Origin of the sequence: Pseudomonas sp. 34 E 7 (assembly GCF_900005715.1) — a bacterium.
Taxonomy (GTDB): Bacteria; Pseudomonadota; Gammaproteobacteria; order Pseudomonadales; family Pseudomonadaceae; genus Aquipseudomonas; species Aquipseudomonas orientalis_A.
Genome location: NZ_CVTX01000106.1, coordinates 1 through 85,833 on the forward strand (window position 1 = coordinate 1; position 85,833 = coordinate 85,833).

The window sequence follows — 85,833 nt, forward strand, 5'->3', positions numbered from 1 at the left end:
GCCTGCGGTGCCGGTCAACCCCTCGCAACCGCAGGTCAAGCTGCCACCGCCGCCGCCCGCTCCGGCAGGCAAGCGCGACATTATCGTGGTGATCGACGCCGGTCACGGTGGCGAAGACCCGGGCGCCTCCGGTTCGCGCGGCCAGCATGAAAAAGACGTGGTGTTGGCCATCGCCCGCGAACTGCAACGCCAGGTCAACGGCATGAAAGGTTATCGCGCCGAACTGACCCGTACCGGCGACTACTTCATTCCGTTGCGCGGGCGTACTGAAATCGCCCGCAAGAAGGGCGCGGACCTGTTCGTCTCGATCCACGCCGACGCCGCACCTTCCAGCGCCGCTTTCGGTGCGTCGGTGTTTGCCCTGTCGGATCGTGGCGCCACGTCCGAGACCGCCCGTTGGCTGGCCGACAGCGAAAACCGTTCCGACCTGATCGGCGGGGCCGGCAACGTGTCCCTCGACGACAAGGACAAAATGCTCGCCGGCGTACTGCTCGACCTGTCGATGACCGCCTCGCTGACCTCCAGCCTGAACGTCGGCCAGAAGGTCCTGAGCAATATCGGCCGGGTCACGTCGCTGCACAAACAGCGCGTGGAACAAGCCGGGTTCATGGTGCTGAAGTCGCCGGATATCCCGTCGATCCTGGTCGAGACCGGATTCATTTCCAACGCCAACGAGGCATCCAAGCTCGCCAGTGCCAGCCACCAGCAGGCCTTGGCGCGCTCGATCAGCGCCGGTGTGCGTCAGTTCTTCCAACAGAACCCGCCCCCGGGCACTTACATTGCCTGGTTACGTGATTCCGGCAAAATTGCCCAGGGCCCGCGCGACCACCGCGTACAGCCCGGCGACACCGTGGCCATGCTGGCGGTACGTTTCCAGGTCACGCCCGCCGCTTTGCGCAGCGCCAACAACCTGAAAACCGATGAGCTGAAAATCGGCCAGGTGTTGACCATCCCGGGCACCGAATTGGCGGCGCAGTAATGAGCGAATCTGTCTTGAATAGCGGCTCGCGTATCGAATTGCTCAGCCCGCGCCTGGCGAACCAGATCGCTGCGGGCGAGGTGGTTGAGCGTCCGGCCTCGGTGATCAAGGAACTGCTGGAAAACAGCATCGACTCCGGCGCCAAACGCATCGACGTGGACGTGGAGCAGGGCGGCGTCAAGCTGCTGCGGGTGCGGGACGATGGCAGCGGCATCTCGTCCGATGACCTGCCGCTGGCCCTGGCCCGTCACGCCACCAGCAAGATCCGCGACCTCGAAGACCTTGAGCGGGTGATGAGCCTGGGCTTTCGCGGTGAGGCCCTGGCCTCCATCAGCTCCGTGGCCCGCTTGACCCTGACCTCGCGCACACGCGGCGCCGAGCAGGCCTGGCAAGTGGAAACCGAAGGCCGTGACATGGCGCCCCGGGTCCAGCCGGCAGCCCATCCGGTGGGCACCTCGGTGGAAGTGCGCGACCTGTTCTTCAACACCCCGGCGCGGCGCAAATTCCTCAAGGCCGAAAAAACCGAATTCGACCACCTGCAGGAAGTCATCAAGCGCCTGGCCCTGGCACGTTTCGATGTGGCATTCCATCTGCGCCACAACGGCAAGACCATCCTCAGCCTGCACGAAGCCAATGACGACGCCGCGCGTGCTCGGCGCGTGGCGGCAGTCTGCGGAGCCGGCTTTCTGGAGCAGGCGCTGCCGATAGAGATTGAACGCAATGGTTTGCGCCTGTGGGGCTGGGTCGGTTTGCCGACCTTCTCCCGCAGCCAGGCGGATTTGCAGTATTTCTTCGTGAATGGCCGGGCAGTGCGTGACAAGCTGGTGGCCCATGCGGTGCGCCAGGCCTACCGCGACGTGTTGTTCAACGGGCGGCATCCGACGTTTGTGCTGTTTTTTGAGGTCGACCCCTCGGTGGTTGACGTCAATGTGCACCCGACCAAGCACGAAGTGCGCTTCCGTGATGGGCGCATGGTGCATGACTTCCTGTACGGCACCTTGCACCGCGCCTTGGGCGACGTGCGTCCGGATGATCAGTTGTCGGCGCCCATCGTGACGGCGGTCGTTCGCCCAAGCGGTCCCGAGGCCGGTGAATTCGGGCCTCAGGGCGAAATGAGTTTGGCCGCCAACTTGCTGCAATCTCCGCAGCAGCCCAACTACACGGCACCCAACGCGGGCGCCGGCGCCGGTTATCAGTATCAATACACCCCGCGCCCGCAATCGACCGTGCCGGTGGCCGAGGCCCAGGCGGCTTATCGTGAGTTCTTCGCGCCGCTGCCGGGTGCCGAGCCAGGCACCGTCGCCTTGCCCGAGGGTGGCGGTGATATTCCACCCTTGGGCTACGCGCTGGCGCAGCTCAAGGGCATCTACATCCTCGCGGAAAACGCCCACGGCCTGGTGCTGGTGGACATGCATGCGGCCCACGAGCGGATCATGTACGAGCGCCTGAAGATCGCCATGGCCAGTGAAGGGCTCAGTGGCCAGCCACTGCTGGTGCCCGAATCCCTGGCGGTCAGCCAGCGAGAAGCCGATTGCGCCGAAGAGCACCACGGTGTGTTCCAGAAGCTGGGCTTCGAACTGCAACGCCTGGGCCCGGAAACCCTGGCGATCCGCCAGATTCCCGCGCTGCTCAAGCAAGCCGAGGCCAATCGCCTGGTCGCCGATGTATTGGCGGACCTGATGGAGTACGGCACCAGCGACCGTATCCAGGCGCATATCAATGAGCTGCTCGGCACCATGGCCTGCCACGGCGCCATCCGCGCCAACCGTCGCCTGGCCCTGCCGGAAATGAACGGCCTGCTGCGCGACATGGAAAACACCGAGCGCAGCGGTCAATGCAACCATGGCCGACCGACCTGGACCCAGATGGGCCTGGATGATCTGGACAAACTGTTCCTGCGCGGTCGCTGATGAGTGCCTTGCCCCCCGCGATCTTCCTGATGGGCCCCACGGCCGCCGGCAAGACCGACCTGGCCATCGAACTGACCAGGGTCCTGCCGTGCGAGCTGATCAGTGTGGACTCTGCCCTGGTTTACCGGGACATGGACATCGGCACGGCCAAGCCTTCGAAAGAGGTGCTGGCGCAGCATCCGCATCGGTTGATCGACATTATCGACCCGGCCGAGAGCTATTCGGCGGCGGATTTCCGTACCGACGCCCTGGCCGCCATGGCCGAGATCACCGTGCGGGGTAACATCCCGTTGCTGGTCGGCGGCACGATGCTCTACTACAAGGCTTTGCAGGAAGGCCTGGCGGATATGCCGCCGGCCGATGCCCAGGTGCGCGCCGAACTCGAAGAAGAGGCCGCACGCCTTGGCTGGCAAGCCCTGCACGATCAGTTGGCGGCGGTGGATCCGGTGTCGGCGGCGCGCATTCACCCCAATGACCCCCAGCGTCTCTCCCGTGCCCTGGAAGTCTGGCGTGTCAGTGGCCAGACCATGACTGAACACAGGCTGAAACAAACTGCGCAAAGTGCTGATGCAGGCGCATCTGGCCGGTCACAATTGCCCTATACTGTGGCGAACCTGGCCATCGCTCCGGCAAATCGTCAGGTGCTGCACGAACGAATTGCACAAAGATTCACAAATATGTTGGAACAGGGGTTTGTGGAGGAGGTCGTAGCACTGCGTTCAAGAGGTAATCTGCATCCGGGGTTGCCTTCGATACGTGCTGTAGGCTACCGCCAAGTCTGGGATCATCTGGATGGCAAGCTGACGTCAGCCGAAATGCAGGAGCGCGGCATCATTGCCACGCGCCAATTGGCGAAGCGCCAGTTCACCTGGCTGCGCAGCTGGAGCGATTTGCACTGGCTGGACAGCCTGGACAGCGACAATCTGTCACGCGCCTTGAAATACCTGGGAACGGTCTCCATATTGAGCTGAGTCCTTGCAATTGCCGTCTATCCTTGGGGGTGTGGCGGCCATGAGCTATTTATTTTTCCGATTTTTTATTATTGATCCTTAAAGGAGTGCGGCACATGTCAAAAGGGCATTCGCTACAAGACCCTTACTTGAATACCTTACGTAAAGAGAAAGTGGGGGTTTCCATTTATCTGGTCAACGGTATCAAGTTGCAAGGTACGATCGAGTCGTTCGACCAGTTCGTGATCCTGCTGAAAAACACCGTCAGCCAGATGGTTTACAAACACGCTATCTCGACAGTCGTCCCTGTTCGTCCAATCCGTCTGCCTAGCGCTGCCGGTGATGAAGCAGCTGACGCTGAGCCAGGTAACGCCTGATAGGAGTCTCCTTTGTTCTTTGAGCGCCACGGTGGTGGTGAGCGAGTAATCCTCGTTCACTTGGATGGACAGGACCCTGAGGCGCGCGAAGATCCGCAGGAGTTTCAGGAGTTGGCAAATTCGGCCGGCGCCGAGACCGTTGCGTTTTTTAACGTGCCGCGTCATCGGCCAACCGCCAAATACCTGATTGGCAGCGGCAAGGTCGAAGAATTGCGCGACCTGGTCCATGCCGAAGAAGCCGATCTGGTGATCTTCAATCACGTCCTCACGCCGAGTCAGGAGCGTAACCTCGAACGTGTCTTCGAGTGTCGCGTGATCGACCGCACCGGCCTGATTCTCGATATCTTCGCCCAACGCGCGCGTACCCATGAAGGCAAGCTCCAGGTCGAACTGGCCCAGCTTGACCACATGAGCACACGGCTGGTTCGCGGCTGGACGCACCTTGAGCGCCAGGGCGGCGGCATCGGCATGCGTGGCCCGGGTGAAACCCAGCTGGAAACCGACCGACGTCTGTTGCGGGTTCGCCTGCGCCAGATCAAGGGCCGCCTGGAGAAAGTCCGCAGCCAGCGCGAGCAATCGCGCCGTGGCCGTTCCCGTGCCGATATCCCCACCGTGTCCCTGGTGGGCTATACCAACGCGGGCAAGTCCACGCTGTTCAATAACGTCACCAAGTCGGACGTGTACGCGGCCGACCAACTGTTCGCGACGCTCGACCCAACCCTGCGCCGCCTGGATCTTGACGACCTGGGGCCGATTGTCCTGGCCGATACGGTAGGTTTCATTCGTCATTTGCCGCACAATCTGGTCGAGGCATTTCGGTCTACGCTCGAAGAGTCGAGCAATTCCGACCTGCTGTTGCACGTGATCGATGCGGCCGAGCCGGATCGCATGCTGCAGATCGAGCAGGTGATGCTGGTGCTGGGCGAGATTGGTGCCCAGGACTTGCCGATCCTCGAGGTGTATAACAAACTCGATTTGCTTGAAGGCGTCGAGCCGCAAATCCAGCGCGATGAGAATGGCAGACCCCAGCGGGTCTGGCTGTCGGCGCGTGATGGCAGTGGCCTTGAATTGCTTGAGCAAGCCATCGCCGAGTTGCTCGGCGGCGATTTGTTCGTGGGCACCTTGCGCTTGCCGCAGCGTTTTGCTCGACTGCGTGCACAGTTTTTCGAGCTGGGCGCGGTACAGAAAGAAGAACACGACGAAGAAGGTGTCAGCTTGCTGGCCGTTCGATTGCCACGCGCGGAGCTTAATCGACTGGTCAGTCGCGAGGGTGTTGTACCGGCGGAGTTCATCGAACAACACACTTTGCAATAAAAGCCTGAGAAAGCGGTTGTGCCGCAGTAGCAGGCATTCTGTAGCATTGGTCGGCGCGCCGTGGGTGCGTCTTTGCTTTATCAGATGGAGAGCGCTATGGCTTGGAATGAGCCGGGTGGCAACTCGAATAATCAGGATCCTTGGGGTGGTAAACGCCGCAATAATGGCGACCGCAAGGGGCCACCGGATCTCGACGAGGCCTTCCGAAAGCTGCAGGAAAGCCTGAATGGGTTGTTCGGTGGTGGGAAAAAACGCGGTGGTGACGAGGGTGGTCGCACAAGCAAGGGCGGCGGCTACGGCCTGCTGGGCCTGGGTCTTGTCGTGCTCGCGGCCGTCTGGCTGTACAGCGCGGTCTACGTGGTGGACGAGCAGGAGCAAGCCGTGGTGCTGCGCTTCGGCAAGTATTACGAGACGGTCGGGCCAGGCCTGAACATCTATTTCCCGCCGATCGACAAGAAGTACATGGAGAACGTCACGCGTGAGCGTGCCTACACCAAGCAGGGCCAGATGCTGACTGAAGACGAGAACATCGTCGAAGTGCCGCTGACCGTGCAGTACAAGATCACCAACCTGCAGGACTTCGTGCTGAACGTCGATCAGCCGGAAATCAGCCTGCAACACGCAACCGAAAGCGCCCTGCGCCATGTGGTGGGTTCCACTGCCATGGACCAGGTGCTGACCGAAGGGCGTGAATTGATGGCCAGCGAAATCAAGGAGCGCCTGCAACGGTTCCTCGATACCTATCGCACCGGTATCACCGTTACCCAGGTCAACGTACAGAGCGCAGCGGCACCGCGTGAAGTGCAGGAAGCCTTTGACGACGTGATCCGCGCCCGTGAAGACGAGCAGCGTTCGCGCAACCAGGCTGAAACCTACGCCAACGGCGTGGTGCCGGAAGCCCGTGGTCAGGCCCAGCGTATCCTTGAGGATGCCAACGGTTACCGCGACGAAGTGGTCTCCCGTGCCAAGGGTGAGGCGGACCGCTTCACCAAGCTGGTTGCCGAGTACCGCAAGGCGCCCGAGGTTACCCGTGAGCGTCTGTACCTGGACACCATGCAGGAAGTCTTCAGCAACACCAGCAAGGTTCTCGTGACCGGCAGCAAGGGTGGGCAGAACAACCTGCTGTACCTGCCGCTGGACAAGATGATCGAAGGTGGTCGTAGCGGCGGCACAAGCGCGCCGTCCACCGGTTCGAATGCCGCTGCCAACGAAGCGAGCGCCCGTGCGGCCGCTGACTTGCTGCAACAGCAAACACGTACCAGGGAGAGTCGTTGATGAGCAATAAATCGCTGACCGCCCTGATTGTGGGAGTCGTCGTGGTCATCGCTGCCTGGAACTGCTTCTACATCGTCGCTCAGACCGAGCGCGCGGTGCTGCTGCAATTCGGTCGCGTGGTCCAGGCGGATGTCCAGCCGGGCCTGCATGTGAAAGTCCCCTACGTCAACCAGGTGCGCAAGTTCGACGCCCGCCTGATGACCCTGGATGCACCGACACAGCGCTTCCTGACCCTGGAAAAGAAAGCCGTGATGGTTGACGCCTACGCCAAGTGGCGCGTCAAGGATGCCGAGCGCTTCTACACGGCGACCTCGGGCCTCAAGCAGATTGCCGACGAGCGTCTGTCGCGTCGTCTGGAATCGGGCCTGCGTGACCAGTTTGGTAAGCGCACCCTGCACGAGGTGGTATCCGGTGAACGCGATGCGCTGATGGCTGACATCACTCGTTCGCTGAACACCATGGCGGAGAAAGAGCTGGGTATCGAAGTGGTCGACGTTCGCGTCAAGGCTATCGACCTGCCCAAGGAAGTGAACCGCAGCGTGTTCGAGCGCATGAGCACCGAGCGTGAGCGTGAAGCCCGTGAGCACCGTGCCAAGGGTAACGAGCTGGCCGAAGGTATCCGTGCGGATGCCGATCGTCAGCGCCGTGTACTGTTGGCAGAGGCCTATCGCGAGTCTGAAGAGGCTCGTGGTGATGGTGATGCTCAAGCCGCGGCGATCTACGCCAAGGCTTATGGCCAGGACCAGGAGTTCTACGCGTTCTACCGTAGCCTGCGCGCCTACCGTGAAAGCTTCGCGAACAAGACCGACGTGCTGGTGCTGGACCCAAGCAGCGATTTCTTCCGCTACCTGGAAAAGTCCAAGTAACAGGCCTGTGATTCTGTAGGACCACTCCGTCGGGCGGCTAAAATGCCTGGCGGGGTGATCCTTTCAGAAAACGGGTGTATGATGCGGCAGCCGGGAAATTCCCGGCTTTTTTGCGTCTGCGTGTTCGATTCGGCAGGCGTGACAGGTTTTTCGAGGAAAGTGCCCGACGAGGCCGTTCGCAGGCCGTTCGTCACGTCGCTCTTGCGCGTGGTTTATGCAGACGGCGGGTATTTTCTGCTTCACTCAAGGCTCGGCCGAGGGCTGGCCGCCCGGATCAAAGGGGAATGGCGTAATGGCAACGGTAGACCGCTGGCTGCTGCCAGATGGCATCGAAGAAGTACTGCCACCAGAAGCTGCGCGTATTGAAATAGCGCGTCGCCAGGTGTTGGATCTGTTCCAGAGCTGGGGCTACGAGTTTGTCGTGACCCCTCATATCGAGTACCTGGAATCCCTGCTGACCGGCGCGGGCCAGGACCTGGATCTGCGCACCTTCAAGGTCATCGACCCGCAATCGGGCCGGCAAATGGGTTTCCGCGCCGACATCACGCCGCAGGTGGCGCGTATCGATGCGCACACCCTGCGCCGCGAAGGTCCCAGCCGCCTGTGCTACGCCGGCAGCGTGCTGCATGCCCAGCCGCGTGCCTTGTCATCTTCACGCAGCCCGATCCAGCTGGGCGCCGAGTTGTATGGCGATGCGAGCCCGAGCAGCGACGTTGAAGTGATCAGCCTGATGCTGGCCATGCTGCAACTGGCTGATGTGCCGGACGTGCACATGGACCTGGGCCACGTGGGGATCTACCGCGGCCTGGCCCGTGCGGCCGGCTTGTCCGGTGAAGTTGAGCAACAATTGTTCGATGCGCTGCAACGCAAGGCCATTGACGAAGTCATCGCCCTGACTGCCGGCGTGCCGGCTGAACTGGCCGACATGCTGCGTGCGCTGGTTGACCTGTGCGGCGGCCGTGAAGTGTTGGTCACTGCACGTGAGCGCCTGGCCAACGCGCCGGCGCCGGTGTTGGCCGCCCTGAACGATGTGCTGGCGATTGCCGAGCAACTGTCGGCGCGCTTCCCGCAGCTGCCTTTGTATTTTGACCTGGGCGAGTTGCGCGGCTACCACTACCACACCGGTGTGGTATTCGCGGTGTTCGTTCCGGGTGTTGGCCAGGCCATCGCCCAGGGTGGTCGTTATGACGATATCGGCGCCGACTTCGGTCGCGCCCGTCCGGCCACCGGCTTTTCCACCGATTTGAAAACCCTGGTGACCCTGGGGCGTGCTGAGGTCGAGCTGCCGTCTGGTGGCATCTGGATGCCCGACAGTACGGACGCGGCACTCTGGCAGCAGGTCTGCCAGTTGCGCAGTGAGGGTCAGCGTGTCGTCCAGGCTTTGCCTGGGCAGCCATTGGCCGCCGCCCGTGAAGCGGACTGCGACCGGCAATTGATTCAGCAGAACGGGCTTTGGCAAGTATCGCCACTGGCTTCTTGAGTTTTCCTGCCGGCCATCGCCGGCACCAAGTTTGCGCGAATGAGGACAAGTGTTATGGGTAAGAATGTCGTAGTCCTGGGCACCCAATGGGGTGATGAGGGCAAAGGCAAGATCGTTGATCTGCTGACCGAACATGCTGCCGCCGTAGTGCGCTACCAGGGTGGCCACAACGCGGGCCACACCCTGGTCATCGATGGCGAAAAAACCGTCTTGCACCTGATCCCATCGGGTGTACTGCGCGAAGGCGTGCAGTGCCTGATCGGCAACGGCGTAGTGGTTGCGCCGGACGCCCTGCTGCGCGAGATCATCAAGCTGGAAGAGAAAGGCGTACCGGTGCGCGAGCGCCTGCGTATCAGCCCATCCTGCCCGCTGATCCTGTCCTTCCACGTGGCGCTGGACCAGGCCCGTGAAAAGGCCCGTGGCGAGCTGAAGATCGGCACCACCGGTCGCGGCATTGGCCCGGCCTACGAAGACAAGGTGGCGCGCCGTGGCCTGCGTGTGGGCGACCTGCTCAACATGCCGCGCTTTGAAGACAAGCTGCGTGAACTGGTGGATTACCACAACTTCATGCTGGTGGGTTACTACAAAGAGCCGGCCATCGAGTTCGAAAAGACCCTGGCCGAGTGCAAGGAATACGCCGAGCTGCTCAAGCCGCTGATGCTCGACGTGACGGCCGAGCTGCACGACCTGCGTCGCGCCGGCAAAGACATCATGTTCGAAGGCGCCCAGGGTTCGTTGCTCGACATCGACCACGGCACCTACCCGTATGTGACCAGCTCCAACACCACCGCCGGCGGCGTTGCCACCGGTTCGGGCGTTGGCCCGATGTTCCTCGACTACATCCTGGGCATCACTAAGGCTTACACCACCCGTGTAGGTTCCGGTCCATTCCCGACTGAGCTGTTCGACGACGTTGGCGCACACCTGGCCAAGCAGGGTCACGAATTCGGCGCTACCACCGGCCGTGCTCGTCGGTGTGGCTGGTTCGACGCCGTTATCCTGCGTCGCGCTATCGACGTGAACAGCATCTCGGGCATCTGCCTGACCAAGCTGGACGTGCTCGACGGCCTGGAAGCCATCAACATCTGTGTCGGCTACAAAGACGCGCAAGGCAACGATGTTGCCCCGACCGACGCTGACAGCTACGTGGGCCTGCAGCCTGTGTACGAAGAAGTGCCGGGCTGGACCGAATCGACCGTGGGCGCCAAGACCCTGGAAGAGCTGCCAGCCAACGCCCGCGCCTACATCAAGCGCGTCGAAGAGCTGATCGGCGCACCGATCGACATTATTTCGACGGGCCCGGACCGCAACGAGACCATCGTTCTGCGTCACCCGTTCGCTTAATAAGCTGTTGATGTAAAAAGTAAAGGGCTCCTTCGGGAGCCCTTTGTCGTTTCTGTCTGGCAAGCGGCACGACCCTTGCTGTGTTTCTCTTTTTCGCGGTGCTATCAATTTAATGGCACCCGTGGTGGAGGGATTTCCAGTGTCTGCCGTTCTCTCGTTGTTACAAAGCCGTCTGCTGCGGCCGGTGTTCGTTACCCTAGGTATCGCTCTTTTGGTGCAAGTGCTGGTGGCCGTCGCGCTGACGCGGAGCACGGTCACGGCCCTGGAGGCCGATTTGGGGAATCGCCTGGGCATCGACAGCCAGAAATTGTCCGGCGAATTGGCACAGGCCGGCAAGGAAGTCACCTCCAGCCTGGATAGCCTGTCCACCAGCACTCGCCAACGTCTGACTGCAGGGCTCTCCACGCGTCTTCAGCAAGAGCAGAAGCAATTGCGGGCGACCCTGGAAAAAGACCTGCAGGACTCCGCCAATGACATGGCCCAGTTGCTGGCTTCGGTGGCGCCGCGTGCCATGTGGGACAGCGACGTGCCGACATTATCGGAATTTGCCCGGCGCGCGCAGCGTAATCCCAACGTGTTGTTCGTGGTGTATGACGACGCGGCGGGCGAGCATCTGACCCGTTACCTGAACCGTGAAAATCCGATCAACCAGGCCTTGTTGGCCAAAGGCGCGGGGGAGCGTGCCCTGGATAAAGTCCTGGACGCGGCCAAGGCTGATCCTTCGGTGTATTACGTCGAGGCCTCGATCAGCCCCAACGGCGTTGAGATCGGCAAAGTCCGCATGGGGGTGTCGACCGCATCGGTCGAGGCCGACCTGCAAGCACTGGACAGCCGCTTCGCCGCGCTGATCGCCAGCGGTGATCAACTGGTCGGCGACAGCCTCAAAGGCGCCGCGGCCGATAGCGCCGCCGCCATGGGCGCGCGCCTGCAATCGGCGCAAGTCACGGCCACGCAGATGGCGGCCAATACCACCAGTGCGGTTCAAGAGGCTGCCGGCACCTTGCGCTGGCGTATCGGCATGGGCCTGGCGCTGGTCGGTCTCGGTGTATTGCTGCTGATCGCCATTGTGCTCGGCCGCCGCGTCGTCAACCGCCTGAAGCTGTTGATCGCGGCCATGGATGACCTGGCGGCAGGCGAGGGTGACCTCACCAAGCGTGTACAGATCAGCAGCAAGGACGAAATTGGTGACATGGCTTCGGCGGTCAATCGCTTTGTGGATAAGTTGCAGCCCATCGTGCGCGAGGCGGGGGATGTGGCCCAGCGCACCGGCATGGAAATCGGCGCGATGACCTTGCGCAATGCCGGTGCCGATGCGGCGGCCGGCCTGCAGCGCGACGAGGTTGCAGAAAGCCTGCGCGCACTCTCGCAAATGGCCGACGAGGCCCAGGCCGAAAGCCATGCCATGCAGGCGGCCTTGCAGCAGGTGGTGGAGATTCGCCAGGCCACGGATGAAAACTCGCGCACTTCTGCCGAAGTCGGCAGCTTGATCGAGGCGTTGGCCGGGCAGGTGCAGGCTGGTTCCCAGGTGATCGAGCGGTTGGCGCAGCAAAGCGAGCAGATTGAAGTGGTGCTGACGGTGATTCACGGCATCGCCGAGCAAACCAACCTGCTGGCGCTCAATGCGGCCATCGAGGCGGCTCGTGCCGGCGAAACCGGGCGTGGTTTTGCGGTAGTCGCGGACGAGGTGCGTGCGTTGGCGAGCAAGACCCAAAGCTCCACCGGTGACATCCAGGCGCATATCGTGGCGTTGCAGCAGGGCGCGCGTGAGGCGGTGGAAACCATTGGCAAGGCTGGTCGTCAGGCCAATGAGGGCTTGCTGGTGTTGCGCGACAGCGTGCGCTTGCAGCAGACCGTGCAGGCCTCGGTGGAGCAGGTGCATGCGGCGATCGGCCTGGCGACACGCGCGGCCGAGCATCAGGCCCAGGGTGCGCATGCGGTGCGTGGTCGGGTTGAGGTGATTCATGCCCAGGCTGAGCGGGCCGCGCAGGCGGTGGTGGAGACCACGGCCAGTGGCAAGGTGCTGGATGGCTTGGCGGCGCAGTTGAAGGCGAGTCTGGGGCAGTTTCGGGCTTAGGGTTGTCTGTGCCGGCCTCATCGGGGGCAAGCCCCCTCCCACAGGTTGCAACGCACTCCAAATGTGGGAGGGGGCTTGCCCCCGATAGCCATCTCAGCGGCTCAAATACATCCGCGTCGTAAGCAGGTACACCGGCAACCCCGACACCAGAATCAACAACGCCGCATAAGGCGCCGCCGCCGCAAACTCCACATTCGAGGTATGCGCCCACACGGCGGTGGCCAAGGTGTTCAGCCCGGTCGGACTAAGCAGCAAGGTCGCAGTCAATTCCTTCATCGCATCCAGAAACACCAGCGCAAACGCGGCGCCCAATGCCGGGAAAATAATCGGCAGCGTCACCCGGCAAAACGCACTGAACGACGATGCGCCGAGCGTGCGCGCCGCCTCTTCCAGCTGTGGTGCAGCCTTGTTCAGCGCCGTGCGAATCGGCGCCTGGGCCAGGGGCAAGAACAACAGCGCATAGGCGATCAGCAACAGTGCCGACGTCTGATACAGCGCCGGCACGTAATGCAGCGCGAAATACACCAGGGTCAGTGCGATCACCAGGCCGGGCAGGGCGTGCAGCAGGTACGGCAGGCGTTCGGCCCAGATCGCCAGCTGGCCTTTGTAGCGCACCACCAGCAGGCCTACCGGCACCGCCAGCGCCAGGCACAACGCCGCGCCACCCAGGGAAAGTGCCAGGGACGATAACAGCGCCTCACTGATGGCGGCGACCGGAAACGCCGCCGATGAGCCCACGGCCAGCCAATAACCGAGCATCCCCAGGGGAATGCCGCTGCCAATGATCGCCAGCGCCAGGCAATAGAGTTGGCCAGGCAGCGCCCATTTGCCCAGTTTCACCTGCTCGGCCTGTCGCGCCGCGCCCTGGCCGATCCGCACATGGCGGCCCTTGCCGCGCACGCGCAGCTCCAGCCACAACAAACTCAGGCACATCACCAGCAGCACCGCCGAGAGCATCGCGGCGTTGGCGTTGCTGAATTCCAGTTCGAACTGCTGGTAGATCGCGGTGGTAAAGGTCTGCAAGCCGATGATCGACAGGGCGCCGAACTCCACCAGCATGTGCAATGCAATCAACAGTGCTCCCGCCACCAGCGAGGGCCACAGCAGCGGCAGGGTAATGCGCCGGAATACGCCCCAGCGATTCAGCCCCAGGGTGCGCGCCGATTCTTCCAGGGCCGGGTCCAGATTGCGCAGCGTGGCGGCCACCGGCAGAAAGACCAGCGGATACTTGGACAGGCTCATCACCAGGATCGCGCCGCCGAGACCTTCGAAGTTGGCGCTCAGCGACACCCAGGTAAAGCTGCTGACAAATGCCGGCACCGCAAACGGCAGGCACAGGATCACGCCCCAGAGGCGTCGCCCCGGCAGGTTGCTGCGTTCCAGCAACCAGGCCAGGGACAGGCCGACCACGCCGCACACGACCGTCACGCCGACCATCAGCGACAGGGTATTGCGCAGCAGCCCGAACACATAAGGCCGCCACAGCAGATGCACCGCCTCTGCCCAGCCGGCTTGCCAGGCCTTGAGCCCGACATACACCAGCGGCAGCAGGCTCAGGCCAACCAGGAACAGCACCGGCAACAGCAGCCAGATTGAAGGGCGTTTGCGCCGGGGGCGAAAGCCTGCAGCGCTGAGCGACGGGGTCATCAGTTCAGGCCAACGTCACGTTCCAGTTCCAGGGCTTCTTCGGCATTGCCCAGGTCGGCAGGGGTGACTTTCGGCGGCTGCAGTTCGCTGAAAGGCTTGAGGCCACGGTTGGACTCCATGCCCTTGCGCAACGGGTATTCCGCCGAAGTGTTGGTGATCACACGCTGGCCTTCTTCACTGGCCATGAAGGCCAGCAGTTGCTGGGCTTCCTTGGGGTGTTTGCTGGATTTCAGCGCGGCAGCCGAAGACACGGTAATCAGGCCGCCGGCATCGCCGTCGGTGAAATAGTGCAGTTGGGAGTCAAGATTGGTTTTTTCTTTCTTCAAGGCAAACCAGTAATAGTTGTTCACCAGTACGGTGGCCACTTCGCCATTTTCAACGGCCTTGAGGGCCACCATATTGTTGCTGTACACCTTGCCGAAGGCGCGCAGGCCGGTCAGCCACTCTTCGGCCGCTTCACGCCCGTGCAGCTTGATGATCGCCACGGCCTGTTCCTGAAACGCGCCGCTGGTGGGCACGAAGCCGACCTTGCCTTGCCATTCGGGGCCGGCGAAATCCAGCACCGATTTGGGCAGGTCTTTTTCGGCAATCAGCTTGGGGTTGAAAGCGACGACGCGGGTGCGTGCGGTGACGCCCATCCAGTCGCCATTGCTGCCGACGTAATCCTTGGGCAGCACGTCGAGGGTGCTGGCATCGATCTTCGCCAACAAGCCTTGCTCGCCGAGTTTGTTCAGCGGCGGCGATTCTTCGGTGTAGATCACGTCGGCAGGGGAGCGATCACCTTCTTCGACGACCTGGCTGGCCAGTTGGTTGCTGCTGCCTTTGCGCACGTTGACGTGAATACCGGTCTTGGCTTCAAAGGCTTTGGCGAGTTCATCGCCGACTTCTTTGTGCTGGCCGTTGTAAAGGGTCAGGGAGACCTTGTCGGCAGAATAGGCGGCGGGTGAGAGCAGGGTCAGGCCAAGCAGAGTAAGAGACAGGCCACGCAGAAGGGATGTCTTGAATCGGGTATCGCGGATCATCATCCGAAGTGTTCCTCGCTTATGTGCAACAAATCACTACAAGGATAAACGATAAAGCTTCTCAAGTGCGGGCTTGAGGGTAATCGCGGGGAGCGTTTTCAAGCCGGATTTTTCAAACCCCGGAAACGAAAAAACCCGCTTTCGCGGGTTTGATCTGAATTTGGTGCCCAGGAGAAGACTCGAACTTCCACGACCTTGCGATCACCAGCACCTGAAGCTGGCGTGTCTACCAATTTCACCACCTGGGCATTATCAAGCAACGTTGCCGCTGTTGATGGGGCGAACTATACGGCGGGCTTTTTAATCTGTAAACCCCTGATTCGAAAAATATAAATCAATTTTTCCGTTAAAAATCAAAGGTCTGAAACGAAAAAACCCGCTTTCGCGGGTTTGATCTGAATTTGGTGCCCAGGAGAAGACTCGAACTTCCACGACCTTGCGATCACCAGCACCTGAAGCTGGCGTGTCTACCAATTTCACCACCTGGGCATTATCTGACAACGTTGCCGTCGTCGATGGCGCGCACTATACGGAGCGATATTTGCCCTGTAAACCCCTGCCATGAAAAAAGCCTGGAAAATTTCGCCAATGGTCGTGCAAGGTGCGCGCCGAGGGCTGCAAAGGGCTTTAAAAGGCTTGATGACGTCTGAAATTTCCCGTTTCAATACGCGTATGCCAAACTAACCCGCATATAGACAAGGTGAAAACTCTCTAATGGCCGATTGGCAGTCCCTCGATCCCGAGGCCGCTCGTGAAGCGGAAAAATATGAAAACCCTATTCCTAGCCGCGAACTGATCCTGGCGCACCTCGCCGATCGTGGTTCGCCTGCTAGCCGCGAGCAGTTGGTTGAAGAGTTCGGTCTGACCACCGAAGACCAGCTCGAAGCCCTGCGCCGCCGTTTGCGTGCGATGGAGCGCGATGCTCAGTTGATCTACACCCGCCGTGGCACCTACGCGCCGGTCGACAAGCTCGACCTGATCCTGGGCCGTATCGCCGGCCATCGGGACGGCTTCGGCTTCCTGATCCCGGATGACGGCAGTGACGACCTGTTCATGAGCCCTGCGCAAATGCGCCTGGTGTTCGATGGCGACCGTGCCCTGGCGCGCGTGTCCGGCCTGGACCGTCGTGGGCGTCGTGAAGGCGTGATCGTCGAAGTGGTGTCCCGTGCCCACGAGTCCATCGTCGGTCGTTACTTCGAAGAAGGCGGTATCGGCTTTGTGGTGCCGGATAACCCGAAGGTCCAGCAGGAAGTGCTGATCACCCCGGGCCGCAATGGCGCCGCCAAGGTCGGCCAGTTCGTCGAGGTGAAAATCACCCACTGGCCGACTGCGCGCTTCCAGCCCCAGGGCGATATCGTTGAAGTGGTCGGCAACTACATGGCGCCGGGCATGGAAATCGACGTGGCGCTGCGCACCTACGATATTCCTCACGTCTGGCCTGATGCCGTGCTCAAGGAAGCCGCCAAGCTCAAGCCGGAAGTTGAAGACAAAGACAAAGAAAAACGCATCGACCTGCGCCATCTGCCGTTCGTCACCATCGACGGCGAAGATGCGCGCGACTTCGATGACGCGGTCTACTGTGAAGCCAAGCCGGGCAAGCTGCGCCTGTTCTCCGGCGGCTGGAAGCTGTACGTCGCGATTGCCGACGTGTCCAGCTACGTGAAGATCGGTTCGGCCCTGGATAACGAAGCCCAGGTGCGCGGCAACTCCGTGTACTTCCCTGAGCGCGTGATCCCGATGTTGCCGGAGCAGCTGTCCAACGGCCTGTGCTCGCTGAACCCGAAAGTCGACCGTTTGGCCATGGTGTGCGAGATGACCATCTCCAAAACCGGCGAAATGACCGACTACCAGTTCTACGAAGCGGTGATTCACTCCCAGGCGCGGCTGACCTACAACAAGGTCAGCACCATCCTGGAAGCGCCGAAGACCAGCGAAGCCAAGGCCCTGCGCGGCGAATACGCCGACGTGGTGCCGCACCTCAAGCAGCTGTACTCGCTGTACAAGGTGCTGCTGGGCGCCCGCCACACCCGTGGCGCGATCGATTTTGAAACCCAGGAAACCCGGATTGTCTTCGGTTCCGAGCGCAAGATCGCTGCCATCACCCCGACCACCCGTAACGACGCGCACAAGCTGATCGAGGAATGCATGCTGGCGGCCAACGTGGCCACCGCTGAATTCCTGAAGAAGCACGAGATTCCTGCGTTGTACCGCGTCCACGACGGTCCGCCGCCGGAGCGCCTGGAAAAACTGCGTGCGTTCCTTGGCGAGCTCGGCCTGTCCCTGCACAAAGGCAAGGACGGCCCGACGCCGAAGGATTACCAGGCCCTGCTGGCCAGCATCAAGGACCGTCCGGATTACCACGTGATCCAGACCGTGATGCTGCGCTCGTTGAGCCAGGCGGTGTACAGCGCCGATAACCAGGGCCACTTCGGCCTGAATTACGAGGCGTACACCCACTTCACTTCGCCGATCCGCCGTTACCCAGACTTGCTCACGCACCGCGCGATCCGCAGCGTGATCCATTCCAAGCAGAACACCCCGCACGTCAAGCGCGCCGGTGCCATGACCATTCCGAAGGCACGGATCTATCCGTACGACGAAGCGGCGCTTGAGCAGTTGGGCGAGCAGTGCTCCATGAGCGAGCGTCGCGCCGACGAAGCCACCCGCGATGTGGTGAACTGGCTCAAGTGCGAGTTCATGAAGGATCGCGTGGGCGAATCGTTCCCGGGTGTGATCACCGCCGTGACCGGTTTCGGCCTGTTCGTCGAGCTGACCGACATCTACGTCGAGGGTCTGGTGCACGTCACCGCCTTGCCGGGTGACTACTACCACTTCGATCCTGTGCACCATCGCCTGGCGGGCGAGCGCACCGGTCGCAGCTTCCGCCTGGGCGATACCGTGGAAGTGCAGGTCATGCGTGTCGATCTGGACGAGCGCAAGATCGACTTCGGCATGCCTGACAAGCCCGCAGAGCCGGCTGGCCGCAAAAAGCGCGGCAGCGAAACCGCAGCGCCGGCGTCCAAAGGCAAGGCTTCCAGCGCGAAGACGGCTGCCGAGCCTGCACCTGCCAAGACCGGACGTCGTTCTTCGGCCAAGGACAAGGCCCCTGAAGCCTACCGTCCAAGCGATGCCGCGGCGAAAAATGCCGAGCTGCGCAAGAGCCGCGAGTTGAAGCAGCAGTTGCTCAACGAAGCCAAAAGCGGTGGTAAAGCGGCGTCTGGGGGAAAGTCCCAAGGGGCGGAAAAACCGTCGAGCAAACCGAGTAAACACCGTAAAGGCCCGCCTAAAGCGGGTTCGGCCCCCGCGAAAAGCGGCGGGTCGCGCAAACCTAAGGCCAAGTCATGAGTCTGGAAAAAATCTACGGCGTGCACGCCGTAGAAGCACTGCTGCGTCACCACCCCAAGCGCGTCAAACAGGTGTGGCTGGCGGAAGGTCGCAGCGAGCCACGCGTGCAGACGCTGGTCGAGCTGGCCACCCAGAACAAGGTTGCCATCGGCCAGGCCGAACGCCGTGAAATGGACGTATGGGTAGAAGGTGTTCACCAGGGCGTGGTGGCAGACGTCAGCCCGAGTCAGGTGTGGGGCGAAGCCATGCTCGACGAGCTGCTCGACCGTACCGAAGGCGCACCGTTGCTGCTGGTGCTGGACGGCGTGACCGATCCGCACAACCTCGGCGCCTGCCTGCGTTCGGCGGATGCGGCCGGCGCGCTGGCAGTGATCGTGCCTAAAGACAAGTCGGCCACCCTCACGCCGGTCGTGCGTAAAGTGGCCTGCGGCGCGGCGGAAGTGATTCCGCTGGTGGCCGTGACCAACCTGGCGCGCACCCTGGAGAAGCTTCAGCAGCGCGGCTTGTGGATTGTCGGCACGGCAGGCGAGGCCGAAGTCAGCATCTACGATCAGGACCTCACCGGCCCGACCATCCTGGTCATGGGCGCCGAAGGCAAGGGCATGCGTCGCCTGACCCGCGAGCATTGCGATTACCTGGTGCACTTGCCGATGGCCGGCAGCGTCAGCAGCCTGAACGTGTCGGTGGCGACGGGCGTATGCCTGTTCGAAGCGCGGCGTCAGCGCGGTGCCAAGGCCAAGACCAAGAAGTAAGCCGGGCCTGGCCTGGTTCAAAATGTGGGAGGGGGCTTGCCCCCGATAGCGGTGTTTCAGTTACAGATGTTGTGACTGACCCACTGCAATCGGGAGCAAGCCCCCTCCCACAGTTGTTTTTGTGGTGTTTGGGCGATTGTTCAAATAATCACCAATCACCTTGCGCGCTTTCTCCCCCTTCTCTACAATTGCGCCCCTTGCCCACCTGGCAGGCACGCATGTGCCTCCCCTGCGGCAAGATCCATAAGTGTCATTCACTCCTTGTCTGACCGTTTTTGAGCGGCAGGCTACAACCCGTAAGGAGCATTCATGCGTCATTACGAAATCATCTTTTTGGTCCACCCGGATCAAAGCGAGCAAGTCGGCGGCATGGTTGAGCGTTACACCAAGCTGATCGAAGAAGACGGCGGCAAAATCCACCGTCTGGAAGATTGGGGCCGTCGTCAACTGGCCTACGCAATCAACAATGTTCACAAGGCTCACTACGTGATGCTGAACGTTGAATGCACCGGCAAGGCCCTGGCCGAGCTGGAAGACAACTTCCGCTACAACGATGCAGTGATCCGTAACCTGGTCATCCGTCGCGAAGAAGCCGTTACCGGCCAATCCGAGATGCTCAAGGCTGAAGAAAACCGCAGTGAGCGCCGTGAGCGTCGCGACCGTCCTGAGCACGAAGGCGCTGATAGCGCTGATAGTGATGACAGCGACAACAGCGATAACGCTGACGAGTAATCCACGGACCTTTTAAGGAGCCTATCAAATGGCACGTTTCTTCCGTCGTCGTAAATTCTGCCGCTTCACCGCTGAAGACGTGAAAGAGATCGATTACAAAGATCTCAACACTCTGAAAGCCTACGTATCCGAGACCGGCAAAATCGTTCCAAGCCGTATCACCGGTACCAAAGCACGTTATCAGCGTCAGCTGGCCACCGCTATCAAGCGCGCCCGCTTCCTGGCCCTGCTGGCCTACACCGACAGCCACGGCCGCTGAGACCGGGCAGTCGACAAGTAGTAAGGGATTGAATGCATGCGCGCCTTAGCTGAGTTCATCATGCGCGGTCGTGTGCAGGCCACTCTGGTAGTGGCTGGCTGTGCGGCATTGCCGTTGCTTTATTGGTTGGGTGCTGCCGCTGGATGCCTTGTGCTCCTGCGGCGCGGTTTGAAGGACGCCCTGGGCGTTCTTGCCCTGGGTTTGTTGCCGGCCTTGATCTGGTGGCTGCAAATGGGTGATCCACGGGTACTTCTGGTACTGCTGGGGTCATCGAGCCTTGCGTTGGTTCTGCGCGCAAGTGAGTCCTGGGTCCGTACGCTGCTGGTCAGCGTGGCAGTGGGGTTGGTGTACTCAGTGATGCTTGGCGCGGCTTTCCGCCCGCAAATCGAGGCGCTGGCGCAGGAGATCGTCAAGATCCTGCCGCTGGCCCTCGGGGATCTCTACCAGCAATTGTCGGTAGATGAGCGAGCGCGGTTTGCGTCACTGATTGCGCCGGTCCTGACCGGCCTGATTGCGGCTTTGCTGCAGGTTGTCAGCGTGCTGAGCCTGATTCTTGGGCGTTATTGGCAGGCGTTGTTGTATAACCCGGGTGGTTTTGGTCGCGAGTTTCGCAGTATCAGGATTCCCGCGGGACCGGCGATGTTGCTGCTGGCGTGCATGGTTGTCGGACCGAACTTCGGTCCACAGATGGCCTTGCTGGCGCCGATTTGCAGCGTACCGCTGGTGTTTGCCGGGCTGGCCCTGATTCATGGGCTGGTGGCGCGAAAGCGCCTGGCCAGGTTCTGGCTGGTGGGGTTGTACGTCACGCTGTTGCTGTTCATGCAGCTGATCTATCCGTTACTCGTGGTCCTGGCCATTGTCGACGGCCTGATTGATTTTCGCGGACGTCTGGCGTCGAAAGATGCCGATAGCGCGAACGGTGAAGGTTAAAAGTTAGAGGATTTTCACATGCAACTGATCCTTCTGGAAAAAGTCGCCAACCTGGGCAACCTGGGCGACAAAGTGAACGTTAAGGCCGGCTACGGTCGTAACTACCTGCTGCCATACGGCAAAGCCACCGCTGCAACCGCTGCCAACCTGGCTGCGTTTGAAGAGCGTCGTGCTGAGCTGGAAAAAGCCGCAGCAGACAAAAAAGCTTCGGCCGAAACTCGCGCTGCCCAACTGGCTGAGCTGGAAGTGACTATCACTGCCACTGCCGGTGACGAAGGCAAGCTGTTCGGTTCGATCGGCACCCACGACATCGCTGATGCACTGACCGCCTCCGGCGTTGAAGTGCAGAAGAGCGAAGTTCGTCTGCCGAACGGCACCATCCGCAACGTAGGCGAATTCGACGTAGCCGTGCACCTGCACGCCGAAGTTGAAGCCACCGTACGCGTTGTCGTGGTAGCAGCTTAAGTCGCACCTAACTGACTGGCACCTCGTGTGTCAGCCGGTTAACATCGGGCACGATCCTGTTTACAGGTCGTGCCTTTTGTTTTTTTACACACCCCAAATTTCAAGTGGCCATGAACGAAATCTCCGCTCCTGAGCAATACGATCTGCAAACCGCTGCCCTGAAGGTGCCGCCGCATTCCATCGAGGCCGAACAGGCCGTGCTCGGTGGCTTGATGCTGGACAACAACGCCTGGGAACGCGTGCTGGATCAAGTCTCGGACGGTGACTTCTATCGCCATGACCACCGCCTGATCTTCCGCGCCATCGCCAAGCTGGCCGACCAGAACTCACCGATCGACGTGGTGACCCTGGCCGAGCAACTGGACAAGGAGGGCCAGACCTCGCAGGTCGGCGGCCTGGGCTACCTCGGTGAGCTGGCGAAGAACACGCCATCCGTCGCCAACATCAAGGCGTATGCGCAGATCGTCCGCGAGCGCGCCACCTTGCGCCAGTTGATCGGCATCAGCACCGAAATCGCCGACAGCGCCTTCAACCCCGAAGGCCGCACCGCCGCCGAAATCCTCGACGAAGCCGAGCGCCAGATCTTCCAGATCGCCGAAGCCCGTCCGAAAACCGGCGGGCCGGTCAGCGTCAACGACCTGCTGACCAAAGCCATCGACCGCATCGACACCCTGTTCAACACGGATGCGGCGATTACCGGCATTTCCACCGGCTACACCGACCTCGACGAAAAGACCAGCGGCCTGCAGCCGTCCGACCTGATCATCGTCGCCGGTCGTCCGTCGATGGGTAAGACCACCTTTGCAATGAACCTGGTGGAAAACGCCGTACTGCGCAGCGACAAGGCGGTGCTGGTGTATTCCCTCGAGATGCCAGGCGAATCGCTGATCATGCGTATGCTGTCGTCGCTCGGCCGTATCGACCAGACCAAGGTGCGTTCCGGTCAGCTCGAAGACGACGATTGGCCGCGCCTGACCTCGGCGGTCAACCTGCTCAACGACCGCAAGCTGTTCATCGATGACACCGCCGGTATCAGCCCTTCAGAGATGCGTGCGCGTACCCGCCGCCTGGTGCGTGAACACGGTGACATCGCCCTGATCATGATCGACTACCTGCAGTTGATGCAGATCCCGGGTTCGAGCGGCGACAACCGTACCAACGAGATTTCCGAAATCTCCCGTTCCCTGAAAGCCCTGGCCAAGGAATTCAACTGCCCGGTCGTGGCGCTGTCCCAGCTCAACCGTTCCCTGGAACAACGCCCCAACAAGCGCCCGGTGAACTCCGACTTGCGTGAATCCGGGGCAATCGAGCAGGATGCCGACGTGATCATGTTCGTGTACCGCGACGAGGTGTACCACCCCGAAACGGAACACAAGGGCATCGCCGAGATCATCATCGGCAAGCAGCGGAACGGCCCGATCGGCTTTATTCGCCTGGCGTTCATCGGTAAGTACACGCGCTTCGAGAACCTGGCGCCGGGCAGTTACAACTTCGACGACGACGAGTAACCGCTGGCCGGGATCATTCGGCCAGCACTTGCCGAGTCAGTGTCTGGATCAGCTCGGCTTCTTCGATAGCGAGCTGGGCCTGCTCGTCATCGGTTTGCTTCTTGTAGTCTGCTTCCGGCAGCAGTCCGGCGACAAAACTGTCACGTAATGCATTCAATCGTTCCTGAGCGGGTTGGCGCTGCGCTTCGAATTGCGCTCGGTATTTGTTGGTTATATAGACCTGCCAGAACTCCCTGGAAACCAGTGCCTGGAATTCCTCAGGTGAATTATCCAGGGCCACGATTTTTTCATAAGCGCTATCCAGCCTGTCCTGAGTGACGTCACCCATCTGGGTAAAGGCCGTCCGCTGAGGCTGTCCGGGCAGCTGGAGGCGATCCTTGAGACCGTAGCGATAAGCCAGCCTGATCTCGACTTCCTCACTCAGGCGCAGGCGATGGGGGCGTTTCCCTTCTTCCGATACCGTCGGATCGTTGACGATCATCTCGCTGCGCTGGATGTCGGCTGAGGCGAACTTGTCCACTTCGTGCAAACGGAACAGCCCTCTGGACAATGCCGACAGCGCCTTGCCTTGTGATTGGTCCATGGCTTGACTCAGGGCCCTGTATACCAGGACCGCGACCTCCAGGTTGCCAAACGAGAACGCCGCTCGGTCGCAGCACGCAGGTTCGCCGGCCCGATCGAAAACTTCTCTGCGCAGCTGTTCGGACTCCGGACTGTTTTCGGAGATGGCGTCGATCAACTCCCAGACTCTTCGCCGGTGATCCTGCTGGCCCGTACCCAGTTGCTCCAGGCGCCTGAGCAGGTCGAAGAAAGGCTCCGCTCCCTGCTGTTCGCGCAGCATATTCCATTGCGCCCGCCTGGCGGAAACCTGGGCGGAGGCCAGTCCGTTGGTCAAGCGTCGAAACGACTCGTCGCCCCGATTTCTAAAGGGTGCCGGTGACCTGTTTTCGGTGGATGTGACCACTAGACGGTTCGGCTGCCCCACTTGGGCGAGCCCGGCTGTGATCAACCGTTCTGCGTATTGCGCGACCCGCGTCAACGTCTGATCGGACAATGGATTGCCGGTAACAGAGGTCACGTTATTGAGTCGGGCCGCCTGGGCCAGGAGCGCATCTGTAGGCGCGATGACGGCGTCAGGGATCTCTGTAATCCGGTTGGCATTCAGGTTGATCGTGTCCAGCAGCGGCTGCTCCGCCAGGCCCGTCGGCCATGTCTCAATGCCTGTGCCCGACAGATTAATCGAGCGGATATCGGGTATCTGGCTGAAGTCGGGGGTCACGCCGAGCTGTTGGTTTCCCTGTAACAAGAGCGCTCTGAGCGTGACGCGTTCCGCCAGGATGCGGGCGGTGTCCGGGGTCAGGCGAATACGGTTGTTATGCAGATACAAGCGCGTAAGGCCGTGCATCTCGCCCAATGCCGGGGGAAGGTCCCTGAGCTGATTGTCTGCCAGGTTCAGCCAGCGTACGTGTCGGTATCGCGTCAGGAAGCTTTCCGGGGAAACACTCAGGTTCATATTATCCAGCTTGAGTGAGCCTACGTGGCTGAAGTCTACGTCAAGGTCTGGCAGGCTCGGCAGTGTCAGTCCACTGAGATCGAGTTGCAGGCCGATCGGTGTGCCGTCATTGGCCAGCATCTGTGGTGTTTCTCGTCTCCAGCAACTCAGAATACGAGCTTTAGCGATGTCGCGATCCCCCCGAGTCACTGCATTGGTTGCCAATTGGCCTGCGCGAACGTAGCCCTGACGGCGAACGCCTCCCGAAAAGGCCCAGGCGTCCAACTGTGATTGGAGTTGATTGAACTCAAGTTCCAGCCTGTCCAGCTCTGCCGCCACTGTTCCTTTGGGGAGCCCCCAGAGAAACTCTCGACTTTGCTTGATGCTCTTGCCCGGATACATCCGCCGATACCTTTCAACCCTTGGATTGCCACAGTCAAACGCGCTGTCGATTGCGTTGTTGATCAGGTTCGGATGGTTTTCATGCAGATTGCGCCAATAGCTGTCGAATTTTCTCCAGTATTTAGCGGGGAAGTCATTGCCTTGCAGCTGCGTGACGTTATTGATCCGGACGATGGCCTCCAATTGATCGGTCGGTGGGTTCAGGCAGATTTCAGGCACTGCGCGCAGGCGGTTATTGAGCAGTTTGACGCTTTTCAGGTTGGTTTGACTCAGCAGGCCTATTGGCCATTGATCGATCTGTGTACTGCTGAGGTCCAGGGTTTGCAGTTTCGGCATGCCACTGAAATCTGGTGTTATCCCCAGCGGGTTTTCCGACAGATCGATATGTTCAAGCTGGGCCAGGCCGGCCAATTTTTCAGCGCTGGGTACATCCAGCCTGATCTGGTTCGAGCTCACGTTCAGCGAGGTTAATTGGCTCATTTCGCTGACCGCTGTGGGAAGCCTGTCGAGTTTGGAGTGGGTGATGCTCAGTCGCTCCAGATTGGAGAAATTGCCCAGGAACGTATCGGCCCCGTCCGACCAGTTGATCGACACAAGATCCAACTTCCGTACATGGCTGAAGTCGGCTTTCAGTCCAGGAAGCGCAGCCGTACCCGGCGGCATCCTGAGTGATGTCCCGGTCTCACGACGCCAGCAGCGTTTGACCTCATCGGTAACGAGCCTGGGCCAGCTTGCAGATTCGGATGCGTTCGCATGCCGCCATGCTTTCAACTCCCTGCCGAGGGTTCTGTATTCGGTTTCTCGTCGAGCCAGTCCGCCGGCAATGTCGTTGTCCAGAGACTGGATAAAGGCGTTGATCTGTCCCTGGTCAAACGACGGAAACAGTGTGTGTACTCGCCGCTGCGGACTGCGCAGTTGATTCAAGAGGGCGCTGGCACTGTCGGCCAATTGCCGAAAGAACGACCAGTCATGCCATTCGCCTCGTACACCCCCCGGAGCACCGACGAGGGCGCTGACCCACACATTGGCGGCGTTGCGCCGGATGGCATGGCTTTCACCGAGGCGGCTGCTGTTGTAGACGTTAGCCTCGTCCATTGCTACCGGATCGCCCGGTTTGACGATGCGCCAGACTTTGCCAGTCGCCGAGGAAGCGTCGCGGTCGAGCATGACCCGGTAGGTGCCGTTGTCGATGGTCACGTATCGACGCTCGCCCATGGCGTGGATGCCGTCTGCATCGGCATTGTCTGGCACATGCCAGTGGGGTATCCGGAAAGCACTGATGCTTGAGGTTGATAGCGGCGCCTCCCGCGAAGGTGTGAGGAATTGCGGCAGATGCGCCTGTTGTACGCGCGCCTGTTCAAGCACGTCCTGGGCCAGCACGGCGATGTCGTGGGGCTCAAGGCCCAACTCATTGCGTTGGGTTTCGGTGAGCGCGCGCAGGGTGGCGCCGAGTAGGCTGTTCTGCCCGGCGACGGCCGTTTTCAGTTCGCCACTGCCCTGTAGGTAGCCGGCATATTCAGTGCCGGACTTGACCAGCATGACGAAGCTGTCTGCGTCTTCGCTCCCATAGGTTTCCAGCAGTGAGCCTCGGTGGGTGATCCGCCCGGTCTGATCGGTGGCGCCTTGGTAAACCTTTACACCGAGGTCGCTCGGCCAACCCGGCAAGAGCGTCAGCAGGTTGCAGAACAGGGCCTGGCTGTGCGCGTTGAGCCCGAGGCCGCTCGGGTCCGAAAGTGCGTTGAGCGCCTCAGTGATGGTGCTTTGTTGAATACTCTTGTGAATGGCTTCGCGTACTGGAGCCTCCAGGAACGAGTAAAGGCCGATGTCGCGTAATGCGGGATGAAGCCTTAGCAAATCTGCGGCCATTGCTCGTGACAGGTCCGGAAAGCGACGCCGCAACAGGCTGATGGCGGGGTCACCACCGGCTGTCTGCTCAAACAGTGCCGTGGGTGCAAACCGAGTGGCTGGATGTTGTGCATTCATGTGGTCGCGCAGTCGGCCATCGCGTAACGCCTCATACACGGCTGCTTGATGCGTCTGAAGGTGTGCCGCGAGTTTTTTTCTCAGCTCAAGCAATCGGCTCGCCAGGTGGTGCGCTTCACTGCCGTGACCTGCCTGACCCAACGTGCTACCCGGGATGAGTCGTTCATGTTCCTGCAAGACCTGTTGCATGAGTGAGCCGACCGGCGAGCCAAATGCCGGTGCCAGGTAACGATCACGCCCCTCCTGGCGCAGCTCGATGGTGGCCAACGGTTGTGTGTGGGGCGCGAGCACCGGGGTGTAGCTGGACAGCAAGGTTTTGCCGTCAGGGGTGTACAGCTTGATCGTGCAGGTGCCCAGGTCTGCCAGTAGTGCAGGCATGATCTGGTCGGCGATGGGCGGCAGCGGGCCATCGCTGCGCTCTAGCGCTGTTTGCAGCTGGGTGAGCCCTTCGCGCAGTTGCTGATTCTCGATGGCTTGTGTCAAGGCGACAGGGCCGGGCCGGCGATCGAACCAGATATCCAGCAATTCCTGGCGATCAACGGCTGCGACATCCAACGCGCGCTTGCTGGCGGTCGGGCTCAACGGCAGTTCGCTGGGCGAGATCATGTGCTGCAGCAATTGGGCTTCGTTCAGCGCGCGGGTATCGATGGAGTCGAGTGTCCAGCGGTCATGTTTGGCCGAGTAAGTGACATAGGGGTGAATGCTTGAAGAGCCCGGCATGTCCAGTTGATAGCGCCCGGAGCTCTTCTCGAGGGTGACCTGGGCGAATTTGGTTTGGTTGTCGACCTGCAGCTTGATGTAGCTGCGGCCGCCCTTTTCAAACAGGCCTTGAGGGTTTTGTTCAAGTCCTGTCAGGTAGTTCGGGTCGATTTGTGTGTAGTCGTTGATGAACCACAACCCTGGCTTGCCGTCTGTGGCAATAGCGTAGTTGGGGTTGCCCAGCGCGCTCATCAACCGACGGGTGCGGCGGGCAGACAACTTGGCCGCCGCCCCCTGTAAACGCAGCCCCACCAGCAGGTCAAGAATGTCGCCGACGGCTTGCACCAGCTCTGCCTGCTGGCCTCGGCGCAGCGCCACAATGGCAGACCAGGTCTGGTAGACGAGGGTGCCCAGCATTGCGACCAGCATGATTTTGCCCAAGCCGGTCACGCCACCGGGGAGCGGAATCAGCAGCATCGACAAGGTCTCGCTGACCAGATAGGTGGCCAACGCAACGGCGGCCTCGCGGTCCGCCATTTTATTGGTGCGCGCCAGTCGGATAAGGTCCGATTGGATTGGCCACGACTGGTAGATCGGCAAGGTGAGGGCGAGGCTGCGGATGTCCGTGCCGATTTTTTCCACCGCCAGTTTTTGCCTGTTTGGGGTCTTGCTGGCAAACAGGTCGTACAGGATCCGTGCGTGCCAGGAGAGGTCGTCCCGGTTGACATTCAGCGGTTTGATGAAGGCTCGCAGCTTTTCCTGATTGTTCAGGGAGATGGCCTTCATGAACCAACTGAAGTGTGCCAGCCCCACGTCGTTGCGGATCTGGTTCTGCAGGGCGTCCACGGCTTCTTGCCCAGAGGCGTGCCGCCGTAGTGCGCCGTTGGGGCGGTCCGGGAAATAACTGTAGACGCAAGAACCGTCTGGCGTATCAAAGCGACGAGTGAAAAACGGCAAGGCAATCTTGTCGCCGCCGGCGTCCAGTTGGTAGAGGTCCCAATGCACGCTGGTGTCGAACAGCCAGCTTTTGAGGTCATTGAATTCCCGCTCGCTGATACTCCAGGACTCATTGGTGCGATAGGCGTCCCTCAAAGCGACCAGCAGCTTGGTGCCTTGCAGGCCGGAGAGCGGGGTGGACAGGCGCTTCATGAACTCTTTTTCGATGTAGTCGCTGATGCGCTTGCCGATGTCCACGCTCCTTGCCACGCCCACGAACTCTTTGACGCTGATGACGTCGCCGCTGATAGAGCTGGCGCGTTGTTCTTCGGTGGAGAAATACGCGGTAAACCCGAAGTTGCGATACGCGGCCTCCAGCAAGGTGATCGAGCGTTCGTACTCACGTACGCCCAGGTCCTCTTTGTAGATACGCACGTTGTTGCCCAGGCGATCGTTGGCGGGGAGGTCATCCGGGGAGACCGGCAACTGCCGGATCCGCGTCTTCAGGTAGGTAGTACGCGAATTGATGGCCGTGCCGGTTTTGCTCTTCAGCGCGCGCTCCAGAGCGTCGACCATTTGCTGGCTCAGGTCGTCGTAAAGAGCTGTGAGGGCGTTGCCAAGGGTTTGCTCGCGCTCCACCAGCTCTTTGCTCAGGCGCAGGTATTCTTTTTGCTCATCCACGCCCATCTTGCCCATGAAGGCGGTTACGTTTTCCTGTATCAGCTGATAAATCTGTTGTTCGGCCCAGCTTGCATTGGTGAGTAATGCAGGTTGCTCTGCATCAGGGGTGACTGAGTTGGTCATGGTGTGTGCTCAGGAAGAGAGCGCTTGGCATGGCAGCCTGGCAGGCGCTCTGTTGAAAGGACCGAGCGACATTAGGGCGGACAGTATCGAAAGAAGCGGTGCATAAAGCTGTGCGCTGAAAACGCCCCGGCCGCTGCACCGTCAATGACGACGAGTGATCAGCACCCCCATGCGGGCCCTGCCACCAGCAAAACCGGGCTATAAGCGCCGTCGGGCGCGGCGTGGCTAAAAGCCGACCACTGTCGTCGGAATTGGTCAAAATTTGTGCTATATTCCGCGCCCGCGATTTTTCATCTCAACACCGGTCACCGTCATGCAAACAGCCAAGCCGTTATTTGACTATCCCAAGTACTGGGCCGAATGTTTCGGTCCTGCGCCATTCCTGCCGATGAGCAGGGAGGAGATGGATCAGCTTGGCTGGGATTCCTGCGACATCATCATCGTCACCGGTGATGCCTACGTTGACCATCCGTCGTTCGGCATGGCGATCATCGGCCGGCTGCTGGAGTCCCAGGGCTTTCGCGTCGGGATCATTGCGCAGCCGAACTGGCAGTCCAAAGACGACTTCATGAAGCTCGGCGAGCCGAACCTGTTCTTCGGCGTCGCGGCCGGCAACATGGACTCGATGATCAACCGTTACACCGCCGACAAGAAAATCCGCTCCGACGACGCCTACACCCCTGGCGGCATGGCCGGCAAACGCCCGGACCGTGCGAGCCTGGTGTACAGCCAGCGTTGCAAGGAAGCCTACAAGAACGTGCCAATCGTGCTTGGCGGTATCGAAGCCTCCCTGCGCCGCATCGCCCACTACGACTACTGGCAGGACCGTGTGCGCAACTCGATCCTGATCGACGCCACCGCCGATATCCTGCTGTACGGCAACGCCGAGCGGGCCATCGTCGAAGTGGCCCAACGCCTGTCGTGGGGCCATAAGATCGAAGACATCACCGACGTGCGCGGCACCGCGTTCATTCGCCGTGACACCCCGGCGGGCTGGTATGAAGTGGACTCCACGCGCATCGACCGCCCGGGCAAGGTCGACAAGATCATCAACCCGTACGTCAATACCCAGGACACCCAGGCTTGCGCCATCGAGCAGGAAAAAGGCGCGGTGGACGACCCGGAAGAAGCCAAGGTCGTACAGATCCTGGCCAGCCCGCGCATGACCCGCGACAAGACCGTCATCCGCCTGCCTTCGGTGGAAAAAGTCCGTGGCGATGCAGTGCTCTACGCCCACGCCAACCGCGTGTTGCACCTGGAAACCAACCCAGGCAACGCCCGCGCCCTGGTGCAGAAGCACGGTGAAGTCGACGTGTGGTTCAACCCGCCGCCCATTCCGATGACCACCGAAGAAATGGACTACGTGTTCGGCATGCCTTACGCCCGTGTCCCGCACCCGGCGTACGGCAAGGAGAAGATCCCGGCCTACGACATGATCCGCTTCTCGGTGAACATCATGCGTGGCTGCTTCGGCGGCTGCACTTTCTGCTCGATCACCGAGCACGAAGGCCGCATCATCCAGAACCGTTCCGAAGAGTCGATCATTCGCGAGATCGAAGAGATCCGCGACAAGGTGCCGGGCTTTACCGGCGTGATCTCCGACCTCGGTGGGCCAACCGCGAACATGTATCGCATCGCCTGCAAGAGCCCGGAAATCGAATCCGCGTGCCGCAAGCCGTCGTGCGTGTTCCCTGGCATCTGCCCGAACCTGAACACCGACCACTCGTCGCTGATCCAGCTGTACCGCAGCGCCCGTGCGTTGCCGGGTGTGAAGAAGATCCTGATCGCCTCCGGCCTGCGTTACGACCTGGCCGTTGAGTCGCCGGAATACGTCAAGGAACTGGTGACCCACCACGTCGGTGGCTACCTGAAGATCGCCCCGGAGCATACCGAGGAAGGTCCGCTCAACCAGATGATGAAACCGGGCATCGGCAGCTATGACAAGTTCAAGCGCATGTTCGAGAAGTACACCAAGGAAGCGGGCAAGGAACAGTACCTGATCCCGTACTTCATCGCCGCTCACCCCGGCACCACCGATGAAGACATGATGAACCTGGCCCTGTGGCTCAAGGGCAACGGCTTCCGTGCCGACCAGGTGCAGGCGTTCTATCCGTCGCCGATGGCCACCGCCACCGCGATGTACCACTCGGGCAAGAACCCGCTGCGCAAGGTCACCTACAAGAGCGATGCGGTGACCATCGTCAAGAGCGAAGAGCAGCGCCGCCTGCACAAGGCGTTCCTGCGCTACCACGACCCCAAGGGCTGGCCGATGCTGCGTGAAGCGCTGACCCGCATGGGCCGCGCCGACCTGATCGGGCCGGGCAAGGACCAACTGATTCCGCTGCACCAGCCGAGCACCGACAGCTACCAGAGCGCGCGTCGCAAGAACTCGACGCCGGCCGGCAGCCACAAGGTCGCCAGGGAAACCACCACCAAAATCCTCACCCAGCACACCGGCCTGCCACCGCGTGGCAGTGATGGCAGCAACCCGTGGGACAAGCGCGAGCAAGCCAAGGCGGCGGCGCAGGCGCGCAACAAACAGGCGGCGAAGGAACGTACCGATGCGGCGAAGGGCAAAGGCGGCAAGCCTGTGCGCAAGCCGGTGGTGCCGCGTTGATCGCAGCCTGACATGCCAAACGCCAGCCTCGTGCTGGCGTTTTGCTTTCTAGTCGGTGGTGAGCCTGTTTGGTATGGTGGCGCCTATCAGATTGCTATCGGGGGCAAGCCCCCTCCCACACGTTGATGCGTGTATACATTCAAAATGTGGGAGGGGGCTTGCCCCCGATAGCGTCAGTTCCGTCACCCCCTTCAAGGAAGATCACCCCCATGAGCAACCCCCTGCTCAGCATCGGCATGGACTCCAACCGCTCCCAGTTCATGGCGCGCCAGCGTATTGAAAGTCAGATCAACCTGCCGCGGTTGTTTGCAGCTATCGACGCCGATCCGGGCATCGTCGGGGCTGGCGTTGTGTATATCGACGCTGACCTCAACGTTATCACTCTGCGCGAATTCAAGCCCATCTGCAGTATCAGGCCCAAGCGCATCATCTTGCGCGAGGCGCAGAAATACATCTCGCCCGCACAGTTTGTAGAGCAGGTGAAGACCGACCCCCGCGAAGGACGTCTGAGGAAAGAGGCGTTTGATATGGGCCTTTCATGTGGCGCAGCGGTGATCGGCTGGATCGTTGTATTCAGCGGCAGCGTCGCTGTGCCGTTCACTGCGGGTGCCAGTGCGTTTGTGGTGGGTATCGGCGTCACTGCGGCGCTGGCGAGCAGCGCCCAATGCGGATTTGGCGTGGCGCGTACCTATAACGAAATACTTGATCCCGATGCGAACGACCGCATGGACGACGCCGAATGGTATGGCGCGGTTTCGCCCATCCTCGATGCGGCCTCGCTGGTGGGGATCGGCACGGGGGCCTTGACCACGGTCAGGCTGCTCAAAGCCAACAAGGCCGCCGCGTTGGGTAAGAGTTGGTATGAGCTGCTCAAGGGCCTGAGCCGTCAGGAACGCAAGAAATTGACCAAGGAGTTGCTCAGCCTGCGCGATCCGAGCCTGACGCCCAAGTTGCTCAAGCTGCAGCAGCGCGCCGGCAAGCTGACCAAGAGCTACAGCTCCACCGAAATCCGCCACGCCACGCTGACCCAATTGAAAGATGCGCTGGGCGGCCTATTGGGCATCGCCGGTAGCTATCGAACCGGGCATGTCGGTACGGCCAGCACCATTGCGATCGGCTTGTACGAGGATTTGACCGAATGAGCGGCTTCCCCGATATGCGCAGTTTTCTCGCCCGTTATTTTCCGGTGTTCATGGGCACCGTCTTCATGGCGATCTTCTCCGGCTCAGTCGCAGTTTCCACTGCGGGCGTGACCTATTTGCGTGGGGTAGAGCCAGCGCTCAAGTCCAGCTATTCGGGGGCTGCGATTCTGCTGCTGGTGGTGGTGCTGGTGTTTGGCAACGTGATGATCGCGCGTGGCTATCCCTGGGCGGCCAGGCTGGTGGCGGGATACCTCGGCGCATGCCTGTTGTTCGTCTTGCCGATGATTCAGTACGACCTCAACCGCCTGGTGTACGGTTCGGCGGTTTTGTTCCCACTGCTGGGCTTACTGTTGCTCAACAGCAAGCGCCACCGCGAAATGCGTCAGCGGCTACATGAAATACGGCGCTTGCGACAGGCCGTCGTTGCCCAGCGTAGAGCCCGTTGATTGGGTAGATTCACCACCTGTGTTCGCACCTTCACCAGGAAGTCTGGCCCGCGTTACGATCTCGCGCTAAACCAGGCGGCCGCGCAGGCCTGTAAAACGCCAGTCTCGGGTTGGCGTTTCGCTTTGTGGTAGGTGCTGAGCCTGTTTGGTATGGTGGCGCCTATCAGATTGCTATCGGGGGCAAGCCTCCTCCCACACTTGACTGAGTTCCAGCATGAGAATGCGGTCGAGTGTGGGAGGGGGCTTGCCCCCGATAGCGTCGGTTCAGTTGTACGAGGAAGTAAAAGAATGGGCGAACTGATGACGCTCCGGGACTTTTTCAGGCATTACTTTCTGACATTTCTGGGCGGCGTATTTGCGGCGTATTTTTCATTGGCGTTGGCCATGGCGCTGGCGTTCGTCACCTATTTTGCTGATGCGCCCCTTGCGCAAGTCGGGCGCAAGATCATGCTGGCCGGGGCCGTGTTCACGCTGCTGACGGTGCACAGCAACTTTATGATTTTGCGCGGCAAACCCTCCTGGACATGGTTGATGGTCGGTATCTACGTGGCCTGCCTGCTGTTTGTGTTGCCGATGTTCCAATACGCCCCTCATCCTGTTCTTTATTGGCTGGCGCTGGTTTTTCCACTGTTCGGGCTGCTGATACTCAACAGCAAGGGGCAGCGCGAGATGCGGGCCAAATTGGTGAAAATTCGTCACCTGCGGCAAGCCATCGGCGCCAGGCACAAGGCCCCATGACTGGGTAGATTCACCACCTCCCTCCAGGCGTTCGCCATAAATATGTGCAGCCTTCGCACCATGACGCCACCGTTGGCGCCATTTTGGTGCTGTACTGCGGCGGTTCCCACGATAAAGCGCAATGACCGCCGCTCTGGCATAAGTCTTGCGCGCGTTGTGCCCATGCCCTGGCTCGCAGGAGGCCGCCGTGTCGATTCATGTCGCGTTGCACCACGTTACGCATTACCGCTACGACCGTGCTGTCGAACTCGGCCCGCAAATTGTGCGATTGCGCCCGGCGGCCCATAGCCGCACGCGGATACTGTCCTATGCGCTGAAGGTGCTGCCCGAGCAGCACTTTATCAACTGGCAGCAGGACCCCCAGGGTAATTATCTGGCGCGTCTGGTATTTCCGGAAAAGACTGACGAGCTGCGCGTAGAGGTCGATCTGGTCGCCGAGATGGCGGTATTCAATCCATTCGATTTTTTCCTCGAGCCCTACGCCGAAAACATCCCTTTCAGCTATGCCGCCGATGAGCAGCGCGAACTGGCGCCCTACCTGGAAACGTTGCCGCTGACGCCGAAGTTTGCCGCCTACCTGGCCGGTATCGACCGCACACCGCTGCCGGCCGTGGACTTTCTGGTCGGACTCAACCAGCGCCTGGCCGCCGATATCGGCTACCTGATCCGCATGGAGCCGGGGGTGCAAACCCCGGAGTTCACCCTGGAAAATGCCTCGGGCTCATGCCGCGATTCGGCCTGGCTGCTGGTGCAGCTGCTGCGCAACCTCGGGTTGGCGGCGCGGTTTGTCTCCGGCTATCTGATCCAGCTCACCGCCGATGTCAAAGCCCTGGATGGCCCCTCCGGCACCGACGTGGATTTCACCGACCTGCACGCCTGGTGCGAGGTGTATCTGCCCGGCGCCGGCTGGATCGGCCTGGATGCCACCTCGGGCTTGTTCGCTGGTGAAGGCCATATCCCGTTGGCCTGCAGTCCCGATCCGTCTTCTGCGGCACCGATCAGTGGCTTGGTTGAACCGTGCGAGTGCGAGTTCAGCCACGAGATGTCGGTGGAGCGCCTCTGGGAAGCGCCACGGGTGACCAAGCCCTACACCGAAGAGCAATGGCAGGCGATCCAGGCCCTGGGCCGGCAGATTGATGCTGACCTGCACAGGGACGATGTGCGCCTGACCATGGGCGGCGAACCGACGTTCGTCTCTATCGATGACCCCGACGGCGCCGAATGGAATACCGCCGCCCTGGGCCCGGACAAGCGTCGCCTGTCCGCCGAGCTGTTCCAGCGCCTGCGCAGGCACTACGCGCCGCAGGGCCTGGTGCATTTCGGCCAGGGCAAGTGGTACCCCGGCGAGCAGTTGCCGCGCTGGTCCCTGAACTGCTACTGGCGCCGCGACGGCGTGCCGATCTGGCACAACAGCGCGTTGATCGCCGATGAACAAGCCGACTACGGCGCGGATGGCGTACTGGCCGGGCGCTTCCTGGCCAGCGTCGCCGAGCGTCTCAAGCTGCCGGCCCGTTTCGTGTTCCCGGCGTTTGAAGACAATTTTTACTACCTGTGGCGCGAGGGCGCGCTACCGCAAAACGTCACCGCTCAGGACCCGCGCCTGAGCGATGACCTGGAGCGCGAGCGCCTGCGCAAAGTCTTCAACCAGGGCCTGGATAAAGTCATCGGCCAGGTGCTGCCGCTGGCGCGCACCGCCGCCAATGATCGCTGGCAGAGCGGGCGCTGGTACCTGCGCGACAACCATTGCCGCCTGGTGCCGGGCGACTCGCCGTTGGGTTATCGACTGCCGTTGGCGTCGCAGCCGTGGGTGACAGCGGCGGAATATCCGTTTGTGCATCCGACCGACCCGAATCAGGACCAACCGGCGCTGCCGACCACTGCCCAACTGCACAGTCATGACGAACCGGCCCCGAGTGATGAGCGCGTGCCGCAGGTCGATGAATCCGCCGACTGGCTGACCCGCACTGCGCTGTGCGCCGAAGCGCGGGAAGGGCGCCTGTACCTGTTTATGCCGCCTTTGGAGCGTGTCGAGGATTACCTGGAGCTGGTGACGGCCATCGAGGCGACCGCCGAAGAACTGCATTGCCCGGTGCTGCTGGAAGGCTACGAGCCGCCTTCGGATACACGCCTGAGCAATTTCCGAGTGACGCCGGACCCCGGCGTGATCGAAGTCAACGTGCAGCCGTCCGCCACCTGGGACGAGTTGGTGGAGCGCACCGAATTCCTCTACGAAGAGGCGCGGCAAACCCGCCTGACCACGGAAAAGTTCATGATCGACGGTCGTCATACCGGCACCGGCGGCGGCAACCATTTCGTGCTGGGCGGCGCCACGCCCAAGGATTCACCGTTTCTGCGCCGGCCTGATCTGCTGCGCAGCTTGATCAGTTATTGGCACAACCACCCCTCGCTGTCCTATCTGTTTTCCGGCCTGTTTATCGGACCCACGTCCCAGGCGCCGAGAGTGGATGAGGCGCGCAACGACGCGCTGTATGAGCTGGAAATCGCCTTTGCGCAAATGCCCGAGCCGGGCGAAGAATGCCCGCCCTGGTTGGTCGACCGTTTGCTGCGTAACCTGCTGATCGACGTCACGGGCAATACCCATCGCGCCGAGTTCTGCATCGACAAACTCTATTCCCCTGATGGCGCCACCGGCCGCCTGGGCCTGCTGGAACTGCGCGCCTTTGAAATGCCGCCCCATGCGCGCATGAGCCTCACCCAGCAGTTGCTGTTGCGGGCGCTGGTCGCGCGGTTCTGGCGTGAACCTTACGCGCCACCGAAGTTGGCGCGCTGGGGCACCGAACTGCATGATCGCTTCCTGTTGCCGCACTTTATCGAGCAGGACTTCGCCGATGTGATCGCCGAGCTCAATGCCGCCGGTTATCCGCTGCGCGCCGAGTGGTTTGCCGCGCACCTGGAGTTTCGTTTTCCCAAGGTCGGCGACTATGCCGTCAGCGGTATCGAGCTGGAACTGCGCCAGGCCCTGGAACCCTGGCATGTGCTGGGCGAGGAGGGCGCGGTCGGCGGTACGGTGCGCTATGTGGACTCATCCCTGGAACGTCTGCAAGTGAAGTTGAGCGGCTTGGCACCGCAACGTTATGTACTGACCTGCAATGGCATCCCGGTGCCGCTGCAGCCGACCGGCCGCGTCGGCGAGTTTGTCGCCGGCGTGCGTTACCGCGCCTGGCAACCGGCCAACTGCCTGCAGCCGACCATCGCGGTGCATGCGCCACTGGTGTTCGACCTGGTGGACACCTGGATGCAGCGCTCGCTGGGCGGTTGCCAGTACCATGTCGCCCATCCGGGCGGGCGCAATTACGACAGCTTGCCGGTGAATGCCAATGAAGCCGAGAGCCGGCGGATGGCGCGGTTTTTCCGCTTGGGGCATAGTCCAGGCAAGCTCTGCGTGCCGACTGTGGTGGTGAACGATGAATTGCCGATGACGCTGGATCTGCGCCGCTTCCCTAATAAAAATGATTGAATGACAATCCAAATGTGGGAGGGTCCTCCCACAAGGATTTGCAGTGTTTGTTGAGTTAACCTGAGCCCCCTTGCCTCTGCCGAGCGTTCCATGTCCGATTTGCTCGACCGTTACCCGCTGACTCCGGGCACCTATCACGAACTGCTGGATGACAGCGGCGCAGTGCGTGCCCATTGGCAGCGCCTGCTCGACCACCTGCAACGCAGCACGCCGGCCCAACTGGCCCAGCGCCAGGCATTGCTGACCCGGCAGATCCAGGAAAACGGCGTGACCTACAACGTCTACGCCGATCCCAAGGGCGCCGATCGCCCATGGGAACTGGACCTGTTGCCCCACGTGCTGGCCGCTGACGAGTGGCAGCACCTGTCGGCCGGCATTGCCCAGCGGGCGCGCCTGCTCAATGCCGTGCTCGCCGACCTCTATGGGCCGCAGCGCCTGATCAAGGAAGGCCTGCTGCCCGCCGAGCTGGTATTCGGTCACAACAACTTCCTGTGGCCGTGCCAGGGTATCCAGCCACCGGACGGAGCTTTCCTGCACCTGTACGCCGTGGACCTGGCCCGCACGCCTGATGGACGCTGGTGGGTGACGGCCGACCGAACCCAGGCCCCGTCTGGCGCCGGCTATGCCCTGGAAAACCGCACCATCGTGTCCCGCGCCTTCCCGGATCTTTACCGTGACTTGCAGGTGCAACACCTCACCGGATTCTTTCGCACACTTCAGGAAACCCTGGCCCGCCAGGCGCCCGGCGATGACCAGCCACCGTTGATCGTGCTGCTGACGCCGGGGCGCTTCAACGAAAGCTATTTCGAACACCTCTACCTCGCGCGTCAGCTCGGCTACCCCCTGGTGGAAGGCGGCGACCTCACCGTGCGCGACAGCACCGTGTTTCTCAAGACCCTCAGTGGCCTGCGCCGCGTTCACGCAATCATGCGGCGCCTGGACGACGACTTCTGCGACCCCCTGGAGCTGCGCACCGATTCGGCGCTCGGCGTACCGGGCCTGCTCGATGCCGTGCGCCAGGGCAATGTGCTGGTGGCCAATGCCCTGGGCAGCGGTGTGCTGGAGTCCCCGGGTCTGCTTGGCTTTCTGCCGAAGATCAATGAGTTTTTATTTGGCGAAGCACTGATCCTGCCGTCCATCGCCACCTGGTGGTGCGGCGAGGCGCCGGTGCTGGCCGAGGCGTTGGAGAAGCTGCCGCAGTTGTTGATCAAGCCGGCGTTCCCTTCGCAGAGTTTCGCCCCGGTGTTCGGTCGCGACCTGAACGCCGAACAACGCCAGGCCCTGGCCGACCGCATGCGTGCCAGGCCCTACGCCTATGTTGCCCAGGAGCTGGCGCAGCTGTCCCAGGCGCCGGTGTGGCACACCGTGGACGACCACTTGCAACACCGCGCCATCGGCATGCGCGTGTACGCCGTGGCCAGTGACGACGGCTACCGTGTGCTGCCCGGCGGCCTGACCCGCGTAGCCGCCGAAGCCGATGCCGAAGTGGTGTCGATGCAACGCGGCGGAGCGAGCAAGGACACCTGGGTACTCGGCGAACGTGCGCCCGGTGGCGAGCAGTGGCGCGCCCAGCGCGTGATTGGCGCGCACGACCTGGTGCGCCGCGATCCGTATCTGCCGTCGCGAGTGGTGGAGAACCTGTTCTGGTTTGGCCGTTATTGCGAGCGTTGCGATGACAGTGCGCGCTGGCTGCGTATTGTGCTGGCGCGCTATGTCGACGGCGACGACCCGCTGGCCTTGCAGGCGGCGGTCGAACTGGGCGAAAGCCTGCGGCTGTTGCCGGAAGAGGGCGAGTTGCCCGAGCGCTTGCTGGCCGCCTTGCTCGGCGATGACTGGCCCTCGAGCCTGCGCGCCAATTTGCAGCGTTTGCAGTGGGCGGCGTCCCAGGTGCGCGGCAAATTGTCCCGGGAAAACTGGCAGGCGCTGGTGGAGCTGCAACGCGAAGCCATGGAATTGGAGCGTGAAACCCCGGACTTCGGCGAGTTGCTGGACTTCCTCAACCGTCTGGTGATGTCCCTGGCGGCGCTGTCGGGGTTTGCCCTGGACGATATGACCCGCGACGAGGGCTGGCGCTTCTTGATGATGGGCCGGCGCATCGAGCGCCTGCAGTTCCTGAGCGGCAGCCTTGCCGCGTTCCTGCGCGGGGTGGCGGTCTTCGATCAGGCCGGGCTGGAATGGTTGCTGGAACTGGGCAACAGCAGCATCACCTACCGTTCGCGGTACCTGGCGGTGCCGCAACTGATTCCGGTGCTCGACCTGTTGTTGCTCGACGAGCAGAACCCCCATGCGGTGCTGTTCCAGCTCAAACTGGTGAGCCGCACCTTGCGTCGCTTGAACGATGATTTCGGCGTGCCCCGGGAAACCGGCCTGGGAGCATTGGTGGAGCAGTTGGCGCGCTTCGATCTGGGGTGCCTGGAGAACCCGCTGTTCGGCGAATCCGGCGTGCGCGCCGCCCTGGATGGCCTGGCCGACCTGCTGCAAGCGGTCGCCGATGAAAGCGGGCAAGTGTCGGACCGCCTGGCCCTGCGCCACTTTGCCCATGTGGATGATGTCAGCCAGCAAACGGTGTCGGTGTGATGAGTGCGCGCTATCAGATTTTCCATGACACCCATTATCACTACGACAGCCCGGTGTCCCTGGCCCAGCAGCTGGCGCATTTATGGCCGCGGCCCTGTGCGTGGCAACGGTGCACCTGGCAGACCCTGGATATCAGCCCGCAGCCCTCGTCACGCCGCGATGAGCTGGACGTGTTCGGCAACCCGATCACCCGCCTGGCGTTCGAACGGCCCCATGACGAATTGCTGATCAACGCCGGCCTGACCGTGGAAGTGCTGGCGCGGCCGCCGTTGGATTTGCGCCAGTCGCCGGCGTGGGACCGCACCCGTGACAGCTTTACCTACAGCAGTCAGCCGCTGTCGCCGCAGATCATCGAAGCCTGCCGTTATCGCTTCGAATCGCCTTACGTGCATTTGAAAAGAACCTTCGTCGAGTTCTCCGAAAGCTGCTTCCCGGCCGGCGCACCCCTGTTGATAGGCGTGCAGGCGCTGATGCAGAAGATCTTCAGCGAATTCACCTTCGATGCCGAAGCCACTCAGGTCGCCACGCCGCTGGTGGAAGTGCTGGAGCGTCGTCGCGGTGTATGCCAGGACTTCGCCCACCTGATGCTCGCCTGCCTGCGCTCGCGGGGCCTGGCGGCGCGCTATATCAGCGGCTATCTGCTCACCCAGCCGCCGCCCGGCCAGCCACGGCTGATCGGCGCCGATGCGTCTCATGCCTGGGTGTCGGTGTTTTGTCCGGTGTCGGGTTGGGTGGATTTCGATCCGACGAATAACGTGCGGCCGGCACTGGAGCACATCACCCTGGCCTGGGGCCGGGACTTTTCCGATGTGTCGCCGTTGCGCGGGGTGATATTGGGGGGAGGGAACCATGACCCGGAGGTGCGGGTGACGGTGATGCCGCTGGAATGATCGTGCTTCAGGTGCGCCGGGACGCGGAGCGTCCCAGGCTGCATTCCCACGCAGAGCGTGGGAACGATCAATTATTCAGCCGGATCTTTTGGTGTTTCAGTGTCGTCGCCGGTTGCTTCAGCGTCGACGTCCGGGTTCAGTGCGCCCGCTTCTTCATCAGCAGCGGCTTTCTTGCGTTGCAGCTTTTCCTCTTTCTTCTGTTCCTTGGCCAAGTCTCTCTGACGTTTGGCGAAGGAGTAATTAGGTTTGGCCATGGGCGATCCTCTAGGGTCGAAGGTGAGGGTGGGCGGCGCGCGGCTGCCTTGGGTCGCTATGGTAGCAGCTTCGCAGCGCGCTTGGCCTTCACTTACCGCTGGCGTAAGCGGCAAACAGGCCGTTGAACAGTTGATTGAGGGGCATGGTGCGGGCTCCAGTGGGGGATGGGCCGATCATATCCGGTTGCCGTGGAGGCGGATGTTAGATTGTGTTGATCAGCCTGATAGCCTAAAGTTGTATACAATCTGTTGATGCAGATCATAAGAACTTAAGCCTGCTTGAGGCACCCTTTGTCGCAATACGCGTTTTCCAACCCTGCCCTGGAGATTCACATGTTCGCCAAACTCGTTGCTGTTTCCCTGCTGACTCTGGCTAGCGGCCAGTTGCTTGCTGCAGAGTGCAAGGTCACTGTCGACTCCACCGACCAGATGTCGTTCAACACCAAAGAAATCACCATCGACAAGAGCTGCAAACAGTTCACCGTCGAGCTGACGCACTCGGGCAACCTGCCAAAAAACGTCATGGGGCATAACTGGGTGTTGACCAGCGCCGCCAACATGCAGCCGGTTGCCAGCGACGGCATGGCCGCCGGTGTTGACAAAAACTACCTCAAGGAAGGCGACGACCGCATCATCGCCCACACCAAGCTCATTGGTGCCGGCGAGAAAGATTCGGTGACGTTCGACGTGTCGAAGCTGACGGCGGGCACGGACTACATGTTCTTTTGCTCGTTCCCAGGCCATATTTCGATGATGAAAGGCACTGTGACCGTCAAGTAAGACCGCGTTATCGTTCATCGGGGGCTTGCCCCTTCCCACACTTGATTTGTGAACACAGTCAATGTGGGAGGGGGCTTGCCCCCGATGGCATTCTGGCAATCAATGCAAAATTACCTGCCTCACCTCAAGGCGCAAACGGCATCACCCGCTTGTGCTCCGTCTTGCGGTACGTCTCGCAGATAATCCTGAACGCCTCTTCACGCACGGGCTCACCGTGCAGGAACGCGTCGATTTCGGCATAGGTCACGCCATGTGACGCTTCGTCCGGCTTGCCCGGCGACAGGTCCTCCAGGTCGGCGGTCGGGACTTTCTCCACCAACGACTCCGGCGCGCCGAAATGCCGCGCAATCGCACGCACCTGGTTTTTCACCAGCCCGCTCAGCGGCGCCAGGTCGCAGGCGCCATCTCCGAACTTGGTGAAAAAGCCCATCACCGCTTCCGCCGCATGGTCGGTACCGATCACCAGCCCACCGGTTGCGCCGGCGATGGTGTACTGCGCGACCATGCGCATGCGCGCCTTGGTGTTGCCCAGCACGAAATCGCGGGAGGCCGCCGGTTTGTCATCGAACGCCGCGACTTCCTTGGCCAGGGCTTTGACCGCCGGGCCGATGTTGACGGTGTGGCGCTCGTCCGGTTCGATGAAGTCCACCGAAGCCTGGGCATCGAGTTCGTCGAACTGGGTTTCGTAGGGCAGGCGCACGGCGATGAAACGATAGGCCGCGTCGCCGCTGCTGGCGCGCAGTTCCTGCACGGCACGTTGGGCCAGCAGGCCTGCGGTGAGGGAATCGACACCCCCACTGATGCCCAGTACCAGCGACTTGAGCCCGGAATTGCGCAGGCAGTCCTGGATAAAGGCCACGCGCCTGGCGACTTCTGCCTCAAGGGCGGCCTGGTCTTTGAACGGCGCTTGCACCTTGAGCTGCTGCGCAATCTCACGCTGTACGGCTTGCATGCTTCACTCCTTGCTGGATAGGGCAGGTACTTTGAAAACGTGACGCAAATAGGCGACAAAATTCGGGTCGGTGCAGTGGGTCTTGCCCGCTTCATCGGAAATCTTGGCGACGGGCTGGCCATTGCACGCGGTCATTTTAAGCACGATGCTCATCGGTTCCACCCCTGGAATGTCGCAGGTCAGGTTGGTGCCGATGCCAAAGCTCACATTGATGCGACCACGCAGGGCGCGGAAAATCTCCAGGGCCTTGGGCAACGTCAGGCTGTCGGAGAACACCAGGGTCTTGCTCATCGGCTCGATACCCAGCTTATGGTAGTGGGCGATGGCTTTTTCCGCCCACTGCACCGGGTCGCCGGAGTCGTGGCGCAGGCCGTCGAACAGCTTGGCGAAGTACAAGTCGAAGTCGCCCAGGAACGCATCGGTGGTGATGCAGTCGGTCAGGGCGATGCCCAGCAGGCCACGGTATTCGCGGACCCAGCAGTCAAGGGCGGCGATCTGGCTGTCGATCAGGCGCGGGCCGAGTTGCTGGTGGGCCATGATCCATTCATGGGCCATGGTGCCCAACGGTTTCATGTCGAATTCGCGGGCCAGGTGCACGTTGCTGGTGCCGACGAAGCGGCCGGGGAAGTCGTGCTTGAGTACGCTGACCACTTCTTCCTGCACCCGGTACGAAAAGCGTCGACGCGTGCCGAAGTCGGCCACTTGCAGCTCCGACAGTTCATCGCTGGCGGCATTCGCCGTCAGCCAGTCGAACTTGCGGTACAACTGCTCGCGGGCCTGTTCCAGGATCACGGTCTGGTAGCGGTAGCGGTTACGCACTTCGCTGACAATGGCCAGCATCGGCACCTCAAACAGGATCACATGCAGCCACGGCCCGCGCAGGCGGATAAACAGCTCGCCGTTCTCGATGCCGGTCTGCACGTAGCGCAGGTTGAAGCGAAACAGCCCGAGGAAGCGCAAAAAGTCCGGCTTCATGAAGCTGATACGTTCCAGGAAGCCCAATTGGTCCGGGCTCAGGCTTAACTCGGCGAGACGCTCGATCTGGTAGCGAATCTCCGCCAGGTACGGGCGCAGGTCTTCGCTGTTGCGGCAACGAAACTCCCATTCAACTTCCACATTCGGGTAGTTGTGCAGCACCGCCTGCATCATGGTCAGCTTGTAGAAGTCGGTGTCGAGCAGGTTCTGCACGATGCGATCGGCAAACACACTCTCGCTCATAACGGGAATCTCCAGACGGGTCGACGCTGGGCGTCGGCCTTTACGCACAATTGAGGAAGGGGGCTAGTGGCGCATAGACCTGGGTTGGTTTGCCAGTGATTTTTTTGCCGGGGCCACTGGCGCCATCGGGGGCAAGCCCCCTCCCACACTTGGAATGCATTTCAAATGTGGGAGGGGGCTTGCCCCCGATGGCTATATTCCAGGCACTAAATAACCTGCTCCAGCATCCACTTCACAAACTCCCTCACTTTAGGCACCTCCGCCGCATGCTCCGGATAAGCCAGGTAATACGCATCCTGGCTCGGCATCCCATGCTGCCAGGGAATCACCAACTTACCCTCGGCCAATTCCTCTTCCACCAGAAACCGCGGCAGCAGCGCCACGCCGCAGCCGACCTGCGCGGCGCGAATGCACATATAAAAGGTGTCGAAGCGCGGCCCGTGATAACTGTGTTCGGTGTGCAAACCCTGGCTGGCGAACCAGTCATGCCAGCCCTGGGGTCGCGAGGCGTTTTGCAGCAGCACCAGTTCGCTCAGTTGGGTCGGGTCGGTGAACGGCTCTGCCGGCAGGCTCTCGGGCGAACACACAGGTACAAGCTCTTCGCTGAACAACTTCACGCTCTCGGTGCCGGGGCGTGAACCCTGGCCGAAATAGAACGCCATGTCGGCCTTGCCCTGCAGCAGTTCATCCGGTTCCTGTTCGTTGCACAGGTCCAGATGGATGTTTGGGTGACGCAGGCGCCAGCCCTTGAGGCGCGGCACCAGCCAGCGCGCGCCGAAGGTGTAGGGCGTGGACACGCGCAGCACTTCGGTTTCGCCGCCGTAGGAGCGCAGGTAGTGGGTGGACATCTCCACCAGGGAGAGGATCTTGCGCACTTCCACCAGGTACAGGTCGCCCGCCGGCGTCATCTGCAAGCGGCGCCGCACGCGGCGAAACAGCAGGTGCTGCAGCAACTCTTCCAACTGCGCCACCTGTTTGCTCACCGCGCTTTGCGTGAGGTTGAGTTCCTCGGCGGCGCGGGTAAAGCTCAGGTGGCGCGTGGCGGCTTCGAAACACTGCAGGGCGGTGATCGAGGGCAAATGTCTTTTGTTCAGCACGGCATGCCTCTTTTTATTCTTCGCATGAATAAACGGAATGATATCTCGCCTAATCGTCGTTTGTTGGCAAGTCTTGGGCCAGCTACAAATGAGGCCTGGATCGCCGTGTCTGCGGCGGCGCAATTTTGTGTTTGCAGATTTGAAGGAGTACCCCATGGTTGCTGCATTGCTTGACCGTCTAGGCGTAAACCCGGCGCTGTACCAGGCGGGTACACAGCCTGTGCATTCACCGATCGATGGCAGCCGCATCGGCGCCGTGAACTGGGAAGGCGCCGCCGAGGTGGAGCAGCAGGTCAGTCGCGCCGAGCATGCATTCGACGCCTGGCGCAAAGTACCGGCCCCGCGTCGCGGCGAGCTGGTGCGCCAGTTCGGCGACGTATTGCGCGAGTACAAGGCCGACCTGGGCGAGCTGGTCTCCTGGGAAGCCGGCAAGATCACCCAGGAAGGCCTGGGGGAAGTCCAGGAGATGATCGACATCTGCGACTTCGCCGTCGGTTTGTCGCGCCAGTTGTACGGTTTGACCATCGCCTCCGAGCGTCCCGGTCACCATATGCGTGAAACCTGGCACCCGCTGGGCGTGGTCGGCGTGATCAGCGCGTTCAACTTCCCGGTCGCGGTGTGGGCGTGGAACACCACCCTGGCGCTGGTGTGCGGCAATGCGGTGATCTGGAAACCGTCGGAAAAGACCCCGCTCACCGCGCTGGCCTGCCAGGCCCTGTTCGAGCGTGTGTTGAAGAATTTCAAGGATGCGCCGCAGTACCTCAGCCAAGTGATCATCGGCGGCCGCGATGCCGGCGCCGCGTTGGTGGATGACCCGCGTGTGGCGCTGATCAGCGCCACCGGCAGCACCCGCATGGGCCGTGAAGTGGCGCCCAAAGTCGCCGCGCGCTTTGCCCGCAGCATCCTTGAGCTGGGCGGCAACAATGCGATGATCCTCGGCCCGAGCGCCGACCTGGACATGGCCGTGCGTGCGATCCTGTTCAGCGCCGTCGGCACCGCCGGCCAGCGTTGCACCACCCTGCGTCGGCTGATCGCCCATGAATCGGTCAAGGCAGAAATCGTCACCCGCCTCAAGGCCGCCTACGCCAAGGTGCGCATCGGCCACCCGCTGGAAGGCAACCTGATCGGCCCGCTGATCGACAAGCACGGCTTCGACAACATGCAGGACGCCCTGGAGCAGGCCTTGAGCGAGGGCGGCAAGGTGTTCGGCGGCAAGCGCCAGTTGCAAGACCAGTTCCCCAACGCTTACTACGTGGCGCCGGCGATTGTGGAAATGCCCGAGCAAAGCGATGTGGTGTGCACCGAAACCTTCGCGCCGATTCTGTATGTGATCGGCTACAGCGACTTTGCCGAAGCGCTGCGCCTGAACAACGCGGTGCCACAAGGCTTGTCGTCGTGCATCTTCACCACCGATGTGCGTGAAGCCGAGCAGTTCATGTCGGCGGTGGGCAGCGACTGCGGGATTGCCAACGTCAATATCGGCCCGAGCGGCGCGGAGATCGGCGGCGCGTTTGGCGGTGAGAAAGAGACCGGCGGCGGGCGTGAGTCGGGCTCGGATGCGTGGCGCGGGTATATGCGCCGGCAGACCAATACCGTGAACTATTCGCTGGAGTTGCCGTTGGCGCAGGGCATTACGTTCGACTGAGTCCATGTGGGAGGGGGCTTGCCCTCGATTGCGGTGGGTCAGCTGCACATTTGTTGACTGATACACCGCATCGGGGGCAAGCCCCCTCCCACAGTTGAGCTCATTTACACGTCAAGATTGTGGTCTGTTAGGTCTCATCGGAGTCTGGCAATGGCGCTGCGCGAAACATGTTTATGGGAACACCTCACCCCCAACCGGCCGGATCGTGCCGCGCTCAAGGGTGAGGTCAAGGTGGATGTGTGCGTGATCGGCGCCGGCATCACCGGTTTGTCGGCCGCCATTCATTTGCTCGAACAGGGTAAAAGTGTTGCGGTGCTGGAGGCCCATCGCACCGGTCACGGCGGTTCGGGGCGCAATGTCGGGCTGGTCAACGCCGGTATGTGGATCCCGCCGGACGAGATCGAAGCCGGTTTCGGTACAGCCGTAGGCAGCCAGCTCAACCGCATGCTGGGCGCGGCACCGGCGCTGGTGTTCGGCCTGATCGACAAGTACAACATCGATTGCCAGTTGCGCCGCGAGGGCACCCTGCACATGGCGCATAACGCCCGTGGCGAGGCGGATCTGCGCAGTCGAGAAGAACAGTGGAAGCGCCGTGGCGCGCCGGTCGAGTTGCTCACCGGGCAGGCCTGCGAGCAGGCCACCGGCACCACGAAAATCGCCGCCGCCTTGCTGGACCGACGCGCCGGCACCTTGAACCCAATGGCCTACACCAGCGGTCTGGCGAATGCGGCCGTCGGGTTGGGCGGGCAGTTGTTCGATCATTCCCCCGTCACCCGGCTTGAGCGCCAGGGTGCAGTCTGGTCTGTGCAGACCGTCCAGGGCGCGGTGCAGGCCGCCCAGGTGGTGATCGCCTCCAATGCCTATACCGAAGGTGAATGGACCGAACTGCGGCGTAATTTCTTCCCCGGTTACTACTATCAGGTGGCGTCGGCGCCGCTCACCGATGACGCCGCCGGGCGAATCCTGCCTGGCGGCCAGGGCTCATGGGACACACGCCAGGTGCTGAGCAGCATTCGCCGCGACGCCGATGGTCGTCTGTTGCTCGGCAGCCTGGGCAACGGTAACCAGAAACCGGCCTGGTTCCTCAAGGCGTGGGCCGATCGGGTGCAGCAGCATTACTTCCCCTATCTCAAATCGGTGCAGTGGGAATACACCTGGACCGGCTGCATCGCGTTTACCCCCGATCACTTGATGCGTTTGTTCGAGCCGGCGCCCGGGCTGGTGGCGGTCACCGGCTACAACGGGCGCGGCGTGACCACCGGCAGCGTGGTCGGCAAGGCGTTTGCCGACTATTTGTGTCACCACAATCCCCAGTCGCTGCCGATTCCCTTTGCACCGATGCAACCCCTGGCGGGCGCGGGCCTGCGCAGTTGCCTCTATGAAGCGGGGTTCTCGCTGTACCACGCGGGGCAATGCCTGCGGATCGTGGTCTGACCCGCGTAACAGCGCTCGTTAGCCGGTATTTTCTTAGCCGGCTACCCATCTGTATTGGTGCAAGTCGTAGCAATCACGCACTGTAAATGTGCAGTTCCGTTACGCACGGGGTTACAGCGCCTGGAGCTGTCGTTTATCCCTTCGGTTGCAGGTGCCACCGTTCAAGGTTGCACTTTTTTGGCTTGCTGGTTGCACCTGTCGAGACTAGACGGTTGCACGTCCTGGCGGGGGGACGCGAAACGCGTGCAATAACAATGACACCGTGTCTTTTTGAAGAATAAAAAAGTAATGGCACGCCGCTTGCTCTGAGCTTTCAGTGAAAGGTTTGAATGCAAGTTGTCGTGCCAAAAATCAAAAATATCGGAGCACCACTCATGTCCCAGACGTTTTACAAGAAAGGTTTTCTGGCCCTCGCCGTTGCAGCGGCGCTGGGTGTTTCTACGTTTGTTCAAGCTGATGTGAAAATTGGTGTGGCAGGCCCGATGACGGGCGCCAACGCCGCTTTCGGTGAGCAGTACATGAAGGGTGCCCAGGCGGCAGCCGATGTTATCAACAAGGCCGGTGGCATTAACGGCGAGCAGATCAAGCTGGTGGCCGGCGATGACGCCTGCGAGCCAAAACAGGCCGTTGCCGTGGCCAACCGCCTGGCGGACCAGGACAAAGTGATCGGTGTGGTCGGGCACTTCTGCTCGTCCAACACCATCCCGGCGTCTGAGGTCTACGACGAAGCGGGCATTATCGCGATCACGCCCGGCTCCACCAACCCACAGGTCACCGAGCGCGGCCTGGGCGCCATGTTCCGCATGTGCGGGCGCGATGACCAGCAGGGCATTGTCGCCGGCGACTACATCGTCGACGTGCTCAAAGGCAAGAAAGTCGCGGTGATCAATGACAAGGACACCTACGGCAAGGGCCTGGCTGACGCCACCGCTGCCCAGCTGACCAAACGCGGCGTCAAGCCGGTGCTGGAAGAAGGCCTGACCCGTGGCGAGAAAGACTTCAGTGCCCTGGTCACCAAGATCCGTTCCATTGACGCCGATGTCGTGTACTTCGGTGGCCTGCATCCCGAAGCCGGTCCTTTGGTTCGCCAGATTCGCGAGGCAGGCCTCAAGGCCGCGTTTATGTCCGATGACGGCGTAGTGACCGACGAACCGGCAAAAACCGCCGGTGGCAACCAGTACGTGGATGGCGTGTACATGACCTTCGGTGCTGACCCGCGTCTGTTGCCAGAGAGCAAGGCAGTGGTGGATGCCTTCCGTAAAAGCGGGTACGAGCCGGAAGGCTACACCCTGTACGCCTACGCCTCGATCCAGGCCCTGGCCGCCGGCTTCAACGGCGCCAAGTCCAACAAGGGTGAGGACGCTGCCAAGTGGCTCAAGGCCAACCCGGTTAAAACCGTCATGGGCGAAAAAACCTGGGATGCCAAGGGCGACCTGAAAATCTCCGACTACGTGGTTTACCAGTGGGATAAAGACGGCAAATACCACCAGCTGGAAAAACAGAAGTAATTCAACCGACTGCATGACCTCCCTGTAGGAGCGAGCTTGCTCGCGAAGAACGTCAACGATAACGCTGGTTTCCTGGATGCACACGGCGTTCTCTGGTTTTTCGCGAGCAAGCTCGCTCCTACAAGGGAGGGCGCGTGCCTAGCCTCTGTTTTCCTCCAGAAGCACCGCACACCCACCGGTGTGCAGGTGCTCACCGCGTGAGATTGCGTTATGGATGGTATTTTCCTGCAGCAACTGGTCAACGGCCTGACCCTCGGGTCGGTCTATGGCCTGATCGCCATCGGCTACACAATGGTCTATGGCATCATTGGCATGATCAACTTCGCCCACGGCGAGGTTTATATGATTTCCGCTTACCTCGCGGCGATCAGTCTGGCACTGCTGGCTTACTTCGGCATCGAATCCTTCCCGCTGCTCATTCTCGGCACCCTGATCTTCACCGTGGTCGTTACCGGCGTATACGGTTGGGTCATCGAACGTGTCGCCTACAAACCGCTGCGCAACTCCACCCGACTGGCACCGCTGATCAGCGCCATCGGCATCTCCCTGATCCTGCAGAACTACGCGCAGATCGCCCAGGGTGCCAAGCAACAAGGCATTCCCACCCTGCTCGCCGGCGCCTGGCGCGTGGATATCGGCACCGGCTTCGTGCAACTGACCTACACCAAAGTGTTCATCCTCGTGGCGGCTTTCGCCGGCATGGCGTTGCTCACCTACATCATCAAATACACCAAGCTCGGCCGCATGTGCCGGGCCACCCAGCAAGACCGCAAGATGGCCTCGATCCTCGGCATCAATACCGACCGCGTGATCTCCTACGTGTTTGTCATCGGCGCCGCCATGGCTGCCCTGGCTGGCGTGCTGATCACCCTCAATTACGGCACCTTCGACTTCTACGCCGGCTTCATCATCGGCATCAAGGCGTTTACCGCCGCGGTGCTCGGCGGCATCGGCTCCCTGCCTGGGGCGATGCTGGGCGGGATCATCCTCGGTATCTCCGAGTCGTTGTTCGCGGGGTTGATCAACTCTGACTACAAAGACGTGTTCAGTTTCTCCCTGCTGGTGGTGATTCTGATTTTCCGTCCCCAGGGCCTGCTTGGTCGCCCACTCGTGGCGAAGGTGTAAACATGTCTGCTGCCAAATCCATTGATATCAAGAAAAGCGTGGTCGATACGGTCCTCGCCGGGCTGATTTCGCTGATCGTGTTCGGCCCGATCGTAGGCGTGGTGCTCGACGGCTACAGCTTCAACCTGGAACCTGCGCGCGTTGCCACGTTGGTCGCCATTGTGATGGCCGGGCGTTTTGCCTTGAGCCTGTTCCTGCAGACCCCCAAGGGCGTGAAGATCCTGCAGGGTTTCGAAAGCAGCGGCTCCGGCGTGCACGTGTTGCCGCCGGACTACAAATCGCGGCTGCGCTGGATCATTCCAGCCCTGATCGTGATCGCCATCGTGTTCCCGATTTTCGCCAACAAGTACCTGCTCACCGTGGTGATCCTCGGGTTGATCTACGTGTTGCTCGGCCTGGGGCTGAACATCGTGGTGGGCCTGGCCGGTCTGCTCGACCTGGGTTACGTGGCGTTCTACGCCATCGGTGCCTACGGCCTGGCGCTGGGTTATCAATACCTCGGCCTGGGCTTCTGGAGCGTGCTGCCACTGGCGGCGATCGCGGCGGCTTTGGCGGGGTGCATACTCGGATTCCCGGTGCTGCGAATGCACGGGGACTACCTCGCCATCGTGACCCTGGGTTTTGGTGAAATCATCCGCCTGGTGCTGAACAACTGGCTGTCGTTTACCGGCGGGCCAAACGGGATGCCGGTGCCTTCGCCGACGTTCCTGGGCCTCGAGTTCGGCAAGCGTGCCAAAGATGGCGGGATTCCGTTCCACGAGTTCTTCGGTCTCGATTACAACCCCAACATCAAGTTCATGTTCATCTACATCGTGCTGTTCCTGGTGGTGCTGGCGGTGTTGTACATCAAGCATCGCCTGACCCGTATGCCGGTAGGTCGCGCCTGGGAAGCCTTGCGCGAAGATGAAATCGCCTGCCGGTCCATGGGCCTGAATCACGTGCTGGTCAAGCTCTCGGCATTCACCATCGGCGCCTCCACCGCCGGGTTGGCCGGGGTGTTCTTTGCCAGCTACCAGGGCTTCGTCAATCCGTCGTCGTTTACCTTCTTCGAGTCGGCGTTGATTCTGGCCATTGTGGTGCTGGGCGGCATGGGCTCGACGGTCGGCGTAGTCATCGCGGCGTTCGTGCTGACCGTGGCGCCGGAACTGCTGCGCAGTTTCTCCGAATACCGCGTGCTGTTGTTTGGCGTGTTGATGGTGGTGATGATGATCTGGAGACCGCGCGGCCTGATCCGCATCAGCCGCACCGGTGTGACGCCACGTAAAGGTGCCATAGCGAATAGGGAGCCGCGCCATGAGTAAGGAAGTCGTGCTCGTAGTCGAACACCTGATGATGCACTTCGGTGGCATCAAGGCCCTGAGTGATGTGAGCCTCAAGGTCGAACGCAACTCGATCTTCGCCCTGATCGGCCCCAACGGCGCCGGCAAGACCACGGTGTTCAACTGCCTCACCGGTTTCTACAAGGCCAGTGGCGGCAAGATCGAACTCAACGTGCGCGGCAAGCAGACCAACGTCATCCAGTTGCTGGGCGAGCGCTTCAAGGCCAGCGATTTCGTGTCGCCGAAAAGCTTCCTCAGGCGCGTGTACTACAAAATGTTCGGCGGCACCCACCTGGTGAACCGCGCCGGCCTGGCGCGGACCTTCCAGAACATTCGCCTGTTCAAGGAAATGTCGGTGCTGGAAAACCTGCTGGTGGCCCAGCACATGTGGGTCAACCGCAACATGCTCGCGGGCATCCTCAACACCAAGGGCTACCGCAAGGCTGAAAGCGATGCGCTCGACCACGCCTTTTACTGGCTGGAAGTGGTCGACCTGGTGGACTGCGCCAACCGTCTTGCTGGCGAGCTTTCCTACGGCCAGCAGCGCCGCCTGGAAATCGCCCGTGCCATGTGCACGCGACCGCAGATCATCTGCCTGGACGAACCGGCAGCGGGCCTCAACCCCCAGGAAACCGAAGCCCTCAGTGCGATGATTCGCCTGCTGCGCGACGAACACGACCTCACGGTGGTGCTGATCGAACACGACATGGGCATGGTGATGAGTATTTCCGACCACATCGTGGTGCTGGACCACGGCAACGTGATCGCCGAAGGCGGGCCGGACGCGATCCGCAACGACCCGAAAGTGATTGCCGCCTACCTGGGCGCGGACGAAGAGGAGCTGGTATGAGCGGGCCTATCCTCGAAATGAAGGACCTGGACGTGTTCTACGGCCCGATCCAGGCCCTGAAAAAAGTCTCGCTGCACATCAACGAAGGCGAAACCGTCAGCCTGATCGGCTCCAACGGCGCGGGCAAATCCACGCTGCTGATGTCGATCTTCGGCCAGCCTCGGGCCGAGTCGGGGCAGATTCTCTATAACGGCGTGGACATCACCCACAAGTCGTCCCACTACATTGCCTCCAACGGCATCGCGCAGTCGCCGGAAGGGCGGCGGGTATTCCCTGACATGACCGTCGAGGAAAACCTGCTGATGGGTACCATTCCCATTGGCGACAAGTTCGCCGGTGAGGACATGCAGCGCATGTTCGAGCTGTTCCCACGGCTCAAGGAGCGGCGCAACCAGCGGGCGATGACCATGTCCGGCGGCGAGCAGCAAATGCTCGCCATCGCCCGCGCGCTGATGAGCCGGCCCAAGCTGTTACTGCTCGATGAGCCGAGTCTGGGCCTGGCGCCGATTGTGGTGAAGCAGATCTTTTCCACCCTGCGCGAGCTGGCCTCCACCGGGATGACTATCTTCCTGGTGGAGCAGAATGCCAACCACGCCCTGCGCCTCTCGGACCGGGCGTATGTGATGGTCAACGGTGAGATTCGCCTGACGGGGACCGGCAAGGAATTGCTGGTGAACGAGGAAGTGCGCAACGCCTACCTCGGCGGTCACTGACCCCCCACCTGATCGTTCCCACGCTCCGCGTGGGAACGCCTCTTGTGACGCTCCGCGTCACGCTTTGGGACGCAGAGCGCCCCCGGCTGCATTCCCACGCGGAGCGTGGGAACGATCAGCGCGCAGAGCTTCCACCAAATTGTGGAAAACAATTCCAGCCCTCCTCCAAAGCGCGACATATAGCCGCCGCAAATCCCTGTTTTGTCACAGTTTTGACTTGTCCCCATCCACTGTGGAACCGGCTGTGGGTAACGTGGGAGTACCTGGCTGCAAGCCTTTGAATACGTGGCCTGCAGGCTTGTGGTTGTTTTTTGATCAGGGGCTTTTTCACGACCGTCCGAGGGTTTTGTCAACCTGTTTAAAGACACAGGTATATGACCGAAACAGGTCAGTTCAGCCTGTGGATAAGTCTGTGATTAAACTCTGGAAAGACCGCCGCAGAGGCCGGAATGACTGGCCTGTAGCCATCGTTCGTATCCCATCGAGTGAAATTGCCTGCATATGCCCTGCGTCCTGGTCAAGCAAAAAACTTTCCGCAAACACCTGCAAGCCTTGTATACCGTGGCCCGAGGCGATGTGCACTTGCCCCCAAAGACTGTGGGCGCAGTTGTGGATAACCTGCGCGTACATGGCTGCAGGCCGCGATTCATATAGCGCTGCCAGGTGTGGTTAAAAAATGATCAAGCCAGCATGTAGGCGTGCGTATAGCGGTTGCCGCAACGGCGGCGTAAGGGCATTCTGCTGGCAACTTTTTTCGTTGCCCGCAAGGAGAACACCATGTCCGACACGCTGTTTATTACTGGCGCCACTTCAGGTTTCGGTGAAGCCTGCGCCCGCCGTTTTGCCGAGGCCGGCTGGAAACTGGTGCTCACCGGCCGGCGTGCCGAGCGCTTGAACGCGCTGGTCGAAGAGCTCTCCCGTCAGACCGAAGTGCATGGCCTGGTGGTGGACGTGCGTGATCGCCAAGGCATGGAAGAGGCCATCGCCAACCTGCCGCCATCGTTCGCCACGCTGCGCGGGCTGATCAACAACGCCGGCCTGGCCGTGGGCACCGACCCTGCGCCCAAGTGCAACCTCGACGATTGGGAAACCATGGTCGACACCAATATCAAGGGCCTGTTGACCACCACCCACCTGCTGCTGCCGCGCCTGATCGCCCATGGCCGTGGCGCCGGGATCATCAACCTGGGTTCCATCGCCGGCAGCTACCCCTACCCGGGCAGCCACGTGTATGGCGGCTCCAAGGCGTTCGTAAAGCAATTCTCGCTGAACCTGCGCTGTGACCTGCAAGGCACTGGCGTGCGTGTGACCAACATCGAGCCGGGCTTGTGCGAGAGCGAGTTTTCCCTGGTGCGTTTCGGTGGGGATCAGGCGCGCTATGACGCGACCTATGCCGGCGCCGAGCCGATCCAGCCGCAGGATATTGCCGACACAATCTTCTGGGTGCTCAACACCCCGGCGCACGTGAATATCAACCGGTTGGAGTTGATGCCGGTGAGCCAGACCTGGGCTGGGTTTGCGATTGAGCGTGGGGCCAAGGGCTAAGCACCTGCGCGATACACTGTAGGAGCGAGCTTGCTCGCGAAAAACGTTAACGATGACGCGGGCATCCTGAATTCACGCGGCGCGCTCGGGGTTTTCGCGAGCAAGCTCGCTCCTACAGTAAATGGCGTCAAATCGGCCAAAAACAGGCCATAAGGTACACTCCACCCCTGAAAACCCCACCGCACCCTGCGGTCTAAAGGTTTTGACGGGAGGAAATGTGAGTAACCGAGGTGAGCAGGCACTGCTCAAACAATCGACCATCCTGATGTTCGCCGTCGCGATCGCCGGGATTGTCACGGGTGTGATATCCGGCGCCCAATCCATTCTGTTCGACGGCTTTTTCTCGCTGATCGCCACCGCCATCAAGGTGCTGATGCTGATCACGGCCAAGCTGATCGCCAAGAAAAGCAACGAGCGTTTCCAGTTCGGCTACTGGCACCTGGAGCCGATGGTGCTGTTGATCGAAGGCAGCTTCCTGCTGCTGATCGCCATCTATGCGTTTCTCAACGGTGTGTTCGGCATCATCAATGGCGGTCGCGACATCGAGTTGGGGCTGGTGATCGTGTATGCGGCGGTATTTACCGTGGTGGAATTCGCCTACTTCTTCTATGTGCGTTACCGCAATCGCACGCTCAAGTCATCGCTGATCCAGTTCGACAACATCAGCTGGCTGGTGGACGCGATGCTGTCGGTGGGCTTGCTGATCAGCTTTCTGGCGGCACTGTTGCTCAAATCCCAGGGTTATGGCGAGTGGGCGGTGTACGTCGACCCGCTGATCCTGATTCTGCTGGCCCTGAGCATGCTGGCGCCGGCGTTCAAGATCCTGCGCCCGGCCTTGCGTGAGGTGCTGGGGATTGCCCCGGATCACTTGGACGACACCGTGCGCGAAGTGATGGACGCGGCGCAGGCCAGGCATGGCTTCGACGACTACGTGTCCTACGTGCAAAAGCACGGGCGGGCACGATTCATTGAAATTCATGTGGTGTTGCCGGCCGATTACCCGGTGGATAAGGTCGCGACCCTCGACGGATTGCGCGAAGAGATATCCACAGCGCTGGGAACGCCGGATGCGGCGCGCTGGTTGACGATCAGTTTTACTGGGGATCGCAAGTGGATTGCGTGAGGTCAGTTAGACCGAGGTGAGGCTATCGGGGGCAAGCCCCCTCCCACATTTGACTGTATTCACAAATAAAAGGTGGGAGGGGCGGTGCGACGATTCGACTTGCCCCCGATGAGGGCCTGAAGATCAGCTCAAATACTGGATCAGACCCTGATAGCAAGTCGCCAAATGATAAGGCGTGGTAGACGGCATATCCCGCCGGCTCACCCTGCCCTCGGCATCCAGGCATTCATGCCAGCCCTTCTCATGCAGGAAATGCTCTTGCAGCGCCAGCAATTGACGCTGCAGCACCGCCTCGCTGCCGGGGCGCAAGGTCAATGCCCGCAGGTACTCGGCCTGGGCCCAGATACGCTGGGTGCCGTCGCGCACCGTGCCATCCACTGAAAGCATGCCACTGACCGCACCGCTCAACTTATCCACACCGGTGTGTTCGGCATAGGCGAACGCCCGTGTCAGCGACGTATGCAACGGTGTGCCGCGCAGTACGGGCGAGGACTCGAGCAAAAAGAACCATTCGAACTGGTGCCCCGGTTCAAACCAGTTATCCACAGCACCCAGCGGTTTTTCCAGCATCACGCCATGTTCGCGGTCGATGAAGCGCTGCTGCATGGCCGTCGCCAATGCCAGCAGGGCCGCTTGTACCTCGGCGTCCTCACGCACCGCGAGGGTGGCGAGGAAGCCTTCGGCCAGGTGCATCAACGGGTTTTGCAATGGGCCGGACTTGAGCGAGGCCCAGTTGCGGTCCAGCACCGCTTCGTACAGGCCGTCACCGGTGGCGAAGCGTTGGGCGACCACTTCCAGCGCGGCATTGAGCACCGACTCCACCAAGGGTTCACGTACCTTGGCCCAGTATTGGGCGCAGGCAAAGATGATAAAGGCGTGGGTGTAGAGGTCTTTGCGTTTATCCAGTGGCTGCCCGGCCGGGTCCATGCTGTAGAACCAGCCGCCGTGTTCGGCGTCGTGGAAATGCTGTTGCAGGGAACGGAACAACTGCGCCGCACGCGCTTGCGCGAAGTCCGTGCCGGGCTCGCCGATCAGGCTGGCAAACAGGTACAACTGGCGGGCGCAGGCCATGGCGCGGTAGCGTTGCGGGGGCAGTGGCTGATGATTGGCGTCCAGTGCCTCAAACGGTAGTGCCAGGTCGGCATTCCAGCCCGGGCCCTGCCACAGCGGCACGATCAGGTCATGGAAGTGCGTGAGCACGGAATTCAAAGTGGGTGGAGAAGCGATGGGCATTGGCTGGCGTCGTCACGGCAGGGGTGTGGCGCGCATGTTATCAGGCTTGGGAACTGTGGTGTCTGTGGCGCCGCTATCGGGGGCAAGCCCCCTCCCACCTTTTGACTGTATTCACAAATCTAAGTGTGGGAGGGGGCTTGCCCCCGATGGGGCCCTCAGGGCCGACCAGGGTGTTGGATTAGACCGAGTACATATCCGTTTCTGCGGTAACGGCTACTTAGGGTTCCGCCCTTACGGCGGCTCACTTTTGAAAAGCGCAAAAGTAAGCAAAACGCTCTTGCCCCACCACTCGGCACCTCGCCTGGGCTCGGTGTGCCCTCTCTCCGGCTTGAATCCGTGGGCCGCCGCAATGGGCCATCCATGGCCCAGTGCGGCTAACCCGGCGTCCTGCCGGGTTGCCCACGGATTCAAGCCTGCGTTCGGCCAGCGTGGTTTAACGGGGCGCCTGAGATCAAGATCAAAAGCAGATCAAGATCAAGGGCGACTCGCTTCGCATCGTGGTTACGGTTGAGCGCTACAGAGTTGTGTAGATGCCCCGATGAGGCCTTCAGCAGCGCTGAAGATCAGCCCGCCAACAACCAAACCCCGGTCGCCGCCGAAGCCGCCCCCGCCACCCGCACCAACGGTGCCGCCGCCGCAGGCAGGAAACGCACCACCGCGTAACCCGCCGCATGCAACGCAGCCGTCGCGCCGACAAACCCTGCCGCGTACGCCCAGGGGCTGGACATGTCCGGCAGTTCCAGGCCATGGGCCACGCCATGGAACAACGCAAACAACGCCGTTGCCCCCACCGCCACCCACAGCGGTGGCCGCACTGCCAGCGCTACCGCCAGGCCCAGCGCCAGCACCGATGCGGCGATCCCGCTTTCCAGTGCCGGCAGTTGCAGGCCTTCAAAACCGAGCATGCCACCGATCAACATGGTGCCGACGAAGGCACACGGCAGCGCCCAGCGTGCGTTGCCTTTTTGCTGCGCCGCCCACAGGCCGACCGCAACCATGGCCAGCAGGTGGTCGAGCCCGCCCAATGGGTGGCTGATACCGGCGACCAGGCCATTGTCGCCGTGGCCCGGGTGAGCGAAGGCGAGGGCGGGGGCCAGCAGCAGCGCGGCGGTGGCGAACAGTTTCTTGAGGTTCATAAACAGGCTCCGTAGGGGAATCAGGCAGCGGTCAGCAGGCCTTGACGTTCGATAAAGGCGACGATTTCATCCAGGCCGACGCCGGTTTTCTGATTGCTGAACACAAAGGGTTTGCCATTGCGCATGCGTTGGGTGTCGCTGTTCATCAATTCCAGCGAGGCACCCACCAGCGGCGCGAGGTCGATCTTGTTGATCACCAGCAGGTCGGATTTGCAAATACCGGGCCCGCCCTTGCGCGGCAGCTTGTCGCCGGCGGACACATCGATCACGTAGATGGTGAGGTCCGACAGTTCGGGGCTGAACGTCGCCGACAGGTTGTCGCCGCCGGACTCCACCAGAATCAAGTCCAGGCCTGGAAACCGGCGGTTGAGCTGGTCCACCGCCTCCAGGTTGATCGAGGCATCTTCGCGGATCGCCGTGTGCGGGCAGCCGCCGGTTTCCACGCCGATGATGCGTTCCGGCGCCAGGGCCTGGTTGCGCACCAAAAAATCAGCGTCTTCGCGGGTGTAGATGTCGTTGGTAACCACCGCCAGGTTGTAGCGGTCGCGCAGCGCCAGGCACAGGGCCAGGGTCAGGGCTGTCTTGCCGGAGCCGACCGGGCCGCCGATGCCGACGCGCAGGGGTTGTGTGTTCATGGTGGGTTCTCCAAAAAAGCCTCAGGAACGGAACAGGCGGCTGTACTGGCGCTCGTGGGCCATGCACGCCAAAGACAGGCCAAACGCGGCGCTGCCAAGGTGATCGGGTTCGACGCGGCCTGCCTCGTGCTGGGCCTGCTGCAACAGCGGCAGCAGTTCGCTGGTCAGGCGCTGCGCGGCTTGCTGGCCCAGGGGCAGGGTCTTCATCAGCACGGCCAACTGGTTTTCCAGCCAGCTCCACAGCCAGGCGGCGAGGGCGTCGTCGGGGCGGATGGTCCAGGCCCGTGCGGCCAGGGCCCAGCCAAGGGCCAGATGGGGTTCAGGCTGTTGGTCAAGGAAATCACGGGCGTCGGCGTCCAACTCGGGCAAGCCACTGAGCAGTTGTTGCAGCGAGTAGCCCATCTGCCGGCTCTCCTGATACAGCTCGCGGGTTTCGCGGCTGGCACGGTGTTCTTCACACAACTGCGCCAGGCGCGGCCAGGCCTGTTCCGCGGCGGCGCGACAGTGGGCGAGCAGCAACGGCGCTTCAAAACGCGCGAGGTTGAGCAGCAATTGGTCGCTGATCCAGCGTCGCGCGCTGGCGGCATCGTTGACGCGGCCGTTCTCCACCGCCATTTCCAGGCCCTGGGAGTAGCTGTAGCCGCCAATCGGCAATTGCGGACTGGCCAGGCGCAACAGCGCCCAGGCCGGGTTCATGGACGCACGCCGAACTGATGCAGTTTGGGCGCGTAATTGAAGTCTTCGTCACCATGGCGCGAGTGATGATGACCACCGCCATAGGCGCCGTGCTCGGGCTGGAAAGGCGCCTCGATGGGGTGCGCATCGGCGCCCAGCTGTTCCAGCATGGCCTTGAGCACATAGTCATCGAGCAGGCGCAGCCAGCCATCGCCGACCTGCAGGGCGACATGGCGATTGCCCAGGTGATAGGCCGCGCGGGTCAGTTCAAAGGCGTTGCGGCAGGTGACATGCAGCAGTTGTTCAGGGCGCGCGCAGACACGTACGACGCGTCCGTCCTCGGCTTGCAGGAATTCGCCATCGTGCAGCGGCGGTTGCCCACGCTCCAAAAACAAGCCGACGTCTTCACCGTCGGCACTGAAACAGCGCAGGCGGCTTTTGCTGCGGGCTTCGAAGTTCAGCAGCAGCTCGGCGGCCCAGAGGGCCTGGGGGGCGATTCGGCGGTGGATCACCAGCATCGGAGGGTTTCCAGCTATTAACGATAAAGGGGCTATAAAGGTGGTAGAGCAAGGGCCTTGCCAACCCGGCATGCGCGTAGGAAATCCCTGTCAGCAGGGCGCGAGCGCTACACGGCAGGGCATCCGTAAAGGGCGAGCGTGTTGCAATTTGGTGCGTTTGAGCGGCGCTCGGCACCAGGAGGGGGCATTTTGCGTGGAGTAAGCCGATGAATTGCATGAAACGTCTTTCATACAATTCTTCATCTGCCTTTAAGGAATAATCCTACAAGAGCCAGAGAATTGGCCTTCGTGAGCTTACGTGGTGGTTCTTTAAGATTCGCGCCGTGTTTAATCCGTCGCGATGTTCATCATGTTCAAGTCACTTATCTGTTCCGTCATTGTCAGCCTGTCTTGTCTTATTTCCTCAGCCTCGGCCACTCTTCAACAGCCGCCGACGTTTGTTTCCGTCCATGCACCGTCTTCGGTCGAAAATGTGATCGACCGCGCCCATCAACTGCTAGGTACACCCTACAAGTGGGGCGGTACCTCCACCGAGCAAGGGTTCGATTGCAGCAGTTTCCTGGTCTATCTGTTCAAGACCCAAGCCAATATCCAGCTGCCGCGCACCACGGCTGCGATGCACCGCTCAACGGCCGCGACTATCAAGCGCACGGCGTTGAAGCCGGGCGACGCGGTCTTTTTCAAAGGCAATGGGCAGGGGCGGGTCAGTCACGTCGGGCTGTATATCGGCGATGGCAAATTTATCCATTCACCGCGTACCGGCAAGAACGTGCGTATCGATTCGTTGAGCAATAGTTACTGGAACAGGCACTACACCACCGCCAAGCGTTTTCACAAGGCCGGCTGATCGTATTACTCAGTGCTGCCCAGGCCTTGCCAATGCTTGAGGCCGATAAAGATAAAGCGCAATTGCTGGGTGATCTTCGCCTGGGGCGTGAGGTGGGCAGGCAGGGCCTGGGCGGGAGGGTCGATGATGTCGGGCAGGGTGGCGAACACACTTTTGACGATCAGGTCGGCCATCACGTGCAAGCCGTCGGCGTCCAGGTGCTGCAGCTTGGGCATCAGCGTAAGGTCGGCCGCCAGGTCGCGGGTGATGTCTTCGCGCAGCGCGCCGATGGCTTGGCGCACGGCCAGGCAACCGCCGTATTGTTCGCGGGCCAGGAACAGGAATTGGGAACGGTTGGCCGAGACCACGTCGAGAAAGATCCGCACGGACGCATCGATGATCCCGCCCATGACGAATTCGTTGTGGCGCACCAGGCGAATCGTGGCGCGGAATGTCTGGCCGACTTCACTGACCAACGCGAGCCCAAGCTGGTCCATGTCGGCAAAATGACGATAGAAGCCGGTGGGCACGATGCCCGCTGTCTTGGCCACTTCGCGCAGGCTCAGGCTGCCAAACCCACGGCCACACTCCATCAGATGGCGGGCAGCGTCCATCAAGGCGAGGCGAGTCTGTTGCTTCTGTTCGGCGCGGGGCAGCATGAGCGGATGGGCTTTGTCGGCGAGTACAACGACGCACTCTAGCAAAAGCGCTTTGCCGGCGTCGAACTTGACGGGGGGCAGACGTGACGCGGTCTATAGAAAAGCAAAAGCCCGATCGGCAGATCGGGCTTTTTTCTGGGCCACCACGGGCTCAGCTCTGTGCTTGATGCAGTTCTTGCAGACGGTCAGCACCACCTTCAGCGATACCTTGGGTATAGGCGCGGTCATTGGCTTGTTCAGCGCCGCCTTCTACCAGACCTTTTTCCTGCAGGCGGTCGTTGCCACCTTCAGTCAGGCCTTCGGTGTAGGCACGTTTGTTGGCCTGCTCCGAACCGTTTTCAGCGACAGCGCCTTTGGCGTAGTCACGGTTTTCATCTTCCTGCGAACCGCTGCGGGCCAGGGTCTGGCTCGACTGCACGGCCTGGGACTGGTTCTGTGGGGTGGCCTGTTCGGCGGCTGGCAGGGCAAAGGCACTGGAAGCCAGGACGGATAACAGGACGGTAGCAAGTACTTGGCGTTTCATGATGGTTGCTCCTCGGGAGGGCGATAAAGTGGGTACAGGGCTAATGCTACTCTTGATAAGTCGATATAAAAGTTCATAAACACAATGGTAATAATCAACAGAATTGATTGTTCTCACGGGAGGCTCTAGCTCGCGCCTCTCAAGCACGCGGTTTTGCACCGTAGTGGGTATTTTCGACACGCACCTGGGTAACAATGGTGCGTGGTTGATGAGCGGAAACGGTCTGATCGATCAGGAAAATCGCTTTTTTCGGCTAAATCGGCCGTTGCGTTAAACCCCCGGGCACTTTGCCAGTCGTAGTCCTATAAGCTGTTTCAAAGGCTGTTGCCCAGCCAGTCGTAATCAGGAGTTTTGTGCAATGACGCGCACTCGAAAAATCGTCGCCTGGTGCTGCGCCAGCTTCGTTCTGTTAATTGCCATCGCGGTATTGGTCCTGGTGTTTTTTGACTGGAACCGCATCAAGCCGCCCCTTAATGCCAAGGTCTCCGAAGAGTTGCACCGCCCGTTCGCCATCAACGGCAACCTGGCGGTGGTGTGGCAGCGTGAGCCCGACGAGGGCGGCTGGCGGGCCTGGGTGCCCTGGCCCCACGTGATTGCCGAAGACCTGAGCCTGGGCAATCCCGATTGGTCCAAGCAACCGCAGATGGTCACGCTCAAGAAGGTCGAGTTGCGTATTTCGCCCTTGGCATTGCTGGCACAACGCGTGGTGATCCCGCGTATCGACCTCACCGAGCCGAGCGCCGACCTGCAGCGCCTGGCGGACGGCCGCGCCAACTGGACCTTCAAGTTCGACCCCAAGGACCCCGACGCCGAGCCTTCCAGCTGGGTGGTGGATATCGGCGCCATCGGCTTCGACAAAGGCCACGTCACCCTCGACGACCAGACCCTCAAGACCCGGCTCGATGTGATCATCGACCCGCTGGGCAAGCCGATCCCCTTCGGTGCAATCGTCGGCGATGCGGATGCCAAAAAAGCCCTGGAAAAAGGCTCGTCCCCCCAGGACTACGCGTTCGGCCTCAAGGTCAAAGGCCAGTATCACGGCCAGGCGCTCGCCGGCACCGGCAAGATCGGCGGCCTGCTCGCCCTGCAGGACGCGGCCAAGCCGTTCCCGCTGCAGGCCCAGGTCAAGATCGGCGACACCAGCATCGCCCTGGCCGGCACCCTGACCGACCCGCTGAACCTCGGCGCCCTGGACCTGCGCCTGAAGCTCGCCGGTGCCAGCCTGGGCAACCTCTACCCGCTGACCGGCGTGACGTTGCCCGATTCGCCGGCCTATTCAACCGACGGTCATCTGATCGCCAAGCTGCATGAAGCCAGCGGTGCGTCGTTCCGCTATGAAAACTTCAACGGCAAGATCGGCAACAGCGATATCCACGGCGACCTGGCCTACGTGGCCAGCCAGCCACGGCCCAAGCTCAGCGGCGCGCTGGTGTCCAATCAACTGCTGATGGACGACCTGGCGCCCTTGATCGGCGCCGACTCCAACGCCAAGCAGAAAGCCCGTGGCGGTGAAAGCAAGCAACCGGCAACCAAGGTGTTGCCGGTTGAAGAGTTCCGCACCGAGCGCTGGCGCGACATGGATGCCGACGTGGAATTCACCGGCAAACGCATCGTGCACAGCGCCGAGCTGCCGTTCACCGACCTCTATACGCACCTGGTGCTCAACGATGGTGAGCTGAGCCTTGAACCCCTGCGCTTCGGCGTGGCCGGCGGCAAGCTCGATGCGCAGATCCGCTTGAACGGCCGCACCATGCCAATGGAAGGCCGGGCGAAGCTCACGGCGCGTAACTTCAAGCTCAAGCAGTTGTTCCCAAGCTTTGAGCCGATGAAAACCAGCTTCGGCGAACTCAACGGCGACGCCGATATTGCCGGGCGCGGCAACTCCGTGGCAGCGCTGCTGGGCACCTCCAACGGTGACCTGAAGATGCTGATCAACGACGGTGCGATCAGCCGTAGCCTGATGGAAATCGCTGGCCTCAACGTCGGCAACTACGTGGTGGGACGCCTGTTTGGCGACAAGGAAGTGAAGATCAACTGCGCTGCGGCGGACTTCGGCATCAAGACTGGCCTGGCGACGACCCGCTTGTTTGTGTTCGATACCGAGAACGCGATCATCTACGTCGATGGCACGGCGAATATGGCGACCGAGCAGTTGGACCTGACCATCACGCCGGAGTCCAAGGGCTTCCGCCTGTTCTCCCTGCGCTCACCGTTGTATGTGAACGGGCCCTTCGTCAAGCCCAATGCCGGCGTCAAGGCCATTCCCTTGGCACTGCGCGGCGCGGGCATGGTCGCCCTGGGTGTGATCGCAGGTCCTGCGGCCGGGTTGCTCGCACTGGTTGCCCCAAGCGGCGGCGAGCCGAATGCGTGCGCACCGTTGCTGCAACAGATGAGAGAGGGCAAGGCGCCCAAGACCGTGAAGTAACTGACTGCACCTGAAACCAAATGTGGGAGGGGGCTTGCCCCCGATAGCGATTTATCAGCCGGAACATCGTTGGCTGAACCACCGCTATCGGGAGCAAGCCCCCTCCCACATGGGTATTGCTGTGCGGCTGATTACAGGCCTTCTAGAATATCCGCCATGTCGTCGGCGTGTTCTTCTTCCTGGGCCAGGATGTCTTCGAAGATGCGACGGGTGGTCGGGTCTTTATCACCGATGTACTGAATGATTTCACGGTAGCTGTCTACCGCGATCCGCTCGGCCACCAGGTCTTCGTAGACCATTTCTTTCAGCGAGTTGCCCGCCACGTACTGCGCGTGGGAGTTCTTCGACAGCAGGTCGGGGTTGAATTCCGGCTCGCCGCCCAGCTGCACGATGCGCTCGGCAAGTTTGTCGGCGTGTTCGGCTTCCTGGGTGGCGTGTTCCAGGAACTCATCGGCGGCGACGCTGGCTTTCAGGCCGCTGGCCATGAAGTAGTGACGCTTGTAGCGCAATACGCAGACCAGTTCGGTGGCCAGCGATGCGTTGAGCAGGCGGATAATTTCTTCGCGGTCGGCGTCATAGCCTTCGGTCACGGCACCGTTTTCGACGTTCTGGCGGGCGCGGCTGCGCAGGGTCGCAACGTCAGTCAAGTGTGCTTCAGTCATCTCAATCTCCTGGGGCTAATCCGGTTTTACGCCACGCTCTGCCGGCGTGATCGCTCCCAGTTGTGAGTCGCGAGAGAGGCGAAAAGTTTTATCGGATTTAACAGGATGTGTCACGACGAGGTCTGACCGGCGTGGTCCAGCGCTCCGACAGGACCACCCCACCCAAGGTCAGCAACCCTCCCACCAGGTGATAAAGCGCCAGCGCTTCCTTCAGCACCACCGCCGCAATCAAGGCAGTAATCAGTGGAAGCAGGTTGAAAAACAACGTGGTACGGCTTGGCCCCAGGGTTTTGACCGAGTGCATCCACGCCAGCGGCGCCAGCATCGAAGCCAGCAGGCACGCATACAGCACCAGCGGGATATTCGCCCAGCCCAGGCCCGCCTTGGCCGAGAACAGGAACAACGGAAACAGCACCACCACCGCCACCAGCACTTGCAGATACAACAGCACCAACGGCGGCAGGCGCAGTTGCCATTTTTTCAGCAAGGTGCTGTAGACCGCGTAGGCCAGGGTGGCGACCAGCATCATGGCGTCACCGAGGTTGATCCCGTGTTGCAGCAACGCGCCCAGGCTGCCGGATGACACCACCACCACAACCCCCGCGAACGACAGCACCGCGCCGGTCAGCGCGCCGAAGGTCAGGCGCTGGCCGAGGCTGATAATGGCGGCGGTCAGGGCCATCAGCGGCATCAGCGAGAGGATGATGCCCATGTTGGTGGCACTGGTCAGCGTGGCCGCGTAATAGGCCAGGCTTTGATACACGGCCATGCCCAGCACCCCGAGCATGAAAATCTTGCCCAGGTTCGGGCGGATCAGCGGCCAGTTGGCGATCACCGGCTTGAACATGAACGGAGTGAACAGCAGCGCCGCGAACAGCCAGCGATAAAAGCCGATTTCAGCCGGGAAAATCGAACCCACCGCCAGTTTGTTGACCACGGTGTTGCCGGCCCAGATAAGGATGGCCAGCAGGGGATACGCGTATTGCATCGAAAGCAAACCCAATGTGTTGAAGAGGTGGAAGCGATACCGTCGGACGACTATTCGCCGCCGGTGAAGTTGTAACAGGTTTTGACTACACTGCGTTGTAGGCCGTGCCCTTCGGTACGGTAACAGGGAGAAAACTCCATGAAGATGCTGCGTATTCCGCTGTTGATGATGGGCCTGCTGCTGTGTTCCCAGGGTTTTGCCGCCACTGCCCAGCAAAACAAAATGACCACCTGTAACGCCGAGGCCACCACCAAGACCCTCAAGGGCGATGAGCGCAAGGCTTTCATGAAGACCTGCCTGTCGGCCCCGGCGGCCAATGATGCCAAGACCCTGACCCCGCAGCAGCAAAAGATGAAAGACTGCAATGCGTCGGCGAAAACCCAAGCGTTGACCGGCGATGCGCGTAAAACATTCATGAGCACCTGCCTGAAGAAGTAATAGCCCCAGGCCATAGAAGGCTGCGACACTCGCACGCAGTCCCTTTGTAGGCGCGAGCTTGCTCGCGAAAAACGTGAACGATCAAACGGGCACCCTGACTAAACGCGGTGCCCTTTCGTTTTTCGCGAGCAAGCTCGCTCCTACAACATCCTTTAACGCCGTTCGTTTTGAGGCTGTATGCCAACGTTTTCTCAGCGTCATGTGTTGTTGCTGGCCAGCTACATCATCATTTTCGGCGGACTGCTGCTGGTGCTGCCGCTCAAATTGCTGCCCAGCCTGCTGGCCGGCCTGTTGGTCTATGAATTGGTCAACATGCTCACCCCCCAACTGCAACGGCTGATCGAAGGGCGGCGTGCGCGCTGGCTGGCGGTGGCCCTGCTCGGCACCTTGATCGTCAGCGTACTCGCGCTGATCTTCGCCGGCGCCATCAGCTTTCTGCTCCATGAGGCGGAAAACCCCGGCGCTTCGCTCGACAAATTCATGGGTGTGGTCGACCGCGCGCGCGGCCAGTTGCCGCCGTTTTTGGACGCCTACCTGCCCGCCAGCGCCGCCGAGTTTCGCGTGGCCATCGGCCAATGGCTGAGCAAGCACCTGAGCGAACTGCAACTGGTCGGCAAGGACGCCGCGCACATGTTCGTCACCTTGCTGATCGGCATGGTGCTGGGCGCGATCATCGCCCTGCAACGCGTGCCCGACCTGACCAAACGCAAACCCCTGGCTGCGGCGTTGTTCGACCGCCTGCACCTGCTGGTCCAGGCGTTTCGCAATATCGTCTTCGCCCAGATCAAGATCGCCGCGCTCAATACCGCCTTCACCGCCGTGTTCCTCGCCGTGGTCCTGCCGCTGTGCGGCATCCACCTGCCGCTGACCAAAACCCTGATCGTACTGACCTTCCTGCTCGGCCTGCTGCCGGTGATCGGCAACCTGATGTCCAATACCCTGATCACCATAGTCGCGTTGTCGTTGTCGATCTGGGTGGCGGTGGCGGCGCTGGGGTATTTGATCGTGATCCACAAGGTCGAGTACTTTCTCAACGCGCGGATTGTCGGCGGGCAGATCAGTGCCAAGTCGTGGGAATTGCTATTGGCGATGCTGGTGTTTGAGGCAGCGTTCGGCCTGCCGGGGGTGGTGGCGGGGCCGATTTACTATGCGTATCTCAAGAGTGAGTTGAAGCTCGGCGGGATGGTTTAAGGCTTGTGTTGCCTGGGCTGACGCTATCGGGGGCAAGCCCCCTCCCACATTTGAAGGTGTTCACACATCAAACTGTGGGAGGGGGCTTGCCCCCGATAGGCGCGCCGCGGTTTTGAGCTGGAAATCAGCTGCCGTAGCGCTTACTCGCCTCAATCGCCAAACCACTCCCAATACTGCCAAAGATATTACCTTCCACGTGCCGCGCATTCGGCAGCATCGCCGCAATGCTGTGGCGCAGCGCCGGGATGCCGCTGGAGCCACCGGTAAAGAACACCGTGTCCACCTGGGCCACGCTCACCGAGGCGTCATTGAGCAACTGCGTGACACTGCCGCGCACGCGTTCGAGCAGGTTGTCGATGGATGACTCGAACAGCGCGCGGCTCAGGTCCACGCTCAGGCCCGCTTCGATACGGTCCAGTGGCACATGGCGGCTGTCGTCCTGGGTCAGCTGGATCTTGGTCTCTTCCACTTCCATGGCCAGCCAGTGCCCGGCGCGCTGTTCGATCAATTTGAACAGGCGGTCGATGCCGCCGGTGTCTTCGATGTCATAGCGCATGCTGCCCAGGGCCAGCTGGGATTTTTGCGAGTACACCGAGTTGATGGTGTGCCAGGTGGCCAGGTTCATGTGGTGGCTGGTGGGCATGTAGGCGCCGCTTTTCATGCGGCTGCCATAGCCGAACAGCGGCATCATGCCGGCCAGCGAGAGCTGTTTGTCGAAGTCGGTGCCGCCGATGTGCACGCCGCCGGTGGCGAGGATGTCGCTCTGGCGGTTGTCGTTGTGGCGGCGATCCGGCGACAGGCGTACCAGCGAAAAGTCGGAGGTACCGCCGCCGATGTCGACAATCAGCACCAGCTCTTCTTTCTCGATGGTCGACTCGTAGTCGAACGCCGCCGCAATCGGTTCGTACTGGAACGAGATGTCCTTGAAACCGATCGCGCGCGCCACGTCGACCAGGGTGTTTTCCGCCTCCTGGTCGGCCATCGGGTCGTCATCGACGAAGAACACCGGGCGGCCCAGCACCACTTCTTCGAACTCACGACCGGCATTGGCTTCGGCGCGGCTCTTGAGTTGGCCGATAAACAGTGCCAGCAGGTCGGTGAACGGCATTGCGGTGCCGAGCACACTGGTGTCGTGCTTGATCAGCTTGGAACCCAGCAGGCTCTTGAGCGAGCGCATCAGGCGGCCTTCGTAGTTCTCCAGGTATTCGTGCAACGCCAACCGACCGTACACCGGACGACGTTCTTCAAAGTTGAAGAAGACCACCGACGGCAGGGTGATTTTGTCGTCCTCCAGCGCGATGAGCGTCTCCTCGCCGGGGCGTATCCAGCCGACGGTGGAGTTGGACGTGCCAAAGTCGATGCCGCAGGCACGGGCTGGAGATTCGTTTTTCATGTCTAATCGGGTTCCGGTTGCAAAACGGCCGCGCAGTGTATGCCAGTCGACGCCGGATGCGTAGGCCGACCATCTGTTAAATACTGCTTGAAAGCGCGACATTTGCCCCCACATCTGGTGCATACGGCATGTGCCGAATGACACTGCGACGCACCCCAGGCCGCAAGACTCAACACGTGCAAACCAGCGCACCTTGTGGCCAGGCTGTGCGATCTCGATTTAAGGATGGTGAACCGCCGATGGATTTCAAAGATTACTACAAGATTCTGGGGGTCGAGCCAAGCGCCGACGACAAGGAAATCAAGGCCGCCTATCGCAAGCTCGCCCGCAAGTACCACCCGGATGTGAGCAAGGAGAAGGACGCCGAAGCCAAGTTCAAGGACGCGTCCGAAGCCTATGAAGCGCTCAAGAGCGCCGACAAGCGCGCCGAGTACGACGAGCTACGCAAATATGGCCAGCATGGCCAGCCGTTCCAGGGCCCGCCCGGTTGGCAGAGCCGTGGCGGCTTTGGCGGTGGCGCAGGCACTGAAGATTTCTCGGATTTCTTCAGCTCGATCTTCGGCTCGCGAGGCGACGCGTTTGGCGGCGGCCAGCGTCGGCCTGCCGGGCGCAAGGGCCAGGATGTGGAGATGCAGCTGTCGATCTCCCTTGAGGAAACCCTGTCCACCGAATCCAAGCAGATCAGCTTCCAGGTGCCGCAATACGACGCCTCCGGCCGGCACGTCAGCAACACGGTCAAGAGCCTGAATGTGAAGATCCCCGCCGGCGTGGCCGACGGCGAGCGTATCCGCCTCAAGGGGCAGGGTGCGCCGGGCATTGGCGGTGGGGCCAATGGCGATCTGTACCTGATTATCAAGTTCGCCGCCCATGCCCGGTTCGAGGTGGATGGCGAAAACCTGATCATCAACTTGCCGCTGGCGCCGTGGGAATTGGCCCTGGGCGCTGAAGTGGCGGTGCCGACCCTGACCGGCAGGATCAACCTCAAGGTGCCCGCCGGTAGCCAGAATGGCCAGCGCATGCGCGCCAAGGGCCACGGTCTGTTGAACAAGGCCGGGCAGCGCGGCTATCTGTTCGTGCAGCTCAAGGCGGTGATGCCTAAAACCAGCGATGAAGAGGTCAAGGCGCTGTGGCAGGCGTTGGCGGAAAAAGCCGCATTCAACCCACGCGAGCACTTCTGAACCGGTTAACTATGTAGGCTTTTCAACACGGGTCGTTCGATAGGCTGGGGGCTTTGCTCTCAACCAAGGACGACCCGCCATGCCGGATTCTCTGCCTCCCCCTTCCAGTGCCGAAGGGACCTTCAACGTCGACCTGCGCGGCGTTCACTACGACTTCCTCAAAGGCCGCGTGCCCGCCTGGTTCAACCAATCGGCTGCGCAGCGCCAGCAAGAACTCGCTGACCACGAAATGGAGCTGCCCAGCTGGTACTTGAGTGCCACGGCGCAGTCCAGAAGCGAGCTGGCGGCCAGCCATATTCGTTACCGCGACGCCTTGAACCGGGTCGAGAACACCCTGGGCACGATCAAGGACGTACTGGATTTCGCCGAGCAGCCGCTCAAAGATGCGATCAAGCAGCAATTCAACCTGGATCTGGATGTGCGCCAGGTGTACTTCGTGCGCAAGTACGCGCTTAAAGGCCGCGATGACTTTTATGGCTTTCTGGTCTTCGACCAGCAGAACGATGGGTCCCTGAGCTACGAGTACCGGGGTGTTTCCCTGCTCGAGGCGGCCCTGGCCAATTTCGAGGCCGACGAGGAACAACCGCTGCCGTGCAACGACTGCCAGCTCATTACCACGTGGAGTGGCTATGACGGCGAGGTGTTGTCCACCTTCCACGCCGTAAACGCCCAGGCGGTCAGCCTTGCGCCCCATGCGTTTGCCAGGCTCTGCCGCACCCTTGATCTGGGTGAGCAGTATCAGCAGCACCTCAAGGCGATTGTGCAGCCCGAGGACGGTGCCGAGCGTGACGCGCTGGAGAAGCAATTAGAGGAATATCACCGTCAGTCATTGGCCCTGGGCAGCGAAATCGCCCGGCGCCAATACATCGGCAGCCTCACCAATGGCCGCACGGGGTGGGGCATCAGCGACACGGCTTATCGCATGCTCCAGCAGGTGGTGGCCGATCCCGCCAGCGCCACGCTCGACGGCAAGCCGGTGGCGTTTGCGGCGTTGCAGGTGTTCGGCTGTACGCTGGTGGGCCCTGTGCTGATTGGCCCGAACCGCCTGGACAGCGAGCGGGTCGAGCGTCTGGTGGTGTATATCCCCAACGACCCCCAGCAGCCCGTCAAGGAATACGTCTCCAGCGCCGACTTTATGGTCGATCTGCGCACGCGCTTGCACAGTGCGTCCTATCGGCGGTTTTTCAGCAGTTTTGTGCCACAGCGTGAGCAAGGGGTGTTTTTCAAGCAGTTCGACGCCCTCTACAAACCCTCCAACGGCGCGGCCGCCGATTACCCGATCAAGCCGAGGGCGGCGCGGTTGCCGCTGGCGCAGATGGAGATCAGCGGCAATCTCTGGGAACAACTGCGCCAGGCCCAGGTGCGCAAGATCCTGGCCGATGGGCGGGCGGTGGCGGTGCCCACCGGCGATGAAGACCGCAACGCGCGGCTTGAGCGCTTGTCGAGCTATCTGGATGCGGTCATCAGCGTGTACAACCTGGCGGCGTTCGTGGTGCCGGGCTTGGGGCCGATCATGCTGGCGGTGGGGGCCGCGCAAATGGCCAGCGAAGCCTTCGAGGGCATTGAAGCCTACGAGCAGGGCGACGTTAAATCGATGTGGGCGCATTTTTCCAGTGTGGCGCTCAATGCGGCGTTTATCGGCACCGGTTCCAAGGTCCTGCCGCAAGTGAAAGTGTCGAGCATGGTCGATAACCTCAGGCCCATCACCCAGCCCGATGGTCAATCGCAACTATGGAACCCGGACATGGGGGCGTACAAAATCCCTGTGGACCTGGGCGCCGACGCCAAGCCGGATCGCCTCGGGCTTTACCAGCACAACGGTGAGACGATCCTGCCCCATGAAGGCGACTATTACCGGGTCAAACAGGATGCCCGCACCGGCGACTACCGCATCCAGCACCCGAGCCGCCCCGAGGCCTATACACCCCTGCTGGAGCATAACCATGCCGGTGCCTGGAGCCATGAAGTCGAGGAGCCGTTGACCTGGGACACCCCCACCCTGATGCGGCGCCTGGGCCTCACGCGTGAACCCCTCAGTGCCGAGCGCCTGGAGCACGCCCGGGACGCCAGCGGTGTCGGCGTGGACGCGTTGCGCGAGACCTTCGTTGAGCATCAGCCGGTGCCCGTGTTGCTCAACCAGAGCATCGAGCGTTTCAAGCTGCACCAGCAACTCACGACGTTCATCGAGCAGATGCGCAGCAGCGATCCGGCGGTCTACGCCAAGGCCGACATCACCTTGCAAATGCACATTCTGCGACGGCGCGGCCTGCTGCCCCAGGAACCGCCCCTGCGGGTGCTCGACCGCCACGGCACGCTGTTGTGGGAAGACGATGCACGGCCATCGCCGGCCAAGCGCGTGGTGGTGCTCAGTGAGCAGCACATCGCCCGTGGCGAGTTGCTTGAAGAGGTGCTGAACACCCTGCAAGGCGTTGACCCCGCGCTCAAAGGCATTCCCGGCACTGGCGAGGATTCACTGCAGACCCGGGCCGGTCTGTTGCGCCAGGACATTGCCGGTGTGGTCGAGACCTTCAAGGGCGCGCTGCTCGAGGAGCGTTACAACGCCCTGAGCGCCAGTGATGATCCCGATGTGCGGCTCATCCGTGACAGCTACCCACACTTGCCCGAACCGGTGGCGGCGCAGTTGCTCAAGCACCTCGATACGCCGGCACTGGAGGCACTGCGCGACACCGGGCGGCTGCCGCCGGAAAGCGCCGAACTGGCGCAGTGGTGCGAGCAGGAAACCCGTGTGGCCAAAGCCTATGAAGGGCTGCACCTGGACACACTGGCGGACATCGACAGCCAGCGCCTGGCCCTGCGCACCCTCGAAACCCTGCCGGGATGGCCACGGGGGACGCGGGTAGAGTTGCGTCAGTATTCGACTGCCGGCCCGCTCCTCGACGCGATCGGCTCGCCGGACTGGCCCCACACCAGGGTGCTGGTGCAGATGGACAACGGCCTGTTCCAGGCACCGGTCCCACGGGATTTCTACGCTGGCGCCTGGGATGCCTTATCGGCCCGCGAGCGCCAGGGCCTGGGGTTCACCGATGCGCAGCAATTGAAGGCGGCGATTCAACACACTCCACTGCCGCGGGAGCCATTGCGTACGGTGCTGCTGGAGCACCCGGTGCGCAAGCCGGCTTACGATCCGGCCATGCGCCTGCTCGGGGGTGGTCGCGGCATCCTCCAGCGGGTGAGTGGGGCGCTGCGCTCTTCCAGCAGCCGTATGCAGGACCGCGTGAAGGCGCTTTACCCCTCGTTCGATGACGCAGAAGTGGCGCGATTTATCCAGGGTTTGGGCGATGACGCCGGGGGCAAACTGGACCAGCTCAAAGCGCAATACAAGCGCCTGGATGAGACGCTCAAAGAGTGGGTCAAGGTCAACGAGCAGCCCACGAGCAGCGCAGTGGCGCGTGCGCAGGACCCTGCCGTCAGCATCGCGAACACTATCAGGCGGTGCTGGCGCCGGGAGAGCGAGGCATCGCTGCACCTGTTCGGCACCGGCACGCTGGAGCTGCCAGCGGTGGACGCGGATTTCAGCCATGTCCAGACGCTGGAGCTGCACCGATTCGCCTGGTCTGACACGGCCCAGAGGTTCCTGGCTGGCTTCGGCCAATTGCGTGGCTTGAGGATCGACGATTGCGGGCTGACCGAGTTGCCGGAGGCGGTGGGTGACATGCGTCACCTCACCTCGTTGGACCTGAGCGGAAAATCTTCTCGATTCAACCGCGTAAACCGTGGGCGAATCAGCGGCAACCGGCTCCAGCTGACCCGTCAAAGTGCCGCAAAACTGAGTGCGATGGTCCAGCTTGAGGACCTCTCGCTGGCCAATAACCCCTTGGGCAGCGTGCCGGACTTCAGCGGCATGCGGGGGTTGAAAAAACTCAACCTGCGCAACACCGGCATTGATCAGTGGCCAGCCGGCCTCAGCAGTCAGGAAGGCCTGGAACGGGTCGATCTGAGCCAAAACCAACTGCGTGAGGTACCGGAGCAACATCTCAGGCCGGCACCCGACCGACTCGACAAGATCGCCAGGATCAATGGGGTGACCTTGCTGCGCGATAACGCATTCCCCGCCGAGTATTGGCGCGAGCTCGACAGCTATTGGCAGCGCTTGAGCGAGACCCGCCCAGACCTCATCAAGGGCGCCCTATCCGATGCATTCGACAGTGGTAATCCCGATGTCGAAAAATATCGGCGGGTGTACCCAGGTAAAAGCAGCCAGCAAGCCAGGGAGTTCCTCTGGCGGTCAGGCGCGGACGCGGGTGCGGAGCTGACCAGGCTGGAGCAGGAGTTCAACGTGCTGCAAAACCAGTTGAGTGCCTGGGTCTTTTCCGGGGGCGGTGAGCGTCAGCGCTACGTGCGGATGGGCGAACGGCAGGCCAACACGGCCGCGATGACCGACAGGTACACCGCGCAGCAACGTATCCTCGAATGCTGGCGACGCGAGAGCGCGCCGAAGTTGGCCAATGACGGCACGCCTATCGGCCTGGAGCTGGATTTGAGCGGCTTGAACCTGCCCAGCCTGCCGGATCTGGACGTGGACTTCAGCCATGTCGGCTCACTCAAATTGAACAACATGCACTTGAGCGCTTCACCCGAGGGGTTCCTCGCGCGCTATCGCCACCTGCGCTGGCTGGACATGTCGAACAACCAACTGCGCGAGTTGCCCCCGGCCCTGGGGGACATGCACGGCCTGACGCGCTTGATGCTGCAAAAAAACCAGATCCGTCTGACTGCGCAAACGGCGCGTATCCTGTCTGAACGCACGACCCTGCGCGCGCTGCTGATGCATGACAACCCACTGAGTATCAGCCCGGACTTCAGCCGTATCACCGATCTGCGTACCCTCAGCCTGGCCAGAACCCAGATCGATACCTGGCCGGTCGGCTTGGCGGAACAACCGGCCCTGGACACCATCGACCTGCAAGACAACCAGATCACAAGCATTCCCGCCGCCGTGATTGCCCCCCCGGCGGAGCAGTTGGAGCAGATGACCCGGATCAACCGCGTGACCCGCGTGAACAACAACCCGTTATCCGCAGAGACCCAGCAGCGGGTGCTGGATTATGCTGCCCGGCTGCGGCAGGCAGGGCCGTCCGGGGCGGGGGAAATCAATCTGTTGGTGGATTCCGCCAGGCAGGTTCGCGGTGGCCGGGTGATCACGGCCGCGCAAGAAACGCCGTTCCTGCGCTGGACCTCCAACCTGTCCGCGGAGCAAATCGCCGCCAGACGAACCCAGTGGTTTGCATTGCGCGACCAGCCGGGTGCCGATGGTTTGTTCAACAGTGTACTCGAGCGCCTCGATCTGGCTGGAGCTGACCGGGGGGAGCAGCAGCGTCGGGTCTGGGAAATGCTGGACGCGATCAGCGAAAACACCCCGCAATCGGCGCAGTTGCGCCAGGAACTGTTTGACCGCGCGGGGGAGCCGAGGTGTTGTGACCGTGCGGCGTTTACTTTCAGCAACCTGGAAGTGCGAGTGCTGGTCTACCGGGCTCGCGCACAGGCGCTCGGTGAGGCGCCGGGGCGCGCCTTGTCGCAGTTGTCCAGAGGCCTGTTCCGTCTGCATGAGATCGATAAAATCGCTTCGGCGGATATCCAGCGCAGTGAAGCCATCGTTAACGACCCGGCGGTGTCCCTGGCCGAAAAACAACCCCACAGAAGCCGACTGAATGAGGAAGTGGAAATCCGCCTGGCTTATCGTCATGGCCTCAAGGACCGTCTGCAATTGCCCGGGCAACCCGACCATGTCAGGTTCACCGGCATGGTGGGGGTCACTGCGCCAATGCTCGATGCGGCCTATGAAAAAGTCGTGGCGCTGAATAACTCGGCGCAGGAATTTCAGTCGCTGGTGTCCGAGGATTTCTGGCAGGACTATCTGGCCCATAAATATCGGCCGCAGTTCGAAGCACAGAGCCAGCCGCATCAGGAGGCGTTGGTCACGCTGACCGACCGCTTCAACGCGGGCGACCTCACCGAAGGCATGTACAAGCAAAAGGCCGACGATGAGCAGGCCAGGCTGGCGGTCAAGGAAGCGGCGTTGATCGAGACCTTGAGTCGCCAGGAATTGGCGGAGCATCCCTTGGACGGTGAATCGTCCGAGGAGGAAGCGACTGACCTGTAGCGGCCAGGAGGTCCTGCCTGCGCCCGCCACCTGGCGGGCACCGGCCTGCTGTGGATCAAAAAGCCGTTAAAACAGGAAGTAACGCTGCGCCATGGGCAATACCTCGGCGGGCTCGCACCACAGCAACACGCCGTCGGCCTTGACCTGGTAGGTCTGTGGGTCAACGTCGATGTGGGGCAAGTAGTCGTTGTGGATCAGGTCGGTTTTCTGCACGTTGCGACAGCCCTTGACCACGGCGATCTGCTTCTTCAGTCCCAGGGCCTCGGGCACTCCGGCGTCCTGTGCCGCCTGGCTGATAAAGGTCAGGCTGGTGGCGTGCAGCGAGCTGCCGAAGCTGGCGAACATGGGCCGGTAGTGTACCGGTTGCGGCGTAGGTATCGAGGCGTTGGCGTCGCCCATCAGGCTTGAGGCAATCGCGCCACCCTTGAGGATCAGGGTCGGCTTGATGCCGAAGAACGCCGGGCGCCAGAGCACCAGGTCCGCCCATTTGCCCACTTCGATGGACCCGACGATATGGCTGATACCGTGGGTGATCGCCGGGTTGATGGTGTATTTGGCGATGTAGCGCTTGGCGCGGAAGTTGTCGTTGCCGGGGCCGTCGCCGGGCAGGGCGCCGCGCTGTTTTTTCATCTTGTCGGCGGTCTGCCAGGTGCGCGTGATGACCTCACCGACACGGCCCATGGCCTGGCTGTCGGAACTGATCATCGAGAACGCGCCCAGATCATGCAGGATATCTTCGGCGGCGATGGTCTCGCGGCGGATACGGCTTTCGGCGAAGGCCACGTCCTCGGCGATGCTTGGATCGAGGTGATGGCAGACCATCAGCATGTCCAGGTGTTCGTCGATGGTATTGCGCGTGAACGGCCGGGTCGGATTGGTGGAGCTGGGCAGTACGTTTGCAAAGCCGCAGGCCTTGATGATGTCCGGCGCATGGCCGCCACCGGCGCCTTCGGTGTGGTAGGTGTGAATGGTGCGGCCCTTGAGTGCGGCCAATGTGGTTTCAACGAAGCCGGACTCGTTCAGTGTGTCGCTGTGGATCGCCACCTGCACGTCGTATTCATCGGCCACGCTCAGGCAGTTGTCGATACTCGCGGGCGTGGTGCCCCAGTCTTCATGCAGCTTCAAACCAATGGCCCCGGCCTTGACCTGTTCGATCAGCGGCTCAGGCAGACTGGCGTTGCCCTTGCCGGTAAAACCGATATTCATCGGGAACGAATCGCTGGCTTGCAGCATGCGCGCCAGGTGCCATGGCCCCGACGTACAGGTGGTGGCATTGGTGCCAGTGGCCGGCCCGGTGCCGCCGCCGATCATGGTGGTGACGCCGCTGGTGAGCGCTTCCTCGATCTGCTGCGGGCAGATGAAATGCACATGGGAGTCGATGCCGCCGGCGGTGAGGATCATGCCTTCGCCCGCGATCACTTCGGTGCTGGCGCCGATGGCCATGGTCACGCCGGGCTGGATATCCGGGTTGCCGGCTTTGCCGATCGCATGGATACGCCCGTTCTTGAGGCCGACATCAGCCTTGACGATGCCCCAGTGGTCGATAATCAGCGCGTTGGTAATCAGGGTGTCCACCACCTCATGGGCGAGCAACTGGCTCTGGCCCTGGCCGTCGCGGATGACCTTGCCGCCGCCGAATTTGACCTCTTCGCCGTAGACGGTGAAGTCCCGTTCCACTTCGACGAACAGCTCGGTGTCGGCCAGGCGCACCTTGTCACCGACGGTGGGGCCGTACATGTCGGCGTAGGCTTGGCGGGTGATTTTCATGTGTGTGCCCTGAAGAATATGTGTTGAATGTGAAACCGCTATCGGGGGCAAGCCCCCTCCCACATTTGGAGCTGTGAATACCTTCAAAGGTGGGAGGGGCTTGCCCCCGATGAGGCCCTAAAGGTCGCCCATGATCCGCCCGGCAAACCCGAATACCCGTCGCCCGCCGCTTAAATCCACCAGCTCGACCTCGCGACTCTGCCCCGGCTCGAACCGCACCGCCGTACCCGCCGGAATATTCAGGCGCATGCCGCGGCTTGCAGTGCGGTCAAACGCCAACGCGTCATTGGTTTCGAAAAAATGGTAATGCGAACCCACCTGGATCGGCCGGTCGCCGCTGTTGGCCACGCTCAAGGTGGCGGTGCGGCGCCCGACATTCAGTTCGATCTCGCCAGGCTGGATCTGATATTCACCAGGAATCATGCAGGTTGCCCCAGGGTCTTGAAGTAGATGGCGGTCGGGCTGTAGCGCCCGTCCGGGCTTTGGCAGTAGTCGGGCAGCTCACCGACTTTGGTGTAGTGCAGGGACCGGTAGAAGGCCTCGGCACCGGAGCCGGCCTCGGTGTCCAGGTACAGCAGGCCGCGCTTGTGCTGGCGGGCGGCGAGCTCCAGGGTGTTCATCAATTGCTGGCCCAGGCCATGGCGGCGGGCACTGCTGTGCACCAGCAACTTTTGCACCTCGGCGCGGTTCAGGCCGTTGGCTTTCTGGCACAGCGCCAATTGCACGCTGGCGACCACTTGTTCTTCGCGCACCACTACCCACAGCAGCAGGCTGGCGTCTTCGATACCGGCTTGCACGCCGTTCAGGTACTCGCGGGCCTGGGTCTCATCGAAGTCGGCCATAAAGCCCACGGATGCGCCATGCTGTACCGCGTCCAGCAACAGCTCGATCAAGCCCAGGCGGTAATGGGCAAAACTTTCCGCATTGACGCGACGCAGGTGTGCAGCGCTCATCGATCTCACTCCTTGGGCGGTTTGGCGCCCGGATTCAGCGTCAGTTGCATAAAGGTCAGGTCCAGCCAGCGGCCGAACTTGATACCCACTTGGGGCATCTGCCCGGTGGTGATGAAACCCAGGCGTTCATGCAGGCGGATCGAGGCCTGGTTGCCGCTTTCAATGGCCGCGACCATGACGTGCTTGCCGCAGCTGCGGGCGCGCTCGATCAGGGCCAGCATCAGCTGCGGGCCGAGGCCTTTGCCGCGCTGGTCATTGCGCACGTACACCGAGTGTTCGACGCTGTAGCGAAAGCCCTCGAAGGGACGCCAGTCGCCGAACGAGGCGTAGCCGGTGACTTCATCGTTTTCCACCACCACCAGGATCGGGTACTGCTGCGCCTGGCGTGCGCTGAACCAGGCCTGGCGGTTGGCCAGGTCCACCGGTTGCTCGTTCCAGATTGCCGTGGTGTTGAGCACCGCGTCGTTGTAGATGGCGCGGATCGCCGGCAGGTCGTGTTCGGTTGCATCACGAATCATCGCTGCACCTTACGCAATGGGTTGATGAACGGTGACCAGCTTGGTGCCGTCCGGGAAGGTGGCCTCCACCTGGATATCCGGGATCATTTCCGGGATGCCTTCCATCACCTGTTCGCGGCTGAGCAGGGTGGTGCCGTAGTGCATCAGGTCGGCCACGGTGCGGCCATCGCGGGCGCCTTCCATCAGGGCGGCGGAGATATAGGCGATGGTTTCCGGGTAGTTGAGCTTCACACCGCGCGCCAGTCGCCGTTCGGCGACCAGGCCTGCGGTGAAGATCAGCAGCTTGTCTTTTTCCCGTGGGGTCAGGTCCATGGTTCAGTCCGTAGTCAGGCAATTAAAAAGGCGAGCGCTAACTCCTGTAGGAGCGAGCTTGCTCGCGAAAAACCTGAGGACGCCGCGTGCCTTCAGGATGCCCGCGTTATCGTTAACGATCTTCGCGAGCAAGCTCGCTCCTACAAAAGGGCGCATCTTCATGTGCTCCAGATTCGTGGTGCGACTGCTTCGCGGCCCAGCAGCGCCGGGCGCAACAATCGCCATAAATCAATCAACCACCCCCGCGCCAGCAGCGCTTCACTGGCCAAACAACGCGCCACCAGCAACCCGGGCAATTGGGTCAAGTCGCCGCGCACCGCGTGTGGCAGTGAGCGGCAGTGTTCGAGCAATTGGGGATCGATCTCACCGGTCACCAGCAACGTGGCGAACACCGGTTGCCCGTCCAACCCGATGGGCGAATCCAGCAAGCCATCGGCGCCCACAATGCGCTGGCGCTCATGCCAGAGCAACTGGCCGTCGCGGCGGATATCCAGGTGCGATTGAAAGTGCCCGAGGTCGAAGCGCTCGCCGCTGGCGGGGCGTCCGAGGGCGACCACATCCCAGTAGAACAGCCGCGCATCGCCTTGCAGGTCGATGCGCGTGGTGAGCTCGGCCTGGGCCGCGCTGAACACGATGGTTTCCTGGGGCAGCCATTCCAGCGTCGCGCCGGCCTCGACGGTCAACTCGACGTGCTGAAATGCCGGGCCGCCGGCGCGGTACCACTTGGCTGCGCCGGGGCTGGTCAACTGCGCCCAGGCATCGGTGCCGACGTGGGCGCTGATGTCCAGGCGATCGCCACCGGCAATCCCGCCGGGCGGGTGCACGATGATGTGCTGGCATACCTCGGGACCTTCGGCATACAGGTGCTTTTGCACCCGCAGCGGGCCAAGGTGACGGCGCATGACCGGGCGCGTGGTGTCGCCGAAACGCGCATAGCCCAGTTCCAGCTCGGCGTGCCAGCTGGGGGTGAACAGGGCAGGGGAAACGGGCAGGTTCATGGCTGAGTGCTTATCGTCAGGAGGCTAGAGATTAGATGGTTACGAGACCGCGTACACCCTCGCTTTCCATATTTTCACCACGGCCCTGCTGCACGATTTCGCCGCGTGACATCACCAGGTACTGGTCGGCCAGTTCGGCGGCAAAATCATAGAACTGCTCCACCAGCAGGATCGCCATATCACCACGGGCGGCGAGTTGCTTGATGACGGCGCCGATTTCCTTGATCACTGATGGCTGGATACCTTCGGTGGGTTCGTCGAGGATCAACAGGCGCGGACGGCTGGCCAGGGCGCGGCCAATCGCCAACTGCTGCTGCTGACCACCGGACAAGTCGCCGCCGCGTCGATGCTTCATTTGCAGCAGTACCGGAAACAGTTCGTAGATGAACGCAGGCACTTCCCTGGCTTGCGCGCCTGGGAAGCGCGAAAGGCCCATCAGCAGGTTTTCTTCCACGGTCAGGCGCGCGAAAATCTCGCGTCCTTGCGGCACATAAGCGATCCCGGCATGCACACGCTGATGCGGCTTGAAACCGGTGATAGGTTTGCCTTCCCAGTTCACTGCGCCTTCCTTGGCCGGCAGCAGGCCCATCAGGCACTTGAGCAGGGTGGTCTTGCCCACGCCGTTGCGCCCGAGCAGGCAGGTGACTTCGCCGATCTTCACATCGAAGGACAGCCCGCGCAGGATGTGGCTACCGCCGTAGTATTGGTGCAGCTTGTTGACTTGCAGCATTCCAAAAACCTCCTCAATCCCCTGTAGGAGCGAGCTTGCTCGCGAAAAACCTGAGGGCACCGCGTGCATTCAGAATGCCCGCGCTATCGTTGATGATCTTCGCGAGCAAGCTCGCTCCTACAGGAAACCACCTTAGCGACCGAGGTAAACCTCGATCACCCGCTCATTTTCCTGCACCTGTTCCAGCGACCCTTCGGCCAATACGCTGCCCTGGTGCAGCACGGTGACGTGGTCGGCAATCGAGCCGACAAAGCCCATGTCGTGCTCCACCACCATCAACGAATGCTTGCCGGCCAGGCGCTTGAACAGTTCGGCGGTGAATTCGGTTTCGGCGTCGGTCATGCCCGCCACCGGTTCATCCAGCAGCAACAGTTGCGGATCCTGCATCAGCAGCATGCCGATTTCGAGGAACTGCTTCTGGCCGTGGGACAGCAAACCGGCGGGCCGATGCACCGAGGCGGTGAGGCGGATAGTGTCGAGCACTTCGTCGATGCGGTCTTTCTGCTCGCCACTCAGGCGTGCGCGCAGGCTGGCCCACACCGACTTGTCGGTCTTCTGCGCCAGCTCCAGGTTTTCGAACACGCTCAACGCCTCGAACACGGTCGGCTTCTGGAACTTGCGACCGATGCCGGCCTGGGCGATCTGCACCTCGCTCATGCCGGTCAAGTCCAGGGTTTCGCCGAACCAGGCGTTGCCGTGGCTGGGCCGGGTCTTGCCGGTGATCACGTCCATCAGCGTGGTCTTGCCCGCGCCGTTGGGGCCGATGATGCAGCGCAGTTCACCGACGCCGATGTAGAGGTTGAGGTCGTTGAGCGCCTTGAAACCGTCGAAGCTGACGCTGATGTCTTCCAGGGTCAGGATGGTGCCGTGGCGCGTATTCAGGCCCTTGCCGGCCGCCTGGCCGATACCGATCGCATCACGGCCGCTGCCCGCATCGAAAATAGGTTCAAGCATGACGTTCCTCATTTCTTCAGCAGGCCGATGACGCCCTTGGGCAGGTACAGCGTGACGATGATGAACAGCGCCCCGAGGAAGAACAGCCAGTACTCAGGAAAGGCCACGGTGAACCAGCTCTTCATGCCGTTCACCACGCCCGCGCCGAGCAGTGGGCCGATCAGCGTGCCACGCCCGCCCAGCGCTACCCACACGGCGGCTTCGATGGAATTGGTCGGCGACATTTCGCCGGGGTTGATGATGCCCACCTGCGGCACATACAACGCGCCCGCCAAACCGCACAGCACCGCGCTCAGCACCCACACGAACAGCTTGAAGCCACGCGGGTCATAGCCGCAGAACATCAGGCGGTTTTCCGCGTCACGCAGTGCGGTGAGCACGCGGCCGAATTTGCTGCGGGCCAGGCGCCAGCCGATGTACAGGCTGGCCACCAGCAGCAGTACCGTGGCCACGAACAACACCGCCCGCGTGCCAGGTTCAGTGATGCCAAAGCCGAGGATGCTGCGGAAATTGGTAAAGCCGTTATTGCCGCCAAATCCGGTTTCATTGCGAAAGAACAACAGCATCCCGGCAAAGGTCAGGGCCTGGGTCATGATCGAGAAATACACGCCCTTGATCCGCGAGCGGAAAGCGAAAAAGCCGAACACCAGGGCCAGCAAGCCCGGCGCCAGGACCACCAGGCACAGCGCCCACCAGAAGTGTTGGGTGCCCACCCAGTACCAGGGCAATTCGGTCCACGACAGAAACGTCATGAACGCCGGCAACTCATCGCCCGATGCCTGGCGCATCAGGTACATGCCCATGGCATAACCACCGAGGGCGAAGAACAGGCCGTGGCCGAGGGACAACATGCCGGCGTAACCCCACACCAGGTCCAGCGCCAGTGCGACGATGGCATAGCAGAGAATCTTGCCGACCAGCGTCAAGGTATAGGCCGACACATGCAGCGGGTTTTCCGGCGACAGCAGCGAACCCAAGGGCAGAGCCAGCAGCAGCAACAGGATCACCGCGCCCACTGCAATCGTCACCTTGGGGCCGGCCTTTTGCGTGGCCGTTAGCATCAATGGCTGATTCATCAGTCGATCACCCGTCCTTTCAGTGCGAAGAGTCCCTGCGGGCGTTTCTGGATAAACAGAATGATCAGCGCAAGGATCAAAATCTTGCCGAGCACCGCGCCGATCTGCGGTTCCAGGATCTTGTTGGCGATCCCCAGGCCAAAGGCCGCCGTCACACTGCCGGCCAACTGGCCGACACCGCCCAACACCACCACCAGGAATGAGTCGATGATGTAGCTCTGGCCCAGGTCCGGGCCGACGTTGCCGACCTGGCTCAGCGCCACGCCGCCCAGGCCCGCGATGCCGGAGCCGAGGCCGAAGGCAAGCATGTCCACCCGTCCGGTTGGCACGCCGCAGCAGGCCGCCATGTTGCGGTTCTGGGTGACGGCGCGCACGTTGAGGCCCAGGCGCGTCTTGTTCAGCAGCAGCCAGGTCAACACCACCACGAACAGCGCGAATGCAATGATCACGAGACGGTTGTACGGCAGCACCAGGTTGGGCAGCACTTGAATGCCGCCGGACAACCATTGTGGGTTGGACACTTCAACGTTCTGCGCACCGAACACCAGGCGCACCAACTGAATCAGCATCAGGCTGATACCCCAGGTGGCGAGCAGTGTTTCCAATGGCCGGCCATACAGGTGACGAATCACCGTGCGCTCCAGCGCCATGCCGATGGCGGCGGTGACGAAGAACGCCACCGGCAGTGCGATCAGCGGGTAGAACTCGATGGCCTGGGGCAGGTAGCGCTGCATCAGCAACTGCACCACGTAGGTGGAATAGGCGCCGAGCATCAGCATCTCGCCGTGGGCCATATTGATCACGCCAAGCAGGCCGAAGGTGATCGCCAGGCCCAGGGCCGCGAGCAATAGAATCGAGCCCAGGGACATACCGCTGAAGGCCTGGCCGAGGATCTCACCGAACATCAACTTGCGTTTGACCTGGGCCA

General features: G+C 61.5%; 66 protein-coding genes, 2 tRNA genes and 2 pseudogenes. 41 read left to right on the forward strand and 29 right to left on the reverse strand.

Annotation, left to right across the window (positions count from 1 at the left end; translation table 11 throughout):
• The 11 genes and pseudogenes from BFP96_RS08460 to BFP96_RS31760 all read left to right on the forward strand — a co-directional run.
• A partial coding sequence (locus BFP96_RS08460) for an N-acetylmuramoyl-L-alanine amidase (RefSeq protein WP_065936023.1) occupies positions 1–979 on the forward strand: 979 nt, incomplete at its 5' end.
• Positions 979–2,889, forward strand: coding sequence for a DNA mismatch repair endonuclease MutL (mutL, locus tag BFP96_RS08465; RefSeq protein WP_065894500.1), 1,911 nt, complete (start codon positions 979–981; stop codon positions 2,887–2,889). The genes BFP96_RS08460 and mutL, both read left to right, overlap by 1 nt.
• Positions 2,889–3,860, forward strand: coding sequence for a tRNA (adenosine(37)-N6)-dimethylallyltransferase MiaA (miaA, locus tag BFP96_RS08470; RefSeq protein WP_065936024.1), 972 nt, complete (start codon positions 2,889–2,891; stop codon positions 3,858–3,860). The genes mutL and miaA overlap by 1 nt, the downstream gene beginning before the upstream one ends.
• 95 nt (positions 3,861–3,955) lie before the next feature.
• Complete coding sequence (gene hfq / locus BFP96_RS08475; RefSeq protein ID WP_016976904.1) at positions 3,956–4,216, forward strand: RNA chaperone Hfq; 261 nt, start codon at positions 3,956–3,958, stop codon at positions 4,214–4,216.
• Between the two features lie 12 nt (positions 4,217–4,228).
• On the forward strand, positions 4,229–5,530 hold the full coding sequence (hflX, locus tag BFP96_RS08480) for a ribosome rescue GTPase HflX (protein WP_065936025.1): 1,302 nt from the start codon (positions 4,229–4,231) through the stop codon (positions 5,528–5,530).
• 96 nt (positions 5,531–5,626) lie between these two features.
• The gene (gene hflK, locus BFP96_RS08485; RefSeq protein WP_065886520.1) at positions 5,627–6,805 is read left to right on the forward strand and encodes an FtsH protease activity modulator HflK; all 1,179 of its coding nucleotides are present in this window, start codon (positions 5,627–5,629) and stop codon (positions 6,803–6,805) included.
• Positions 6,805–7,671: a protease modulator HflC gene (gene hflC / locus BFP96_RS08490; protein ID WP_003188064.1), complete on the forward strand. Its 867-nt coding sequence runs from the start codon at positions 6,805–6,807 to the stop codon at positions 7,669–7,671. The genes hflK and hflC overlap by 1 nt, the downstream gene beginning before the upstream one ends.
• Before the next feature lie 292 nt (positions 7,672–7,963).
• Positions 7,964–9,151, forward strand: coding sequence for an ATP phosphoribosyltransferase regulatory subunit (locus tag BFP96_RS08495; protein WP_065886518.1), 1,188 nt, complete (start codon positions 7,964–7,966; stop codon positions 9,149–9,151).
• A 54-nt stretch (positions 9,152–9,205) separates the two neighbouring features.
• Positions 9,206–10,495, forward strand: coding sequence for an adenylosuccinate synthase (locus tag BFP96_RS08500; RefSeq protein WP_065886517.1), 1,290 nt, complete (start codon positions 9,206–9,208; stop codon positions 10,493–10,495).
• 1,114 nt (positions 10,496–11,609) lie between these two features.
• Positions 11,610–11,663, forward strand: a pseudogene (locus BFP96_RS31755) (hypothetical protein); the annotation flags it as partial.
• 390 nt (positions 11,664–12,053) lie between these two features.
• Positions 12,054–12,569, forward strand: a pseudogene (locus BFP96_RS31760) (methyl-accepting chemotaxis protein); the annotation flags it as partial.
• A 93-nt stretch (positions 12,570–12,662) separates the two neighbouring features.
• Here BFP96_RS31760 and BFP96_RS08510 read toward each other — a convergent pair.
• From BFP96_RS08510 to BFP96_RS08525, 4 genes are all read right to left on the reverse strand, one after another.
• Entirely contained in the window at positions 12,663–14,216 is a 1,554-nt protein-coding gene (locus BFP96_RS08510) for an ABC transporter permease (RefSeq protein ID WP_065936026.1), read from the reverse strand.
• Complete coding sequence (locus BFP96_RS08515; RefSeq protein WP_065936027.1) at positions 14,216–15,241, reverse strand: iron ABC transporter substrate-binding protein; 1,026 nt, start codon at positions 15,239–15,241, stop codon at positions 14,216–14,218. The genes BFP96_RS08510 and BFP96_RS08515 overlap by 1 nt, the downstream gene beginning before the upstream one ends.
• A 158-nt stretch (positions 15,242–15,399) precedes the next feature.
• Positions 15,400–15,486 (reverse strand) — tRNA-Leu (locus BFP96_RS08520).
• A gap of 154 nt (positions 15,487–15,640) precedes the next feature.
• A tRNA-Leu gene (locus BFP96_RS08525) sits at positions 15,641–15,727 on the reverse strand.
• Positions 15,728–15,952: 225 nt separating this feature from the next.
• Here BFP96_RS08525 and rnr point away from each other — a divergent pair.
• From rnr to dnaB, 7 genes are all read left to right on the forward strand, one after another.
• Complete coding sequence (gene rnr, locus BFP96_RS08530) at positions 15,953–18,583, forward strand: ribonuclease R (protein ID WP_065894508.1); 2,631 nt, start codon at positions 15,953–15,955, stop codon at positions 18,581–18,583.
• A complete protein-coding gene (gene rlmB / locus BFP96_RS08535) occupies positions 18,580–19,335 on the forward strand; it encodes a 23S rRNA (guanosine(2251)-2'-O)-methyltransferase RlmB (protein ID WP_065883318.1) in 756 nt (251 codons plus the stop codon). Before rnr ends, rlmB begins: the two co-directional genes overlap by 4 nt.
• A 309-nt stretch (positions 19,336–19,644) precedes the next feature.
• Positions 19,645–20,067, forward strand: a complete 423-nt coding sequence (gene rpsF, locus BFP96_RS08540) for a 30S ribosomal protein S6 (protein WP_003236224.1) — start codon at positions 19,645–19,647, stop codon at positions 20,065–20,067.
• A gap of 28 nt (positions 20,068–20,095) precedes the next feature.
• Positions 20,096–20,326 (forward strand): 30S ribosomal protein S18, encoded by a 231-nt coding sequence (rpsR, locus tag BFP96_RS08545; RefSeq protein ID WP_002551829.1) that lies wholly within the window; start codon positions 20,096–20,098, stop codon positions 20,324–20,326.
• Positions 20,327–20,362: 36 nt separating this feature from the next.
• Entirely contained in the window at positions 20,363–21,256 is an 894-nt protein-coding gene (locus BFP96_RS08550; protein WP_065894510.1) for a hypothetical protein, read from the forward strand.
• 18 nt (positions 21,257–21,274) lie between these two features.
• Entirely contained in the window at positions 21,275–21,721 is a 447-nt protein-coding gene (gene rplI / locus BFP96_RS08555) for a 50S ribosomal protein L9 (protein ID WP_003171376.1), read from the forward strand.
• Between the two features lie 110 nt (positions 21,722–21,831).
• Positions 21,832–23,229: a replicative DNA helicase gene (gene dnaB, locus BFP96_RS08560; RefSeq protein ID WP_003188079.1), complete on the forward strand. Its 1,398-nt coding sequence runs from the start codon at positions 21,832–21,834 to the stop codon at positions 23,227–23,229.
• Between the two features lie 13 nt (positions 23,230–23,242).
• Here the strand turns inward: dnaB and BFP96_RS08565 are convergent, their stop codons facing one another.
• A complete protein-coding gene (locus tag BFP96_RS08565) occupies positions 23,243–29,428 on the reverse strand; it encodes an NEL-type E3 ubiquitin ligase domain-containing protein (protein ID WP_170875994.1) in 6,186 nt (2,061 codons plus the stop codon).
• Between the two features lie 430 nt (positions 29,429–29,858).
• Between BFP96_RS08565 and BFP96_RS08570 the strand changes: the two genes are divergently transcribed.
• From BFP96_RS08570 to BFP96_RS08600, 7 genes are all read left to right on the forward strand, one after another.
• Positions 29,859–32,162 carry a YgiQ family radical SAM protein gene (locus BFP96_RS08570; protein WP_065894512.1) on the forward strand — a complete coding sequence of 768 codons (2,304 nt, stop codon included), beginning with the start codon at positions 29,859–29,861 and terminating at the stop codon, positions 32,160–32,162.
• 209 nt (positions 32,163–32,371) lie between these two features.
• A complete protein-coding gene (locus BFP96_RS08575) occupies positions 32,372–33,304 on the forward strand; it encodes an NAD synthetase (RefSeq protein WP_065894513.1) in 933 nt (310 codons plus the stop codon).
• Positions 33,301–33,750 (forward strand): hypothetical protein, encoded by a 450-nt coding sequence (locus tag BFP96_RS08580; protein WP_065896731.1) that lies wholly within the window; start codon positions 33,301–33,303, stop codon positions 33,748–33,750. Before BFP96_RS08575 ends, BFP96_RS08580 begins: the two co-directional genes overlap by 4 nt.
• A 288-nt stretch (positions 33,751–34,038) precedes the next feature.
• Entirely contained in the window at positions 34,039–34,488 is a 450-nt protein-coding gene (locus BFP96_RS08585; RefSeq protein WP_065936029.1) for a hypothetical protein, read from the forward strand.
• 187 nt (positions 34,489–34,675) lie between these two features.
• Positions 34,676–37,966 carry a transglutaminase family protein gene (locus tag BFP96_RS08590; RefSeq protein WP_065936030.1) on the forward strand — a complete coding sequence of 1,097 codons (3,291 nt, stop codon included), beginning with the start codon at positions 34,676–34,678 and terminating at the stop codon, positions 37,964–37,966.
• 90 nt (positions 37,967–38,056) lie between these two features.
• A complete protein-coding gene (locus BFP96_RS08595) occupies positions 38,057–40,543 on the forward strand; it encodes a circularly permuted type 2 ATP-grasp protein (RefSeq protein ID WP_065894521.1) in 2,487 nt (828 codons plus the stop codon).
• Complete coding sequence (locus BFP96_RS08600; protein WP_065936031.1) at positions 40,543–41,433, forward strand: transglutaminase family protein; 891 nt, start codon at positions 40,543–40,545, stop codon at positions 41,431–41,433. Before BFP96_RS08595 ends, BFP96_RS08600 begins: the two co-directional genes overlap by 1 nt.
• Positions 41,434–41,504: 71 nt before the next feature.
• Here BFP96_RS08600 and BFP96_RS08605 read toward each other — a convergent pair whose 3' ends face one another.
• On the reverse strand, positions 41,505–41,687 hold the full coding sequence (locus BFP96_RS08605) for a hypothetical protein (RefSeq protein WP_065883342.1): 183 nt from the start codon (positions 41,685–41,687) through the stop codon (positions 41,505–41,507).
• Between the two features lie 333 nt (positions 41,688–42,020).
• Here BFP96_RS08605 and azu point away from each other — a divergent pair, with 333 nt between their 5' ends.
• Complete coding sequence (gene azu / locus BFP96_RS08610; RefSeq protein WP_065883471.1) at positions 42,021–42,467, forward strand: azurin; 447 nt, start codon at positions 42,021–42,023, stop codon at positions 42,465–42,467.
• A 124-nt stretch (positions 42,468–42,591) separates the two neighbouring features.
• Here azu and nadE read toward each other — a convergent pair whose 3' ends face one another.
• The 3 genes from nadE to BFP96_RS08625 form a co-directional block, all read right to left on the reverse strand.
• Complete coding sequence (nadE, locus tag BFP96_RS08615) at positions 42,592–43,419, reverse strand: ammonia-dependent NAD(+) synthetase (protein ID WP_065896733.1); 828 nt, start codon at positions 43,417–43,419, stop codon at positions 42,592–42,594.
• A 3-nt stretch (positions 43,420–43,422) separates the two neighbouring features.
• Complete coding sequence (pncB, locus tag BFP96_RS08620; protein ID WP_065883346.1) at positions 43,423–44,637, reverse strand: nicotinate phosphoribosyltransferase; 1,215 nt, start codon at positions 44,635–44,637, stop codon at positions 43,423–43,425.
• 206 nt (positions 44,638–44,843) lie between these two features.
• On the reverse strand, positions 44,844–45,734 hold the full coding sequence (locus BFP96_RS08625; protein ID WP_065894527.1) for a LysR family transcriptional regulator: 891 nt from the start codon (positions 45,732–45,734) through the stop codon (positions 44,844–44,846).
• 154 nt (positions 45,735–45,888) lie between these two features.
• Here BFP96_RS08625 and BFP96_RS08630 point away from each other — a divergent pair, with 154 nt between their 5' ends.
• The 9 genes from BFP96_RS08630 to BFP96_RS08675 all read left to right on the forward strand — a co-directional run bounded on the left by BFP96_RS08630 (position 45,889) and on the right by BFP96_RS08675 (position 56,996).
• Complete coding sequence (locus BFP96_RS08630) at positions 45,889–47,379, forward strand: L-piperidine-6-carboxylate dehydrogenase (RefSeq protein ID WP_065934794.1); 1,491 nt, start codon at positions 45,889–45,891, stop codon at positions 47,377–47,379.
• A gap of 150 nt (positions 47,380–47,529) precedes the next feature.
• On the forward strand, positions 47,530–48,813 hold the full coding sequence (locus BFP96_RS08635) for an L-pipecolate oxidase (RefSeq protein WP_065936032.1): 1,284 nt from the start codon (positions 47,530–47,532) through the stop codon (positions 48,811–48,813).
• A 374-nt stretch (positions 48,814–49,187) separates the two neighbouring features.
• A complete protein-coding gene (locus BFP96_RS08640) occupies positions 49,188–50,321 on the forward strand; it encodes a branched-chain amino acid ABC transporter substrate-binding protein (RefSeq protein WP_065936033.1) in 1,134 nt (377 codons plus the stop codon).
• Positions 50,322–50,531: 210 nt separating this feature from the next.
• Positions 50,532–51,446, forward strand: a complete 915-nt coding sequence (locus tag BFP96_RS08645) for an ABC transporter permease subunit (RefSeq protein ID WP_034125666.1) — start codon at positions 50,532–50,534, stop codon at positions 51,444–51,446.
• 2 nt (positions 51,447–51,448) lie between these two features.
• Positions 51,449–52,747 carry a high-affinity branched-chain amino acid ABC transporter permease LivM gene (gene livM, locus BFP96_RS08650; protein ID WP_065896737.1) on the forward strand — a complete coding sequence of 433 codons (1,299 nt, stop codon included), beginning with the start codon at positions 51,449–51,451 and terminating at the stop codon, positions 52,745–52,747.
• On the forward strand, positions 52,740–53,615 hold the full coding sequence (locus BFP96_RS08655; protein WP_065936034.1) for an ABC transporter ATP-binding protein: 876 nt from the start codon (positions 52,740–52,742) through the stop codon (positions 53,613–53,615). The genes livM and BFP96_RS08655 overlap by 8 nt, the downstream gene beginning before the upstream one ends.
• A complete protein-coding gene (locus BFP96_RS08660; protein WP_057724218.1) occupies positions 53,612–54,328 on the forward strand; it encodes an ABC transporter ATP-binding protein in 717 nt (238 codons plus the stop codon). The genes BFP96_RS08655 and BFP96_RS08660 overlap by 4 nt, the downstream gene beginning before the upstream one ends.
• 777 nt (positions 54,329–55,105) lie before the next feature.
• Positions 55,106–55,873, forward strand: a complete 768-nt coding sequence (locus BFP96_RS08670) for an SDR family oxidoreductase (protein WP_065894534.1) — start codon at positions 55,106–55,108, stop codon at positions 55,871–55,873.
• Between the two features lie 217 nt (positions 55,874–56,090).
• A complete protein-coding gene (locus tag BFP96_RS08675) occupies positions 56,091–56,996 on the forward strand; it encodes a cation diffusion facilitator family transporter (RefSeq protein ID WP_065896739.1) in 906 nt (301 codons plus the stop codon).
• A 123-nt stretch (positions 56,997–57,119) separates the two neighbouring features.
• Here the strand turns inward: BFP96_RS08675 and BFP96_RS08680 are convergent, their stop codons facing one another.
• From BFP96_RS08680 to ureE, 5 genes are all read right to left on the reverse strand, one after another.
• Positions 57,120–58,229 carry an AGE family epimerase/isomerase gene (locus BFP96_RS08680; protein WP_065936035.1) on the reverse strand — a complete coding sequence of 370 codons (1,110 nt, stop codon included), beginning with the start codon at positions 58,227–58,229 and terminating at the stop codon, positions 57,120–57,122.
• A gap of 563 nt (positions 58,230–58,792) precedes the next feature.
• Positions 58,793–59,365 (reverse strand): HupE/UreJ family protein, encoded by a 573-nt coding sequence (locus BFP96_RS08685; protein ID WP_065883363.1) that lies wholly within the window; start codon positions 59,363–59,365, stop codon positions 58,793–58,795.
• A 20-nt stretch (positions 59,366–59,385) separates the two neighbouring features.
• Positions 59,386–60,000: an urease accessory protein UreG gene (gene ureG, locus BFP96_RS08690; protein WP_017849719.1), complete on the reverse strand. Its 615-nt coding sequence runs from the start codon at positions 59,998–60,000 to the stop codon at positions 59,386–59,388.
• Positions 60,001–60,021: 21 nt separating this feature from the next.
• Positions 60,022–60,696 carry an urease accessory protein UreF gene (locus BFP96_RS08695; RefSeq protein WP_065894537.1) on the reverse strand — a complete coding sequence of 225 codons (675 nt, stop codon included), beginning with the start codon at positions 60,694–60,696 and terminating at the stop codon, positions 60,022–60,024.
• Positions 60,693–61,193 carry an urease accessory protein UreE gene (ureE, locus tag BFP96_RS08700; RefSeq protein WP_065896742.1) on the reverse strand — a complete coding sequence of 167 codons (501 nt, stop codon included), beginning with the start codon at positions 61,191–61,193 and terminating at the stop codon, positions 60,693–60,695. Before ureE ends, BFP96_RS08695 begins: the two co-directional genes overlap by 4 nt.
• A 349-nt stretch (positions 61,194–61,542) precedes the next feature.
• On the opposite strand from ureE, the gene BFP96_RS08705 reads away from it, so the two are divergent.
• Positions 61,543–62,040: a C40 family peptidase gene (locus BFP96_RS08705; protein WP_065896752.1), complete on the forward strand. Its 498-nt coding sequence runs from the start codon at positions 61,543–61,545 to the stop codon at positions 62,038–62,040.
• Positions 62,041–62,045: 5 nt separating this feature from the next.
• On the opposite strand, the gene BFP96_RS08710 is transcribed toward BFP96_RS08705, so the two are convergent.
• A complete protein-coding gene (locus tag BFP96_RS08710; protein WP_065883368.1) occupies positions 62,046–62,678 on the reverse strand; it encodes a TetR family transcriptional regulator in 633 nt (210 codons plus the stop codon).
• Positions 62,679–62,829: 151 nt separating this feature from the next.
• Positions 62,830–63,201 carry a hypothetical protein gene (locus BFP96_RS08715; RefSeq protein WP_065883373.1) on the reverse strand — a complete coding sequence of 124 codons (372 nt, stop codon included), beginning with the start codon at positions 63,199–63,201 and terminating at the stop codon, positions 62,830–62,832.
• A 358-nt stretch (positions 63,202–63,559) separates the two neighbouring features.
• On the opposite strand from BFP96_RS08715, the gene BFP96_RS08720 reads away from it, so the two are divergent.
• On the forward strand, positions 63,560–65,626 hold the full coding sequence (locus BFP96_RS08720) for an AsmA family protein (protein ID WP_065936036.1): 2,067 nt from the start codon (positions 63,560–63,562) through the stop codon (positions 65,624–65,626).
• A 131-nt stretch (positions 65,627–65,757) separates the two neighbouring features.
• Here BFP96_RS08720 and BFP96_RS08725 read toward each other — a convergent pair whose 3' ends face one another.
• Positions 65,758–66,288, reverse strand: coding sequence for a ferritin-like domain-containing protein (locus tag BFP96_RS08725; RefSeq protein ID WP_065883376.1), 531 nt, complete (start codon positions 66,286–66,288; stop codon positions 65,758–65,760).
• 97 nt (positions 66,289–66,385) lie between these two features.
• Positions 66,386–67,276, reverse strand: a complete 891-nt coding sequence (locus BFP96_RS08730) for a DMT family transporter (protein ID WP_065894545.1) — start codon at positions 67,274–67,276, stop codon at positions 66,386–66,388.
• A 138-nt stretch (positions 67,277–67,414) separates the two neighbouring features.
• On the opposite strand from BFP96_RS08730, the gene BFP96_RS08735 reads away from it, so the two are divergent.
• Both BFP96_RS08735 and BFP96_RS08740 read left to right on the forward strand, forming a co-directional pair.
• The gene (locus BFP96_RS08735) at positions 67,415–67,714 is read left to right on the forward strand and encodes a PsiF family protein (RefSeq protein WP_065883380.1); all 300 of its coding nucleotides are present in this window, start codon (positions 67,415–67,417) and stop codon (positions 67,712–67,714) included.
• 177 nt (positions 67,715–67,891) lie between these two features.
• Positions 67,892–68,905, forward strand: coding sequence for an AI-2E family transporter (locus BFP96_RS08740; protein WP_065883382.1), 1,014 nt, complete (start codon positions 67,892–67,894; stop codon positions 68,903–68,905).
• A gap of 124 nt (positions 68,906–69,029) precedes the next feature.
• Here BFP96_RS08740 and BFP96_RS08745 read toward each other — a convergent pair whose 3' ends face one another.
• The gene (locus tag BFP96_RS08745; protein ID WP_065883383.1) at positions 69,030–70,298 is read right to left on the reverse strand and encodes an Hsp70 family protein; all 1,269 of its coding nucleotides are present in this window, start codon (positions 70,296–70,298) and stop codon (positions 69,030–69,032) included.
• Positions 70,299–70,537: 239 nt separating this feature from the next.
• Between BFP96_RS08745 and BFP96_RS08750 the strand changes: the two genes are divergently transcribed.
• The gene (locus tag BFP96_RS08750; protein ID WP_065894546.1) at positions 70,538–71,476 is read left to right on the forward strand and encodes a DnaJ C-terminal domain-containing protein; all 939 of its coding nucleotides are present in this window, start codon (positions 70,538–70,540) and stop codon (positions 71,474–71,476) included.
• A gap of 79 nt (positions 71,477–71,555) precedes the next feature.
• On the forward strand, positions 71,556–77,597 hold the full coding sequence (locus BFP96_RS08755; protein WP_065936037.1) for an NEL-type E3 ubiquitin ligase domain-containing protein: 6,042 nt from the start codon (positions 71,556–71,558) through the stop codon (positions 77,595–77,597).
• Positions 77,598–77,663: 66 nt separating this feature from the next.
• On the opposite strand, the gene ureC is transcribed toward BFP96_RS08755, so the two are convergent.
• From ureC to urtB, 10 genes are all read right to left on the reverse strand, one after another.
• Positions 77,664–79,364: an urease subunit alpha gene (ureC, locus tag BFP96_RS08760; protein ID WP_065896747.1), complete on the reverse strand. Its 1,701-nt coding sequence runs from the start codon at positions 79,362–79,364 to the stop codon at positions 77,664–77,666.
• Between the two features lie 117 nt (positions 79,365–79,481).
• On the reverse strand, positions 79,482–79,787 hold the full coding sequence (locus tag BFP96_RS08765; protein ID WP_065936038.1) for an urease subunit beta: 306 nt from the start codon (positions 79,785–79,787) through the stop codon (positions 79,482–79,484).
• On the reverse strand, positions 79,784–80,317 hold the full coding sequence (locus BFP96_RS08770) for a GNAT family N-acetyltransferase (RefSeq protein ID WP_065883393.1): 534 nt from the start codon (positions 80,315–80,317) through the stop codon (positions 79,784–79,786). The genes BFP96_RS08765 and BFP96_RS08770 overlap by 4 nt, the downstream gene beginning before the upstream one ends.
• Before the next feature lie 5 nt (positions 80,318–80,322).
• On the reverse strand, positions 80,323–80,835 hold the full coding sequence (locus BFP96_RS08775) for a GNAT family N-acetyltransferase (protein ID WP_065896748.1): 513 nt from the start codon (positions 80,833–80,835) through the stop codon (positions 80,323–80,325).
• Between the two features lie 9 nt (positions 80,836–80,844).
• The gene (gene ureA, locus BFP96_RS08780; protein ID WP_003171437.1) at positions 80,845–81,147 is read right to left on the reverse strand and encodes an urease subunit gamma; all 303 of its coding nucleotides are present in this window, start codon (positions 81,145–81,147) and stop codon (positions 80,845–80,847) included.
• Between the two features lie 158 nt (positions 81,148–81,305).
• Positions 81,306–82,145 (reverse strand): urease accessory protein UreD, encoded by an 840-nt coding sequence (locus tag BFP96_RS08785; protein ID WP_065883396.1) that lies wholly within the window; start codon positions 82,143–82,145, stop codon positions 81,306–81,308.
• A 31-nt stretch (positions 82,146–82,176) separates the two neighbouring features.
• Positions 82,177–82,875: an urea ABC transporter ATP-binding subunit UrtE gene (gene urtE / locus BFP96_RS08790; protein WP_065894560.1), complete on the reverse strand. Its 699-nt coding sequence runs from the start codon at positions 82,873–82,875 to the stop codon at positions 82,177–82,179.
• Positions 82,876–83,007: 132 nt separating this feature from the next.
• Positions 83,008–83,841, reverse strand: coding sequence for an urea ABC transporter ATP-binding protein UrtD (gene urtD / locus BFP96_RS08795; protein ID WP_163032567.1), 834 nt, complete (start codon positions 83,839–83,841; stop codon positions 83,008–83,010).
• The gene (gene urtC / locus BFP96_RS08800) at positions 83,838–84,905 is read right to left on the reverse strand and encodes an urea ABC transporter permease subunit UrtC (RefSeq protein ID WP_065936039.1); all 1,068 of its coding nucleotides are present in this window, start codon (positions 84,903–84,905) and stop codon (positions 83,838–83,840) included. Before urtC ends, urtD begins: the two co-directional genes overlap by 4 nt.
• Positions 84,905–85,833: urea ABC transporter permease subunit UrtB (urtB, locus tag BFP96_RS08805; protein ID WP_065936040.1), on the reverse strand; the 929-nt coding region annotated here is incomplete at its 5' end. The genes urtC and urtB, both read right to left, overlap by 1 nt.

Bases quoted from the DNA above. Each gene is read 5' to 3' on its own strand.
- mutL (WP_065894500.1), top strand. From the start codon at position 979: ATGAGCGAATCTGTCTTGAATAGCGGCTCGCGTATCGAATTGCTCAGC.
- miaA (WP_065936024.1), top strand. From the start codon at position 2,889: ATGAGTGCCTTGCCCCCCGCGATCTTCCTGATGGGCCCCACGGCCGCC.
- hfq (WP_016976904.1), top strand. From the start codon at position 3,956: ATGTCAAAAGGGCATTCGCTACAAGACCCTTACTTGAATACCTTACGT.
- hflK (WP_065886520.1), top strand. From the start codon at position 5,627: ATGGCTTGGAATGAGCCGGGTGGCAACTCGAATAATCAGGATCCTTGG.
- hflC (WP_003188064.1), top strand. From the start codon at position 6,805: ATGAGCAATAAATCGCTGACCGCCCTGATTGTGGGAGTCGTCGTGGTC.
- BFP96_RS08495 (WP_065886518.1), top strand. From the start codon at position 7,964: ATGGCAACGGTAGACCGCTGGCTGCTGCCAGATGGCATCGAAGAAGTA.
- BFP96_RS08500 (WP_065886517.1), top strand. From the start codon at position 9,206: ATGGGTAAGAATGTCGTAGTCCTGGGCACCCAATGGGGTGATGAGGGC.
- BFP96_RS08510 (WP_065936026.1), bottom strand. From the start codon at position 14,216: ATGACCCCGTCGCTCAGCGCTGCAGGCTTTCGCCCCCGGCGCAAACGC.
- BFP96_RS08515 (WP_065936027.1), bottom strand. From the start codon at position 15,241: ATGATGATCCGCGATACCCGATTCAAGACATCCCTTCTGCGTGGCCTG.
- rnr (WP_065894508.1), top strand. From the start codon at position 15,953: ATGGCCGATTGGCAGTCCCTCGATCCCGAGGCCGCTCGTGAAGCGGAA.
- rlmB (WP_065883318.1), top strand. From the start codon at position 18,580: ATGAGTCTGGAAAAAATCTACGGCGTGCACGCCGTAGAAGCACTGCTG.
- rpsF (WP_003236224.1), top strand. From the start codon at position 19,645: ATGCGTCATTACGAAATCATCTTTTTGGTCCACCCGGATCAAAGCGAG.
- rpsR (WP_002551829.1), top strand. From the start codon at position 20,096: ATGGCACGTTTCTTCCGTCGTCGTAAATTCTGCCGCTTCACCGCTGAA.
- BFP96_RS08550 (WP_065894510.1), top strand. From the start codon at position 20,363: ATGCGCGCCTTAGCTGAGTTCATCATGCGCGGTCGTGTGCAGGCCACT.
- rplI (WP_003171376.1), top strand. From the start codon at position 21,275: ATGCAACTGATCCTTCTGGAAAAAGTCGCCAACCTGGGCAACCTGGGC.
- dnaB (WP_003188079.1), top strand. From the start codon at position 21,832: ATGAACGAAATCTCCGCTCCTGAGCAATACGATCTGCAAACCGCTGCC.
- BFP96_RS08565 (WP_170875994.1), bottom strand. From the start codon at position 29,428: ATGGGCGTGGATGAGCAAAAAGAATACCTGCGCCTGAGCAAAGAGCTG.
- BFP96_RS08570 (WP_065894512.1), top strand. From the start codon at position 29,859: ATGCAAACAGCCAAGCCGTTATTTGACTATCCCAAGTACTGGGCCGAA.
- BFP96_RS08575 (WP_065894513.1), top strand. From the start codon at position 32,372: ATGAGCAACCCCCTGCTCAGCATCGGCATGGACTCCAACCGCTCCCAG.
- BFP96_RS08580 (WP_065896731.1), top strand. From the start codon at position 33,301: ATGAGCGGCTTCCCCGATATGCGCAGTTTTCTCGCCCGTTATTTTCCG.
- BFP96_RS08585 (WP_065936029.1), top strand. From the start codon at position 34,039: ATGGGCGAACTGATGACGCTCCGGGACTTTTTCAGGCATTACTTTCTG.
- BFP96_RS08595 (WP_065894521.1), top strand. From the start codon at position 38,057: ATGTCCGATTTGCTCGACCGTTACCCGCTGACTCCGGGCACCTATCAC.
- BFP96_RS08600 (WP_065936031.1), top strand. From the start codon at position 40,543: ATGAGTGCGCGCTATCAGATTTTCCATGACACCCATTATCACTACGAC.
- BFP96_RS08605 (WP_065883342.1), bottom strand. From the start codon at position 41,687: ATGGCCAAACCTAATTACTCCTTCGCCAAACGTCAGAGAGACTTGGCC.
- azu (WP_065883471.1), top strand. From the start codon at position 42,021: ATGTTCGCCAAACTCGTTGCTGTTTCCCTGCTGACTCTGGCTAGCGGC.
- nadE (WP_065896733.1), bottom strand. From the start codon at position 43,419: ATGCAAGCCGTACAGCGTGAGATTGCGCAGCAGCTCAAGGTGCAAGCG.
- pncB (WP_065883346.1), bottom strand. From the start codon at position 44,637: ATGAGCGAGAGTGTGTTTGCCGATCGCATCGTGCAGAACCTGCTCGAC.
- BFP96_RS08630 (WP_065934794.1), top strand. From the start codon at position 45,889: ATGGTTGCTGCATTGCTTGACCGTCTAGGCGTAAACCCGGCGCTGTAC.
- BFP96_RS08635 (WP_065936032.1), top strand. From the start codon at position 47,530: ATGGCGCTGCGCGAAACATGTTTATGGGAACACCTCACCCCCAACCGG.
- BFP96_RS08640 (WP_065936033.1), top strand. From the start codon at position 49,188: ATGTCCCAGACGTTTTACAAGAAAGGTTTTCTGGCCCTCGCCGTTGCA.
- BFP96_RS08645 (WP_034125666.1), top strand. From the start codon at position 50,532: ATGGATGGTATTTTCCTGCAGCAACTGGTCAACGGCCTGACCCTCGGG.
- livM (WP_065896737.1), top strand. From the start codon at position 51,449: ATGTCTGCTGCCAAATCCATTGATATCAAGAAAAGCGTGGTCGATACG.
- BFP96_RS08655 (WP_065936034.1), top strand. From the start codon at position 52,740: ATGAGTAAGGAAGTCGTGCTCGTAGTCGAACACCTGATGATGCACTTC.
- BFP96_RS08660 (WP_057724218.1), top strand. From the start codon at position 53,612: ATGAGCGGGCCTATCCTCGAAATGAAGGACCTGGACGTGTTCTACGGC.
- BFP96_RS08670 (WP_065894534.1), top strand. From the start codon at position 55,106: ATGTCCGACACGCTGTTTATTACTGGCGCCACTTCAGGTTTCGGTGAA.
- BFP96_RS08680 (WP_065936035.1), bottom strand. From the start codon at position 58,229: ATGCCCATCGCTTCTCCACCCACTTTGAATTCCGTGCTCACGCACTTC.
- BFP96_RS08685 (WP_065883363.1), bottom strand. From the start codon at position 59,365: ATGAACCTCAAGAAACTGTTCGCCACCGCCGCGCTGCTGCTGGCCCCC.
- ureG (WP_017849719.1), bottom strand. From the start codon at position 60,000: ATGAACACACAACCCCTGCGCGTCGGCATCGGCGGCCCGGTCGGCTCC.
- BFP96_RS08695 (WP_065894537.1), bottom strand. From the start codon at position 60,696: ATGAACCCGGCCTGGGCGCTGTTGCGCCTGGCCAGTCCGCAATTGCCG.
- ureE (WP_065896742.1), bottom strand. From the start codon at position 61,193: ATGCTGGTGATCCACCGCCGAATCGCCCCCCAGGCCCTCTGGGCCGCC.
- BFP96_RS08705 (WP_065896752.1), top strand. From the start codon at position 61,543: ATGTTCAAGTCACTTATCTGTTCCGTCATTGTCAGCCTGTCTTGTCTT.
- BFP96_RS08710 (WP_065883368.1), bottom strand. From the start codon at position 62,678: ATGCTGCCCCGCGCCGAACAGAAGCAACAGACTCGCCTCGCCTTGATG.
- BFP96_RS08715 (WP_065883373.1), bottom strand. From the start codon at position 63,201: ATGAAACGCCAAGTACTTGCTACCGTCCTGTTATCCGTCCTGGCTTCC.
- BFP96_RS08720 (WP_065936036.1), top strand. From the start codon at position 63,560: ATGACGCGCACTCGAAAAATCGTCGCCTGGTGCTGCGCCAGCTTCGTT.
- BFP96_RS08725 (WP_065883376.1), bottom strand. From the start codon at position 66,288: ATGACTGAAGCACACTTGACTGACGTTGCGACCCTGCGCAGCCGCGCC.
- BFP96_RS08730 (WP_065894545.1), bottom strand. From the start codon at position 67,276: ATGCAATACGCGTATCCCCTGCTGGCCATCCTTATCTGGGCCGGCAAC.
- BFP96_RS08735 (WP_065883380.1), top strand. From the start codon at position 67,415: ATGAAGATGCTGCGTATTCCGCTGTTGATGATGGGCCTGCTGCTGTGT.
- BFP96_RS08740 (WP_065883382.1), top strand. From the start codon at position 67,892: ATGCCAACGTTTTCTCAGCGTCATGTGTTGTTGCTGGCCAGCTACATC.
- BFP96_RS08745 (WP_065883383.1), bottom strand. From the start codon at position 70,298: ATGAAAAACGAATCTCCAGCCCGTGCCTGCGGCATCGACTTTGGCACG.
- BFP96_RS08750 (WP_065894546.1), top strand. From the start codon at position 70,538: ATGGATTTCAAAGATTACTACAAGATTCTGGGGGTCGAGCCAAGCGCC.
- BFP96_RS08755 (WP_065936037.1), top strand. From the start codon at position 71,556: ATGCCGGATTCTCTGCCTCCCCCTTCCAGTGCCGAAGGGACCTTCAAC.
- ureC (WP_065896747.1), bottom strand. From the start codon at position 79,364: ATGAAAATCACCCGCCAAGCCTACGCCGACATGTACGGCCCCACCGTC.
- BFP96_RS08765 (WP_065936038.1), bottom strand. From the start codon at position 79,787: ATGATTCCTGGTGAATATCAGATCCAGCCTGGCGAGATCGAACTGAAT.
- BFP96_RS08770 (WP_065883393.1), bottom strand. From the start codon at position 80,317: ATGAGCGCTGCACACCTGCGTCGCGTCAATGCGGAAAGTTTTGCCCAT.
- BFP96_RS08775 (WP_065896748.1), bottom strand. From the start codon at position 80,835: ATGATTCGTGATGCAACCGAACACGACCTGCCGGCGATCCGCGCCATC.
- ureA (WP_003171437.1), bottom strand. From the start codon at position 81,147: ATGGACCTGACCCCACGGGAAAAAGACAAGCTGCTGATCTTCACCGCA.
- BFP96_RS08785 (WP_065883396.1), bottom strand. From the start codon at position 82,145: ATGAACCTGCCCGTTTCCCCTGCCCTGTTCACCCCCAGCTGGCACGCC.
- urtE (WP_065894560.1), bottom strand. From the start codon at position 82,875: ATGCTGCAAGTCAACAAGCTGCACCAATACTACGGCGGTAGCCACATC.
- urtD (WP_163032567.1), bottom strand. From the start codon at position 83,841: ATGAGGAACGTCATGCTTGAACCTATTTTCGATGCGGGCAGCGGCCGT.
- urtC (WP_065936039.1), bottom strand. From the start codon at position 84,905: ATGAATCAGCCATTGATGCTAACGGCCACGCAAAAGGCCGGCCCCAAG.